A 115,343-nucleotide genomic window follows, 5' to 3' on the forward strand; every position below is an offset into this window, starting at 1 on the left:
ACTGCTGCGTGCGGAGTTGCGGGCGGAAGCCGGCTTCCTTAATCGCTTCCTGAATGCCATCGGCCGTAAAGCGCCAGCGGGCACCGGCGGCGGAAACAACGTTCTCCTCAATCATGATGGAGCCGAAGTCATTCGCACCGGAGTGCAGACAAATCTGCGCGACCTGCTTACCGACCGTCAGCCAACTCGCCTGGATGTTGGTGACGTTGGGGAGCATGATGCGGCTCAGGGCGATCATGCGGATGTACTCGTCGCCGGTCACGGTGTTGCGAGCGCGTTTGATCTTTTTGAGAATGGTGTCTTCGTCCTGGAAGGGCCAGGGGATGAAGGCGAGGAAACCCTTAGCGTGGTCCGGCTTTTCGGACTGTACCTGGCGCATCCGCACGAGGTGGTCCATCCGTTCCCAGTTGGTTTCGATGTGACCGAACATCATCGTGGCGGAGGTAGTGATGTCGAGTTGGTGGGCGGCGCGCATGACGTCGAGCCACTCTTCGCCACCGCATTTGCCCTTGGAGATCAGGCGGCGGACGCGGTCGCTGAGGATCTCGGCACCGGCGCCGGGTAGGCTGTCGAGGCCGGATTCCTTAAGGGCCTTGAGGACATCGTAGTGGCTCATGCCTTCCAGCTTGGCTACGTGGGCGATCTCGGGTGGGCCGAGGGCGTGAAGCTTGAGCCGGGGGTAGAGGGCTTTTAGTTCGGAGAAGAGTTTGGTATAGTACTCTAGTCCGAGGTCGGGGTGGTGACCGCCCTGGAGGAGAAGCTGCTCGCCGCCGAGGGCGAAGGTTTCTTCGATTTTGGGTTTATACTCTTCGATGGTCGTTACGTAAGCCTCCGCATCGCCGGGGCGGCGGTAGAAGTTACAGAATTTACAGTTCGCGATACAGACGTTGGTGGTGTTGGAGTTTCGGTCGATAATCCAGGTGACGTCGTTGGCCGGAACAGACTGGAAACGTAGCTGGTTGGCGACGTACATTAGGTCGGCGGTGTCGGCGTTTTCGAGTAGCCAGACACCTTCTTCGGCGGTGAGCCATTCACGGTGCAATCCTTTTTCGAGTAGTTCGGCGGTGTTCATATCACTAGAGCTTGTTGGGGAATTGGTTTTCTGACCGAGGACAGCTTATTTTTAGTCTGATCGAGTTCGGAAAATCACCTTATAACGGGTTATTAGTTGGTTTTCTGAATGAAGAGCAGGCTGGAAAGAAGCGTTCGTAGGTCGAACACTAATTCACTAACAAGCTCTCAGCTTGAGTATAAAGAACAGGTGGGCGGAAGGGTGGTTGTGGTTGGTTTCAGTTTTTTCTGAAAGTTTGAGTCTAGTTGTTCTGCAGTGCCTAATGAAGTACTCGTACAGTCCGGACGATAGTCATCGGCTTCTTTCCGGAATTTCCATTGTACCCGCGACCGCGCCTATTCTACCCACTCAAAGGTTTCTATTAAGCGAAAGATATCTTCCTTTACGAATTCCACCACCGGCGCGATGGAATCAGGCCGCACCTCGGTATCGAAGTAAAGGGCACCCCGGAGAAAGTGTGTGGTAGAGTCCGTCAAGAAAAACTGAAACGGGCTAGCCGCCGGCCCCGCAATGTCGAAAGCTACGCCGTGCACCCCGGCCTCACCCCGGTGGATCGCGACCTCCTGAATGTCACTCGCCCGGTCATTGTGCACGCCCACCAGCCCGAAGGCTTCGTCCAGCAAAGCCTCCCAAGTTTTTTCGGAGTCGATGGGGTAATAGGAAAAGTGAATTGCTCCGTTCAGTTCTTTCGCCAAGTTGAGGTCGAACCAACAACTATCTGGCGGTGCCTTGTCAAAAAATAATTCCTCCCGCGTAATTGTGGCGGACGTCGGTGCTTCAAAACTAAACTGACAATACTCCGTAGTGATCCGCTCGTAGGCCCGCTCCGGGAACATGATCCGGGGGTAAGAGCGCGGCTTCGGGACCGGCGGCACGTCATTACCACAGGCAGTAAAAAGTAAGCCGATGGTGAGAAAAAATAGCAAGAAGCGCATAGACAAATTTGGCAAAAAACGATTCACGATATTCGATGTTGCACCCTTTTTTCAAATTGAGCAAGCGCAGCTTGCGAATGGTAATCCTGATAGCTAACCGCCGAAGGCAGCATGGAGCTAATCAAATATCGAGATTCGCATATCGCATATCGCATATCGATTAACCTAGGCTCCCGCCTTCAAAACTTCCGCCTGATCCTCCCCGGCGGGCTCAACAAGCGTATTACCCAGATAAACTAGGCTATACCCGCCGTCATCGACGTTCAACCCCGACAAGTCGCGCGGAATAACGTGCAGCATCTCGTCCGGGAATTTGATGAACAGCGGCACGATGCCTTGCTCCGCGTTAGCCTCGGCCATCAAGTCCAAAAACTGTTCCTGGTTGTACAACTCGCGCTCGTGCACCACCGAAACCTCCCGGTTAGCGTCGCTGAAGTTGATAAAATCGTCGGTGTAGCTAAAAATGTTTTCGTCGGACACCTGGTGGCGTTTCTTCAATTCGTCTACCGTGATGAGCCGGAACGCTCCCCGCTCCCCGAAGATATCCGAGTAGCGAGAAAGCGCGTAGGAGTTGACCTCGTCACTACCCGTAAAGGCCATCATGTAACCGACATCCAGTAGTTCGTACTGCTCCGCCAGGTCAGTGTTGTAGATGTTGGCCACGATGCCCATAAGTCCTTTGTCCTCCGCTTTTTGGATGTTGCTGGCGTTACTGTCCACCAAGTAGACACTGCGCCCCCGCTCCTTAAGGTACTGGGCGATGGTGATCGAGAAATCAGTACTACCGAGGATGAGCACCCCGTTGGAAGTATCCTGAATAACGCCGAGCAAGCGAGCGACCATCCGCGCCGTCGTAGCGTTCAACAGAACCGTGCCGAGCACGATCATAAATACCAGTGGCGTGATGTATTCCGCGTTCTCCACTCCTTCTTCCGCAAGCGTCAGACCAAACAGGGACGCAATGCCGGCCGCGACGATGCCACGTGGGCCGACCCAGGAAATGAATAGTTTCTCGTTGGTACTCAGTGAGCCACCAGCCGTGCTCGCAAAGACGCTCAAGGGCCGCAAAACCAGGGCGACTACGCCAAACAGGGCGATCGGCCGCCAGTCTTTGTAAAGTAGCTCCAGCTCGTCCAGGTTCATATTCGCGGCCAGCAGAATAAACAGAATCGAGATAAGGAGGACGCTCAAACTTTCTTTAAAAGACAGGATTTCCTTGATGCGCGGCACGTCGCGATTGGCCAGCACGAGACCCATCACTACCACCGCTAAAAGTCCGGATTCGTGCGCCAGCAGATCACTCGCCACAAAGACCATCAGTACGTAGGCGAGGATGAAAACATTGAGCAGGTAGTGCGGGACGGCATCGTTTTTAATGATGTAGTACAGGGCCGTACCGGCCAGGAAGCCGAGCGTTCCTCCGTAGAGGATTATTTCTACGAAAGTCCCGAAAGCATGCCCGGTGAGCGCCATCCCACCCTCCGATGAGCGGATGAACTCAAAGACTAGTACAGCCACCAGCGCTCCGATGGGGTCAATCAAAATGCCCTCCCATTTTAGAACGGTCGAGACGTTCTTGTTCAGCGGAATATTCTGGAGGATCGGCGCGATCACCGTCGGGCCCGTCACGATAATTAGGCCGGCGAAGAGAAAGCTGATGCTCCACGTCAACTCCATAATGTAGTGCGCGGACAGGCCGGCACCGATAAAAGTGATGAAGCTACCGAGGGAGATCAGGCGGATAATCGAGCGCTGGGTCTCGCGTATTTCCTTGAGTTTTAGCGTCAGGCCACCTTCGAAAAGGATGATGCCGATCGCCAGAGAAACAAAGTAGAAGAGGCTGCGACCGGGGAAAAGCCCCCTGCCCTCCGGGCCACCTTCGAAGATCGGGTTGATGAGTTTGTGCCCGTCGGCCGTCCAGAGCGTAGAGAGCGGCCCGACGAGGAGGCCGAACACGATCAGGGGCAGGATTGCGGGCACCTTTACCTTCCACGCGAGCCACTGCGCAAAAATTCCGAGGACGATAATGCCGGCTAATTCTTCCATTTACGGAGGTGTTAGGGACGGGGGAGGGGACCCCGTGAAAATAGGCGCGGGCACCCTGATCCAGGATGTCCGCGCTTAGAAAAGGTATTTCGGAAGATACTGAATTATCCGCCAAACATGCCGCCGAGGCCACCGGGCAGGATACTGTTCATCATATTGCCCGCTTGGCCCTGTTCGTACTCGGCCGCTTTTTCGAGGGCGCGGTTGGTGGCTACGACGATGAGGTCTTCGAGACCTTCGGCGTCTTCCAGGTCGATCTTGGTGGTGTCGATTTTGACGTTGGTCACTTCGCGGGCACCCGTTACGCTGACGGTTACGGCACCGCCGCCGGCGTCTCCGTCGAATGATTTTTCGGCGAGTTGTTTGGCCATTTGTTCCTGCATTTGCTGCATTTGGCCCATCATATCTCCTAGCATGGTTGTCTTTTTTAGTAGCTAGTAAAGCGAACGGGGCGGGATTTAGTTCGCGCTGTCGTAAGGTTGAGGGCATCCTGCCCGAACGTAACAGCGGCAGCTACTGCACCCCCGATAGCTATCGGGGTCGGGCAGGATGCCCTCAACCTTTGGTACCTTCGGCCACAATGAAAACCGGCAACCTCTACCTCCTCCCATCCCCCCTCGGTCCGGCCGCGCTGCACACCCTACCGGAAGCTACGCTTGCTACCATTTTGCCCATCCGTCATTTTGTACTAGAAACGGGAAAAGTTGGTCGGGCATTCCTGAAAGAAGCCGGCCTGCCCCTCCAGGAGTGCACTTACTACGAGCTCAACAAACGCACGGAAAACCAGGACTTAGCCGAAATGCTGGAGCCGACCGTGCGCGGTGAACACGTCTGCCTGCTCAGCGACGCCGGCGCACCGGGCGTAGCGGACCCGGGGGCCAGGTTGGTCCTGCGCGCGCACCAGCAGGGCGTCCGGGTGGTCCCGCTCGTTGGCCCCAGTGCCATCCTATTAAGCATCATGGCGGCGGGGCTTAACGGGCAGGCCTTTACGTTCAACGGTTACCTCAGCCCCAAGCGGAACCAACTCGCGCAGGATTTGAAACGACTGGAGAAGGAAAGCCGAAAGAACAAGTCCACTCAACTATGGATCGAAGTGCCTTACCGAAATCAGGCAACCGTGGAAACGGCGCTGGCCAGTTTAAGCCCGGAAACACTCTTCTCCGTTGCCTGCGATTTGACGCTAGAGACGGAATACATCTTTACCGGGCGGGTGAAGGACTGGGACAAAGGGGTAGGGGCGGAATTACAAAAACGCCCCGCTATGTTTCTGCTGCTGGGCTAATTACCGGCCCGTTAAATCGACCGCAACCGGAGTAAACAACCCAACTCCCGGAATCTTCGTTGAGGTAGTTACAACCCCGTCGCCATGTCCAAAAACCCACCCGCTCACTCCACCAGTCATTCCGAAGCCGACCTACTCGCACTGCTTGCTTTACAACAAAAAGCACGCACCCGTCCCGACTTAGTCGGGACACAAAATGCTAAGGCGAGGAAAGCCAAACTGGATAAAATCGCGGCTTTTTTAGACAAGGAAGAAAACGTCCGCGCCCTGGTTGCCGCCCTCCACCAGGATTTCCGCAAGCCGGAAGTAGAAACGCTAAGTAGCGAACTAGGCGTCGTGCTGAGCCAGCTAAAATATATCCGCAAAAACCTCGGAAAGTGGATGAAGCCTAAGCGATTACCCGCCTCGATGGCGCTTTTCGGCATCAAATCCTACCTCCACCTGGAGCCCAAGGGCAGCGCGCTCATCATTGCCCCCTGGAACTACCCGTTCAACCTTACAATCATCCCGCTGCTTTACGCGATCGCCGCCGGCTGCACGGCTATAGTGAAGCCCTCCGAAATGAGCCCGGCCACGACGGCGTTCATCCGCGCGATGCTCGACGAGCTTTTTGACGAAAACGAAATCAAAGTCGTGACCGGTGAAGGCGACACCGCTGCTTTCCTGACGACGCTTCCCTTCGACCACATCTTCTTTACCGGAAGCCCCGCCGTCGGTAAGAAAGTGATGGCCGCCGCCGCGAAAAACCTGACCAGCGTCACGCTCGAACTCGGGGGTAAATCTCCGGCCGTGATCGACGTGGGCGTCAACGAAAAGAAATCCGCCGCGAATTCTGTGTGGGGCAAGTTCTTTAACGCTGGCCAGACCTGCATTGCGCCAGATTACCTCCTCGTGCCGGAGTCGATGCAAACTAGCTACGTTAGCGAGTTGAAGGGGGCAATCGCGCGTTTTTACGGGGACGACCCGCAGCAATCCACGAGCCTCGCCCGGGTCATTACGGACAATCACTTCAGCCGCATCAAAAGACTCTTTGACGACGCCGTCAGCAAAGGTGCAATCGTTGCCTGTGGGGGGCATTTTGACGCGTCCGAACGTTACGTTTCCCCAACAATCCTGACCGGCGTGACCGAAGAAATGGCCGTGATGCAGGAGGAGATCTTTGGTCCGCTGTGGCCGGTAATGACCTACCGCGATTTGGACGAAGCCGTTCAAATCATCAACCGCCAGCCAAAAGCTTTGTCGTTTTACATCCAAACGAAGAACCGCAAAACGATCGAGAAGCTCAAGCGGGAAACGAGTTCGGGGGGGCTGCTCGTCAACGAATACCTGCTGGGCGGCGGCGCACCGAACGTTCCCTTCGGCGGCGTCAATAATTCGGGCATCGGCAAATCGTTCGGCTACCACGGCTTCGTTGAATTCTCCAACGAGCGGGCGGTGATGGAGCGGAAGTTCTTTGACCTGAGCGTGGGATATCCGCCGTACACGGACGGGGTGCTCAAAGTCATGCGGCGGATTTATAAGTGGCTGTAAAAGCCGGCCTACCAGTGCTGCGCAACGTAAGGGTAAGTAGCCTGGTATTCTCCCTTTACCATCTCGACGATGCGTTTGCGCAGGGCATCTACGTTCTCTTTGGTGTGCGCGGAAATCAGCATGGCTTCGTTGCCGAACGTAGCTTCGAGTCCTTTACGCAAGTCGTTTTCTACTTCGTCCTTTCCTTCGTCGTCCAGGTACAGATCAAAATTCCGTTCGCGGAACAGGTCGATCTTATTGAAGACCAATAGCGTTGGCTTTTCCTTGACGCCCATCTCGTCGAGCAGCTTCTGCACCGTTCGAATTTGATCGTCGTGCGCCGGGTGGGCGACGTCGACGACGTGGAGGAGAATGTCGCTTTCGCGGACCTCGTCGAGTGTCGATTTGAACGACTCGACCAGGTGGTGGGGTAGCTTGCGGATAAAACCGACCGTATCCGTCAGTAGAAAAGGAACGCGTTCGAAGGCGACCTTGCGGACGGTCGTGTCGAGGGTAGCGAAGAGCTTGTCTTCGGCAAACACGTCGCTTTTCGTGAGCAGATTCATCAGCGTCGACTTCCCGACGTTCGTGTACCCAACCAGGGCGACGCGCACCATCGTATCGCGCCCCTTACGCCGCGTTTCCGCCTGGCGGTCGATTCGTTCGAGGTCCTTTTTCAGCTTACTGATCTTGTCGCGGATGATTCGGCGGTCCGTCTCGATCTCCGTCTCACCGGGGCCGCGCATGCCGATGCCACCGCGCTGGCGTTCGAGGTGCGTCCAGAGGCCGCGCAGGCGGGGAAGCATGTACTGCGTCTGGGCGAGTTCGACTTGCGTCTTGGCCTGAGCCGTCTGGGCGCGGCTGGCGAAAATATCGAGGATGAGGCTGGAGCGGTCGATGATTTTTACCTTCAGGCGTTCTTCGAGGACGCCTGTTTGCTTGCCGCTCAGGTCGTCGTCGAAGATCACCATCGTCACTTCTTCGTGGTTCTTGACGTAGTCGGCAATCTCCTCCACTTTACCCGAGCCGACGAACGTTTTGTTGTTCGGGCTATCCAATTTCTGCGTGATGCGCGTCAGCGTGGTGGCACCGGCGGTGAGGGCCAGAAACTCTAGTTCATCGAGATACTCGTTTACCTCCTCCTCGGACTGCCCGCGCTGGATGATGCCGACGATGACGGCGTATTCTTGCTGTTTTTTGAGGCCGGATTCTTGTTGGCCTAGGGTCCATTCTTGTGCCATAGGTAGGGGTAACAAGGTGGGTTGGGTTGTTGTTTCTTTTGGCTTCGCTGCTTCTTTCGGGGGTGGGCGCGGTCGCAGGTGCAAGGATATTACGGAAGGAGCGGGGGAGGTGGGGTAAATCCGCTAAGATTGCTCTGTGGTGAGTTGGCGAGCGCAGTATTTCTGCACGTCGGGACCGTTTGTAGTTTCGCAGGCCGTCGTCGATTAAATTTATCGCAAAAACGACTGGGAAATAGAGCATGGGATGAACTTTACTAGCATGTAGGCTGCTCGTCGTAGCTACCGTGTTTGTCGGATCTTTGATAAAATATGTTTCCTTAAAACTTGAGCATATTGGTGGGAAAGAAAAAAGTTCTACTGCACCAGTGACTTGCATACGTAAATGAGTTTGTGATTTGATAATGCGTAATCATCTGAATATCTGGTGTCTAGAACTGTACGATGTTTTGATCCAGTGTAAGGTAAAGGACCATTTTCCGCGAAAGGAAGTCATTTATTATCGTTTAGCGATAATTTATAGCTGTAATTCGATTATTTTGTATACCTTGCGGTACCAAACCAATACGGCATGAAATTACTCACGACAGTAAAGTATTCGATAAACTTTCTTTTCTTCTCGTTTATACTTACCGGACTCTTAAATCATGTTCTGTTCTATAACGGACTACCTGAATCTACATCAACCACATATTTTTGGTGGTTGCATATATATATTATATCTGCTGAGGTAACAGTCTTGTTGGCGCTGTATTATCTTCGAGAATTTGTACTCAGTTCAATTAGGGGGACTCCTTTGGATGAGTCAACGAGAAAGTGCCTCAAGCTTTCAGGAATATTTTGTCTTGTATATGGATTGCTAGACTGTTCTACGCTACTGGGGATTTTTGATTATTACCGCGCTAATAGTGAGTTTAACAATCACTTTGTTGGAACCATCTTTAGGACTTGCAGCTCTTTATTTTTCACATTTTTTATCGGTATATTCTTTATCTATTTATCTAAAATTTTGGAATCTAGCGATGAAATTAGGCAAGAGAATAAACTTACAATATGAGTATTGTCATTAACGTAGACGTCATGATGGCACGTCGAAAAATGCGAAGCAAGGAACTAGCCGAAAAGATTGGAATCACGACCGCCAACCTATCCATCCTAAAGACGGGAAAGGCTAAAGCTATCCGCTTCTCAACGCTTGAGAAAATATGTAAAGCTCTGGATTGTCAGCCCGGAGATATACTAGCATTTGAAGAAGAATAGTGCCTCTCGATCACAATAAGCCGCACCCTCGCTTTGCTACCGTAGCACTAGCAACGTCAGGCTATTGCTTATTTCAATCGGGAGTCAATATACATTATCACCAAAACAGTCACATTCTCTGCTGACTAAATCTCTAGTTCAGTTCCCTCGCCCATAAATATCCAAGCCATGATAAACCGTTTGATACTGATTAGTCTACTTGCGTTAATCATTTTTTCGTGCTCAGGAAAAATTGAGCAGGAAGACGGCTTCACAATAAAAGGACGATCGTGTCTGGATGATGGGACTAAAGTTGAACTATTCGATACGCAATCCTATTCAATTATCGATTCAGCATACGTTAAAAATGGTCAATTTGAGTTCTCAGGGAAATTAGAACATGGTCCAACTCCTGTATTTGTCACGGCTGAAAAACCGCCTCAGTACAAATGGTTGTGGTTGGAGAATAAACCAATGGTTATTGATTGCTCGGGTCTTGGATTAGAGAAGTCAAAAATAACAGGATCTGAAATCCAGCTTTTGGCGGAAGAATTATCCAGTGAAATGAATGCGAATCCTGAAGAAATTGAGATGATAGTCATGAGATTCATATTAGAACATCCAGACAACGTTATTAGCGCTTCAATGCTTTCAGGCTATTCTACTTCTTGGGGAAAGCCTAAGGTAACAGAACTTTATGAGAGTTTAAGTAAGGAACATCAAGAAGGGATCTATGGAAGAGAAATCAAAAAATACATCGAATTCAGCGAATCAATTCAAAATGGAGATGAATACGTTGATTTTGCTATGGAAGACACGAATGGTAACAAGATTAAACTGTCAGATAACCTAGGAAAGGTAACTCTTTTAGAATTTTGGAGCTCATCGTGTGGTCCGTGCAGGTTGGAAAATCCTAATTTGGTAAAAACGTACGATACGTTCAGAACAAAAGGATTTGAAATTTTTGCCGTATCCCTTGACCGTCACGTAAAAGCATGGAAAAAAGCGATAGCGCATGATGGTTTATCCTGGACTCACGTAAGTGATTTAGAAAACTCAAACAAAGCAATGCTGATTTACGGAGTTAACACAATTCCCGATAACTTCCTAATCAATGAAAATAATGAGGTTATTGGAAGGAATTTGCGTGGAGAAGAATTGAGTGAAGAGTTGGGGAGATTGTTGAATTAAAAAGTAGCGTACTGAAAATGCTGACTAGTTAGAAATACTTCGTTCTGTGTCTACACTATCTCATTAGCTGATGTCACGCAGATTTTTTTCGCCACATAAACACAAAAGCACAAAAAAGCGGTATGTGTGACTATGCTAAGCCATCATTTGCTTATTCTTTTGTGTTTGTGTATTTTGCTTCGTAGTACTTCGTGCTATGTGGCATAATCCGGTTGCGTAGGTCAGTCATTGGTTATTTATTGAATTTTACAAATTTATATTTTTTATACTCATCAATTATCTATTAAAACTCAATGCCCTATAATTTAGAAGAGATTTTTGTAGTTGCGGCGAATAGCATCGTATACGCAAGCCTTAGGCTCTTCGGGTGGTAAGCGACCGAGTTTAAGTAGATGAATTAATATAGTCTTTCGGTAGATTATACACCGGCTATTCGTGTAAGCAAAATATATGGATTCCTGCACTAACTGTTGGTCCAAACGCTCCACAATATCTATCAGCACGAACCCTGCCTGGTGCCGATTGTGCAAGTCACCGTGCTCGCGTAGCCACGCCAGGATGCGGGCATCATCCCCGTGCTTAATGCACGCACCAAATAACTTGAGCATAAAGTGGGCATCATTCTCCCAATCGAGTCTGGCCAAAGCATGCGCATAACTTTTTTCGAGTTAACGAGCGATAGCGCCCGGGTCGCATGATTTCTGACCGGCCGGAATTCACTTGCTACGTGTTTAAAAAGGTACTTTGGCTTACTTCCGTAGGGGGGAGTTTTAAAAATCGCCAGCGCGCTCGTGAGCTCATTTTTGGTAGTGGCGGTTTTCAGCCGCTCGGCAAAGAAACAAATTTCTTCGGGGGTGAAACCCTGGAAGAGCGGCGCGAAATTGGGCCAGGGGAGGTTATTTTTGGTGTAAGTTATGTATTCTTCAAAATTTGTGGGTCGAGAAACCGGCTGATGTTCCACAGGCTTCCAACTCTCGACGTCACGCAAAAAAAGGAAATTACCCAAAAACGTGCTTTTCTCGGCTATCTTGCGAGCACCACACGAGTTTAGCGGTTATCGTTGGTGGGAAGGCTCACTACGTGCGCTTCACCGAATTTCCTTTGCACCCGCGCCCGCGCCCAGCCTTCATTACCTACTAATACTAAAGATCATTTTAAAACCAGTTCATGCAAACTTTAAATAACCTCCCCGTCGCCGCCCTCGTTGAAGCTACCATTCGTAAGGGCCAGGGGCAACTTTCCGACACCGGCGCCCTCGTCATCAATACCGGAAAATTCACCGGCCGTTCCCCCAAAGACCGCTACATCGTTGAAGACGACGTAACGCGCGACACCGTCGACTGGGGCAACGTCAACATCCCGATCAAGGCGAGCGCCTTCGACGACCTGGAGAAAAAAATGATGACCTACGCCGATGGCCTTGAAGAGGTGTACGTCCGCGACGCCTACGCCTGCGCCAGCCGTAAATACCGCATCAACATTCGCGTATTCACCGAATACCCGTGGCAAAATATGTTCGCCTACAACATGTTCCTGCGCCCCGACGGCGAAGCGATCAAGAACCTGAAGACGGACGAATGGACCATCTACGCCTTCCCCGGCGTCACCGCCGACCCGGCCACCCACGGCACCCGCCAGGATAACTTCAGCATGATCAACTTCACCAAGAAGACGATTATCATTGGCGGATCTGCCTACACGGGTGAAATCAAAAAGGGCATCTTTAGTGTCCTGAACTACGTGCTGCCGACCCAGCGCAACGTGCTGAGCATGCACTGTAGCGCCAATGTCGGCACGAAGGGCGACACGTCCTTGTTCTTCGGCCTCAGCGGCACCGGTAAAACGACCCTGAGTAACGACCCCGACCGCCGCCTGATCGGCGACGACGAGCATGGCTGGTCCGAATCCAACATTTTCAACCTCGAAGGTGGCTGCTACGCTAAGGTGATCGACCTGAGCGAAAGCAAGGAACCCCAGATCTACAAGGCGATCAAATTTGGTGCGATCCTGGAGAACATCAAGTTTCAGGAAGACGGCTACACCCCGGACTACGAAGACTCCTCCATCACCCAGAATACCCGCGTGAGTTACCCGATCTACCACATCGATAACATCATGTACAACAGCCGGGGGGACTTGCCGAAGAACATTTTCTTCCTCACCTGTGATGCTTTTGGCGTGCTGCCCCCGATCTCCAAGCTCACGCCCGAGCAGGCGATGTACCACTTCATCAGTGGCTACACGGCTAAAATCGCCGGAACCGAAGCCGGCATCACCGAGCCGCAAGTCACGTTTAGTGCTTGTTTCGGTTCGCCCTTTATTCCCCTCCACCCGGCCCACTACGCCAAGATGCTGGGTGACAAAATGCAGACTAGTGCCGACAGCGAAAACGGCGAGATCAACGTCTGGCTCGTCAACACCGGCTGGACGGGTGGTTCCTACGGCACCGGTAGCCGCATCGAATTGTCCTACACCCGCTCCATCATCAAAGCCGCGCTGACTGGCGAGCTAAATAAAGTCGACTTCTACCAGGACCCGTTCTTCGGCCTGAGCATCCCGCGCAGTTGCCCCGACGTGCCAAACGGCATGCTCAACCCCCGGGATACCTGGCGGAACGAAAACGAGTACGACGTGAAGGCGCAGGAACTAGCCAACCGGTTCAAAAAGAACTTCGAACCCTACGCTGCGGAGGCTGGTCAGGAGGTAGTCAAAGCCGGCCCCCGGTAATTGTTTTAATTAATTAGGTACGTGCAGGCGGCTTCCCAGGCGATAGATCATCAATCGCTGCCCCGGGAAGCCGCCTACGTATTTTTGGAGGCGTGCGGCCTCTTCTTTCACTCGTTCAGGCCCCGCTATTTCGTGGCGGATCAAGTCGTCCTGGTAGATGTAGACACCATTCAGGTAGTGCGCTTTTTTTGCGCGGACGCGGGTGCCGGGTAGTTGGGTGTAGAGCAACGTATCTCCCACGACCCCCAAATCTGGCTCGTTAACTAACTGGACTAATTTACCTCGCCGGTAAATGGCTGCCCAGTCGTAGACGGCGACGGCGACGTCCAATGGTACGGGATAAGCTGGTTGCCCGGCTAGGTAGTTGTTCAGCGCGTTGGTGTCGATGATGGAGTTCTCCGTTTCCCAATCCGCTACGTCTCCGGTGTTATAGGCCATTAGTGTGGCCCGGTCGACTGGTGGAATACCTTGCTCCTTCCGGTCCCGGTACTGGTGCAAGCGAATGGTGCAGGTGATTTTCCGTCCGGGGTTAACCCGTTTCATGGCTTCTAGCAAATCAAAGTATGGCACCTGCGTCCGCGCCGTCCAGTCGCCGTCCAGCTGAATTTCCGGGTAGCCTGCGGGGAGTAGCCGTTCGGTGAGTGCTGAGAGATCGGTGGCGAGTGCCGAGAATTGATCGCTCGATGTGCGACGAATTACTTCGTTGGTGATGAATATTACTGGAATTAATTGCGGTAGGCCTACCGTGTCTACCAGTTGAATTTCCGCCGTCGGCGCGGCCTGGCCGTCTTCCCAGATTACGTCAAAGGCTTTTACGTAGAGGCGATCTGAACCCCGTAGCAATTGCCGCGCGGTAGTGTCCGGATCTAGTTCCGTTTGCCAGTGGTAGTAGGTGGTGGTTAGGGGGTGGGTGTCTTGGCTACAACTGAGGATTATCAGTGGAATGGCTAGTTGAATTACGTACCTGATGACCGCCTTTGGCAGTAGCGAAACTAACATTCGCTTGGCTGCGCTGGGGTAGAACACGCGTTTGATGGAAATCCAACTGGCTTTTGGGTTATCCTGGAAATATGAATTGTGTTTCATTGGATTAACGAAAACGTGGGGCTGCACCCCACGCTACGATAGACGACCCTCCGGGCCTATACCTGGGAGTTAGCGAAATTTTGGAATAACCCATTGGTGTGTGTAAAACATTAAAGTTGAACGACTTCGTTCAACTTTGGTGCCTTCCAGCTTTTGTGACCAGCCTTAAGAATCTCGGCCCCGAAAGTTTCCATTCGGTCGATCGTGCCGTGGACGAGGAAAATATCTTTACACTTTTTCTGGTTGCTCAAGAAATCAAGCATTTCCCGCTGATCGCCGTGGGCGGAGAAGGAATCCATGACCACCACGTCGGCGCGTAGCTCGTGGATGTCGCCGTAGAGTTTGAGTTCCTTGGCACCGTCGCGGAGTTTGCCGCCTGGCGTCCGTGGGGCGCAGTAGCCGACGATGAAGATGGTATTTTTCGGGCTACCCATGGTGTTGCGCAGGTGGTGCTTGCTCCGTCCCGCGTTCATCATCCCTGAGGCAGAAATGATGATAGCCGGTCCTTTTAGGTTGTTGAGCGCCTTGGATTCGTTGACGTCCTTGATGTAGTTCAGCTCATTGAAGCCGAAGGGATTATCGTCCGTTAACAAGTATTCGTGGAGGTCGGAGTCGAAACATTCCGGGTGCATCCCGAAGACGGTCGTGGCGTTCACGGCCAGCGGGCTGTCGACGAAGACGGGCACTTTGGGGAGCTTGCCGGCCGTCTCCAGTTGGTCGAGCATGTAGACGATCTCCTGCGTCCGGCCAACGCTGAAGGCGGGAATGAGCAGTTTGCCTTTTTGCTCGACGCAAGTTTTTTTGATGATGTTCAGGAACCGTTCGATCTCGTTGGGCGGTAGCTCGTGGAGGCGGTCGCCGTAAGTGGATTCGCAGAGCAGGTAGTCGCACTCGGGCATCGGCTGCGGGTCGCGGAGGATGGGACGGTTCGGCCGGCCGATGTCGCCGGTGAAGCCGATCGTGGTTTTGCTGCCGTCTTCTTTGGTGATGCGGAGCGTTACGTTGGCGCTGCCAAGGATGTGGCCCGCGTCGCGGAATTGTACTTCGACACCGGGTGTGATGGTTTGCCAGCGGTCGTAGGGGAGGCCGGTGAATTTATCGAGGGCGGGCTTTACGTCGGGGCGGGAGTAGAGCGGTTTGCGTTTCGTCCCCTTACCTCGTTTGTCGACGCGGCGATTGTGGTATTCGGCATCTTTTTCCTGGATGTAGGCGGAGTCCGTCAGCAGTAAGGCACAAAGCGCCCGGGTGGCGTGCGTTGCGTAGATCTTCCCCCGAAAACCGTCTTTGACTAACTTCGGCACCCGCCCGGTGTGGTCGATGTGCGCGTGACTGAGGATGAGGCAGTCGACGTCGGCGGGCTTGAAGTCGAAGCGCTCGTTGAAGTCTTCCATCTCTTTATTATAGCCCTGGTAGAGGCCACAGTCCATTAGTATGGTGTATCCGTCGTCGAGGGTAAGCAGATGGGCGGAGCCGGTGACTTCGCGGGCGGCGCCACAGAATTTGATTTGCATGGGTGGTAAGGTAAGGTCTTTGTTGGGTTTATCGGATGGGTCGGGATCCTATCACCTGGTGATCACTGTTGGCAGAATACCTCCCCGACAATCCCGTATCTTCACAAATTAAACAACTAGTTTATCATGCGTAGCAGTGGAGCCAAATATGTGAACCCTTTAACGGACTTCGGTTTCAAGAAGATTTTTGGGGAGGAGCCCAATAAGGATATCCTCATCAGTTTCCTCAACGAAATGCTTCCGGAGCGACATACGATCCAGGATCTGCAATATTCGCGAAACGAAAAGCTCGGAAAAACTGAGGTCGATAGAAAAGCGATCTTCGATTTGTATTGTACCTCTACGACGGGAGAGCGATTCATTGTCGAATTACAGAAAGCAAAGCAGAATTATTTTAAGGACCGTAGCGTCTACTACTCTTCATTTCTCATCCAGGAGCAAGCGAAGAAAGGGGATTGGGATTTTCGCTTAGAAGCGGTTTACACCATTGGTATTCTCGACTTTGTGTTTGACGAACACAAAAATGAAGAGGACTACTACCACATAGTCGAGCTCAAAGATCACCGTGATGAGGTGTTTTTCGATAAGCTCAAATATATCTATATCGAACTCCCTAAGTTTAAAAAACAGGAGAAAGAACTAGAAACGAATTTTGATAAATGGCTGTACGTATTCCGCCACTTAGCGGAGCTCGACAAACGTCCCGCCAAGTTGCGGGACAGAATTTTTGAGAAGTTATTTGAAGTAGCAAAGATTGGTAATTTCACCGCTCCGGAGCAGGAAGCCTACGAGGATAGTCTTAAATATTACCGTGACATTAAAAATATCGCAGACACCTCACACCAGGAAGGGAAGGAGGAAGGTAGGGAAGAGGGAAGGGAGGAGGGAAGAGAAGAAGGCCTAAAGGAGGGTCTAAAAGAAGGGTTGCAAAAAGGACTAGAACTAGGTAGCGAGAAGCAACAAATCGAGACAGTCTTAAGCATGCACAAAATCGGCCTTGAAATTAAAATGATCGTACAAGTAACGGGACTTGCCGGTGATCGAATAATAAAAATCCTCAACGAGAACAAAGCATAAGCCTTAACTTGCGGTACGCCATTACTACTACCTAAAGTTCACCCTAAAGTAAACCCGCACCGGCTCTTCTCCCCCCACGTTTTCCCAAACGGACTCTTCGATTAAATAGCGCCGAACGTAAGTCCGCGTAACCCCGTCGGGCGCACCCCGAAATTTAAAATCACCGAGGCTGCCGTCGGGATTGACCGAGAAGTCAACGCGCACCTTCCCGCGCGGCACTTCCGCCGGCCGGCCGGCTTCCATGCCTTTGCGCAGCTCTTTAAAGCCGGGTGCGGGCTTGGCGTAGCCTTGGTTTTTCTTGCCGGAGCGCCCGCTCAGAATCTCTTCCACATCGACCCGAACGACGGCACCCGTTTCGAGGTCCGCCGCCGTCGCCGTGCGGAGGGCGTCGAGGGTGATTTGTAGGTCTTCCCCCGTGGGGTCGACGGTAATTTGCTCGGCGGCGAAGCCAGCGGCACTAACGTTGAGCAAGGTGGTCGTCGCGTCGAAGTTGAGGCGGAAAACGCCGTTGGAATCGGTCGTCTCCCCGAGGGGGAGGCCGGGTTGGCGGATGAGGGCGTTGGGGATCGGGTTGCCGTTCTCATCGGTTACGCGGCCGTTAAAGTAGCGTGCCTGGGCCCGGCGGGCGGTGGAAAATTGACCGTTTTCCGGGGTCTGGCGGGTGGTTTTGGCCAAATTGTTTTGCTCTTCTGCCCGTTGCCTCGCATCCCCGATAGCTACCGGGGCCTCGCCCACCTCCATGGATTCTTCGGAAGCTACTTCCGGCGCCGGGGCAGCTATTTCTGGCTGGATTCGGGGTACTTCGGTCTCCATTACGAGGACCTCTTCTCCGACTAGTGCGGGCTCACCTCGTTTATCGGTGGGCGCGGGCGCGGGTGCCGGGGAAATCGGCGGAGGAGAAGGGGCGGGGCGCGGCTCTTCAAGCGCGGCAGGTTCTTCCTCTACCCAAATATCGCGATCGAGAAATGTTTCCGGGGCATCCTCCGTGGGCTCATCCCGTGGAGCTAACTCAGAAGCAGTCACTGTGTCACCGTCCGGGTTGAAAGAGACGGGGACCAGAAAAAGCACCGCTATCAAAACCGCCAAACCAGCCGCCGCCGCCCACCAGTAGCGGGGTAAACGACGTTGCTTACCTACTTGTATCACGGGGGCACCGGCTTCGGACCGCGCCTTCGCCATCATCCTGCCAACACTGGCCGCGTGGTCGTGCTCCGGCAGCGTCCGCAAGCCCGCCACCGCCGCCGCCACGTCCGGATCCGCCGCCGCCCGGCGTTCGAGTTCCGCTTCCTGGCGGGCGTCGATGTCGCCCCGCAGGTAGCGGCGCAACAGGTCGTTATCGGAGTATTGGTTGAGCACTATTCGTTGGTGCCGTCGAGGCATTTTTTGAGGTTTCGCCGTCCGTTCTGGAGGTGTGACCGGACCTGGCCCACCGATAGTTCCAGGCTTGCGGCAATGCTCTGGTACGTCTCCCCCTCACGGAGGTAAAACAGGTTAACGCAATGACGTTGTTCTGCCTTAAGTTTTTTTAGGCAGCGGTGGAGGGGCCGGGTGTCGATCGTCTCTTCGCCGTCTTCCACGCTTAGATGTAGCAAGTCGCCGGATTGCACATCGCCGCCCACGGGTTGTTGGAGCGGGTCGCGTTTTTCGCGCCGTAATTGCATCAGGCAGTGGTTGCGCACCGTGGTGTGGAGCCAGGATTTGAAGTTGGTCACCTCGTGCCGGGGCAGTTTTTCGAGGAGGACGGACCAGATCTCCGCGCCGGCGTCCTCGGCTCGCTGTGGCGTGGTGAGGTACCTGAGGGCGAGGGCGTAGATGAATTCCGCGTGGCGCTGGTAGAGGGGGAGGAGATCGGCTGTCGCGCCGGAGGTTTGGAAACGGGCGAGGAGATCGCTGTCTTTGACGGATTTGGTATCCGGGTGTTTCTTCGGGCGGCTTAGCATTGGGCGACTAAGGTACGGGATGGAGGAGGAGAGCTCCAGAATTAATAGTTGGATCGCGTACGGCTAAATTGAAGATAGCGAATCAAGGACTTCGCCTTCCAGTCAGCGTCATTACCGGGCCACGAGTTGCCCGTTCGACCAGACGTCCAGAGCAGCCAATTCTGACCGCTCGTATTTCCCAAAATCAAGTAAGCTCGCCCCCACGAAGGCAAAACCCGCGTGAATTACTCCTGCTTCGGCACTCATTAACCAACGTTCGCAACCCCTTGGCAAATCCTTTAACGAACGTTCACGGACGCTAACGTTCATTGGCAAAATCTATCCACCCTCGCCCCTAAGTTTGCCCCGAACCAAACAAGCGACGAATGATGAAGCGATTTTACTTTCTCCTGCTCCTGACGATCACGGGACTGACTACGGGCAACGCACAGAGCGAACAAGCCACCGAACCCACCCAAGTCCTCGGCACCCACACCCACGCCGAACTACTCAAAACCATCGACGCCGAATGGCTGGCGACCGGAACCGAAGTCTACGAACCCAACCCTACGACAACCAAACAAATAGCTACCGCCATAAAGGCCGTGGATGAAATAGTTGTTTTCTACGGCAGCTGGTGCGGTGATTCCCGTCGGGAACTGCCCAAGATGATCAAAACCCTCACCGCCGCGGGTTATCCGCTCGGAAACGTTCGCTTCGTCGGTGTCGACAAGCGATCCGCTACGTACAAAAAGAGCCCGGACGGTGCCGCCGACGGTAAGCAAATCTACCGGGTGCCCACCTTTGTCTTTAGTAGGGATGGGCGGGAGTTCGCCCGCATGATCGAGCAGCCCACCATCAGTATGGAATACGACTTATTGACGCTGCTGACCACGGACGACTACCAGCCCGCTTACCCAGCCCTCGCCCGCGTTGCTAAACTGGATGCCGCCGGCTTACTGAGTGACCCCAACGTAACCGGCAGAAACTTGCGGATGGAACTAGCCCCGCTCTTATCCGGCCCGCGGCCCCTTAACGGCGTTGCCTACGTCTTGCTCGCGGAGGGGCGGGTTGAAGAAGCCATCAAGCTGCTCTACGTCAACGTGCTCGTTTTTCCGGAGGACGCTAATGGCTACGATAGCCTGGCCGAAGCCCTAGCCCAACGAATGGACTACGCCAACGCCGTAGCCTACCAACGAAAAGCACTGACGCTCGATCCGGGTGGAAAGGGTTACCAGGAGCGGTATGATGAATACTTGCGCAAGGTGCCAGAGTAACTAGCGGGTAGCCAACGGTGGGTTGTTAACACACAAAGCACGGAAGCAACAAAAGACACAAAAAGCAAATTAGCCCGCAAAGAGAACCAGCCATCTCTTCTGTGCTTTTCCTTTTCTTTTGTGGATTATGTGTTCCCCGTTTCCCCTGATCTCATCTATCAGTCTCACCTTAAAAAATACCATCAAATCAATCCTGAGGGCTCAAAAACGCAACAGATTCACCGGGTCCACCGCCGCGCCCTCGTGCCAAAGCTCGAAGTGGAGGTGCGGCCCGGAAGTCAGTTCCCCCGTGTTACCAACGATGGCAACAGCCTCACCGGAATTGACCCGCTCGCCTACTTTTTTCAGCAGCTGCGAGGTGTGTTTATAGAAAGAAAGCAGGTTGTTATCGTGCTGGATGCCGATCACGTTACCGTTCGCGCTGGTGAATTCCGAGAGGAAAACGACGCCGTCGCGGCAGGCCTTGATGGGCGTGTTTCGTGGCGCGAGGATGTCGACACCCAGGTGGCCGGCGGCGGGGTTGAAGGCCGCGCTGATCTCACCACTCACCGGGGCGAGGAGGAAAATTTGGGCGAGGGGCACGTCCGAGCTACCCGGGGTGGGGCCGATGCTACTGAGTTGACGGCTGGCGTTGCCGAGACGTTCGAGGTCCATTTCGCGGCGGAGTTGAACCTCATCCGCGCTGACGGCGGCAATTTCTACGTCGGTCGTATCCACCAAGTTACTTAGGTCTTCCACGTCCGCCTCCGTGGTCGTCTCGCCGGTGATGGTGCGGCGCAGGTTTTCGATGTAGAGCGATTGGCTTTCGACTCGTTCGCCCATCTGGCCCAGCATTTCTTCCATTTCGGCCATCTCCCGTAGCTCCACCACGTCGCCGTAGCCAGGGATGTAGCTGCGCAGCGGCGTGAAGGCAATGAGTAAGAAGACGAGCACCAGCAGGACCACGAAGATCACCGACCCAACAACGTAAAGATTCACCGGCGTCAGATTATACTGGCCCACTTCGCGGAAGTTCTTGACGTCGCGCACGATGAGTTGGTACTCGTCATTCCGGTTCTTGCGGAGGCGTTGCCACCGGGTGGGGGTGGGGGAGTTGTCGTCCATGGGGCAAATATCCGAAGATTTCGGGGGTGGGGCCCGGTGCCTCTGCTTTTTTACGTCGAAAACCGGCACTCCCGATAGCTATCGCGACCGCGCCATAATATTTTGGCGCGGTCGCGGGTGCCGGGTAAATTGGGCTAGCAGCAACCACCGGACGCGGTCAAAAACGACACGCCCTTCCACCCGAATGAGCTCAGAAAAAGAACCGGCCGCCAGCTCCGTTCCGACGAGTAGATCAGGCGGTAGTCCTGGACTCCGTCACCGTCCACGTCGCCGGCACCCGCGTAGAAGACTTCTTCCGCGAATGAATTATCCGGCCGCAAAGCAACGGGCCCACCGGGCGTGGCGACGAAGATTTCCGGCCCCTCGGCGAAAGTGTCGACCCCGGGTTCTCCGACGGTGATGCCGGGGGAAGGGCCGAATTTAGCTCGTTCCGGTCCTTCGTAGCTGGTGTAAATTAACGAGTACGCATTAAAGTTCCGACCCGAAAAAGTGTGGGGCTTCAGTGGTGTTTTACTGCCGACGACGAAGGACAAATCACGCGCCGGCTTAGCACTCACGAAGAGGGCGTCACGGAGCTCGTCACTCGCAACGAAGTAGTTGATTTCGACTTCCCGCAGCGCCATGCGGCCGGGGCTCGTCTCGTAAACACCGTAGAAATGGTAATCGCCGGGCCGGTAGACGCTGGCGCTGATGTCCTGACCCGGTTCCAACATGACGAGCGACGGTTCGATCTCGTTGGCGTCGTCGTCGAGCAGGGTGGGGGTGGTGAATCGTTCCGCGAGGTAGGCGTCGAACACGTAGCCGGTGTCGCGGCCGTACCGAACGCGGAGCCACTGGCCGCTGATGGTCTGGTCGTGGTATTCGAGCCGACCGTTGCCGTGGTCGAAGCGGTGGTAGTCGCGCAGGTTGCCGGCCGTCAGGTAACCGTAATCGCAGGGGTCGAAGACGTCGACGGTCTCGCCGAAGGGAATGCCGGTGACGATAGTACCATTAGCACTGGGTTGAGCGCGGAGGAGGAGACCTTTGGTGGCGACCACGGTATTGCGGTCCGGGTTGATGTTCTGGGCGCTCAGCGTGGTGGTGAATAGCAGGGTAATGAGGAGGTAACGTAACATGTGTTGATGTTTTGGTTACCCCAAAGGTGGGTGGGTCGGGGAGTTGGATTTTGGGCGGATTAGTATTCGTAGGCGTTCGTCGAGGATGCGCGGTCCCGATCCCTATCGGGGATGCCGAGAGTGGGGCAGAGGGAGCAAGGCGGGTGGGAACAGACGACCGAGTCCTTAAATACACACTACCGACAACGCTACTCACGTTAACGATTACGGCACTGCCGCCGGGGAGCAATCCCTCCACCGACGGCCACCGTACCTTTGCGCTTCTTCCCAGTATCCTTGCACCCGCGCCCGCGCAAGAAAATCCTTGCCGGAAGAAATAACACCGACACCAGCTACCCCGAAATGGTCAAACAGCTTACCCGTATTTTCCTCCTCCTGGCCCTCGCCTCCTTCGCCCTCACCAGCTGCGCCTCCAGCAAGAAGCGGGAAGACCAGAGCGCCCTGGCCAAGCTGTGGCACAACATGAACTCCCACTACAACGGCTACTTCAACGCCCGGGAACTCATGGACGAATCCCTACTCGTCCTCGATGAGCAGCACGTCGATAATTATACCCAGCGGCTCAAGATGTTCCCGTTTCTGGAAGTCACGAACCCCGCCGTGGTGGGCGACAACCTGGACGTGGCGATCGAAAAAGTCGCCATCGTCGTCAAAAAACACCCCTACAGCAACTGGGTAGACGATAGTTACCTGCTCGTCGGGCAGGCCCAGCTGATCAAGCAGGATTACGAAAGCGCCGAGAAAACACTTCGCTTTCTGACCACCGAATTCCGCCCCCGCCCGAAACGCAAAAAGACGAAAAAAAGCAAGGGGAAGGGTAAAAACCAGGAAACTGACGAGTCGGAGGAAGAAGAATTCGTCAGTCGCCGAGAGGTGGTGAAAGACGACCCCGCCGCCGCGCGCAAAGACCGGATTAGAGCACGCGAAGAAGCCCAAAAGGAACGCAAAAAACTCCAAAAAGAGCGCGAAAAGGAAAACCGCGCCGCGCAAAAGGAGCGCGAAAAAGAACGCAAAGCCCGCATCAAGGCCCGTAAAAAAGGAATTAAGCTCGCGCCCATTAAGCGCGACACGGTAAGTAAGGGCCTGGAAAACGAGCCCGAGGAAGTCCCCGAAGAAGAACTCGGGCCCGTCGGTATGATCTCCATCTTCGGTGGTGCCAACCGCAACGCGGAGCAGGGTGGTGCTTTCGGTAAAAAATCCGGTAGCTACGCCCTCAAACACCGCCCCGCTTACCAGGAGGGCCGTCTGTGGCTCGCCTGGGTGTACATCAAGCGCGACAACTTCGACCGCGCCCAGGTCATCCTCGAAGAACTACGCAACGACCGGGGCACCTTCCCTGACGTCCGCCGTCGTGCCATGGCCGTGCAGGCCTTCAACTACCTCGAGCAAGAACGCCTTGAAGAAGCCATTTCCTTCCTCGAAGAAGCCGCCAAAGTAGCCGAGACGCGTAACGAAAAAGCCCGTTTCTACTACATCGCCGGTCAGCTCCACCAGGAACTCAAAAACCCCGGCGGCGCCGAGGCCGCCTTCAACGAAGCCATTGCCGCCCGCCCCGACTACGAACTCGAGCTCGGCGCCCGCCTCAACCTCGCCCAGAACAGCTTCCTGAGCGGCTCCGGTTCCGCGAGCGACGCGATCTCCCGCCTGGACAGAATGGCCCGCGAAGACAAAAACCTACCCTACGAAAGCCAGATCTACTTCTCGGCCGCTACCGTAGCCCTCAAGGACGGCAATAAGCAACTCGGTGGGGAATACCTCCGTAAAGCCCTCGACAGCCCCTCCGGCGGCGACAACCAGCGGCTGGAATCTTACGTGCTCCTCGGCGACCTGGCCTACGACGACTCGGACTACCTCTCCGCAAAATTCGCTTACGATACCACCCTGCAAGTCATGGGCCGCAACGACGAGCGCTACCCCGGCGTGAACGGCCGCCGCGACCAACTTTCCGGCATCGCTCAGAACCTGACCGACATTACCCGTAGCGACTCGCTCCTCCGAATCGGTACCATGCCGGAAGCAGACCGGGCCAAGTGGGCGCAGAACCTGTTCCAGTCCCAACGCGCCGCCCAGGTTGCGGCCAGCACCGGCCCCGCCATCGGTGGCCCGGCCCTCGGCCGTGCTGGCGCTACCGCCACGTCAAATAGCGAGTTTTTTGCCTACAATACGTCCACTATGCGTCGTGGCGGCCGAGATTTTGAGCGCCGCTGGGGCGACCGCCCCCTGACGGATAACTGGCGCCTCGGCTCCCGCGGTAATCCGGACATCTTTGACGACACCAACGAAAGTCTTACCGCCGGCAACGAGTCGAGCATGGCCACGGAAGACGAGATTAACGCACTGCTGGAAGGCATCCCCGTCACCGAGGCCGATCAGACCTCCACACGGGCTCAATTGGCCCGTAATTACTACGACCTCGGCCGCGAATACCGCGAACGGCTCCAGAATAATGAGAAAGCACTGGACGCGCTGGGCATCCTGGAGAAACAATTCCCCGGCTCCGATAACGAGGCGGAAGCCTGGTACTACCAGTACCTAATGAACCAAGAACTGGGACGCAAATCCGTTGCTGACGGCTACGCCAAAAAGCTGCGCGATAAGTACGCGGACTCTAAATTCGAGCGCCTCGCCAACGACCCGAGTTACGCGGCGGGGTTACTGGCCGCGGACGATGAAGTCGGCAAGGAATACGAAACCGCCCAACGTACTTTCGACGCCGGTAATTACCGGAAAGCCAACCAGCTAGCCACCGTGGGGCGGGGAAAACTCGCCGACGACCACCCACTCAACGCCCGCTACGATCTTCTGTTGGCGATGAGTTCCGGCGGGACGGAGGGCAAGCAAGCTTACGTCGATGGGCTGCAACGGGTGGTGGCCGATTATCCGAATACCCCGGAGAACACCCGGGCGAAGGAGATTCTGCGTCTCCTGGGTGAGTCCAGCGTCCGGGTGGCGGGGCAGACCGCCGTGCAGGGCTCCCGTGGTTTCAAGGAAAGCTTCGCCGAGCTGCACTATCTCCTGGTTGTTTTCGACGAGCCCACCGTCAACCTGAATGACGCCAAGATCAGCGTTTCCGAATTCAACAACAAGTACAACAAGCGCGACCGCCTGCGCATCACGAACGTGTACATCGGTACCGACGTCAAGTTACCCATCCTTATTCTGCGCCGCTTCAAAAGTGGTGAGGAGGCAATGACGTACGTAGCCAACGCCCGGGAGAACGAGCAGGAGTTTCTGGACGGCGGTAAGTTCGGGTACGAGCTCATTGCCATTACCCAGAGCAATTACCGGGAGTTACTCAAACAGCGCTCCGCTACGGAATACCTGGAATGGTACCAGGAAAACTACTGATCGACCTCCGCCACAACGGTCAACAATGCCCCAAAGAACTCTTCTCTGCATTTTGGACTGGGGCCTCGGGCACGCCTCCCGCTGCCTGGCGCTGTTGGATCATCCGATTCTGGCGGGCGACGTCGTCTTTGTCGCTTCCAGCGGTACCGCACGAGCGTTTTTGCAACGGGAGCGCCCTGACCTAAAGGTGTACGAGTTGCCCAGCTACGCCGTTCGGTACCCTACGTCCAACATGCCGCTGAACGTTGCGCTCCAGCTTCCGAAGTGGGCCCGGGTAGCTTGGCGAGAACGACGCGTGACGGCCAAATTGGTGCAACAACTCTCCATTGATAGGGTGGTGTCGGACAACCGTTTTGGCTGTTACGCCGCCAGCGTTCCTTCCATTTTTTTGACGCACCAATTGCACCCCATCACCAATTTCGCGCCGGCCAGTTGGCTCTACCGGAGGTATTTGCGGCAGTTCGACGAATTCTGGGTGCCCGACGGGGCTGATCGATCATTGAGCGGAAAGTTAGCGGACCCCACGGGGTACGCGAACGTCCGGTTTCTGGGGCCGCTGAGCCGCTTGCGGCCGGTGCGGGAGGTAAAAAAATCGATCGGAATATTGTGTTTGCTCAGTGGTCCCGAGCCGATGCGGGGGCGGTTAGAAAAACTGCTCGTAAAATCTTTGGGCGATATCGAGGGGCAGCACTACCTTATCCGTGGCGTGCCGGGCGGTCAGCAAGAAATTAAAACTGATAATCTCACCACCATCGACTTTGCGGGCGCTAAAGAAATTGCTAGCCTGGTCGCTAAAGCGGAGCACATCGTCTGCCGTTCCGGCTACAGTACCCTGATGGACCTAGCCGCGCTGCAAGTGGCTACGAAGGTCATTCTGATTCCCACACCCGGCCAAACGGAGCAAGAATATTTGGCGCGGACGCAGGTGCAATGTTTTGGGGGGCAACGCTTTCAGCTAGCGCAGAAAAACATCACGGCACGCGCCATCAGGCAAATTTTAGCAATCTAAGACCTCCAGACCAAAGACTTTAGACCAAAGACCAAAGACCCAAGACCAAAGACCCAAGACTCCAGACCAAAGACCCCAAACCCTAAAGCTCCCCCAAAGCCGCCCGCACCCGTTTCATCCGCATTCGCTTCTCCACGATCACCGGCGGTGCCGCCCGCACCTGGCAGTCTTCGATCGGGCAGCGTTCGCAGGTCGTGTTGACGGTGCGGCTGATGATGTTGGGGTCGGTGGCCCAGGCGATGGTTTCCTTTAGCTCGTCCTTCATTAAAAAGCCCAGGGTGACGCTGACGTTGCGGTCGGGCGTGGGGTAGCCGGTGCGGGCCATGGTGAGGCAGAGGTAGGCGTCGGGCGTGTCGTGGTACTGGCTGATTTGGGCGTCGACGCGGATGCCCGTTTCCCCGGCGGCGGTCATTTCCACGAGCAGGCCCGTGCTCATCCAGCGGCGGCAGTAGTGCTCGTGGAGGCCATTTTCGTGGGGGTGGTGGCGGCGTTCGAGGTGCAGTTCTTTGTCGATCGTAAACTGATCGTCGGCGGGGTTGTGGAGGAACCGGAGGAAAAACAGCTCCTTGATGCCGAAGAACTTGGGCAGCACGTTCGTCAGTCGGTGGTAGAACATCTCGGGCGTGGCGTTGAAGCGGCGCATGAGGTCGAGAAAGGCGTCGCTACTCCAGGCGGGGCGGGCGAAGAACTCCCGGACGGCCTCGGTGAAGGGCTCCCGGGGGATGTGAAGCGCGTCGCTGAAGTAAGTAGCTTTACTGTGGTTAAGGACTTCGTCGAAGACCCGGCTGCGGAGAATGCTGCTCGTGTTGGCGCGCTCCTTTAGTTTTAGGTAGTTGAACCCAATCTCCTTGCCAAACTGAAACCCCCGCTGCACCGGCGTCAGCGCCCCGTTCAATACGAGCCGCTTCTTTTCCGGCTGGTAGACCGAGCGAAGCATGGCCAAGTCCGGGTGTAATTCCAAGCCTTCCGTGACGGTGTAGTTGTACTCCTTTTCCAGTAACTCCCGTAAAATTCTCGGGGGCAACGGGCGGATGCTCGGCAGGCGATGTTTTTTAGTGAACGCGTCCACGGCTTGCTCCAGCTCGGGAAAATAATTCTCGTTCAATTCCAGGTAAGAACGCAACGCGGCGAAGTAAAAACTCTCTTCCCGCAGCGCGTAGGAACGCGACAATTCCAGCAGCGTACTGATGAACGCGCCAACCTGCACCGGTGCCTGGGCGATGATCTCGGCCACTTTACTCAGTTCGATGCCGAAAAGCTCCAGCGGTAACTCGTTGAGGAAATTGGACTGCAAAAGCTTCGTGACCGGCGCCAGGTTCCGGCCCAGGTCCTGATTCGTCAACTCTTCCACCGTGGAGCCGAGTGCGAGCGCCAAATTTCTGACTTTGTCCTGCTTCGGAAACTTTTTCCCCTTCTCGATCTCGTTCAGGTAGCTCAGCGAGATCCCCGACGACTTCGACAGGTCGGCAAACGAAAAGCCACCCCGCGTGCGTAGCTGCTTGACCTTGAGGCCGAAGATGATCTTTTCGGTATTTGTTTTTGCCTTCATGCGGGGCGTAAAGTACAGCTTTTTGCGAAAAATCGCTGCGCCATCTGCCTCATCGCCACAACGCATAAAGCACGCCGACGCGCGCGCCGTAACCAACGCGCCGGCTGATGGCCGCCCTCGTCTCGCCCGTCCGCACCAGGTCATTGAACCCGATCAGGTAGCGACCTTCCGCCTGCACCGTCACCGGGCCGAGGCGCACGTTCAGGCCCGCACCGATCTGTACCCCGTAGTTGAGCCGGAAGGGGATTTCATAACCGTAGATGACCTCCGGCGTCGTTTCCGGCCGTACGTAGCCCGCCGGGATGTCTTCCGACTCGCCAACGGGCACGGACAAGTACGGCCCGGCCTGGAGCAGGGGCTGCACCGCCCCCCGACCGACGCTGAACTGGGTGAGCATCATCAACTCGACGTATTCGGTACTGCGTGCGTACTGCGTGGCGAAGTTCTCCCCGGTCGCCGGGTCCTCCAGGTCTTCGCGCCAGCCCGCCTCTACGTAGGAAAGCTCCGCCTGAAAGCCGACCAGACGGTTGTCGAAGTAGCGCAACACCAGCCCGTAATTATTGCCGCGAATGGCCACGTCGCTCACCGCCGGCGTAAAGTCTACGTTGTGGTCCAGCACGCCGAAGCCAACGCCGACCTCCAGGCGGCGCACGTCGGACGAGTCCCGCTGGGCAGTCAGGGCGGTGGCGGAGAGGACGACGAGAAGGAGCGTTTTTAGCATGGCGGGGCGTTCGTGGGCCAAAGGTAAGGCCCGCTTATTCGATCCTCCGGCACGGCAATTTGTGGCGGGCCGCCGGGGTTTTAACTTTACGTCTTTCCTTAACGCCCCGATCATGCGGTTACTCCTTGTCTTGTTCCTGGCCACCTTCGGCTGCGCCAGCACCCGCTCCGTGGCGCAGGTCAAACCGGTAGATTTTTTCCTCGACCCGGCCGGGAAAGCCTATTTATTACTTTCCGACAGCCGTTTGATTACCCAGAATCAACTCGGGCAGACGGTCAACGACTTTTACGATTCCAGCCTGGGCTTCCCCGATAACGTGGACGTAACCAACCCCTTTTCCATCCTCCTCTACTACCAGGATTTTGGCCGCCTCGTGATTCTCGACCGGACGCTCAGTGAGATCACCCGCATCGATCTTTTTTCCGTGGACAACATCCAGCAACCCGGCGTGCTGGCCCGGGCCAACGATAACCAGGTGTGGGTTTATGATTCCTGGGACCACCGCCTGAAATTGCTGGATAATCAGGGTAGGGTAGAACGGACCACCAACGACCTGCGGCTCGAGCTTTCGGCCCCGGAAGACCCCGATGCGATCTTCGTTGACCGCGGCACGGTCGCGCTTTACTTCCGGGAAAAGAGCCGGCTGGCGGTCCTCACTAATTACGGTCGCTTCAAGTACTGGGTCGATTTGCCCGTCACCGCTAACGTCTCCTGGCTCACGCCCTACCTTACGGGGTACGACGAGGAGACGAGCTGGCGCTGGGTGCCGGGTTTGCGCACGGTCAAGGAGTGGGCGCCCCGATTATCATCGGGGCAGGTGCCGGGTTTGGGGGAGGGAAAGCGACTGGCCGTGCGGGATGGCTACCACCTTTTGGAAGCTACCGGGAAAGTTGGCTACCGGGCAGTGGACTAGTGTAGTAAAGTCTTCTTCCGTAGTGTTCGTGGCGTAAGCTGACGCTCAGTTCGAGCAAAAAGTTTGTAGTTAAATAAAAAACAAACAAAAAGTTTGTTTAGTGATCTTGCCCGCCCTACCTTTGGAACAACTGGTACCGCCGCCCACACGAATTGCCAATTTTTAAGTTAGTGGGCGCGCACGATTGAAAAGGTATTTTACCGGGTGACCTGAGCGGGAGCGATTCTTCCGCCGGTCCGTATAGCGTAGCACTCAAAACATACTACCGTGAAGATTTTAAAAGTATTGTCGGCCCCGGGCCGCACAAGTCTTTCCTGACGGCCGCCGCGTGCGCCGTAGCGGGAAGGCCAGTGCCACCGAGCCTTCCCTAAATGGTTGCAAAAATGAAAAATGTATTTTTTACCCTGCCCCGGTTCATCGGGCGGCACTGGCTCCGTGTCCTCATTATTGGTGCCGCGTTGATTACGGTCAGTCGCAAGCAAGTCAATTTCAACGTCCGGTTGGGTTCACCGGCGGAGATTAGCCAACCGAGTAGCCAGCCCCCGGGCGGGGAGATTGCCTCGAACGGTGACTGGGCACTGGCGGCCACACCGGCTCCGGAAGCTGCCGAAGTTCCGCCGTCGTTCCTGTCGGGGTTGTTCGGAGGCGACGAGGCTGAAGTTGTGGCTGACCAGGGCTTAATGACGGAAGCAAACACCGTCCGGCCACGAAAGAAGGGATTTCTGGAACGCTTCAGCCTTTTTGGCGGCGGGTCGAATAGTCCTTCGCTCTACAACGACCTGCAACGCACGCAGGAAGCGACCGTCGCCGCGTACGTTCGTCGCTTCAGCAACGTTGCCCGGGCGGAGCAGGCCAAATTTGGCATCCCAGCCAGCATCACGCTCGCCAATGGCCTCTTGCAAACAAACGCCGGCACCAGCGCCAGCGCCCAAACCCTCCATAATTTCTTTGCCATCCGCTGCGGTGGTGACTGGCCGGGAGACTGCGACAGAAGCACCGGCCCAAAACTGCGGACCTACGCAACCGCCTGGGATTCTTTTCGCGACCACAGTCGCTACGTCACCACTGGCCACTACGCCCCCATGACCCAATTCGGCGCCAACGATTACCGAAAGTGGGCCGCGGGGTTGGAGGAACTGGGCTTTAACGAGACGGACGACCTGGCGGAACAACTCGTGCAAACCATTGAGCACTACCAACTCTTTCAGTTCGACTGACCGCATTTTTCGGTGGCTACCGGGAAGGCGCATAACCGTAAATACTGTGTTTCAAAAACCACGTAGCTAATTGATAATTCGGCTGAAACTTGTCGTAACTCCCTCCAAATTCGGGAGCGTCAAGAAACCCGTACCTTCGCCCCCGCCCAAAACGGGCCAAATCACCAACCGCGTAAGCCAGACAGACCAGGGCTTGCGAACAACCAAGCCAGTATGTCTAACCCCCAAGAAAATCCGGAAACCCCGGACGCCCCCGTGGAAGAAGTCGTTTATTTCGACGAACTCGAACTTTCCGACGATATTCTCGACGCGCTCGACGCGATGAATTTTGATAAAGCGACGCCCATCCAGGCCCAGGCCATCCCGCCGGCGCTCGCCGGCCGCGACGTCCTCGCCGTCGCCCAGACCGGCACCGGCAAAACGGCCGCTTTCCTGCTCCCCATCCTCGATAAATTGTCGCGGGAAAAGCCGAAGGGCATCAACACGATCATCCTCGAACCGACGCGCGAACTCGCCCAGCAGGTCGACCGCCAGCTCGAAGGCTATACCTACTTTATGCCCCAGATCAGCTCCATGCCGATCTACGGCGGTCGCGACGGCCACAGCATGGCCCAGGAGCAGAAAGCACTTAAAACCGGTGCGGCCATCATCGTCGCCACCCCCGGCCGCCTGATGGCTCACCTCGACATGGGCTACGCTGACCTGAGCACCGTGCGCCACATCGTCCTCGACGAAGCCGACCGGATGCTCGACATGGGTTTCGTCAACGACATGATCAAGATCATCGACATGTTGCCGAAGGAGACGCTACAGACGCTGTTCTTCTCCGCGACGATGCCCAACAAGATCCGTAAATTCAGCAAGGAAATTCTGAAAGACCCAGTCGAGATCAGCATCGCCATCTCCAAGCCCGCCGAAAAGATCAAGCAGCGCGCCTACGACGTGCCGGACTGGGCCAAGAATGCCCTCATCGAAGAAATCCTCAAGGAGAAGTGCAAGACGATGGACCGTATTCTCATCTTCTGCGGACGTAAGAAAACCGTACGGGAACTCACCCGCCGCCTTGCCAGGAAGAACGATAAGGTGAAGGACGTTTCCTCCGATCTCGAGCAGAACGAACGCGAGGAACGCCTGCGTCAGTTCCGATCCGGGCAGATTCAGGTGGTCGTCGCGACCGACGTTCTGAGTCGCGGTATTCACATCGACGGTATTGACTTAGTCATCAACTTCGACGTGCCCGGCGACGCCGAAGACTACGTTCACCGCATCGGCCGGACGGCCCGCGCGGCGGCCGAAGGCGAAGCCATTACGCTCATCAACAAGGCCGACAAACGCAGATTCAAGGCCATCGAAGATCTCGTGGAGAAGAAAGTGGAGCGGTTGGTAACGCCGAGCCACCTCAAAGAGGAACGCGAAGATCGTGGTAGCCGTGGTGGTGGAAGCGGTGGGCGTGGGCGCAATAATGATCGGCGCGGCGGCGGCGGCGGTCGTGGCCGAAATGACAATAAGGGTGGCCGGGGCGGAAGCCGTGATGGTGACCGCAAGCGTCAGCCACGTAGCGAAAGCAACACCCAGAAACCCCGCGGCGAAGGCACCAATGATGCGCCCGCGCGTGAAAAACGGGAAGGCGATAAGCCGCGCAACAGTTCCGGTCGGAAGCAACGCTCGGGGCGCAACGGTGGTGCGAAGCCAGCTAGCGATTCCTCCGGTAATGAGTAAGATCGTGCTCGTGGCACACTCACATCGTGATCACGAGTAGAATTCAATTTCCAAATCAAAGTAGTCAAAAGCTGCGTACCGCCGGGTGCGCAGCTTTTTTTGATTCGAGTTCAACCTTATTTAGTAACGGCCGTTACTGAAATCGTACTCAAAACGGTAACGATCGTTACCGAATTTTAACCTAATCAAAATAGTGTACTATTATGGCAAATTTATCAGGCAAAACAGCCGTCATCACCGGCGGTAATTCAGGCATTGGCTACGCGGCCGCCGAAAGACTCAAAGCGGACGGCGCAAAAGTCATCATCACCGGTCGGTCGCAGGAACGCGTCGGCGAAGCGGCAAAGAAATTGGGCGTCACCGGCCTCGTGGCGGACGTGGCTTCCGTCGCCGCCCTCGGTAGGCTGGCGGACCAAGTTAAAAATCAGGTTGGCAAAGTAGACATCTTGTTCATCAACGCCGGCGTTTTCGAGCCAGCACCCCTCGGTGGCATTTCCGAAGAGATGTTCGACCGGCAAATGGGGATCAACTTTAAGGGCGCCGTCTTTACGCTGGAGAAGTTCCTGCCGCTGCTCAACGACGGTGCGTCGGTGATCAATCTCTCTTCCATCAACTCCTTCACCGGCATGACCAATACGGCCATCTACGCCGCTTCCAAGGCCGCCATGGATAGCTTCACCCGCACGGCCGCCACCGAACTCGCCCCACGGCGCATCCGCGTGAACTCCGTCAACCCCGGCCCCGTCAACACCCCCATCTTCGGGAAAACGGGCATGCCGGAGGAGCAACTCAACGGTTTCGCGCAGGCCATGCAGGCCGTCATCCCGTTGGGCCGCTTCGGTCAGGCCGAAGAGATCGCCAACCTGGTCGCGTTCCTGGCCTCCGACGAAGCTAAATGGATTACCGGCAGCCTGCACGTGATCGACGGCGGCGCGGTCGTCAACAACCTGGTCGGGTAAACTTTGGTGGGAAAAGCCTCGTTCAGCTAGCTCCGGCAGGTAGCAATACTGGCCGGGGATTTTTGATAGTCTGTGGTCCGTGGTCTTTGGCCAAAACCACAGGCCACAGACCACAGACCACAATGGCCCGCACCAAAGCCTTTGACGAAACGGAAGTATTGGAAAAAGCCCGCGACCTTTTCTGGAAGCAGGGGTACACCGCCACGTCCATCGGTGATTTGGAAAAACACCTCGGCATCAGTCGGAGCAGCCTGTACCAGACCTTCGGCGGTAAGCGCCAGTTGTACGACAAAACGCTCGCCGCGTATCAGGAAACCAACTTCAGTTTCTTGCGTAAGCACCTCGACGGTGCGGACGGTCTACGTTCCGCACTAATCGATCTTTTTACCCGGGCCGCAACGCAAAAGCACCCGGACTGCCAGTCGAGCGCCCGCGGTTGCTACGTCGTCAACGCCACCACGGAGATGGCTAATTTTTGCCCGGATGCGCTGAACTTTCTTAGTAAGAACCGGGAGCAGTTCGTCGCTATTATGGAGGAAGCTTTGGCGCGGGCGCAGGTGCGGGGAATGCTGGCAAGCGACGCCGATACCACAAACCTCGCAAATTATCTTTTCGTGTGTTACAACGGTTTACAGGTCGTCGTTCAGACGCGCCCCGACCGGCGGGAACTCGTCAGGGCGGTTACTACGTCGATCGAGATGTTGCCCTGGGCTTAATTCCCCATGGTTGACGCAGGTTAAAAATAAAAGCCCCATCCACAAGTACTCGTGGATGGGGCTTTTTCTGTTAGTAGGCAGCCTATTCTGACGGCGGTTGCTGCGGTTGTGGCTGCTGCTGCTGTGCCGGCACCTCCGGTGCCATGAAGAGGTAGCTCGCTAATATCTGTTCGATACTTGCCTGTAGGTCCGGATTCATCTGCTGCTCGGTCTGGCGCAGTAGCGTGGAGATAATGGCTTCCGTTAGTCGGTAATCTTGCGCGTAGCTGGAGGCGAGAATATCTTCGTCGATGCTGTTGTAATAATCCATTCGGTCGGCAGCGTTGCGGGCGAGCTGCTCCAGCACGGGTTGGATGCGAACGCCCTGGCGGGCGAGCATGAAGGGTTGGATCATCTGGAGCGTCTGGTAGAAGAAGGGGAAGTTCATGTCCGGGAAAGACTGGAAATATTTCTCCCCAACGGCGAAAGCTTCTTCCTGCTTACCCTTGGCCATCAAAGTATTCATTGTCCGCAGCGTCACGAGCTGCATCGACTGGATGGCTGGTGCGTAACTGGCGTTGATGTGGGTATCCTCCGTGTCGAAATTACCGTACACCCACTGGTTGAGGATCAAGTCAGCGTTTTTCTCCTCGTCGATGCCACCACTACCGATGATGCCGTACTGTTGCCCCTGGCTGGGGTTAGCCGTCGCGGTAAGCTTTAAGCCGAGCCCTTCGAGTTGTAAGTAGTTTTCCAGGCCCATCAACTTACTCTGCTGGCAGGTCACGGCCCAGTAGATCGGCCGCTCGTAGAAGTTGGAGTTAATGATGTCGAGGATCGCGAGCTCGTCCTTCAGCAAACGGGAGTTGTCGATGCGCACCGGAAGGCGTTGCTGCGGCTGCTCGCCGGCGGGGACGAGCCAGGGCGCACTCCTTAACTGCCGTGGGTCGACGTTGATGCCCACGTTACAGCTCTGGTAAGAGAACGGAAACGTCGAACCGTTGCCGAGCTGGACGCCGTTCTCACCCGCGATTTGCGTCATGAGTTGGTCGAGGGTGATCGGCCGATCCTTAGCGCAGTCGCGCGTCTGGTTACGGGCATTACCGTAAATGACTTGATTGCGCTTGCTGCCCCGGAGCATGTCCTGCGTTAACCCCAGTTTGATAGCGTCGGAGTCGTTCATCTTGTACCGCAACAGATCGATGTACCAGTCCACCGCAATCAGGCTGAGGTTGACGACCCGGACGTCGGTACGGATGCCTTCCACCTCCTGGGCGTACCAGAGCGGATACGTATCGTTGTCACCGTAGGTGAAAATGATGGCGTTCTCGTCGACGGAATTGAGGAAATTGGACGCATAGTCGCGCGCACCGGCGTGGCCCGAGCGGTCGTGGTCGTCCCAGTTCTGGAAACCCATCAGCAGGGGGGCAATCAGCACGACGGCGCCAATGCCGCCGGCTACCCCGAAGCCCTTCGCGTTAAATTTCTCCCGGGCCAGTTCGTACAGGGCGGGCACGGCCATGCCCATCCACATACAGTAAGTAAAGAAGGAACCTACGAGTACGTAGTCTCGCTCCCGGGGCTCGTTGGGGGGCTGGTTCGTGTAGACGATAATGCCGAGGCCGGTGATGACGAACAGACCGAGTAGGCCGATGAATTCTTTTTTGCTCTTCCGGGCGTGCCAGAACAGGCCGATGAGTCCGAAGATGAAGGGCAGTAGGTAGTAGGTGTTACGGGCGGGGTCGTTTTTGTCCGCATCCGGGAGTTGGTCGAGGTTACCGAGGCGGAGCTCGTCGAGGGGTTGGATGCCGGTGATCCAGTTGCCGGCGCTTTCGTCCCACTCGTAGTAGCCCTGCTGCCCGTTTTGGCGGCCGGAGAAGTTCCACATGAAGTAGCGCCAGTACATCCAGCCCACTTGGTAGCGGAAGAAGAACTGTACGTTGTCGCCGAAATTGGGCTTACCGCGGGGGAGGGCTTCGTCGGGGTTCAGGCCCATCCACTGTTTGTAGAGGCGGACGCGGCCCTGGGAGCTGTCCCACATCCGGCTGAAGAGCATTTTCTTGTCGTAGATCGGGGTGATTTTCTGGTTGACGCCCTCCTCGTACTTACCGTTCACGAGGCCGTAGCGTTCCTCCGACTCCGTCTTGGTCACTTGCGAAGTAAAGGTTTGTGCGGAAATCAAGCCCCGTTCGCCGTACTGTTCCCGGTTCAGGTAGGGCAAAAGACTGGTGACGTTATCCGGGTTGTTCATGTTGACCGGTGTCTTAGCCTCCGCGCGAAGAACGACGACACCAACGGTGCTAAAAGCAATGATCATCAGGCCGAAACCAACCATGATCTGCTGCAAGCCAGATTTATGATGGCGGTCCGCGTACCGTAAACCGAAGTACATCGCCGCACCCAGCAAAGCAAGCGTCGGGATGATGCCCGAGTGAATCGGCAGGCCGAAACTATTCACCATCGGGATCTCGAAAAACTTCCAAATGGTGGGGATGCCAACGATCACAAAGCCCTGAATAAAAAGGATGATCCCGACGCCGGCGGCGACGGACCCTACCAGGCCGAACAGCGTAGGCTGCTCCTGTTTTTTGTAATAGTAAAATATCGCCATCGCCGGGATCGTCAGAATCGACAAAAGGTGAACCCCGGTCGAAAGGCCCGCCGCAAAGAGGGCGAATAACAACCACCGGTCAGCCTCCGGGACGTCTGGCTCGCAGTACCATTTAATCATCGCCCAAACTGCCAAGCAGGTGAAGAACAGCGACATAGCGTACACTTCTCCCTCTACGGCACTAAACCAAATGGAGGTGCAAAAAGCCGTACCCAGCCCAGCGACGAGCCCGCCGAGCGCAATGGCCAGGTTCTGTCCGCTCCCAGCTTCAACAACGGGTAAGCGGCCGAACATCGCCACACCACTGAGCCGCATCGTCGACCAGGCCACGAACGCCGCGGAAAAAGCGGTACTCACGGCGGAAACGAGGTTGACGGCGTAAGCCACCATCGCCTGGTTCTCCCCGCCAAGCACGTCACCCACCACCGCGAACATGCGCCCGATGATGAGGAAAAGCGGTGCCCCCGGTGGGTGAACTACCTGTAGCTTTTGCGCCCCGAGGATGAATTCGCCAACGTCCCAGAGGGAGCCGGTCCGCTCCGCGGTCAGGACATAAACAAGCGCGGCGATGGCAAAAACGAGCCATCCGGTGAGTTGCTGAATTCTGTTCAATTTTCCCATAAAAAAAGGTAATGCTGACGGGAGGCCGTAAGCGGCCCGGGTCTTAGGTTTTTTAACGACGACAAAGCTAGCATTTTTAACGCGCCCCTGGGTTAGGGGAGGTTAATGTTGGTTAAAGGTTGGAAAGTAGGCGCGAAGATGGAGCCAACGAGGTTTGCTCCTCTACGTATTTACCTTGCACCCGCGACCGCGCCCAGTTACTAGTCTGGTAGGCGGTAGGCACTATGAACCTTCGTTTTATTGCACTATTTATTACTCAAGCATTTTCCCAAATTATTCTCGGGAACATCTTTATTTCGAACTCGCCTACCGCCTACCGCCTACTAGACTAACTACCCTTCACAAATCCGCAAACCCTCCGCCAGCGCACTCAACTTATCCTCGTAAGTAGGGATAAACTCCTGCGCGACGTAGCCCCGAAAATCCGTCTCGTGAATAGCTTTGATGATGGCCGGATAGTTCAGTTCCTGGCTGTCGTTAATTTCGTGCCGGCCGGGGACGCCGCCCGTGTGGTAGTGGCCGATGTACTGGTGGTAATCCCGGATAGTACGGATGATGTCGCCCTCCATGATCTGCATGTGGTAGATGTCGTAGAGGAGTTTGAAGCGATCAGATCCGATCATTTCGGCCAGCGCGGCGCCCCAGCTGGTGCGGTCGCACAGGTAATCCGGGTGGTTGACCTTGCTGTTGAGTAACTCCATTTGCAGCGTGACGCCCGCTTTCTCGGCGAGTTTTACCACGGGGCGCAGGCCGACGGCGCAATTGATCATGCCCCGGTGGTCGCTGATTTGGCCCCGGTTGCCGCTCATGACGATGACGCTCGGGATCTCGTGGTCGGCGGCGTCGCGGATGACTTGGCGGTACTGTTCCTGTAGCGTGGCGTGGTTTTCCGGGTCGTTCCAACCGATTTCGATGGAAAAATCTTTGTGCGTTCCCATCGCGCAGGTCATACCGTATTTCTTCAGCGTTGGCCAGTCGGTGACGGTCAGCAGTTCGACGCTTTTGAGGCCCATGTCCTGGCCGCGTTCGCAAAGTTCCTCAAGGGGGATATCGTTGTAGCACCACTTGCAGGTGCTGTGGTTGGTTTGGTACGCCGCGCCGGCGAGGCGGTCGGCGGCTGCGGTGGCCTTGATGGCGTTACCCACGGAGAGGGCACCGAGGGTGAGGGCGGCTGATTTCATGGCGTTGCGGCGGTTCATGTGCTTGTTTTCTGAGGTCGAGTAAGATAAGGGTTTTTGGCTTCGCTTTATCCTTTGGGCGCGGGCGCGGGCGCGGTCCCGATCCCGATACCTATCGGGACCGGGAGTGCAGTGTGAATTGGGACTACGTTTAGCTAGCTTATTTAGCTTTCAAACTACCTTCCGCATAGCTCCGCCAACCTTGTCCAGTTGCTGCCCCGCAAGAAAAGGCGATCAGGGTCCGCAGGGGAAGTAACCAACAAATCCTGACCGAATTAAAACCTAATTAACCCATTCATAGGCTATTTTTGGGTATGCGACTACTCACGAGCATCTTCCTGTTGCTGAGCCTGTGCTGCTCCGGATCGGCCACCGCCCAGGGCACCCTTTCCGGCACGGTCCGTGATTCCCTCACCAACGAACCCATCCCCTTTGCCACCGTCTACATCGACGGAACAACGATTGGCACCGTCACCGAAGAATCCGGTACGTTTTCTCTGGACGTCTCCCTAATTCCCCTACCCACCACCCTGGCCGTGACCCATCTCGGTTACCGCCGCTATTCAGCCCGGGTTGACTCCGGGGGGAGTAATTACGGCATCAGCCTCTCCCCCCAAGTAGCGACTACGGTTCAGGTAGAAGTTACCGACGACGGACAGTGGGCCAAGAACGTCAAGGAGTTCAAGCGGCGGTTCCTCGGTGTCGATGACTGGGGCCTTCAGTCGAAATTAATTGGTGAAGACCGCCTGTACTTCGAACGCAACTTCGAAACTCAGCGTCTTAGCAGGGTATCGAAACAAACGGCGCGGCTACTGAAGCAGAAAGACCTCCGTGATGCTGCGTGGAAAAGTAACGATGAGGTAGATTTTAACTACGCGGTAGATTTTCTTGTCCGTTCCACCGCTCCGATTCAAATTGACCTGCCTCACCTAGGGTATAAGGTCGGCATCGACTTGCAGCAGTTCTACCTTCACTACGAAACTACGCTGCGGAGTTACCAAGGGCGATTTTTCTTCCAGCCCTACGAAGGGGTTTCCGGCAAGCCCAAACGCCGCCACCGCCGGAACCGGGAAATCGCCTACTATAATTCCCGCCAGCATTTTCTGCGGGCGGCCTACAACGATGCTTTAGCGGAAGAAGGCTACGTAGTCCTTACCCGTAACGAGGATGAATCCATCGATACCATCGACTTCAGTTACTATCTGCGCCAGGTTGGTGACGACGAAAAGGCCGTCGTAGGCCTGGAAGGGTGCTCGCTTACTATCTTTTATTACGCTACGACAACCGGCCGGCCAATTAAGCCCGGTCGGCGTCGTTACGGGGTCCGACCCATCGTTTCAACCGTGCAAATTGAGGATACGGAAGCGGTCGTCCGCCGTGACGGAACGACGGGCGCCGTGTCCCTCATCTTCGGTGGCACGATGGCGCGGCGCGGTGCTGCCTGGCTCTTTCCGGCTAACTATTCGCCGTCTGAATAATTTGTGATAACGCTCTGCCGGCACGCACCTGAGGGTGGGCTAACGAGTAGCGAGTCCTCTTCAAGCCGCTTCAAACCATTAGGTAATAATTTTCTCCGTCCGGGTGCCAACGTCAACCGCCTCACCCCCGGTTAAGCTCCCCAACCGCGTGGTCCACCGCCCGCGCCGTCAACGCCATGTAAGTCAGGCTCGGATTAACGCAACTAGCGCTCGTCATGGCCGAACCATCCGTAACGTAGAGGTTGAGGCAGTTCCAAACCTGATTGTGTTTGTTGAGCACGGACGTGCGTGGATCGCGCCCCATTCGGGCGGTCCCCATTTCGTGGATGCCGTAGCCGGGAAAAACCTCGCGCTCGAACGGAGAAACGTTTTTGGCACCGGCGGCCTCCAGCATCTCCGCCGCGTGATGCTTCATGTCCACGCGCATCGCGCGCTCGTTTGCCCCGAAGGAAGCGTTCATGGACAAAGTAGGTAGACCGTCTTTATCCAGTTTCGTTTCGTTCAGCGTCACCCGGTTGTCGGGGTCAGGGAGGCACTCCCCGAAGCCCGTCATCCCCATGGACCAGCCGCCGGGGGCGGCGAGCGCCTTCTTCAGGCCAGGGCCAACGCTCAATTCCTTAACGAGGTTGCGCCAATCGCCGCGCTGCGCGCCCCCCTGATAACCGAAGCCCCGGAGGTAGTCCTTTTTGCTGGAGGGGCCCAAATTTACGAAGCGGGGCACGTAGAAACCATTTGCCTTGCGGCCTTTGTAGTACTTATCGTCGAGGCCTTCGAAGCTACCGGAGGCCCCTACGTAGTGGTGGTGGTCCATGATGTTCCTGCCGACCATATCGCTATCGTTACCCAGGCCGTTGGCCTGTGCGTCAGATTTGCTGGCGAGCAAAATGGAGGCTGAGTTGAGGCTCGAGGCACACAGGAAGACAACCCCCTTCGTGAAAAACGCTACTTCTTCGTTCGTCTCGGTCATTTTGACGCGGACGCCCGTGGCGCGCTTGGTGTCGGCGTCGTAGATGATCTCCCGCACGGCGGCGTGGTTGACCAGGGTCATATTTCCGGTTTCCTCCGCTACGACGAGGGGCCCTGAGTTAGAACTGTAGTAGCCTCCGTAGGGGCAGCCCCGGCGGCAGCGGTCGCGGTACTGGCAATTGCCGCGCGAGCCGAGGTTGAGGGCTGGGTCGTAGGCAGTCACGTGGGCTACCCGCCCTTCCGTTACCGTGCGCCCGGGGATGTGCTCCTGGACGCGGTCCCGGAACTGTGCTTCGGCACAGTTGAGCTCCATGGGCGGTTGGAAGGGACCGTCGGGCAGGTGTTTCAGCCCTTCTTTGCGCCCGGAGATGCCGATGAACTTCGTTACGTAATCGTACCAGGGCTTGATGTCCGCCTGGCGGATCGGCCAGTCCACCGCAATACCTTCCTTGGCGTTAGCCTCGAAGTCGAGGTCGCTCCACTCGTAGCACTGCCGTCCCCAGACGAGGGAGCGGCCACCGGTCTGGTAACCGCGGATCCAGTCGAAGCGTTTTTCTTCGGTGTAGGGGTGTTCGCTATCCTTTACGAAATGGTGGACTTCCGCTTCGTTGACCAGGTGACCTTTTCGCTTCAATACGTGGTAGTCCTCTTCGATGACATCCTTTGGAATTTTACCCTGGTTCTCAAAGTCCCAAGTATCGAGACTGGCCGTCGGATAATCGCCGTGGGCGATGTGGCGACCGCGCTCCAGGACGAGCGTTTTGAGGCCTTTACGGCAAAGCTCCATGGCGGCGATGCCGCCGCTGATGCCGGTGCCGATGACGATGGCGTCGTACTGGTTGGTGTCGTTTGTTTTTAGGTTCGGGGTTTGCATGGGGGGGTGTTCAGACTTTGGGCTGGTAAGATAACGGTGTCGGGAGGGGTGGGGTTTTTGGGGGAGTAGCCCTCTCCCTCTTATCCCTCTCCAGTGGGGAGGGACGATTCGTTGTCAGAGGGGATATTATTTGACTGCGTAGGTTAGAGCGACTGGCATTTACACTAGGCCATAGAGGTAGATCACTCAATTAGAACATGGTTGCCTTTTGCCAAAAGCTAACATCTCCTATTTCTTAATATTAATATAATGGACTGGTGAAAGTAAAGGAGCTGCTTCTCTAAGCCACCACAACACTATTCACCAAACTATCAAAAATGGCGTAGCCATCCGTATTCCCGAGTAGTGCTTCGGCGGCGCGCTCCGGGTGGGGCATCATGCCGAAAACGTTGCGCTCCTTGTTGCAGATGCCGGCGATGGCCTGGGTGCTGCCGTTCATATTAGCCGCGTCGGTGAGCTCGCCGGTGGGCTCGGCGTAGTGAAAAAGGACTTGCTCGTTGGCGATCAGGTCGACGATCGTTTCTTTGTCAGCGTAGTAGCGACCTTCGGCGTGGGCGACGGGGATTTTGAGAATCTGGCCTACGTCCAGTTTGCTGGTGATGGCGGAGTTGCTCGTTTCGACGCGGAGGAAGACGTTCTTGGAGATGAATTTCTGCTCCTGGTTGCGAAGTAGGGCACCGGGCAGGAGGCCGGCTTCGCAGAGGATTTGGAAACCGTTGCAGATGCCGAAGACGTATCCACCCTTGGCCGCGAATTCTTTTACCGCCGCCATGATCGGGCTGAAGCGTGCGACGGCACCGGCGCGGACGTAGTCACCGTAGCTGAAGCCGCCGGGGACGATGAGGCAATCTTCGGTCGTGAAGCCAGGCAGTTCTTTGTCTTTGTGCCAGAGCTTGACGGTGTCCTGGCCCATCACTTCTTTGAGGACGTGGACCATGTCGTCGTCACAGTTGCTGCCGGGGAATTGGATTACGCCGAATTTCATGGGGGTTGTTTTTGCTCGGACAAAGTTAAGGTGATATGCGATATGCGATATGCGAATCTCGATATTTGATTTGCTGCCGCCGTCTTTGCTCTTCCGCTGCGCAGATTCGTTTTGGTGATCGGGAGGGCGCGGTTCCACGATTGAATCGGGACTAGCTGTCGCGTCGCGCCGGTGCAGGGTGATGGCACGGAAGCAGGGTTTATGCCTTCTCACCCCTCTCCCGCTAGTACCGTACCTACTTATCAGAGTCCCGCTCCTCCCGCACGTGGTTCCGAAAATAATGCAGACTACCTAGGAACATCACGTTGATGCCTCCGTACATCAGGGCCGTATAGATGGCTTCCTGCCGCGCGATCTCCGGCCAGAAAAATCGGTAGACGAGGAAGTAGATCGGAACGATGACCAGGAAGAGGATCAGGCAGTAGCGGAGGGTGGCTTTTAGACGGTCGGTCATTGTTTGGGTGGTAGGTGAGGTCGGGGAACAAGGATCTTTGCGGATGGGTCAATGATTATTAAAGATCGGCTCGGGGCGGCGGTCACGGTGACCAATAAGGCGCTCGCCGTTTAAACCTGGCATCCCGCACCCGTGCATAACTACCCCCTCAAATATCCAAATACTCCCGCAGCGCCAAAATCTGTGGCTGACTGCCCACCACGATAAAGCTTTCCCCCGCCGCCAGGCTCGCGTCCGGCCCGGGGTTGACGACGTAGCGCCCGTTGCCCTTGCGGTGGCCAATGATGTTGACGCCGCTGTTATTGCGCAGGCCCAACTCCATGATGGGAAGCCCGCGGAGCTTAGCGGGGAGCTGTTTGTAGAGGATTTCCTCGAAGCCGATGTCGCTATCCATCTCGTTGGTGACGTAGCTGAAGAATTCGACCGCGCCGGGTTTGGAGATGAGCGTCGCCATAAAAAAACCACCGATCTGCTCGGGCATGATGACGTGGCTGGCACCGGCCTTCATCATTTTCTGCCGGCTGCGCGCCGTCTGTGAACGGCTGATGATGCGTGCGTTCGGATTAAGGTCTTTGGCGGAAAGGACGATGAACAGGTTGTCGGAATCATCGTCCAGCGCGGTGATGAGGCCGGAGGCGCGGCTGAGGCCGGCTTCTTCGAGAATCTCGTCGTGGGTCGCGTCGCCGATGATGTAGATGAGGTCGAATTCTTCGAATTCCGGGTCGACGACCTTACGCTCTTTCTCGTCGATAATCACGAATTCTTTGCCGTGCTCGATCAGGTGGCGGGCGATCTCCTTGCCGTAGCGGCCAAAGCCGCAAAGGATCGTGTGGCCACTCAGGGCGTTGACGCGGGCTTTGCGGCGGTTGTGGTCCATTTGCTCGAATAATTTTCCCTCGATGACGTAGTAAGAAAAGGCGGCTAGTGCGTAAGCGACAATGCCCACGTTGAAGATAATCATCACCGACATGAACACCCGCCCGCCCTGAGAAAGCGGCGCCACCTCCCCGAAACCTACCGTGGAAATGGTGATGGCGGCGGTATAAAAGGCGTCAATGAAGCCGTAGTCTTCAAGTACCACCAAGCCGACGGTAATTAAGCCCGTCATCCCGACGATCAACAGCACGGCCGTCCGCAAGTCCAGGGTAGTGGAGCGGATGTTGAGGGCGTTGAGGAGGCGGGAGATTAGGCCTTGGCGCATGTTGCGAAGGTAGGCTGGTAGGCGGTAGTTTTTAGGCGGTAGGCAGGTAGGCGGTAGAAATTCCCCTACTCATTACTTTATTTACGCTAAAGCATCGCCCAAATTCTAATCAAAACCATTTTATCACGAAATCGCCTACCGCCTACCGCCTACCGCCTAAACCTAGCTCCAGTCCCATTCCCCTCCGGCCAAACAGCAAACCCCGTCCTAGAATCAAACGTAACCCCCTCCCCCGGGTCTTCCGCCAGCAGCATCGCCCCGTCCATATCCGCGTAATCCAGCTCCGGGAGGAGTTGGGCGATGGCGCTGATGCCGAAGCTGGATTCGGTCATGCAGCCGGCCATCATGGACAAGCCCAGCTTCCGCGCCCGCGCGATCATTTGCCGGGCGGGGAGGAGGCCGCCGCACTTGACGATCTTGATGTTGATGCCGTGGAAAAGTTCCGCGCATTTTTCTACGTCCGCGAGGGTCTGGCAGCTTTCGTCGGCGATGATTGGCAGGGCGCTTGCGGCTTTGACGCGGGCTTGGCCAACCTCGTCGGTGACCGGGAGGGGTTGCTCGATGAACACTACGCCGAGGCGCTTCAGTTCGTGGGAATAATCGATGGTTTGCGCGGCCGTCCAGCCGGTGTTGGCGTCTACGTAAAACGGCGCGTCGGTTTCCGCTCGTAAGGCGCGAATGATCGCCAGGTCATCTCCACCACCGCCGAGTTTGATCTTGTAGACGGGCCAGGGGAAGGCGCGGAGTTTGGCGGTCATTTCCTCAATCGGGGCCATGCCGATGGTGTAGCAGGTGGCGGTTTGGCGCTTAGGTTGGTCCCAGTGTTCACCGATGCGTTTGTTTTCGCGCTTGCCCCAGAGGTCGTGGGTGGCGACGTCAAGGGCGCAGCGGAGGAAGGGGTGGAGTTGCGGAGCTAGTGTGTCTAATACGACGTGTAGTTCTCCGGGGGGTAAATAATTATGGGGCGCGAGCGCAGGAGCCAAGTTTTTAAGAATGGCGGTGCAGGTCTCCGAGTCCAGACCATAATACCGCGTCATCGCAGCCTCCCCGAACCCGGAACGGCCCGCCCCGTCAATCAGCTCCACGATCAGGGTGGGCTGGTGGGTGCGGGTTTCGTGGGCGATGCGGAAAGGGCTGGCTAGGGGGAGGGTTATCTGGTGGACTTTTAGTTGCATGGGCATGGGAGTGTTGGTAACAAATTTAGTAGAAACACGGCTGTTACGGAATTGACCCCGTAAGCATTGCTTTTTCCCCTGCCCTGGCACCTGCGTCCGCGCCAACCAATGCTAGGCTTCTGTAGCCCCACACAAATAATCTTTCCCCCGGCAAAAACGTTCCCCCACCATGTCCCTACCCAAGAAACTAATGGCCGGCCTAGCCGCCGTCATCGCCCTCGTCAGCCTAACCGCCGCCACCGTAGCCCCCGCCAACGATAAGTTCTTCGAAATCATGAAGGCGATCGAGGTGTACACGAACGTATATAAGGAAGTGAATCAGTACTACGTCGACGACATCGAACCCAACAAACTGATGCGCACCGGCATCGAGGCGATGGTCAAATCTCTCGACCCCTACACGAACTACATCTCCGAAACCGACGTCGAACTCGCCCGCCTTAACCAGGCCGGAAAATACCAGGGCATCGGCGCCGACATCGAATACATTGACGGCCAACCGACCATCCTGACGCTGTTCAAAGACCAGCCCGCCGACCAAGCTGGCATCAAAACCGGCGACCGCCTCCTCACCGTCGACGGCCGCGACACCGACGGCTACAACCGCGAACAACTCGAAGAGATCATGCGCGGCTTCCCCGGCACGACGATGGAACTGACCGTCGACCGACCCGGCGTCGGGCAGAAAAACCTGGAATTGATCCGGGGCGACGTGACCATCCCCAACGTGCCCTATTCCGGGATGCTGGCCGATAACGTCGGCTACGTGGCCCTGACGACGTTCACCCGCGAGGCCGGCAAGAACGTGCGCGACGCCGTCTCCGCCCTGCGCGCCGAAAACCCTAACCTGGCCGGCGTGGTGATCGACCTACGCGGTAACGGCGGCGGTCTGCTGAACGAGGCGGTGGACATCGTCAACATCTTCGTGCCGAAAGACGAACTGATCGTGACGACCAAAGGCAAAGTCCGCGAGTGGGACCGAACCTACAAAACCAAGGGCAACCCGCTCGACCTCGAACTGCCCGTCGCGGTGCTCATCAATGACCGTTCCGCTTCCGCCTCCGAGATCGTTAGTGGTGCGTTACAGGACCTCGACCGCGGCGTCCTGATCGGCCAGCGGAGCTACGGCAAAGGCCTCGTGCAGAACATTATGGAGACGGGCTACGGCAGCCGCGTCAAGATCACGACGGCGAAATATTACATCCCGAGCCTGCGCTGCATCCAGGCGATCGAGTACGTCGACGGTAAGCCGGTCGACATCCCCGACGCCCAGCGGGCCGTGTTCAAAACCCGCGCCGGGCGGGAGGTGCTCGACGGTGGCGGCGTGGCACCGGACATTAAATTACCCGTCCTTGGAGGGAAAGCCATCACGCAGGGCTTGCTCGATAATCACGTGATTTTCAACTTCGTCAACGAGTGGGTAACTAAGCACGAAACGATTGATTCCGTGGCGAATTTTCGTTTCCAGGAGTGGGCGGCGTTCGAGACATTTCTCCAGCGGGGTGATTTCGAATATGACTCCAAGGCCGAGAAAGCACTGGAAAGGGCAATGGCCGAAGCGGAAATCGAAGGTTACGAGATCACGAGTCAGTTGAACGCCATTCAGGAGCAGGTCGACCGCGAGCAACTCGCCGCCATCCAACAGTACAAAGCCGAGATCATCAACATCATCGAAAAGGAGATTGCCGGGCGCTATTACTACCAGCGCGGGCAGGTGCAGATGGGCTTACGTAATGACCGGGAGGTGCAGGAAGCGATTGCCGTGCTCAACGATTCGCAGCGTTACGCGGCTTTGCTGCGGCCGTCGAACTAAATTAATGCTAGTGTTTTGTGTAGGTCTGCTTCGTCCTATTCCCAATCAGATTCAGTATGCGCGGTCGCGGGTGCCCAATTAAACCCGTAGAAGCAGCGTGGGTGAGGCAGACCGCGTAGGTAGATAAACCTTACTCAGTCTTAGCAAGTTATCCTGCTGAAAATGCTAATAGTCTGCGCAAAATAATTATGTTTGTTTGACTTCCTTCTTTCCAATTTCTCACACCACCTGTCAGAACAGCCCCGGCGGCCCAACTCAATTATTCCTACGCTCACCACTAAGTGGTTGGGGCTTTGCCGATAATTAGGGTAATTAACTTAAAAGCGGACATGACCGTAAAAGACAATTTCGCGAGCCTGGAAACTATCCTGGTTGACTCAACGGACGAAGCGTTCTTAGCTTGGTTTCGAGCTAAAATTGAGTCGATTATTGGCCAGGAATCAGTTCGGGAATTGTACCTGACTTACAGTCTACTGGCCAACAAAATAGGTGGGGAGCGGGGGGCAGTGTTTTCGGGTTCAGGAAACGCCACCGAGTACCTAAAAACCCAGCTCGCAACCCCTTTGGAAGTCGCCAGAATTTACCTGCTGTCCACCGTGCTCCGGGCCAACGACGAGTTCTTTCAGCCCAAAGTCGCTAACCTAATCGAGGTGTCCGACACCAGCGAGTTGGTGACCTTGCTACGCTTCCTGTCACTGCTGCCAAACCCGGCAACCTTTTCCGCCACTGCGGTGGAAGCCCTCAGGACGAACATCACTACGGTATTCGAAGCCATCTCACTGGATAACCCGTACCCCGCCGACCACTTCAACGACGAGCAGTGGAACCAGCTATACCTCAAGGCCGCCTTCATGCAGCTCGATTTGTCCCGTATCCTGCGCGTCGAAGAGCGGGCAAACGAGAAACTGGCCCGGATCGTTTCGGACTTCGCACACGAACGCTGGGCGGCTGGCCGGACGGTAGACCCGCTGTTCTGGCGACCGGTTACGAATTTTGTTGACGCAGCTCGGCTAAATGACGTGCGTCGTTTATTAACGAGTGAAGACCCTACGGAAAGAAGAGCTGGCGCGCTGTGCTGCTTTCATTCTGGTTCGGACCAAGCCAAAGAATCACTGAAAAATAACCCGGAGCTTAGCGACCAACTCACCAGCGGAGCCCTCACCTGGAAAACCCTAAAAGCAAAAACATGACCGACAAAATGATGATCATCGACCCCCACGTCCACATGACTTCCCGCACGACGGATGATTACCAGGCGATGGCCGCGGCGGGCGTCGTTGCCATAATCGAGCCTTCCTTCTGGTTGGGGCAGCCGCGTACGCGCGTCGGATCTTTTCAGGACTATTTCTCCAGCCTCGTCGGTTGGGAGCCTTTCCGGGCGAGTCAATTCGGGATCAAGCATTACTGTACGATCGGCCTCAATTCCAAGGAAGCCAACAACGAAGCCCTCGCCGAGCAGGTCATCGACTTGTTGCCGCTTTACGTCCATAAAGAGAACGTCGTGGCCATCGGCGAGATCGGTTACGACGACCAGACGCCGGCCGAAGACAAGTATTTTCGGATGCAACTGGACCTGGCGAAGGAACTCGACATGATGGTGCAGGTACACACCCCGCACCGGGATAAGAAAGCCGGCACCCTACGGAGCATGGACGTTTGCCTGGAGCACGGGCTCGACCCGGCCAACGTCGTCATCGACCACAACAACGAGGAAACCGTGCGGGACGTCCTCGACCGGGGCTTCATCGCCGCCTTCACGATCTACCCGAAAACCAAGATGGGCAACGAGCGGATGGTGGAGGTCGTCCGGCAGTACGGCAGCACCAACATCATCGTCGACAGCTCGGCGGACTGGGGGGTGAGCGACCCGCTGGCCGTCCCCAAAACAGCCGCCCTGATGCTTAAACGCGGTATCGACCGGGCGGACGTCGTAAAGACCTGCTACCAAAACGCACTCGACGCCTTCGGTAAAAACGGTAAGATGAAAGAGGAGCATTGGCTTAAGCCCGGTGGCGTTAATCAGGCCCAACTCTACAACGACAACAGCGTACTGCGCGGACAGGAGCCCCGCGTCGACGCCGACCAAATCGTCTGATGAATAAGAAACTACTTGCTTACGCACAACTGGCGCGACCGGCTAATCTACCAACCGCGGCGGCGGATATTCTGGCGGGGGCGGCTATTGCGGGCGTATTCTCCGGAGTTAACCCGATTGATTTCCTGCGGTCGATCTGGGCGGTGGACGTGCTTTGTTTGGCGCTGTCGTCGGTTTGCCTGTACGCTGGCGGCGTGATCTTGAACGACGTATTCGATCACGAAGTGGATAAGCTAGAGCGGCCCGAGCGGCCTATCCCGAGTGGTGTGGTTCCGGTAGAGTTCGCGGCGATTTACGGGTGTATGGCCTTGTTCTTTGGGGTTTTATTGGCTTTTGCCGTCGGCCCGCTTAGTGGCCTTATCAGCGTCGTCTTAGCGGTGGCGGTTGTGTTGTACGATGCCGTATCCAACCAGTACGCTAGGTGGTCGCCGGTAAATATGGGGATTTGTCGAGGGCTGAATTTACTACTGGGGATATCCGTAACCGGGGTGCTCGTCAATTACTGGCTCGTGCTCATTCCGGTCGTCTACATCTACGCCATTACGTTGATTAGCCGGGGCGAAGTACACGGGGACAATAAGCGGCACATCGCGCTGGCTGGTGGTCTGTACGCCACCGTGTTGGTTGCGTTGTTGGTGGCTACGCTGGCCAGGGGTGGGGAAGTGTGGGGCTCGCTACTTTTCCTGGCTACGTTTGGGATGTTGATCTTTCGCCCGCTGGCGGAAGCGTACCGGAACAACTCCCCGGCGAACATTAAGGCTGCAGTCATGGCCGGGGTGCAATCTCTGATCGTAATGGATGCGGTCATCACGACGAGCTACGCTTCCTGGGCCTACGGTTTGGTGGTTTTGTGCTTGCTTGGCCTTTCCAAATTTTTATCGCGGATCTTTGCCGTCACCTAACTACTTCCCAAACAATACCTTGCCCAATTTCCGACGAAGGCTACCGTCGGGGTTGAAGATTTTGTCTTATCTAAAAGCAACTTACTCTCGATGCGGCCAGCAACTCAAAAGCAGTACCAAAACAGCGGTCAATGAGAATGACCGACGGCAAACACCTGACCTACTGTACGAACGTTCACCCCGGTTCGGATTGGGCTACCACCTTTGCAAACCTAAAAACCTACGCCCCCGCGATAAAAGCACGGGTGTGTCCGGACCAACCCTTCGGCCTGGGGTTATGGCTTTCTAACCAAGCGAGTGAGGAGCTGGCGCAAGGTGATCGCCTTACAACGTTTACCTCCTGGTTACGAGAAAACGGCCTCTATGTATTCACCATGAACGGCTTTCCGTACGGTGCCTTCCACGGCCAGCGTGTCAAGGACGATGTGTATTCACCCGACTGGACGACGGACGCCCGGCTGACGCATACCAAGCGGCTTTTCTACCAACTAGCCCAATTGCTGCCCGATGGCGTAGACGGTGGCATCTCCACCTGCCCCATCAGTTACCGGCACTGGCACGATACACCTAGAAAAACCGGAAAAACATTTGAAATCGCTGCCAAGCAACTTGCTGACTTGGTTGTTCATCTCGTCCGCCTCGCAAGCACCTCTGGCAAACACCTGCACTTGGACATCGAGCCGGAGCCCGATGGCATGCTGGAGAATAGCGACGAAGTCGTCCACTTCTTTACCGAGTATTTACTTCCAATCGCCACGCCGGTCCTGGTTCGTGAGCTTGAGTTAACCGACGAAGCTGCGCAGGAAAAAATCCTCAAGCACATCAACATTTGCTACGACGTATGCCACTTTTCCCTGGCTTACGAAGAGCCTGTGGAAACTTTCGCCAAGCTCGAACGGGCGGGTATCCGTATTGGTAAAATCCAGGTAAGTGCCGCACTGAAAATACTAGCCAGCGACCAGCACGAAGCAGCGATCTGGAGTGACCTGAATCAGTTCGTCGAACCCACCTATTTACACCAAGTGACGGAGAAGACACAAGACGGAGTGAAGACCTACCGGGACTTACCAGATTTGCTCGCCACAAAGCCAAATTTCACGGAGCTGAGGGCGCATTTCCACGTGCCGATCTTCGTCGAAAAATTCGGAGCGCTCGATTCTACGCAGGATCAAATTCTCAAAGTCATTGACTACCTCAAAAAGAACGACCTGACGAATCACCTGGAAATAGAAACTTATACCTGGGATGTATTGCCGGGGGAATTGAAGAAAGAACTGACGGGGTCCATCATACGGGAAATAAACTGGTTTCGAAGAAAACTGTACGCGCAATGAAAAAGACGGTAGTGATCAATGTAGTAGGCCTGACGCAGCGCCTGATCGGAACGAAAACACCCCGCATCGCTCAATTTCAGCGGGCCGGGCGGAGCGCGACCATCACGCCCGTACTACCCGCCGTGACGTGTACGGCCCAATCGACTTACCTGACTGGTAAATTACCGTCCGAGCACGGGATCGTGGGGAATGGCTGGTATTTCAAGGAAGAATGTGAGGTAAAATTCTGGCGACAATCGAATAAGCTCGTTCAGGGAGAAAAGATTTGGGACGAGCTGAAGCGGGACCTTCCGGGGTTCACCTGCGCTAACATGTTCTGGTGGTACAATATGTACTCTACGGTCGACTACTCCGTCACCCCCCGGCCCAACTACCTGGCCGACGGCCGCAAAATTCCCGACATCTACGCCAGCCCCGCCGCCCTGCGGGATACCCTGCAAAATGAGTTAGGTACCTTCCCACTATTCAACTTCTGGGGCCCCAAAACGTCGATCAAATCATCCGCCTGGATCGCCAACGCCGCCATCCGCACGGACGAGTTGCACGACCCGACGCTGTGCCTCATCTACCTGCCCCACCTGGATTACAACTTGCAGCGCCACGGCCTAAACTTCGACAAGATCAGCGATGATTTGGGAGAGATAGACACCGTCGTCGGTAAACTGATCGACTATTATAGCGCACAGGATGCCCACATCATCCTGCTTTCCGAGTACGGTATTACGGACGTGCAGCAGCCGATCCACCTGAATAGACTATTTCGGGAACAAGGTTATCTTGAAATCCGCATCGAACGAGGTCTGGAGTTGCTGGACGCCGGAGCGAGTGAAGTATTCGCCGTAGCCGACCACCAAATTGCCCATATCTACTTGAAAAATCCTGCGCTACAGGAGTCCGTCATAAAGTTACTGACCGCTACGCCGGGCGTGGAACGGGTACTGACCGGAGCGGAACTGGCGGACGCTGGGCTCGACCACGAACGCAGTGGCGATATCGTGGTGGTAGCCGACGAAAATTTCTGGTTCACTTATTACTTCTGGCTCGACGACGCAAAGGCACCGGATTACGCCCGGATGGTCGATATTCACAAGAAGCCCGGCTTCGATCCGGTAGAGATGTTCGTTGACCCAAATGACAAACTGATCGTACCAAAAATCGTTAGTAAACTGATGCGGAAAAAGATGGGGTTTAGAACCGTTATGGACGTGATCCCCCTCGATGCGACGCTGGTCCGGGGTTCTCACGGCAGGATTCCGGAGGATGCGGACGATCACCCCGTTTTCATCACGAACTCGCCCGGTATTCCGCTGGCCGCTAAGTTAGCGGCTACGCAAGTGGCTGCCTTACTGAAAGAGCATGTCTCGTTGGGTTCATAGGATAAGTTGGCGCGGTCCCGATAGCTGTCGGGAGTGCAAGGTTGGTGGGAGGAGGAGTTGGAGCTACTTTAAACGACTGGGCGGACCATCCGGACGCTCGGAGGACTCCCTACGCTGCGCTACGGGAGACGCTTCGAGATCCTGTAAATATGAGTACTTGAGATGACGTTAGGTCATCGGGGCGTCGCTTTCAGGAAGGCGCGTAGCGGAATTCCTGAAAGGATCCCCCGAGCGTCCGGGCTTTCTTTACGCTACACCACCCTAACGAATCCAATTATCTTTGCCAACAAATACCGCCCGCCATGTACCAGCTCCTCAAACCCGTCCTGTTCAAGATGGAACCCGAAAAAGCGCACCAGCTGACGGTTCAGGGTTTGGCTGCCACGCTTTCTACGCCGGGTGTGAGTCAAGTATTCCGGGCAACGTACCGGTTTGTTGACGACCGGCTGCACCGTAAAGTATTTGGACTAACCTTCCCCAATCCAGTTGGTCTAGCCGCCGGATTCGATAAGGACGGTAAGTACTACAAAAACATGGCCAGTCTCGGCTTCGGTTTTCTGGAACTGGGCACCGTAACCCCCCGCCCCCAGATCGGTAACCCCCAACCCCGGCTATTCCGCTTGCCGCAGGACCGCGCCCTCATCAACCGAATGGGCTTCAACAACGAAGGCGTCGACGCCCTCGTGGAACGCCTTACCAACCAAGGCCGGCCGGGGAATACCATCATCGGCGGCAACATCGGCAAGAACAAAACTACCCCGAACGAATCCGCAGCGGACGACTACGTGATCTGTTTCCGCAAACTCTTCACGCTGGTGGATTACTTCGTCGTCAACGTAAGCTCCCCAAACACCCCTAACCTCCGTGCCCTTCAGGATCGGGAGCCCCTCACCGCTTTACTTTCCACTTTGCAGACGCTCAACAAAGAACTAGCTACGGAAACTCAGGCCGCTGAATTAGGCAAACTAGGTCAACTCCGCCACGCCAAGCCCATCCTCCTAAAAATAGCCCCCGACCTCACCGACGGCCAGCTCGACGACATCCTCGAAATCGTCAAGGACACCGGCATTGCGGGCATCATCGCCACCAACACCACCATCGCCCGGGAGCCACTAACGACCGACAAACAAACCGTAGCGGACATGGGGATGGGCGGACTGAGCGGCGCACCCGTTCGCGCCCGTTCCACCGAAGTCATTAAATACCTCTACGAAAAGAGCGACAAAACCCTGGACATCATCGGTGTCGGCGGCATCGAAAGCCCTGAATCAGCACGAGAAAAGCTAAACGCCGGCGCCAAACTAATCCAGGTCTACAGCGGGATGGTTTACTACGGACCAGGCCTGGTTCGGGACATCAACAAAAGCCTGATTTGACTGTCCCTCGCCTTAAGCATTGTCTCACGCTTCTTCTCTCCTCCTCCGGTGCACGAAGTACTGCGCAGCAAAATTGCCGGAGGCACCCCAAATAAACCTGGCATCCCGACATAGTACGGGACTAGCTGGAGGCCAGCCCGCGATCGCGCAAAAGACAAATAATCTTTCCCCACCCCAAATCGTTACCCCAGGACCCCAACCTCTCCCATGCCCTCAAAAACCCCCGCCTGGCTAAGTGCCGCCGCGACCGCCACCGGAAACCTGGCGGCGAAGTACCTCCGCCAATTCTACTGGTTCGTCAAAAGAACCAACAACTGGAAACTGGGCGCAATGGGCATCGGCAGCCTTCTTTTTATCATCGTTCTTACCGTAAGTTTTTTCTACCTGCGCGCCCTCAGCGGTGCCTACGGTAACATGCCGGACCTGGCCGAACTGGCCCTGGTGGAAAACGACGAAGCAAGCTCCATCATCAGCGAAGACGGCGTGACCCTGGCAAAATATTACCAGGAAAATCGGCTGAGCGTACCGCTGGAAGCGATTTCCCCGTACGTCACCAAAGCCCTGATCGCTACCGAAGACAGCCGTTTTTTCGAGCACCAGGGCATCGATGTCCGTGCTCTCGGCCGCGTACTCGTTTACTCCATCGCTCTGCGAAGTAGTAGTAGCGGCGGCGGCAGTACCATCAGCCAACAACTCGCCAAACAACTGTATCCCCGGCAGAACAACGGAAGCCTGAGCATCCTGAAAACCAAGATCCGGGAAATGATGATCGCCAGTCGGCTCGAAAAAGTTTATACCAAACAAGAACTGTTGGCGCTCTACCTCAACACCGTCCCGTTCGGGGAGAACGCCTACGGAATCGAAGTCGCAGCTACCCGCTTTTTCGATAAGAGCGCCGTTGATTTGAAGGCCGAGGAAGCGGCCGTCCTGGTTGGCTTGCTAAAGGCTAACACGACCTACAGCCCCCGTGCCCACCCGGTGAAAAGCCGACAGCGACGCGACGTGGTCTTAGGGTTGATGGCCAAGAATGGAAGCCTCACCCAGGGGGAAACCGACAGCCTGCGCACGCTCGATCTGGTCACTGATTACCGCCGCTACAACGAAGCAGTCGGCAGCGCCCCACATTTCCGAGAGCAACTCCGCCAGGAGGTTGAGCGGGCCCTGGCCGGTAAAACACATCCAGACTCCCGGCCCTACAACGTAGACCTGGACGGTCTCAAAATCCACGTCAGCATCAACAGCGACCTGCAACGGTTTGCGGAGCAGGCCGTCCGGGAGGAACTGCCCAAAATCCAGGCAAGCCTCGCCGCGGACTGGCAAGGCCAGAAGAATTTACCGTGGGAAAATGCTTTTAAGAACGCCGTGAAACGCAGCGACCGCTACAAAAATTTAGCCGCCGCGGGCGTTTCCGAGGCCGACATTGAGGCGATCATGAGCCAAGCCCGCCGGATGACCGTCTACGACCCGCAAAACGTGGCCGCGGTGGATACGACCCTGAGCTCGCTGGATAGTTTGCGCCATTATTTCACGCTATTGAATGCCGGTTTGCTGGTGACGCAGGGGCGCGACGGCGTCGTCCGTGCCTGGGTCGGGGGCGTCGATCACCGCTTCGTGCAGTACGATCACGTACGGGCACGGCGGCAGGTCGGCTCGACGATCAAACCTGTGATTTACGCGACGGCGTTGCAGGAAGGGATGCAGCCCTGTGAGTACACGCCCGCGGAGCAGTTTACCATCACGGAGTTTCAGAACTATAATCCGGGTAATGCGAACGGGAGTTACGACGGGGTTTATTCGATGCGCGGCGGTCTTTCTAAATCCGTAAATACCGTAGCCGTCAACATCGCGGTACGTAGCGGTCTGAGCCGGGTGGCGGCGGCGGTGAAAGCAATGGGCGTGGATGGAAAGGTCGAAGCGATCCCCAGCTTGGCGCTCGGCACGGTCGAAGCTAGCTTGCCGGAAATGAACACGGTTTACAGCAGCTTCGCCAACGGCGGCGTGCGGCCGGCGGGCATTCACTTTCTGGATAAGATCACGACTTACGACGGCACGGTCATCGTAGAATTTAAGCGGCCGACGGCCACCCAAAAAGTTATGGATCGCCAGACCGCCGCCGTGGCTACTTATTTGCTGGAAGGTGTGGTTAACGACGGAACCGGCGCTAAACTTCGGGGCACCTACGGTCTGGCCGGCCCGCTCGCCGGTAAAACGGGCACTACGCAGGACCAGAGCGACGGTTGGTTTATTGGCTTCACGCCGAAGTTGGTCGTCAGTACCTGGGTGGGTGCGGAATATCCCATCGTCCACTTCCGCTCCTTAAGGCGGGGCTCGGCTACGGCCACGGCACTACCGATCTGGGGAAATTTTATGCGCAAAGTGCAGCAGGCTCCGGGGCTCCAATTTTACAAGGGCGGCGCCTTCACCCCAATGGACGAGATGGCGCTAGCGCTGGTGCGGTGCCCGGACTATCTGGACGAGATGCCCATCCTATTCGCCGGTGAAGATGGCGTGCAGAATGCCTCCGCTATTCTTGGCGATTTTCTGGGTCAAGACATCGAAGAAATGATGGCCAGAAAACGGCAGCGCAATGACGAAACGCCCAGAGAATACGCCGAGCGGATCGCCAAGTACCTAGAAAAAGAGCAGGATAAAGACGAACGGCGTAAGAAGCGCAAAGAATTTTGGTCGGACCGCTTGTTCAACGGTGGCCAAGATGAGCGCTAGGGTGGGCGAACCTGAGCCCACGCTCCTCCGTTCCAATTTGGACTACAAACGGCTGGAAACCATTGTGCTTTCCAGTCGCGACAAGTAACATAATCAGACAAATAACACCCCCATGGCATCATCACTGCTCGACACCATTTTTGGAACAATTAAGACCGTCACGAATGATTTCGATGACAAAAAGATCGAAGAATACACCGGCCAAAAGGTCGACTCCGTCGATCAGTTTATGGCCCGGACGTCTAAGTTCGGCACTAAAGATTACGCTAAAGGCTTTTTAGCTGGTGTGATTGGTGGCCTCGTTGGTGTGGCGATCAAGATGCTCGTCGATGGCGAGGTTGCCCCGGATACCGTGCATTCAGAAGATGACATCAGTGCCGCGGCCGTCGAAGGAATTGAAAACGTGGCTGGTGATATTTTCACCGACGATCAGGAAGAAGTCGTCGCGACCATTATTGAGTTTGGAATGGGCGCGCTCATTGGCGGTGCTTACGGACTGCTCATCGAGGCTATTCCCGACGCGCAGAAAATCAGTAGTGATCAACTAATGACCACTACTAAGCAACTAGCTTTACCTATGCTCGGTTTGGTGCCCGCCATTGGGTCGGACGTCGCTAATGATAAAGCGCAGAACCTCGCGGGGCATGCGGCTTTCGTGGGTACGGTTGAGGTGGTGCGCCGGGCGGTTCGGTTGGGTTTGGATGAAGGATAGTATGGTTTGAACTCTCTGTAACCCTCCCCCTCCTGTTCCTCCCCGAGGGGGAGGGATGATACTTTTGCGGAAAGAGGTAGCAGCGTAGATGAATCTATTGATTTGGCTATATTTTTGATGTTATTGGTCGATTCACAACTACGCAGTCAAAACAAAACCCTCTTCGACAAAAACTCCTCCCTCTCCTCTTCTGGAGAGGGATAAGAGGGAGGGGACCATGGAGTTATCTCTCAGTACAAAGACTACCTTCGCGCTCAATGCTATACCTAGTCCCCACCCCAATAGGCAACCGCGAAGACATCACCCAACGCTCACTAAGAATATTGGGTGAAGTAGACTTGATTCTAGCCGAAGACACCCGCACCAGCCGTCCGCTAATGAAGCACTACGGCATCGAAACCAACATGCGCTCCTACCACGCCCACAATGAACACGCCATCGTGGAGCAACTGGTGGCGGAGATGGGGGAGGGGGGTAATTTCGCGTTGATCACTGATGCGGGGACGCCGGGCATTTCCGATCCGGGTTTCTTACTCGTACGTGCTTGTCAGCAAGCGGGGGTGACGGTGTCCTGTTTGCCAGGCCCGGCCGCATTCGTGCCTGCGTTGGCGGCAAGCGGGATTCCCTGCGACCGGTTCCACTTCGACGGATTTTTACCGACCAAGAAGGGCCGTCAGACAAGGCTAATCTACTTGTCGGAACTCCCCAACACTTTTGCCGTCTACGAAAGTCCGCACCGGATCGTCAAACTCCTCGGGCAGCTCATCGAGTTTTGCGGGGCGGACCGGCAGGCGTGCGTGGCGCGTGAGATCACCAAACTGCACGAGGAAATTACCACCGATTCGTTGGAGGCGTTGAAGGCACATTATGAGGCTAAGCCGTCCATTAAGGGGGAAATTGTGGTGGTGGTGGCGGGGAAGTGAGGTTGGGGATAAGGAGTAAAGAATATAGAGCAAAGATGAGAGACCTTAGGACCTTGGACCAGAGACTTTAGACTAAAGACCAATAATGTTAGCCACAAAACTCATCGCCACCGGTGTAACCCACCTGACCGACGCCCGCTATTTCGCCGCCTGGGAGGTTAATTATCTGGCTTTTCCGCTTGGTCCGGCTGGAGTGGACTGGGTGACGTTGAATGCGATGCGCGAGTGGATTTCCGGTCCGGAGATCGTGCTAGAGTTAGGGGAGGGCGTGGTCCCGATAGCTATCGGGAGTGCAATGCTTAGGGAAATGCAGGGAAACCACATCAACCTTGCCTTGGTCCCCTTCACAGCACCCGCGGCCGCGCAAAAGGAGCTAGTGGATGGCGGTATAAACCTATTCGTTAAACTCCCCGTGGCTGGCTACCAAACGGCGGATGATCTGCGAGATTACCTTGAAGAACAGACACTGGCCGAAGCCGTGATTCTCGATTTTGAAAGCGGTGGCATTACTTGGAAAGACCTTACGGAAGGTTATCCTTTCGGCCTTGCGGAACTGCACGAACTACTTCATATTCGTCCCATCTTCTTGCAAATTGCCTTAGGGGATACTGACCCGAAGCAAGTCGTCGCGGAGCAATCCATGATCGGCTTTGCCGTCCGGGGCAGTAGCGAAGAGAAAGTCGGCTACAAGAATTTTGACGATCTCGATCCGCTTTTTGAAGGCCTTGAAGTATTCGACTAAGCCGCGACTACCTTGTTCTCCAGCAACGCCTCAAAATCGACGTACTGTAGGGCATTTTCGTGTGTAGCCTCCAACTTCACTTTTGGCGCGAAGCCCGCTTCATAAGCTTCCTTCCACCGCACGGCGCAGAGGCACCAGCCGTCTCCCGGGTTAAGGCCGGGGAATTGATACTCTGGACGTGGCGTCGATAAATCATTGCCGACGCGCTTGGTGAACGTCAAAAATTCCTTCGTCATGATTGCGCAGACGACGTGGCGGCCGGTGTCGGTAGGGCCGGTGTGGCAAAAGCCATCGCGGTAGAAACCGGTCATGGGGTCGGTGCAGCAGCCGATTAGTGGGGTGCCGAGTACGTTGTTGGCCATAGAATTTTATTTTTTTGCCACAGAAACACGTAACCACAAAAACTGGAGGTCTTAATGGTGGCATTGTGGAAGCACAACGTTCGTTTTGCCGTATTGTGTTCAAGTGTTAGTTGTCTTACTAGCTGCACTTTCTTTGTGTTTTTGTGACTTTTGTGGTAAAGAAACAATACCACCAATTTATGCTCATCTTTTCCGCAAAACACCTGTTACTACCACCATGCCCGAGCAAGACCAAAAGAAAAAATTCGACCTCAGCCTCTTCGGCCGCGTCCTGCAACTGGCGGTGCCCTACAAAAAGGTAGCGATCAGTGCGGTGCTGCTGGCCATTTTGTTGGTCCCCCTGGCGATCGCCCGGCCATTCATCGTGCAGAATATCGTTGATGATTACATCCTGGTGGGTGACGTGGACGGTATGACCTTCATGGCGGCCGTTCTCTGCGGCATCATCGTGCTGGAAGCGCTTTGTCGCTACACCTTTATTTACAGCTCAAACTGGTTAGGCCAGTCCATCATTCGCGATTTCCGGGTGCGGGTCTTTCGCTACATCAATAGCCTTAAGCTTAGCTACTTCGATAAGACGCCGATCGGTGCTTCCACCACCCGGGCGATCAGCGATATTCAGTCCATCAACTCTATTTTTACGGAGGGTGTACTGACGATCATGGCCGATCTGTTGTCCATCATCGGTATTCTCGGGGTGATGATTTACACCAGTTGGAAATTAACCCTGATCGTCCTGACGACGATGCCCTTCCTGATGCTAGCTTCTTACATCTTTAAGGAAGCGGTAAAGAAGTCTTTTCAGCGTGTCCGGACCCAGATCCAGAAAATGAACGCTTTTTTGCAGGAGCGGATCACCGGCATGCGGATCGTACAGATCTTTAACGCCGAGCAGCACGAGCGGGAAAAATTCGCGGAGATTAACAAAGAGTACCGTGGGGCCAACGTCGATGCCATCCTGTACTACGCCATTTTCTTCCCCGTGGTGGAGATTATCGCCGCCGCCTCCCTGGCATTGATGGTTTGGTGGGGAGCGCAGGACGTGGCCCGTGAAGGGGGCGTGACGCTGGGTGCCCTGATCGCTTTCCCGATCTACATTCAGATGCTGTTCCGCCCCATCCGGGTGCTGGCCGATAAATTTAATACACTCCAGATGGGTTTGGTGGCCGCCGAGCGGGTTTTTGCCGTGCTGGACCGTACGGACGTGATCGAAAACAACGGCTCCTTCGCACCGGAAACCATCGAAGGGCGAGTATCCTTTAAAAATGTCTGGTTCGCTTACGTCGCTAAAGAGTGGATTCTCAAGGACATCAGTTTTGACCTTAAAGTCGGTGAGACGCTGGCCATTGTCGGTAGCACCGGCTCCGGAAAAACGACCATAACCAACGTCATCAACCGCTTCTACGAATTTCAGAAGGGGAGCATTGAAGTCGACGGGACGGACATCCGCGAATACGATCTTTACGCCCTGCGCAGTAAGATGGCGATGGTCTTGCAGGACGTATTTCTCTTCACCGGCACGGTACTGGACAATATCACCCTCCGCGACCCGAGCATTTCGCGGGAGCAGGTTATCGAAGCGTCCAAGCTCATCGGCGCACACGAGTTTATCGACCGGTTGCCCGGTAGCTACGATTACGACGTACAGGAACGCGGCGCTACCCTGAGTATGGGGCAGCGGCAACTAATTTCCTTCGTTCGCGCCCTCGTCTTCGATCCCGACATCCTCATCCTCGACGAGGCGACTTCCAGCGTCGACCCCGAAACGGAAGGCGTCATTCAGCACGCCATCGAAAAACTGATGGACCGGCGCACGAGCATCGTCATCGCCCACCGCCTGAGCACGATTCGCAACGCGGATAATATTATGGTCCTGGAGAAAGGTGAAATTCAGGAACTCGGGCCGCACGAAGAATTGGTAGAACTGGAAGGTGGCCGGTATCGTGAATTGTACGAAATGCAGTTTCTGGAGGCGGTAGAGTAGGGCGTACGCCCCTGTTCGTGCGAACAAGCATACTATTCCTACGGTAATGCTCAAATAATCTACCCCCGAGCATGACCAATCCCTTCAAATTCGATTTCTCCAACTTAAAAGGAGACTTCATCGGTGGCCTAACCGCCGGCATCGTCGCCCTTCCCCTCGCCCTTGCATTTGGTGACCAGACCGCCCTCGGTGCCATGTCCGGTTTGTACGGCGCGATCGCCATCGCCATCCTGGCCGCCTTATTTGGTGGCACGAATACCCAAGTCTCCGGCCCGACGGCTCCCATGACCGTCGTTTCCGCCTCGGTCATCGCCAGCGCCATGCTGGAGGTGGGGGTCACGGACGCTTACGAGGCGATCGGATTAATCCTGGCGACCTTCTTCATCGCCGGAGCTATCCAGGTCTTCTTCGGTATCATCAAGCTCGGCCGCTTCATCAAGTATATTCCCTATCCGGTGGTGTCCGGCTTCATGTCCGGGATCGGGGTGATCATCATCATTACCCAGATCTTTCCTTTGCTGGGCTACGATGCCTCTCAGGATGTAGAATTGGTGACCGGTAAATTGCCCATCGCCGAAGAGCAGATTCTCGAGGGCATCATCAAGGAAGAGGCGCAGGATGGTGTACTTAAAGGGGTTATGGATGGCACCGTCATTCAGGAAACCAATGCCCGCTTTTCCGCCGTCACGGCTGAAGACATCGAGACTCGTGCGGGCAAACTCGCCCAGCGGCAGTCTAAAGGAACGGTCGGCGTTTTCCAACTACTCACCCGCCCATTCTCTTTCCCCGGCGGCATCAACTGGCTAAACTTACTGTTAGGCATCGGGACGGTCATGATCATCTACGGCTTCAAACGCATCACTAAGGCAGTGCCTTCCAGCCTGGTTGCGCTGGTGGTGTTGACGTTGGTGGCGGTCTTCTTCGTCGAGCCCGGGGCAGTGCCCGTCATCGGCGCGGTGGATGGTGGATTACCGCAAATTCGGCTGAGCTTCTTTGCCGCGCTGTTTGACTTAGGCAATTTGGGTATCATCCTCAATTTTGGCGCTACGTTAGCTGCGTTGGGCGCGATCGACTCGCTGCTGACTTCCGTCGTAGCGGACAACATTACTAAAACTAAGCACGACCCCAACCAGGAGTTGATCGGTCAGGGTATTGGCAACATGGGGGCGGCTTTCATCGGCGGACTGCCGGGTGCGGGGGCAACGCTCAGAACGGTCATTAACATCGAAAGTGGGGGTAAGACGAAGATTTCCGGTATTGTCGCAGGTGTTTTCCTGCTGGCGGTTTTGCTCGGGTTGAGTGGCGTTGTGAGCTACATTCCTAAGGCCGTTCTGGCCGGTATTCTGCTCACGGTGGGTATTGGGATCATTGACTACAAAGGATTGCGCCACTTGCGCAGCGTCCCGATCGGAGATGCCGCAGTGATGCTCGTCGTGCTCGGCCTGACGGTTTTCGTCGGGCTACTCGAAGCGGTGGCGGTCGGGATGGTGATGGCCACGTTGTTGTTCATGAAAAAGTCAGCAGACATCGTGGAAAGCGAAGCGCGGGGTGAGTCACTCACGGAGTTCAGCCAGGAGAAACCTTGGGCGGACGAAGGCGACCTCATCAAACGCCTTGGCGACCGGGTGTACATCAAGCACCTGGACGGGCCACTCTTTTTCGGTTTCGTTTCCTCTTTTCAGGCCATTATGCGGCAACTTCCGAACTTAGAAGTGCTGGTCATTCGGATGCGCGAGGTGCCCTACATCGACCAGTCTGGACTGTACGCCCTTGAAGATGCCATTTTGGATTTGCAGAAACGGAACGTCGCCGTCGTCTTCACCGGCATGAACGATCAAATCCGGGACATGCTGGAGCGGATCAACCTCATCCCCGGCCTGGTCGATACTGAGTACGTCTTCAAAGACTTCAAGACTTGCCGTAGTTGGTTGAGCGAGCGGTTGGAGGAGGGTAACCTCGACCAAGTCAGCGATCGCCAACAGGATATGCCGGCGAAGATTGGTGATAACATCGACGAGGCGTAAGCCACGTTAGGCCGTTTTAACGGACGGTTCGATCCAGCTTTTTCTTGCTATCTTTGGAACTCTACGAAACGATGAATTTTGGGCGTTTACCCGCTTACTTTTCGTCGCTTCACCACGGTATACGTTTGGTCTTGCGGCCATCGTTTATCGTTCCAGATTCGGTCCCCGCTAAGGGTGGTCGCTTCCGATAAAGGCCCGTGGGCCATCCGAAATAATACGTCTCTCTTCGGAGAGTTTAGATATACATAGCACCTGATTTTTAACGACTTATGCGGATTATGCGCGGTCGCGGGTGCCAGGTTAAAGGGGTAAGAAGCAAGGGCCGTACGGCCCATTCCAAACCTTATAATCAAGATCGGATCATCGGGAGTGAGCGCTCGTGGCCGGGGCAGTAGCCTTTTCCGCCATGCAGTTCAATGAGTTACTACATCAACCGCCCGCCCTCTCCCAGCTCCGCCAAATGGCGGCGGCCGACCGACTGCCCCACGCCAACATTATCCTCTCCCCGCCCGGCACTGGCGGGCTGCCCGCCGCCCTTGCCGTAGCCAATCTCCTCCTCTGCGAAAACCGGCAAGGCGAATCCGGCGACACGACCTGCGGCACCTGCAAAGCTTGCCGGAAGACGAGTAAATCGGTTCACCCCGATCTCCACTTCGCCTTCCCCACCATCGGCTCCAAAATGGTGAGCGATAACTTCCTACCCCAGTGGCGCGAAGCCCTCCGGGATACGCCTTACCAGGAAGCCAACGATTGGCTCCAGCGCATCGGTGCCGAAAATAAACAGGGCAACATTTCGCGCGACGATTGCGCCGCCATCATCCGCAAGCTCAACCTCAAAATCTTCGAGGGGCGTTACAAGATCATGGTCATCTGGCTCCCGGAATATCTCGGTAACGAAGGCAATCGGCTGCTCAAAATGATCGAAGAGCCACCCGAGAACACCATCTTCTTGCTCGTCAGCGAACGAATCGAGTTGATCCTCAACACGATCCTCAGTCGTTGTCAACTAACCAAACTCTCGGCTCCTCACGCCACCGGCATGGCATCCGGCCTCCGGGCCCAGGGCATTGCCCCCCACCAGGCCACCGCCGCCGCCCGCCTGGCCGACGGCAACTACAATCTGGCCCTCAGCCTGGCTAATTCCGGCGCAGCCAGCCACGATGACCGCCTCCTCGACTGGATCCGCACCTGCTACTCCGGAAGCGCCAGCAAACTCGTCGCCTGGACGGATGCCTTCGCCAAGATCGGCCGCGAGAACCAGAAACACTTCCTCCGCTACGCGCTCCACTTCTGGCGTGAATTTCTGCTCCTTTCCGTCGTCGGCGAGGCCCGCGAGATTCGCCTGCCCGAAAAGGAGCTTAGTGCGGCCAAAAAACTACTCCAGCTCGTCCCGCCCGAAAGCGTCGGCGAACTGTCCACCATCATTAGTGAATGCACCGAATACGTCGAACGGAATGCGAATCCAAAGATTCTCATGCTGGATGCCGGGATTCGAATTCACCAAACGCTTCGCGGAATTTAGGCGGTAGGAAGTAGGAGGGTAGGCGGTAGGCGGTAGCGTGTGCTACGATTGCCTACCGCCTACCAGCCTACCGCCTACTCCCTTCCGCCTAAAATACTAAAAAATGGCATGTACATCATGCGGCGTAGGCACTAACGAAGACGGCACCCCCAAAGGCTGCGGCTCGAAGGGTAGCTGTAACACCGGGGCTTGCAATAAACGCAGCGCCTACGACTGGCTCTCTAACCTCGGCATCGACGATCCCTACGCTAACGATATCGTCGAAGTCTCCTTTAATGACGGTACGACCCAGTGCTTTTGCCACGCGCCCGCCGAGTTTGATCTACACACGGGCGATAACGTCGTCGTGGAAGACGAAAAAGGTTACGACGTTGGGCGGATTACGTTGAGCGGCGACCTCGTCCGGCTGCAGATGAAGAAGAAGAAAGTCCGGGAAGATAAAGTGACCCAGATGATTATCCGCCGCGCTAACCTCCGCGACATGGAGAAGCTCGCGGAAGTGCGGGAGTTGCAGAAACCGACCATGATCCAGGCGCGCGTTATCGCGCGCCAGAACCACATGAAGATGAAGGTTTCCGACATCGAATACCGGGGTGATGGCAAGAAGATCACGATTTACTACACGTCCGACGATCGGGTGGATTTCCGGCAGATCGTTCGGGCATTTTCCCACCAATTCCGGGTGAAGGTGGAGATGCGGCAGATCGGTCCGCGCCAGGAAACGGCTCGTTTGGGGGGCATCGGTACTTGTGGCCGCGAGTTGTGCTGCTCCACTTGGCTGAGTGATTTCAATGCCGTGAATACTTCCGCCGCCCGTTACCAGAACCTGGCAATCAACAATGCCAAGCTTTCCGGCCAGTGCGGTCGCCTGAAGTGCTGTCTCAACTACGAGTTGGATACTTACATGGAAGCCCTGGAAGTATTCCCGAAAAAGGCTGATCGGATTAAGACTCACGCCGGGTTGGCGATCCTGATCAAGACGGATATCTTCAAGGGGATCATGTACTACACGTACAAGGACAATCGGGGGCTGCTTTACCCCATCCCGGTAGAGAAAGTGCACGAGATGCAGAAGCTGAATAAGGCGGGGGATATGCCCGCCGATTTGCAATCTGCCCAGTTAGTCGTCAAGGAAGCCGATGATGTGTTTGGTTACGAGGACGTCACCGGTGCCATCGAGTTACCGGCGGAGAAGCGGAGTAAGCGACGGAATAAGAAGTCGGGCGGTGGTGGTTCTGGTGGAGGGCGTAGCGCTCGGTCTTCGCGCTCACGTGGTAAATCCGATGCTGGAGACTCTGGTAAGCAGGAAACTTCGGCCAAGGCTACTCCGGCAACCGAGGGTGGAGATAAGCCTAAGAATACGCGCTCGCGTAAACGGCCCGCGCGCGGTGCTGGCAAACCTCGTGCGGAGGGTGGTGATTCCGGGAATCAATCTAAATCCGGTGACCAGTCTAAGTCCAGTGGTTCTTCGGGGCGACGGAAGAAGCGGACGCCGCGGGGGAAGAAGAAGCCGGAGTAAGGGTTGATGGTCACCCGCCCCAAAGCATGTTGTAATGTAAGCGCACAGTCGTGCTGACGGTGACCGGTAGGCCATCTATTGTCGCAGGTTCCCACTTGATTTCTTTAGCCATCACATCGGTGACGATGTGTCTTAAGTCTTCTCCACGGCCGTAACCGGGAGAGGCGATCATTCGGTGGTTACTGATCGATCCGTCCGGTCCGATCCAAATTTCAATGGAAGCATTACCGGCCGTCTGGTGAACGACTTTGCCGGAAGGGAAGCCAGCGTGTTCTTTGAGGTATATTTGTAACGCAGCTTCGCTGCATTGTCGTTTTTTATATCCAACCTCTCCCTGGCACCCAGGAAAGTAAGGCATAGTGATTATTGCAGCTTTTTCAGGCTCTTGAGCACATAATCTAATTTGATTGCTCACTGGGGCCGGGGTTTCACGAGCCACTGCGGAAGCGTCTGCCGCAAAAGTTTTCACCATAAGCATCACTAACAAGCCAGTTGCCCAGGGGAGGTAATAATATTTGAGGCGGGGGGAAAGCTGCATGGGAACAGGATGCACATGAAGTCGATTTTGGTGGTTCATCTAGTCTATCCACTATATAGTTAGGGAGAAAACCACGGTGATCTTACATTTAAACTGAATTTGAGCGAGAATCAGGTAATGACAAATTGATGGTCAACTACCTTTGCGCGCTTTCAACCTTGGCCCTCCCCTCGTGTTTCTGCACCGGTTCCGATTCAGTCAGAATATCAATAACCGCGAGAGAGAACCGGAGCCAATCACAACTATTCCCTACAAAATTTACACACATGCAATACGACCTAATCATCATCGGCAGCGGCCCCGGCGGCTACGTAGCGGCCATCCGCGCCGGACAGCTAGGCATGAAAACGGCCATCATCGAACGCTACAACGCCCTCGGTGGAACGTGCCTGAACGTCGGTTGTATTCCCTCTAAAGCCCTTCTCGACAGCTCCGAACATTACCACGCCGCGCACGAAAAATTTGCGGACCACGGGATAAAGATCGAGAATCTGGCCGTCGACATGCCGCGCATGATCGAGCGGAAGAATGAGGTGGTGGACCAAACCGTCAAGGGCGTCCAGTTCCTGATGAAGAAGAATAACGTGGATGTTTTCTACGGCCACGGCACGTTTTCCGGGCCTAATGAAGTCCACGTAGCTATGAACGAAGGCGACGACCAGACGCTGACGTCCAAGAATTTTATCATCGCCACCGGCTCCAAGCCCATCACGCCGGCGTCGATGAACTACGATAAGAAACACGTAATCACCTCCACCGAGGCGCTCAACATCACGGACGTGCCGAAGAGCATGGTCATCGTCGGTGGCGGCGTCATCGGCCTCGAGCTCGGTAGCGTATTCGGCCGCCTGGGGACGGAAGTCCAGGTCGTTGAATTTCAGGACCGCATCATCCCCACGATGGACAAAGACTGCTCGAAAGAACTAATGCGGGCGCTAAAGAAAACCGGTATCAAATTTCACCTCGGCCACAAGGTGACGGACGTGCAGGGTGGCGACACCGGTGCAAAGGTGACCTTTGAAAAGAAATCTGGCGGTGACCCCATCGTCGTCGACACGGACTACTGCCTCATCGCCATCGGCCGCCGGCCCTATACCGATAACCTCGGTCTCGATAAAGCCGGCGTCGACGTTGACGAGAAGGGCCGCATCGCCGTGGGCGAGCACCTGGAAACGAACGTTCCCCACATCTACGCGATCGGCGACGTCGTCCGTGGCGCGATGCTGGCGCACAAGGCCGAAGAAGAAGGCGTATTTGCCGTCGAAACCATGGCCGGTCAGCAGCCACACGTGGACTACAATCTCATCCCCGGTGTCGTCTACACCTGGCCGGAAGTCGCCGCGGTGGGCCAAACTGAAGAAGAGATCAAGGCCGCCGGCATTCCCTACAAGACTGGAAAATTCCCCTTCAAAGCCCTCGGCCGCGCCCGCGCAAGTTCGGACTTAGACGGCATGGTAAAGGTCATTAGCCACGCGGATACTGACGAGATCATCGGCGTCCACATGGTCGGGCCACGCACGGCAGACATGATTGCCGAGGCGGTTGCGTTAATGGAATTCCGGGCCAGCGCGGAAGATGCGGCGCGGATGAGCCACGCGCACCCTACTTACACGGAGGCGTTCAAGGAGGCTGCTTTGGCGGCTACCGGGGACCGGGCTTTGCATATGTAGGGAGATAAGTTTGCTCAAATCCAAGTTGGGGACCTAGGAACGAGTGTGGAATGCGCCTGCTGCCTCATTGGATAGACGAACCCCCCATGCACCCCACCGCATACATCATCCAAGCCACCCTAATCTCCCTCTGGTGGATTGGCCTGAGCGTGAGCCCCACTCTTTTCGCTGCTTTCCAATTTACTGGCATCGGGCCCGTCGCCTTCAAAGCGTTCTTGCTTCCCGACGTCGTGATGATCGCCGGGCTGTCCGTTGTGCGGGCGTACCGGGAAAGTCGGGCGCTGGAGTACGTTATTCTCGGTGGATTTGGGTACGCAAGTTTGTACTGTCTCAACGCGAGTTGGCTGACGGGAAGCGGGTTCTTGCCGACCACGGTGATGACGCTCGGGCTAGCCTACAATCTCTTTTTGGTGTACGGGAATTATAGCTTTCGGACGTCCACTACGACCAACCGTGGCGTAAACGGGGTGAAGACGCTGGTACAGACAGTCTGCGTCTGGTTCATCACGCTGGGCCTGTTTCCCTACTTGATCGTGACGGCGTTCGGCACGTCACCCACGTTTATTTCCGGGCCATCGTTTTGGTTGGCGGTTGGTATGTTTTTACTCTGCAGCGTGCTCGGCTTGGCGAGCGCGTTCGTGATGGTCCGCGACGGTGATGGCACGCCGTTGCCGCTCGACCAAACCAGTCGGCTGGTCATTGCCGGCTCGTACCGGTACGTCAGAAACCCGATGGCCGTCGCGGGGGTCGGGCAGGGCATTGCGGTGAGTCTGGCGCTTACGTCGTGGCCGGTTTTGCTGTACGCGTTGCTCGGGGGGGTGCTCTGGCACTGCGTCGTGCGGCCATTGGAGGAAGAGGATCTGACGCGGCGGTTCGGGGATGATTATTTGGCTTACCGGAGTCGGGTGAGGTGCTGGGTACCTTATTTTGGAATTTCCGGGTGACTCATTTCGCGATTATTTCAACTAATTAGCCCAGTAAACCCTGCTTTACTACCTACTCAATGCACCCGCGGCCGCGTCAACGCTTTCCTAACTCCACCACCAAACCACGATGGTCCGAATAACCCGTTTCTACCCGTTCGATGCGCCGCACGGTAAAGGCGGTATCCACCAGTAAAAAGTCGATCCGGAGGGCTGGCAGGGGCCCGGTGAAGGTGGTCCCGATACCACTACCGGCTTCCACCCAGGCGTCGCGCAGGCGAGGAGAAAGTGCTTTACGGTAAGCGTACGAGGATGGTACATCGTTAAAATCACCGCCGAGGATAACGGGGTAGGGGCTCTTGTCGATCTGCTCCCGAATGTAAATCGCCTGCCGCGCCCGCCGGGCCGCCGCGCTGCCGTAGCTGCGGAACATGGAGCCGGCGCGGTTGACCTCCCGCTCGATGTCTTTGTCGTCTCCGATCTCGCCTACCAGTTCCGTAATTCGGTTGGATTGCAGATGGGCGTTGATGATGCGTACTTTGCCGAACTCAGTCATCACGTCTGATACCAACACGCCGTTGACGTTATTTTCCATGTGGTCGTCCACAAATTCTAATTCGTTACCGAAAGTAACGAGGGCAACGGTGCCGGGCTGGTGACGCACGGAAAGTCCGCTGGCTTCCTTTACTGGGTCGGAAAAGTACTTTGCCCCGCCGCCCCGCCAGGCCTCCTGCAACAGGAGCACGGAGGGACGCACCTCTCCAATGAATGCTATACCTTTTTCTACTCCTACTCCCTTGTGCGCGTCGTTTTTGAAATGGCGGACGTTGGCGGTTAGTACGGTAATAGTCGCAGCATTGGCGCTGACTACCGGAATAGAGAAGTTGAACGCGTATAGCTGAGGCATGAGGGGGATAGCCACTACCATCACCAAAACAGGCAAAATGGCTAATTTCCAATCTTTCAGGAATACAACGATGAGTAAGTAAATTAACGTAAGCGCGAGCAGGCCGGGCAGCAGCAAAGCAATGACGGCCGGGGGCCAGAGCACGGCCGGAGAGACAAAACGGGCGAGTAAGCCACAGGCGGTAATAACCGTCAGGCCAACCCCCAAAAGGTGAAAAAGGGTTCGCAACACGGGCGCAAGTTACTGGTTGGAAGCGCGAAGTAGGAAATCTTTCTCCTCCTTATTCAGCGAGTTGTAACCACCTTCCTTTATTTTATCAAGAATAGAGTCGAGTTGCTCCTGGTGGCTCATGCCATTATCGGGCAAGCCGGCGTCGCCGCCCTGGCGGGTGGATTTCTTCTCGCTACCCCCCGCCTTGCGCATGAAGGAAGGACGGGATTTTGGGGCCGTCTCCTTGACGGAACTCCCCCGGCGGTAAGTGGTCCGTGGACCGGATTGTTTGTGGTCTTTGGAGGGAGTGATAATGCGATCCCAGGTATTCTCCACCCAAGAAATGGCGCGGCCGACGGGGGCGGCCAGGTCAATACCCTTGCGAAGTTGTATGGCGTAGATGATACCGAAAACAATGCCGCCGATGTGGTCGATGGTGCCGCCAATGTTATCGAGCGTACCGAGGCTGAGGACCTGGATGAGGATCGTCACCATGACGATGTACTTCAGCCGGACGTTGCCCAAAAACATCAGCCGAATGGAATGCTCGGGCTGCAAAACGCCAATCGTCGTGAGAATACAGGCCACCGCGCCGCTAGCCCCGTAGGCGAGCGAAATGTTGTCACCCAACGAAGAAGGGTAGATGATGACGAAAGAGAAAACAAAGGCAAAAAGGCCGCCGGCGATGTAGAGTGGCAGGACGCGCTTGTCGCCGTACAAATCCCCGAAAATCCGCCCGAAGTAGAGCAAGAACAGCATGTTCCACAGGATGTGGAAGAAGCCGAGGTGGACGAACATGTGCGTAACCAGCGTCCAGGGGTGGGTGATGAGGTGCCACGGGTCGTAGGTGACGGCAAAGAAGCGCATCACCCCGTCGAAGGCCGGGGAAGTAGCAAACCCGTTGACGATATTGAAAATCACGTTGGTCAGCGCCAGCACGATCCAAATACCTACGTTGACAATAATGATCTTGTTGATCATATTGCCGAAGTTAAATTCGCGGCGGACGTCGTCCCAAATTGATTGTAGCATGGCTGGTTTTGATACGCTTATGGAAAAAGGTGAGCGGCAATAATAGTTGTGTTTGGGGGCGGAAATTAATGTACGGCAGGCGGCCGACGGCGGTAGGTTCCGTATCTTGGCCGTCCTTACAAGGCACCAAGACCAACCCCCACACGTGACGGATAACCTAGTCCAACTCCTCCCCGATAACATCGCTAACCAGATTGCGGCCGGCGAAGTCATCCAGCGGCCCGCCAGCGTCGTCAAGGAGTTGGTGGAAAACGCCATCGACTCCGGGGCCAACGAGATCGAATTGGTGGTAAAGGACAGCGGTAAGACGCTCATTCAGGTGACCGATAACGGCTGCGGGATGTCCGAGATCGACGCGCGGATGTCGCTCGAACGCCACGCGACCTCCAAGCTCCGCACGGCGGAAGACCTTTTTAACCTCCGTACGATGGGGTTCCGCGGCGAAGCCCTGGCCAGCATTGCCGCCGTCGCCCAGTTGGAACTTAAAACCCGCCGCGCGCCGGACGACCTCGGGACGCGCATCGTCGTGGAGGGCAGTGAAGTAAAAACCCAGGAGCCCGTCGCCGCCGCGCCCGGCACGACGATGGCCGTTCGTAACCTGTTCTTCAACATCCCCGCCCGGCGGAATTTCCTCAAGAGCGACACGGTAGAACTGCGCCACATCCGCGATGAGTTCATCCGCATCGCCCTGGCTTACCCGGAGGTACGGTTCGACCTGACCGTCAACGACCGGCTCGACCTCGCCCTGCCGGCCGGGAAACTGCGGCAGCGGGTGGTGCAGGTGTTCGGGCGTAAGTACGACAGCCTGCTCGTCCCGATCGACGAGGACACGGACGTGTTGCAAATCACCGGCTTCGTCGGTAAGCCGGAGGGCGCGCGTAAGTCGAAGGTGGGGCAGTACTTTTTCATCAACGACCGCTTCATCAAGTCGAGCTACCTCCACCACGCGGTGATCGGCGCTTACGACGACCTGCTGGGCAAGGACAGTTACCCGTTCTACGTCATCTACATTCGCATCGACCCGGCGCGCATCGACGTGAACGTGCACCCGACGAAGCAGGAGATCAAGTTCGAGGACGAGCGGATGATCTATAACTACCTGAAAGCAACCATCCGCCACGGGCTCGGACGGGCGAGCATCATGCCGTCGATTGATTTCGAGACGGATAACGTGTTTAGTCCGTCGAAAACGACGAACTACGCCAAGGCCGCCGACGAGGAACGGGGGGAAGCTTTGCCGAGCCGGATGAACGCGGATTACACGCCCCCGGCGCCCCGCGTCGCTGCTGACTCCTCCCGACTTAGTCGGGACGACCGCGCTCAAAACAACCTGCCCGCAAGCGAAGCCCAGCGACGCGCCAGTAACCTGCGCCACTGGGAAGACCTCTACCGGGGCCTGAGTGGCGACGAAACGGACGGACCGGCTGAAAACACGATCGATTTCGACGCGACGGAAGAATTTAGCGCCGCCCTCGTCGACCTCGGCACCGGTGAGATATTACAAAGTAAGGTAAGCGACGACGTGCTGCCGAGCCGCGTCAGTGGCGGCGACGAAACGGGGCAAACGACGACCGACCAGGACCGCAAACCCTACCAGCTTCACGCGCGCTACGTCGTCAGCCCCATCAAGTCCGGCTGGCTGCTGATCGACCAGCGGGCGGCCCACCAGCGGATCCTGTACGAGAAGTTTTTGGCGAACTTGGAGGACAGCCCGGCCGCCAGCCAGCAAAGTTTGTTTCCCCAAACGATCGAGCTGGCGCACGCCGACGTCGGGGTGATGAACGATCTGCTGCCCGACCTGGCGCAACTCGGTTTTGACGTCGAAGCCTTCGGCGGCAACAGCTTCATCATCCGCGGTATCCCCGCCGAGATCGCCGGCAAGCAGAACGAAAAAGAGATTTTGGAGCGGCTGTTGCAGCAGTACCGCGACAACGTCGACATGGTCAACAACGGCCACGAAAGGTTAGCGCGGGTGCTCGCGCGGGGCGCGGCGATTCGCAAGGGCCAGGGCCTGGACGTGGCCGAAATGCGCAGCCTGATCAACCAGCTTTTCGCTTGCGGTCAGCCCCGGCGGGCGCCGAACGGGGATAAGTGTTTCGTGAAGTATGAACTAAGTGAGGTGGAGCGGTTGTTTGTGGGGTAATAACTTTACTTATGCCCCCGATTTCCCCGATGGTTAAGAATTTGTTGATTGCTAACGTACTGGTCTTCCTGGCCGTGCAGGCACTCGGCACGAACTCCGATTTTGCCCTGCAGACGATCCTTTTCCCGCCCTCGGAGGAGAAGTTTCAGGTTTGGCAATTGGTCACGCACGCCTTTCGCCACGACGGGTTTCAGCACCTGGCCTTTAATATGCTGGGCCTGTACTTTTTGGGGCCGATGGTGGAGCAGCGCATCGGGCCGAAGAAATTTCTCACGCTCTACTTCGTCGCCCTGGCCGGCGCGGTAATCTTCCACCTAGCCTCACCGACCATCAGCATCTGGCAGATGCAACAGGCGTACGACGTCTTCATGGCGGACCCGTCGCTGGAGAATTTTAACGCTTTTTTTAGCGGCCGCGACCTCCGTGCGCTCGTGTACGGCAATCAGAACGCCGCCACCGCGGCCGGGGAGTTGGAAGATTTATTTGCCTTTGGCGACTACTCGGGCGACGTGGTGGCCGAGGCCTCCGCACTGATGCAGCAAATGATGGATTACCGACGGGGTGCACCAATGCTGGGCGCTTCCGGTGCCGTATCCGGTGTCGCGGCGGCCTTTGCGGTGCTGAATCCGAATACGAAATTATCGCCGCTGTTCATCCCCATCGGGTTCCCGGCGAAGTATTTCATTCCCTTCCTATTCCTCATTGATTTAGTGCTCGGCGTGCTGAATCTGGCGGGGGATAACATCGCGCATTTTGCCCACATCGGCGGCGCGGTCTTCGGAGCTTTACTGGCCTGGTATTTCGTGAAGACTACGGTGCCGCCGCACATGAAGCGGTGGAGTTAATAGGTGGCGCGGTCGCGGGTGCAAGGATAAAACGGTAGGGCAAACCATATGGGTAGTAGCGGCAGTATAATGAAGCAGTAGAGGTGATCACCGTTCCATAATTAGGATAGGTACCGATTCGTGCCGTCTTTATATATTTGGGTGATGATCGCGAGCCCCCTTACACGATCACGCCACAACTACCGATCATGAATTTTGCTAAGTTTCTCCTCCTCACCCTAGCGGTGCTCATCACGCCTGCCGTAACGGCAACGCACTACCACGTAGCAACCAACGGAGGCAATACTAACGAAGGGTCAGCAGCGCAGCCGTACCGGACCATCGCTTACGCCGCCGCGCTCGCCCGCCCCGGAGACACCATCACCGTCCACGAAGGCACTTACCGGGAACGCGTCGACCCCCCGACCGGTGGTACGGACGGGCTGCACCGGATCGTTTTTCGGGCGGCCCCGGGCGAGCGGGTCGTCATTAAAGGGTCGGAAGTAATCACCGGCTGGACCGTTCACGACGGCACCGTCTGGCGCGCAGCGGTTGCCAATACCTTGTTCAAGGACTATAATCCTTACGTAGACATACTCACCGGCGACTGGCTCAACAAGAAAGGTTTCAACCACCACACCGGTGAAGTCTACCTTAACGGTAACTCCCTCTTCGAACAGTCCAACCTGGATGACGTACTGGCCTCCCTGCCCTACGCCGATGCGCGCGACCAAGAAGCTTCCACCTACACTTGGTACTCCGAAGTAACCGGGGACAGCACGATTTTTTACGCCAACTTCCAAGCTTCCGACCCCAATCAAGAACTGATAGAGATCAACGTCCGCGAAAGCTGTTTTTACCCCTCCCGGCCCGGCATCAATTACCTTACCGTGAGCGGCTTCGTGATGGACCAGGCCGCTACCCAGTGGGCCGCCCCGACCGCCGAACAGATCGGCCTCATCGGCACCCACTGGAGCAAAGGTTGGATCATCGAAAACAACACGGTCAGCAACTCCAAATCGACCGGCATCACGCTCGGGAAGGACCGGTCGACCGGCCACAACGTCTGGCTGCACAACCGGGCGAAGGGCGGGGCGACGCACTACAACGAAGTAATCTTCCGGGCCCTGGCGATCGGCTGGTCGAAGGAAACGATTGGCTCGCACGTCGTGCGCAACAACGTGGTGTTCGACTGCGGACAGGCGGGCATCGTCGGTAGTCTCGGGGCGGTTTACAGCCAGATCACCCACAATCACATTTACGACATCTGGGCGAAGCGCACCTTTACCGGCGCGGAAATGGCGGGCATCAAAATTCACGCCGCGATCGACGTACTCATCGAAAACAACCGAATCCACAACACCGGCCGGGGCATCTGGATCGACTGGATGGCGCAGGGCACCCGCCTGACCCGCAACGTGCTGTACGACAACACGACCGACGACTTATTCTCCGAGGTGAACCACGGCCCTTACTTGGTCGACCATAATTTATTTCTGTCCGAGCTGTCGTTCCGCGACTGGTCACAGGGTGGTGCTTTCGCCCATAATATCTTTGCGGGCAAGCTCGAATTCAGAAAAGGCACGGGCCGGTTCACACCCTACCACGCGCCGCACTCCACCCAGGTGGCGGGGTTCAGTGACATCAAGGGCGGTGACAATCGCTACTTCAATAACATCTTCGCCAAACCGGCCGGTGGGGAGGAAAGTGAGGTGGAGAACATCACCCAGGCCTACGGGCTGGCGGCCTACGGAATTGCCGGCGAGCCTAACATCGCTTCCGGAAACATTTATTACGGCGGGGCGACCCCCGGGAAAGAGGACGTGGCGCACGTAGCGGCGCCCGACTTTCAACCCACTTTCGAGATTGAGAAAAGGGGCGATAAGCTCTACGTGAACGTGCTGCTGGACGGTGACGCCCGGTCAGTCAACACGAAGCCCGTTACCACGGCGAGGCTGGGCTCGACGCTGATGTCGGCCGCAACCTTTGAACAGCCCGACGGTGCCGCCTACAATTTGAATACTGACTTTGGGGGGGCAACGAGGAGTGAGGCCCCGCGGGTAGGCCCGTTTGGGCGGGTAGCGGGTCCCGGCCCGTACCGGGTTTGGTAATTAATTAGCAACATAGCCCGCTGCATCTGGTCTTGTAGATATACTCCCAGAGTTCCGTAAGAACGGCGCTCGGTCGCTGAGCGAAAGAACAAACAATTAGCTACTTGGCTCGTACTACGCTAGTCTTGGCCAGCTCCCAAGGGCTTTACCCCGTACTACTAGTATTCAAAACATCTTCCGTGCACCGATTCATTCTGGTCTTTCTCTGTCTGCTTTCGTGTCAGCAGTTTTTATTCACCCAAACTGATTCGGATACCACGCGCCACCGGGTTACGCTCGGGGGATACGTAGATGCCTGCTACGCCAGCCGCAGCACGGACGATGCCGGTGCACTGGGCAGCTTCCTGTCGGCTGGCCCCCGGGACGAGAATTTTGGACTCAACGTCGCACAGTTTTCCATAAACTACGAAGGGCCGCGGGTACGGAGCGAGTTCACGATGCACATGGGCGACATTCCCGAGAGTTCCTGGTCGCCGGTCTACAGCCAAATTCAACGGGCGAACGTCGGTTTTCGCCTGGCGGAAAAATTATGGGTCGACGCCGGGTTTTTCGCCACGCACATTGGCTACGAAAGTATTTTCCCGCGCGCCAAGTACGTCAGCTCTACGGCCTACCTGAGCTGGAACGAGCCTTTTTACCAGTCGGGGGTGCGGGCGAGTTACGAAGCGAATGAACGGTGGTCGTTCCAGCTTTGGCTGCTGAACGGCTATAATTCTTTTGTGGATAATAACGATGCTAAATCGCTCGGCCTTTCTTCCACCTACAGCCCAAACGACCGCACGTCGATCACCTACAATAACCTATTCGGTAATGAAGGGCTTGAAGGTGACGGCCGCCCCAAACAGTTCCGGGCGGTCAACAACTTGTACTGGACCCAGGCGTGGACCGATCGCTTTCGCACAGTCATCAACTTCACTACCGCCTCCCAGAGTAACAGTGAGCTCGACGACCCCGGAGCGGCCGGGCTGATGGTCGGGGCTTACTTAACGGCGGATTATGCCATCGGCGACCGCTGGAACCTCACGGCACGCTTGGAAACCTACGACGATCCGGACGGCATCATTAGCGGGCGGGTTGCGGCAACCGCCTTGGCGGCACCGACCGGGTTACGGCTCAGTGGCTTGACTACGGGGGTGCAGTACCGGCCGGCTCCGTCGGCATACGTTCGCGCCGAAACACGTTTTGCCCGGCAGCACGATTCCGTGGCTTTGTTCCAGAGCGACGGGGAGCGGGTCGACGGGCGGGTGGAGTTGTTGTTGACTTGTGGGGTTTCTTTTGATTGGGATCACCGCTGGTAGGGTAATGTTTTGTTGGCCCCGATAGCTATCGGGGCAGGTGCCGGGACAACAGCCAAGAGCGAAGAAGCTAGGTCATCGAGCAAGCCCATTCAAATATTTTGCGATCTAAAACTCCCGCTCCCCAAACTCACTCCCCACCGCCCGTGTCCCGTCCTTGCGCCCACTAAACCGATACCCAACCCCCACCCGCAGCACGTCCGGCTCATAAACATAATTAGTCGTCGTAAAGAAGTCCGGCGCACTGGTCGTGATCCGTTGCTGATTATTATCCCAAAGCCCGAGGCCAATGTTCTGCCACTGAAAACTGACCGTCAGCCGTTGCTTGGTAAACTCGCGTTGCAGATTTAAATACGGATTAAAAAACCGGCTATCCCGCCCCTGCGCCGTTACCCGCGCGGAGAGGTAATTCACGCCGAGCTGTAAATCCGCCTGACCGAAAAGGTCCACGTCCGTCGTCGCGTTAATGCTGTACACCCAATTCCCGGCATCTACGTCCGCGCCAAATACCCGGCCCGTGATCTGGTAGCGGTAGATGTTGCCTCCCAGCGAAACGCGCCAATCGCCACCGGTCGGGAAAACGGTGAAACCGAGTTCCAGACCCAACGCATCCGCCACGCCGACGTTGGTGTAAATCCGGTTCAGAATAGTATCGTTAAAAATAGTATTTACCCGATTAATAGCGTCGCGCGTACGCCGGTAGTAGGCAGTGGCGAAAGCGGAGCTGTTACCGAAGTTGGCCACCGCACCGAGTTCCACCAGGTCACTCACTTCCGGGAGTAACTCCGCATCCCCCTGCTCCAGCGTCTCGTTGTGCTCCCGCTCAGGGAAGGGCGTCATTTTGAAGGTCGTCGTCCGGTCAATGCGGCGGCTGTAGCCGGCTTTGAGTTTCCAGCCGTCGGCGAGTTGGTAGAGTAGGTTGGCGGAAGGGTACAGGCTTAACCGATCCAGTAAGTAGGTGGTGTCGGGGCGGTCGAGTTTGACGGAGCGGTCGAAGTATTCTAAACGTAAACCGGCGGAGTATTCCAGTTTGCCGGTCGTCCCGCTTACCTGGCCGAACCCAGCGTGGACGTCGCGGCGCAGCGTGATGCCGTTCGTAAATAAAGGGTTTTCGGTGAAGCCGCCGTTCGCAAAATCCCGGTCGAGATAAACGAAGGAGCCCGGGTGGCGGAGATAGCGGAATTGGTAGCCGGTGATTAAATCTAGTTCGCCAATCTTAGTAGTGTAATTCACATTAAATCGGTATCCGTCCAACGGATTATCGTTCGTATTAAATTGATACTGCAAACTATCCAAAGAACCCCGCTCGGGAATGACTAAGTTATCCGTCGGACCACCGAGTACCGTTCGTTCGTAGAGCCCGGAAAGGCTTAATTTCCGGCCCTCGCCGAAGTCGAGTGCGTAGTCCACCGAAGCGATGTAGAAGTCGCCGCGGCGGACGCGGAGGTTTTCGTTGTAATAGGTTCGGCGGTCAAGAATGTTCCCTTCACTGGTTTCTTCCCCCCGGTCCAAATAATCCTGATAATAGGTTTCCGGCGCAATTGGGAAACGAGGGAGAATTACGCGGGTTTGGTCGCGATAGAGGATATCTGCCGTTCGGAAAACGGTCTTTTTTCCGGCTAATAATCCAGCGCTGATCGTCTGCTTGCCGTCCGGTCGGTAAGTCACCGAAGCGCGGCCCGTATAACTTTCCCGGTCGTGGCTCCGCTCGCCGTCGCTGGGGAATTCGGTGAGGACGTTGCTGACAATCGTATTTACGTAGCCTTCCCGCCGCCCGGCGTTATCGTCACGCAGGTAGTTTGCGCCGAAGCCCAGGTCCCACTTTCCCTGGTGGTAGCCCAAGTTCACGTCCGCGGCGTAGCGCCGTTGCGGATCTTTATTGCCGTAATCTTCCACGCTCGGCAGGCCGTAATTGACGTTCGCCACGCCGCTCCATCCGTCCGGGCTGCCGGCTTTGGTGACGATGTTGATGATGCCGGCCTTCCCGTCGGGGTCATATTGCGCGCCCGGCGTCGTGATCACTTCCACGCTCGCGATCGCGTTGGCGGGTAGTCCGGCGAGGATGGTCGCGGGGTTACTTTGTACGGGCCGGCCGTCGATCAACACCGTAAACCCCGTCGCCCCCCGCACCGAGATTTCCCCTAGCGCATCCACCGAAACGGACGGTAAATTGGCGATCACGTCGGCCCCCGTTCCCCCGCGTGCGTTGGCGAATTGCTCAGCGTCGAAGGTTTGCCGGTCCAGTCGGTGCAAGTCCGTCAGCTGCTTGCCCGTCACTTCCACGGCGCGTAAGATGTTGGGCGCGGAGCGCAGGTGCAGGGTAATTGGGGAAGGAGCCGCGTTGCCGGAAAAAAGTACCGAGTACCTATCCGCGTACCCGATGAAGCTGGCTTTTACCAGGTAATTTTTGTCGGTTTCCACCCCACCAAGTGACCATTCGCCTTCACTTCCCGTCACCGTACCGCTTATTAGTGAAGAGTCACTAGCGGCCAGCAGACTTACCGTTGCGAAGGCTACCGGGGTGTTTTGGTCTTTGTCTAGTACGCGGCCGCTGATTTGGGCGGTGGCCTGGGTGGCTATCGTAAACAGGAGTAGTAAGAAAAAGAATGTTCGCATGGGGGGAGTTGCTGTGAGCGAAGATAGTTTGTTGGTAGGGGATAGGTTGATTTGAGGTACTACCTCGCTTCCCAAAACAGTCCGGACGCTCGGAGGACCATTTCAGGAACTTCGCTGCGCTACTTTCCTGAAATCGACGCTCCGAGGACCTGGATTTACTGCAAGTATTCAGATGTACAGGACCTCGGAGCGTCTCCCGGAGCGTAGCGGCGGGAGTCCTCCGAGCGTCCGGATGCTTTGCCTAGTTACCTAAAACAGCCCGAATACCTTAATTCATTTGATCCACCCTGCTTTTCTAAGAACCCCGGCACCCGCGACAGCGCCCTACGTACCTGTCCGCCCACAACAAAAACCCCCGCCCCGCCTGTTACATCACGTAAGTCCATTCTGAACTAACTTACACGCCCTAAGCGACCCGCACCCCATGGCCGAAGTAATCGAAACCACCGTAACCGAACAAACCGAGCTCCGCGCCGCCTACGACGAAATGCTCACCCACCTGGCCAAAGCCTACGGCAAAGCGGACCGGGAGCAGATGCTGCGCGCCTACGAACTGGCCAACTTCAGCCACCGCTACCAGCGAAGGAAATCGGGGGAGCCTTATATGTACCACCCCATCGCCGTAGCCAAAATCTGCGCCGAAGAAATTGGCTTAGGACCGACTGCCATCTGCGCCGCCCTGCTGCACGACGTGGTCGAAGACACCCCCATTACCCTGGCCGATATTCGCGAAGGCTTCGGCGACCGGATCGCCCAAATGGTGAGTGGCCTGACGAAGCTCGACAGCGCCTACCAGAATGAGAGCCAACAGGCGGCAAACTTTAAAAAGGTGTTGAGTACGCTGGTCGACGACGTTCGCATCGTGCTCATCAAGATGGCCGACCGGTTGCACAACATGCGGACGATCAAGTCCATGCCCGAGCACAAGCAGTTTAAGATCGCGGCCGAGACGAGCTACATCTACGCCCCGCTCGCTCACCGGCTCGGCCTCTATAATTTCCGCTCGGAGTTTCTCGACTTGTGCATGAAAGTGCTCGAACGCGATGAGTACCAGGACGTAGCCCGCAAGCTGCGGGAAACGAAGCGGACGCGGGAGGATTACATCAAACACTTCATCGACCCACTGCGCGAAGGACTCGACGAACTGGGGTACGCTTACCGCATTTTTGGCCGGCCGAAGTCGATCTATTCCATCTCTAACAAGATCAAAAAAAAGCAGGTGCCGTTCGAGCAGATTTATGACCTGTTCGCCGTCCGCATCATTATGGACGTGGAGCCGCGCAAGGAAAAGCTAGCTTGCTGGAGCGCCTACACGGTCGTAACGGAAGTGTACAAGGGCGTCCCCGAACGCCTCAAAGACTGGGTGACGCTGCCGAAATCGAACGGCTACGAAAGCTTGCACACGACCGTCGTCGGCCCGGAAGCGCGCTTCGTGGAAGTGCAGATTCGGAGCGAGCGCATGAACGAGATCGCCGAGCGGGGTTTTGCTGCACACTGGAAGTACAAGGGCGTCAACAACCAACCCGACGTCTACGAGCAGTGGTTTGATTCCGTGCGCGATATCCTCGACGACCCGAGTGCAGATTCCGTGCAGTTCCTCGGTGATTTCCGGGCTAACAACTTCTTCAATGAGGAAGTCTACGTTTGGACGCCCGACGGGGACATGCGGACGCTTCCGAAAGGGTCGACGGCGCTCGATTTCGCGTTCTCCGTCCACACCCAGGTCGGCTACCACACTCAGAGCGTGCTGCGCGACGAGAAGATCGTCCCCCTCAGCTACGAACTACAGAACGGCGACCGGCTCAAAGTAATTACTAACAAGCAGCAACACCCGAACGAGGGCTGGTTGAAGATGGTGCAGACGGGTAAGGCGCGCTCGAAAATTCGCCAGGCACTGAAGGCCGAGCGGAAAGAAGCGGGCGAGCTGGGGAAGGAGGCCCTCCACCGGCGTCTGAAAAAGCTCCACATTCACGACATTAACGAGGCGGTGGATACACTGGCCAAGTACCATTTCGACAACAGCCACATCGAATTGTACTACGCGCTGACGCAGGAACATTTGACCATGGCGCACGCGCTCGAACCCTTCATCGTCGAAGCCGGTAAACTGGTAGCCAAAGCCGTCGAGCTACCAACCGAAGAACCGCGTGACCAGGAAACCATCCACCGCCCCCGCCACCACCGCGAGCCCGGCGCTACGAAACTGCTCATCAACGGCGAGCCCGCCGACCAGCTGGAATACTCGATGGCTAACTGCTGCAACCCCGTGCAGGGCGACCAGGTATTCGCCTACCTCACCACCGGCGCCGGCCTGAAGATCCACCGCAGTACCTGCCCCAACGCCCAGAACCTCATGGCCAACTACGGCTACCGGATCATGCGGGCCGAGTGGGTCAGCACTAGCGAAAGCAGTTTCGTGGCCAACCTGCGGCTCACCGGCCTGGACGGCGGCACCGGCGTCATCGAACACATCAGTCACGAGATTACGGAGATGGACCTGAACATCCGTAGCTTCAACATCTCCGGCGAAGATGGGTTTTTCGAGGCCAAAGTTGCTCTGCTCGTCCGCAACACCGATCAGCTCTACCTGGCGATTCAAGCGTTGAAAAACTTACCGGACGTCTCAACCGTTTCGAGGGAAGAGTGATGGTCTTGGGTCTGTGGTCTATAGTCTATGGTGCAGACCACGGACTTTAAACTGTAAACTCAAGACTATAGACCAAAGACCACAAGACCAATAATGCAAACCAAAGCTAGCACCGATATCGAGGTCGTCAAAGAACTCTTCACCGAGCACCTTCGCACGCGCAAAGCCCGCCGGACGCCGGAGCGGTACGCCATTCTGGAGGAGATTTACTCGCGCGACGATCACTTCGACGCCGAGTCGCTCTATATCCACATGAAGACGAACAATTACCGCGTTTCCCGCGCCACGGTGTACAACACCTTAGAGTTGTTGGTGAGCTGTGACCTGGTCAAAAAGCACCAGTTCGGTAAGAACCTGGCGCAGTACGAGAAAAGCTACGGCTACAAGCAACACGATCACCTGATTTGTAACGACTGCGGCAAAGTGCTGGAATTCTGCGACCCGCGCGTGCAGCAGATTAAGGATATGATGGGGGATATTCTTAATTTTCAGGTGACTTCGCACTCGTTGAATCTTTACGGGAATTGTGAGGGTGGCTGTGAGAAAACGAGGTGATAGGCGGTAGGAAGAGTAGGCGGGTAGGGAGAATTATGCGGTAGGCGGTAGACTGCCGTACGGCTTCGTAAGTGAGTTCTTATATTTGCTAATGTTGTAAGACTACTAGCTACCGCCTACCAGACTACCGCCTACTAGCCTATTCTTCCGCCTAACCTTCTCCTTAGCAAAACGGAACAAGCACGGCCCTAAACACATTACTACTAAGTAAAAACCAACAACATGTCCTACGAAATATCCGGAACCCTAGTCAAGAAATACGAAGTTGAGACTAAAGGCGAATCCTTTAAGGTGCGCGACTTTGTCATCAAAGCCAACGATGGCGGCCAGTACGACAACTTCGTAAAATTCCAAACGACTCAGGATCGCACCGCGATCATCGAAGACCTGAACGAAGGCGACGAGATCAAAGTCCACTTCGACCTCCGGGGCCGACAGTGGCAGGATAAGTACTTCACCAACCTCAACGCCTGGCGCGTGGAAAGCGTGAGTGCGGGTAGTGGTGCTGCCGCCGCGCCTAAGTCCGACGGGCCTGACTTTTCGGATGCCGCCACTTCCGGTGGTGACCTCGATGCGGAAGTGTCTGACGACCTGCCTTTCTAGGTCAACACGTCATAATTAAAGGTTCATAGCCCGAACGTTCGTACGGCAGCAACATCAAGTTAGCTAGCGTACGGACGCTCGGGCTTTGCTTTTGTGGAGTGGTGCGACGAGGTTTCTCAGGTCCCAGTTTTACCCGCCGTTGCCGGCGCGCCGTCATAAACTGCTGACTCTCACCACAACCTATCCCCTTCGTTATTGGTATTTAAGGGTGTACTATCCTGACAATAATTCAATAGCCGTCGGGTTATTAGTTTCGCAAGCCACAATCCAAGCCCTATGGTTACCCTCACTACCAACGAAGTAAAAGTAAGCGCCGAGAGCACTTTTCAGCGCCAGTACTCCGAGCCGACCAACGGCCAGTACGTCTTTTCTTACCGCATTCAGATCGAGAACAACAGTGCCCGGCCCATCCGTCTCCTGGCCCGCCGTTGGGAGGTGATCAGCGCAACGGGTGAGCGCCGCTTGGTGGAGGGCGAAGGCGTCGTCGGGCAGCAGCCGACGATCCTGCCGGGGCAGTCCCATGAGTACACCAGTTGGGTGCAGTTCGAGACGCGGATTGGGTTTATGCAGGGTAATTACATCATGTCGCGTGAGGACCGGCGGGGGCGGGAGGTGCTGTTTGAGGTGACGGTGCCTAAGTTTGCGCACGTTGCTCCGGAGGCTTTGAATTGAGGAGCGCTCATCACGTTGTAAACTCGGAATTTACATAGTTCTTCGTCGACAATATGGTCTCTCCGGATGATAGGTATTCAAACGTACCTTGCCTACCGATAAGGTCTATTCCAAAATCCTTCACGACTTGTAGCTCGCGTTCAATCAAGGTAGTTTCTCCTTTTTCAAAAACAGGGTATGCGAATGGGACTAAGGTGTGTCCCGTATTTTTCAAGTCCGTCGCAATATTGTATTTATCGCAGAACGAGATAAAGTCATGAATAAGATCGTCCACGTGAATACTGTTTTCTTTATCGATAGTTACCTCGACGGAGAAGTAGTCTTGTCCATTTGCCTTCCCGTAGTATTTTGAGAACACGGTCATCCGTTTCCAGTAGCCGTCTTTAGTGTAATTGTAGATCGCATTGTTGTCGGGAATAACCTTTCCGGTGAAGTGTAGGGTAGTTAGTCCCATGTATTTAAACTTATAAGTAGGTTTTACTCCGATTAACCGTTGAATAGCCGCGACCGGGATGGAAGAAACAATTCTGTCGTACGAATGGCTACTATCCTTTGTCTCCACAATAAATTTGCGCTCGACCTTATGAATTGAGGTAATATTTATGCCTTTGAGCACCTTCACCTTTCTCTTAGATAGTTCCGATTCAAGCGCGCTGTATACCTGGTCGTAGCCCTGCCTGGGTCGCGCGTAGTGTGATTCGTTCTGACTTTCTTTCCCAGTAAAAGAATATTTATTGAAAATTTTACCGGGGGATAAAACTAGTTTTCGAAGAGAATACTTTGATAAATTAGCCATTCTAGACTGTCCGAATTTAATATCGATTTCGTCGTCGTTCATTCGGTACAACCTGTTTATGTAACCTTTGAGCCCGCTCTTATTGTAGATTAAAGACCCTAAATAATATTTACAGTATTCAGGTAAGGTTGTATAGTTCCTGTACCGGAATTTATCCAGGATCAAATAGGAAATGGACTTGATGAAATTTGTGACTCCATGATTTCTCAAGTATCCTTTCAGACTTATTGGATGAACGTCTGTTTTATCTTTATCCAGCAATACGATCGGTTCATGCTTTACGGTAACCAACGCCTCTTTTAGAAAGGGAAACGTGGTCATTAGCGGGTGCTTGCTATTGTAGATAAATGTTCCTATATCGTGCAGGTTGCCATCAAAATTTTCCGTACTGTTTAACCCTCCCAGAACGTCACTTCTTTCCATGAGCGTAATATCGTATCGATCGTTCTTAGATATTTCAAAAGCGGCCGTTACTCCAGCAATTCCACCACCGATAACTAAAATATTTTTCACGGGACTACTCATAATTTCTGTTGATATCTACTATTCAGGGCATTGTAGCTCGTTGACCATGGTTTTATTGCCGTCATCAGACCGCTATACATTTCACCAAAAGAACAGCCCGGGCTAGTTGCCTTTTGGGGCCGACCAAGACTTCTAAAATAACACTTAAGCTGCCGCTCGACAAACTTACCTCTTTTTTGCCCGAATGGGCTAAGATCACCCCGAGAAGTGTGCTCACCCTATTGGCCCGTCCTTATCGCCCAGCGAAGTAGGTTCCTAAGTAGACCCCCAAAGGAGTCATCGGAACCATCACGGACAGGGTGAGTTTTGAAGCTAGTAGCTGCTGTCAGTTGCAACGCGTTATTTTTGAGTCAACGCCGAACCGCTTCGAAATTAAAGGCATAAGCTGCCAGCCGATCGGGGGTATATCGGCAAGAAAAGCATAATCACCCCGGGTTTACCGACGGACGTCCGGGAAAAGTGAGAAAACCTATCTTTGCGGAACCGTACTAACCCTTACGTCCGGTAATCCCCCCCCAAGCTCCGTTATGATCACTGTCAAGCGCTACTTCCATACTATACGGCACCTGCGTCCGCGCCAGATCATCTTTGAATTATACCATAGGTTTCGGCGCATCCGTCCAAAAGATTGGGCGCGGACGCGGGTGCAAAGGGAACGTGTAAGGCAGTGGAAACTAGTTCCCCTCGAGGTAAAAATAGTACGGTACACCACGCCGTTTCCTGAAGCCTACCGACAGCCGGCTATTTTCAATTTTTTGAACTTAACGGCATCTTTTTCAAGCATTGCTCAAATCGACTGGAACTATTCCCTACACGGTAAACTTTGGACCTATAACCTGAGCTATTTTGAAGTCCTTCGGCAACCCGGTCTTGACCCCAGAATCGGACAAGCACTCATCAATGACTGGATCAGTAAAGAAACCACGCACATCGATGGTTGGGAACCGTATTCGTTGTCATTAAGAATGATTAACTGGATACAATTTTTTCGTATTACCGATTCGCCTATTCCGGAGCACGTTATAGCGTCGTTAATTCGCCAGGAAACTGCCCTTTGGCAACAACTGGAATACCGCCTGGATGGAAACCACTTACTGGAAAATGCGTATGCGCTGGCTTACGTGGCGAGGTGCACGGGTGACGGGAAGCACCGAGAAGATGCAGACTACTTGTTATTGTCTCAAATAAAAGAGCAATACCTCGCCGATGGTGCTCATTACCAACTCAGCGTGATGTACCAACTTACCTTGTCGTGGCGGGGTCTCGATCTATTTTCGCTACTAAAGGAGACAGATACTTTAAGGTCAATATTACAGGAAAAACTGGAGCGGCAACTATCCTATTTACTAGCTATTTGTGACGATGCTGGATATTTTCCCCACTTCAACGACGCTACCAGCGGTATTGCGCCATCCCTTGAATCAGTGCTGCGGTATGCGGAGTCGCTTGGTCTGTCGCTAATTCGTGGTGCTCTGTCCGCTTCCGGATACCGCCGCTGGTCCTGGGCTATCGCTGATCTTTGGATCGACGTGGCGGCCATCGGCCCCGATCACGTAGTCGGCCACACCCATGCGGATAATCTTACTTTCTGCTTAAATGTTGGTGCCAAGCCGATAATCGTGGATACCGGTACTTCGACTTACGAGAATAATGAACGACGCCGGCTCGAAAGGAGTACGGCCGCTCACAATACTGTGGAAATCGCCGCACGAAGTTCTTCGGATGTCTGGGCTCAATTCCGGGTGGGTCGCCGGGCGCAAACCATTGTCTTGGAGGACAATCTAAGTATGATTAGTGCGGAACAGGACGGATACGATGAGGTGCATCATCGAATTTTTACCCGGCATAAAGCGGGTTTCACCATAACCGATAAGATCGTTGGTCGGGGAGTTGCCTACCTTCATTTTGATTATCGGGTCCAACCGAAAATTACTGCGGATGTACTGAAGGTTGGGCTACTAACCATTAAGTGGACCGATGCCGAAGTGCGACTAGGGCCTTACCAGCAGGCGATCGCTTTCAACAGCACTGTCCCAGCACAAAGATTGGCCGTTACCTTCGCCGATCTTTTGACTATGACCTATAACTTTGACTAACGTTACCGTAGATTTAGACAATACGATTCCTATCGACAATTTTATCCGGAAGAGAATGCTCCGTTAGTCCGCACTTTCGATTATCACTGATAATGAGTCGACAGCTAGGGAGTACCGTTGTCCTCGCAATATTCGCAGACAATTGGACATCACCTTAAAGAACTAGTATCCACAACTTTTTTCCACCATACACTTCGACAACCGATCAAGCAATGTCTAAGATTTTGTCGTACATTTTAACCAAAGCAATGCTGTCTGCTAATTGTAAATCAAAATTAGAGGTTACATAACCAATTCCGGTATGCTCCCCATTCTTGATGGCCACAAAAGAAATGTACGTTTTGAACGCTTTTACCGTACCGATTGAATCAGAAACGATGGAGAACGCATCGTCAATATCATTGGGGTAAGTCATCTCCACGAAAATACTCTTCCCTCTGTTGTCCACGGTGAAGATATTGACACCATCATTAGTTGACCTTAAAAAACCAAGAATCCTTTCCGCTTTCTTGGTATCGTCTTCGGTATCAAATTCGATCAGAAAATCTCTTGACATTCTGGGAAGTAGCTTGGTGAAGTTATCGATCCCTATCCGTTTCATAAAGGCACGGTGCTCGTTTAATCGCCAGTAAAAAGTTACACATTCATGGGGTTTCTGGTGTAGGCCGGTTAAGACGATTAGTTTTGCTCCTAGTCCGTCAATGCGACTTAGCGTACCATCGTATTCTTGTAAGATGGTCAACAACGGATCGTGGCCTTCTTCACAATACCACGCTGGATTTTTCAAAACTCCCTGATATACCTCGGAGTTGAACAGATAATGGTGTTGAATATGAGCGCCACTGTTTAATAGTAGCCAGGAAAAATTAGATTCTTTTCGCTCTAGTAGTTTGATGAAGGTATCAGAAAGTAAACTATCTAAAATGATGGCTTTTGCGCCAGCTTTATTTCTGTTCAAGAGGAGTCTTGGATACTGTTTGATCATTCGACTTGCCGGGACGTGTAGCAACAAGCTAAATAAAATAGACAGAACAGACTTAGCAGAAACTTTTGATTTTGCGTTATTATTTACAGCTTGGCTAACTGCTTTTGATAAACCTTTGAGGACCCAGCTGCCAGCAGTACTTGTTTCAGTCCACGGATCTGGAATGAAAAAGGCCGGATTTTGCAGGCGGTTATCTGCGTTGAAGGGCGAGATAGCCCCTACCGTTCTACCTTTCTTCTCAACTTCTTCGAAGATTTGACCGAGGTCCTTTCGCTCCGTAATGTCTCCCAGCCGAAAGACCTTGTGCTCTTCGTAAGTTTTACCCGTTTGAATACTTACCCATTGAATCCAAGGTTCTAGCAATTGGTGCTTGTCTTCGGAAACGGTTTCAATTAGTTTGTTCTTAGCCAATAACCTTTTAAAGAAAGGGAGTTCTCCACGTTCGATGTAAGCTTTGATGTAGTCGAAATTAATCTCATTTAAACCGACTACTACTATGCTGTCTTTCATATTTAAAATTAGGACGTGTGTTAAGTGTATAGCTGAGCTACTTTAAGAATCAGCATTTGAGCAGAGTAGTCAATTTGAAGTTAATTAACCGACAAAGAGTGCTCGGCTGCTCAAGCTGTTATGATGGCAAGGTAATCAAGAACAGTTAAACATACCACCAAAAGCGAAGTATCAGTGGGATAGCTGAAACCATCAACTCGTGAAGAACAACGAGCACACGATTGATGAAGAAAAGCTAAACTATGCTAAGTTGCCTATAAGCTAAAGGATAAGCCACGAAGTATTTTAAGGTGTCAGAACGACGTGTTTAATGCCCTTTACCACTCAAGTATGGTCTTGAGATACCTAAAAAGTCAGGTGTTCACTTGCTCAATCGTTGTAACTAATAAAGCATTAAGAGCCGTAGCTGATTCGCTTGTAAGCAGGTGAAATACGACCTTCAGTTGAGTTCAACAGGAACGAGTAGTGAACTTGGAGTTGCAATTGTATCCGCACCCTTGAATACTGATTCAACGTAGTTGCGGTGAAGGTTACGGTAATGTACTTGCCGCCGACCTTAATCCAAAAGTGCTTTGAAATCTTTTGCTAAACAAGTTTTATAATTTGGGTTACGTATTCTAAATCGATGTATGGTCGCCCCGTTTGCGTTGCGTTTGTTCTTTCAAAAATTTCAATAATTCATCCTGGGCACTATCGTAGTTGAAATCGTCGGTTAGAGCTCTTGCAATATTCGCCTTCTTGGTTTCATATTCTCCTGCCTCGCTAACGGCCTTTTTGATGTTTGCTTCCAGTCTTCTATAATCATTTGATGGACTAACCCAGCCTATTCCCTTTTGTTCTACCAGACTTCTTCCTTCCCCTTCTCCCGAAAAAAAGATTGGAAGTTGTGACCCGATAGCCATGAAGATTTTAGAAGGCAACGCACCATAAATTGGTTTTTTCAGGGGTACGATTGTGGCGTGAAAACCAGCAAGCATTTCTGAAATTTCCGACTTAGGAATACTTTTATGCAAAAAAATGCCTCTCTTATCATTCTCTTTGACGTATGTTTCAATTCGTGAGCGTTCTTGCCCATCACCGTAGATATGAAAGGTCGTATTTAATTCATGAAAATCAATTTCCTCGCAAATCTGATGAATACCTTGCGCTATTCCTAGCAACCCGGCGTATACAATTTTAAATTCTGTTTTATCCAACTCTTTGCCATTGAAAGGAAAACGATCGGTTAGGTTATAGTATAGAAATGTAGGTTTATCCTGAACGCCTTGAAGATATTTGACGGTCTGTTGGGATTGAGCCATGAGTCCATGAGAAGCTTCATACATCCACCTTTCAATTAATTCAAAAAAGCTATACGAAATACCTTTACTTACTACCCCCAGTTCCAGCGCTGTCTTTGGCCAAATATCTGAAACATTTGTAATGACTTTTCCTCCTACTAACCGACCTAACCAACTACCAATTAAGCCTACTAGTAACGGTGGGCTCTGCACAATAACAATGTCTGACTTCCTATGAATCAAATAGGGCAGTGAAAAGAGAAGGCTCAGTGAAAAAGAAAACATACTAAAAACGCGTACAAAAGGATTGTTTGAATTTGAAGGGTATAACCAGTATCTTCTACACTTAACGCCTTCTATCTCTTCCTTCACAAAAAGTTTACCGCTGTATTCGTCGAATAATTTTCCTTTGGGGTAATTAGCTAATGCTGTAATTACTTCTACATCACAACCCCTAGCTTGCATTGCTTTGCACATACTCATTATGCGAGACGGAGCCGCACCCCGCTCGGGTGGAAAGAAAATGCTCATTACCGTAATCTTCATAAAGTGTGCTGGGTTTTAGCGCTTCATCGAAAAGTCTGCCAAGTTAGTATCTACACGGCTTCGTGAGTAAGTTAGCGTTGATAAAATACAGCCATAAGTAAGAAATTGCCGTATGCTGGACACCTAACCTTATACCTGATTTGCGATCGACCTTACCCGAGTAGCGAACGCTCTTCCCAACTCATTAAGCCCCATTTGATTAGGGGGGGATTTCACGCCTTCACGGCCGGGGGGGCGACGCGATAATTTCTTGGATCATGGCCTACCGACCATTCTTAAACGCGCACCTCAAATCAAGCGCCGGTTGGGTTCCGTGGCTTGACTAGCGCTGGCCCGAGAGTTTCACTATCTTGTGGCGCGGACGCCGGTGCAGAGCAAATCAGCAAAGCAAAGCTAATGCCGCACCCGATCCCCCTTAACCAAATCACTAGCTAAGTAATCCCCGATACTATCCACCGGAACGGAAAACAAGGCGTTACTCCGCGTATCGAACACGTTGAAGTGCAAATGCGGCCCCGCGGTAAACCCCGTCATCCCCGCCAGACCGATGGCCTGGCCCGCCCGCACCGAGTCTCCGACTTCCACGAAGCTGCCCCGGTAGTCCAGATGAACGTACTGAGTAAACCCGGTAAACCGGGGGTGATAAACGGTGATGACGTTCGCGTAATCCCGCCACTTCCGACTGTTCGCCCCCTCGGAGTAGCCCTCGACCATCCCCACGACGAAGCCGTCCGCCGCCGCGCAAACGGTGTCTCCCACCGCCAAGCTAAAATCCAGCGCGTACCGGGAATTCTCCTTATGGTGAGAGAACGAACCGTTGTACCCCTGCAGCACGCCGTAGCTCCGGCCCGTGGGGAAGGGGAGGGCCAGGCGCTCGAAACGGGCGGTATCGGCGGGGTCGCCCAGTACCATTCGGAGTTTGATACCTAAGGCCACCTCGTCCCGGTCCGTGGGGTAAGCGTACCGCAAAGAGTCCTGACCCGGGGCCAGCACGATAGGGAAGTCCCGCTCCAGGAGTTTGTCCATGTTTTCCTCCCGCGCACCAGCCCCCACGTACACCGGGCAGTGCAGCGGGTTTACCAGCACGAGCCGCAGGGAATCGTCCGCCACGAAGGTGCGGATACCAAGGTTGGCTTGGGGAAACTTTTCCGGGGGGAGGGTTTTACAGGCGGTGAGGACGAGGACGAGGAGGAGGACCAGGGGGAGGAGGCGGCACATGGCTACTAAGGTAGGGTATTGTTGGTGGTGCTTTTTGTCCACCCCTTACGCCTCAATCCAAGCAAGATAGTTATCACTATTAATCACTTCAAAAGTAGAGTTGGGATACGTCTCCTTAAATATCTTCGGAAGCTTCGCTTTCTTTTTAGGGTTCCATTTGAATTCGTAAGCGTGTAACTTACTCTCACGGTCTTCAATCCAATCAATCTCCTGTCGGTCGTAGGTTCTCCAAAAGTAATTATACACGAGCATGTTTGAGTACTTCTGATACTTGATCCGCTCACTCACGATGTAATTCTCCCACAAAATACCAATATCGTTTCTGTTCTCAATGGGTCTCAAGTCGCCAGTGAGCGCGTTTCTTATGCCGTTGTCGTAGAAGTACCAACGCTTCCCCTTGACGATCTCCTTACGCAAATCCCGACTCCAGGCACCCACGGCATGCACGATGAACACTTTACTCAGCAGGTCTAAATACCGTTCAACGGTGTTTTTACTCATGCCCAGTTGCTTGCCCAGCTCCGAGTAACTTACTTCGCTGCCTACCTGGTAGGCAATCAACCGTAGCAACTGTAATATTTTATCTGAATTTTTGATGAGGTTGAATTCAAGAATGTCCTTTAACAAGTAGGAATTTATCAGGTCATCCAAATAGATCTTTTTATCATTTTCCTCAGGAATTTGCAGTAGTTCAGGATAACTGCCGAAGACCAGCCTACTTCTCAAATTCGCATCTACCTGAAACAAGTCTTCCGTCTGCTTCAACTCACCTTCCGAAAGCGCAAATAGGTGGAACGTTGTCTTCCGTCCCGTAAGCGGCTCTCCCATAAATTTCTCGAGATCGAACGCAGAAGAGCCCGTAGCCAGAATTTTCAACCCATCCAGGGTGTCGACCATCAACTTCAGGATGAGTCCGATGTCAGGAATCTTTTGCGCCTCGTCGATGATGAGGAGCTTTTTGTCCCCCATCATATTCTTGTACCGCTGCGTGCTGCGGTACGCTAGCTGTTTTCTTACGTCCTGACCCTCCCCGTGCAGCAAGAGGTAGGGTTCGGAAATTTTCGCAAGCACTTGCTTGATCAGAACGGTCTTCCCAACCCTCCGCGGACCCAACAGCACGACAACCTTGTTTGGCTTTAGGTACTCGATGACTCGTTCTTCGATGCTTCGTTTGATTAGGTCCATGCTGTTTTCCTTTTACTAAAGATGCGCAAAAGTACGCGTACTGACTGTATTTAGCTAAATTTAGTCAGTGTATGGACTAAATTTAGCTAAATACGGTCAGTTGGCTGGTTAAATTGAAAATTAGTGATTGCGACGCTGATTGCCCCATATAGCAACAGCATAGTCTCTTCAAGCTCAGGAACAGAGAAAAGATGCCGTCGTTTGATCGTCTTTACCTGTCTGTCATCCCACTGGCGCATTAGTATGACTTCCATCTTTGTGTAGTTTACGGCATCAGTGACCGCGGGTAGCATTTCGGAGGCAAGTGCTCTTGCCAAATAGGGTACGTGTCGCTGGGACTTAACTTGATGGGTGTGGACCCATGGGCGACACTAGCCTTTTACAACCAGCAGCGCGCGCTCAAAGCGGCCGTAGCAGCACGGATCGCAAGAAAGACCAAACACCGAAAATATACTTACCGGATGAACCGCAACGTGACGGCCGGTATCCTGCAACAGTTCCGCTATCACATTTATCTGGACGGGCCGAGCAACTGGCGTGCCAAGATCCGTATGCTGCTCGAACTTTGTAGTAGTTACCCGGAGCCCTACCGCCCCCGTGTCGGGCGGAAGCGAACGCGCAAAATTATGCGGGCCCAACATCGCCGTACCCACGACCGCCGTAAGCAGCAGCGCAGCTAAAAAAATCATCGGAAAGCCAGGTAGTGGCCCACATAAGCTAACGTCACATTAGCAGTTTTACGATACCTGCGGGCCAGTGCTATGTTCGTACGGCATTGGAACTTCGACAAGTGAGCTGGTAATCAGGAAAACAGTGGCTTGGGGGGGCAATCAGAAAGGACTTTAGGCTTAGCTTAATGGTTGTGCTGTTGTGTTGGGCTAATTTTATTTCACATATACATTTTTACCTACTAAATCTCTTTGATGCAAAGAACTAGCAAATATTATTAAATCTGCCCTCCCCATATGGGTATAAAATAAATACTCAGGCACGACTTTACTTACCGCATTTTTAATCATCTTATTATCAGTAGTGTACAAAAATTTGAATAGCCGCTTTCTTAGATCAATAGTTGATAGCTGTGACAACCACTCGGTGTGTAAATTATCAATACTTCCCTTTGCTCCATTATTAGAATGTAGCATTTCTGCAACTATTGACTCAATATAAGTTTTCCTTCCGATATCCGCTATAAATTCTAGCCAATTGACATAGGCACCATCATGTACTGATGCCTGTAAGCGGATAAGCATATTTATGTAAGTTATTGAGCCCAGATTAATATCTATCGGTAGAAATGTACTTGTGACAGATTTTGAACCTGCTTGAAAGAATCCCTGTGCAATAGAATCAATTAAACCGAAATTTGGAGCTGTGCCACATGCAGATAAAAAAACTATAGGAGCAGAAATATTATGTTTAACGATATCTTCATTAGTCAAATTTTCCTTACCTATTGATAAATAAGTTGAAAAATTATCGTCCCCTATTCCTCCGTGACAATCAAAAACTAAAAGAGTAGGATTGATTTCGTTAACAGAATTAACAAGTTCTTTGATCGAATTAGGAGAACATGTATTTAAACCTGTTTTATTAGCAATTTTATCTACTTCATTTTGCCACACTTTAAATTTGTCTTCAGTACTCCCATAAACCACCAAAATATTATTATAATCCAAATTATCTGGAGTCAAAAATAGTTGCTCAAACTGACTATTGTATTGAGACACCAAACTTGACAATGGACTCTCAGGTATCCGACATACGTCGTGTGAAAAGCTTAGAATAGTCTCCCTACATATCATCCACTCAATTGGTAAATCTGATACAGCAGTTATCTGGCCTTTCCAATTATCTATGCGGTTACTTACCTTATTTGTAATCCTATCTCGACCAATTTTTTTGCCAATTTTAGTAATTGTTTTATTTAATCTTCTTCTGTTCTTATCATTCGAAAGTCTTCCAAAGACACTGGGCCTAACGAACCCCAGTTCTCTATTAATTGATTGACCAATTATTGGTAACCTAATAGCTGCTGAAAAGCTTACAGCCGAATGAAGGTATATAGCGAAATCGGTAAACACTATTCTTTCTTGAATCATTCTAGCACTATTGATACCCAGATCTGATAGATCTTGAATGTCTTCTTTATTATCAGGTATAGCTAAATGCGTTATGTAGCGCTCGTCTTGCTCTGCCTGCAAAAATCGAGTAAATTGTCGATCAGATACACCAAATTTTTTATGAATCGCTACTTTTATTCTCTTCATTTGCTCCTTTACCACAGGACTATGATATGGATAAGCTAGAACTAAACTTGGGATGGTATCCTTATTTGATGGATCATCAATACCGGAATTATGTACTATTTCAGATCTTATTTTATGATATTCTTGTAATTTTTGAATTATTAAATCTTCTCGACTAATTTCATTACTACCTGTAAGTACATCGCGAGAAATTTTTACAGCATCTTCATATGATACTGTTTCATGATCGTTTGTCCAATAATTTAATGTTGCCTGATTACACACGGAAAATAATGCTCTAACGGGCCCAAATGCAACAAAGCTATTTTTAGCCTCGTTCAATTTTGGTTTGATAATGTCTTTACCAATTAACTTATCAACAAAATCATACGGTGATTTTACAACAACAAAATTCTTGACTTCGATATCTATTTTTGATTCTTCATTTGTGCTATTGTATAAATATAAATAAGTATTTCCATTTTCGTTATCATTCTTCTTGATAGAATCAAGTGTTTCTTTGGAACAAACATCAGCTAATATTACAATAATTTTATATGCGTCATGATTTCTTATTTCTGCAAATTGGTTTTGAAAGCTCTTGTAGTTAAGAAATACTACTTCATGAATAGAATTAAGCTTTGATAGCTGCTCCTTATTATAATTATCTATATCTTCAAACTGGCGCAAGTTCTTAGGAGACAATCGTATGAAATTAAGTGGTTGGAACCGGCTCAAATCATCTGGAACTTGCCAGTAGTTTACTTCAGGATTTTTGTAAGTAATCGATATGTATAATATATTTTGAGTATCCATCTGTTTTTTTGTTTTGCCAAACGTGCGCGGCCACGCAGCCCGCGCTTTTCAAAAACAATGATACGAAGAAATCAACACTACCCTACCCAAAAACTCTAATCGAAGCCAAAGACATCATGCGCGGGTTGACGTGATCGCTGTGTTGGTGGCATTATATTTTTGTTTTCTCTACTAAGTAATCGTATAACTCTGTGTAATTATTTTTATCCCCACCAATTATTGAAAGAGCTATTTGGTAATAATACATTGATATACGATCGTTCTTAACTTCATTAAAAAAGAAATCTGCAACTTCTACGATAAATCGTGTGATATTTACTTGTAGTTCTCTCGCCTTTTCAATCGCCATGTCAATATTGAATCTCACATTTTTTAAAATATCTGATTTATCTAATTCCGCTTCAAATCCTTTAACTTGTTCCTCAAACGAACATCTAAATTTATCACATACATATTTTATTTTCCATGCCAATAAATCTTTTAGGCGATATAGTTTTATTAACAACAAGGCCCGGTTTGCATAAGACACTTCTATATTAATCTGATTATCATCGCCTTCTTTAAGTCGAATCAACTCATTTGTATGGTTTATAGATTTTTCTAGGTATTCCACAGGTTCTAGATAATTTAGGTTTATAAATCCTTGATCGTCACTAAGTTTGTCTTGACCGCAATTTATAAATGGGTGGATTGTTGAATAACACAATACATGAAACTTGAACTGATATATTTTTTGATATAAAGCAGATAAATTGTACTCTTTAGTCTTGGCTCGTAAGGTTATTTCAAAGTCTTCCGAATACTTACTCACAAGAGTATCAAGATCAGAAATACTATTTAAAATTTTTGTTTCAGTTTCTGAGTCAATCATCATGTTACCTTGAATTAATGCATTAATGTAGGTGTGCATAAAATGAATTTTTAATCTACCATATCTATTGGAATCTTTGTCAGCAAGTTTGTCTAGTACTTTTAAGCAACCTTCTTTTGCCTCATCGTACTTTCCCATAGAAATCAAAACGCTTCCCATGGTAGCCATAAGTTCCAAAGAAATCTCATTCTCGTTAAGAACCCCTACAGTATTTATTACCTTACTAGTCAAATCAATCCTACGCAAATTACCTAATGCGATAGTGATTGCAGAATTTACATATTCATCTGAATAATTCGTCTTTAATGCTTCGTAAATTTTTTCAAAAGCTCCAAGAAACTTTCTTTCAATTCTTAATACTTCGCCTTCTAAAAATAGCTTAAACGATAAACTCTTACTATCCAAATTCTTGTTCTGAAAAATATTAGTAATTGTATTTCTTGCAATTTCAAATTCTTTTGCATCCAAATATTTGTAAAACACCTTTAAACTTTCTATATCCTCATTAGAAATATTCTCAATAGAGATACTATTAATAAGAGATTCATTTAGCTCAACTTCAATAGCTTTCCATATATCATGGTTAGACACACCACTTTTATGTAACTGTATTATGCTTTTTCCGTATAATTTTTGAATGATACTTTTGACATGAGGAACAGTTTTCATTTTCTCTAGCGATCCTAGTTCCATTAACTGGACTATTTCAGCAAAAGACAATCCATACGTTATATTTTGGCTCCCTTCTGAGTAGAATACATCACCATCGTTTTCAAATTTATTATCTTGACTATCATTCATCTTTGTTCATATTTATATCTGCATCGCCTTCAACATAGTTTGTTGTTCCTTTATTGTTAAACACATTCTTCCTTGAGGAAAAAAGGTTAATTCTCTTTGGGAAATTAAAATCGTTTCTCTCGAAGAAATCTAACGCTAAACAAATTATAATTACTGAACTTAAACCTATATAAAACATAGGATCATCTTCAAACAGAGAGAATTTAGCGTTTAGGCCGTCTGGACTTTCATACAAAAATTCAAACGATTTCCCTATAGCAAAATACGAAATTGCTATTGAAGCTAACCTGTAATATCTATTGGTGGAGTCAAAATAGTTTAGCAGAACGAACACTATAACTGAGAACGCAAGTGACACTAAAAAATTACTTATATAAAAGTAAAATATACAACCTGCAACAATCGAAATGATTCCATAAATAATATTTTTACTCATAATTTTATTTTTATTGCCACCAACGTTCGCAGCAACGCAGGCCGTCTTCTCAGGTCGATCTCAATATACATCAACCTGCAGCAAGGTGGGCAGACCATAAGCGAACATTCACAAAACCGCGGCCGACGCAGGAGGACGGGGAGTTTTGGAAATTGAGAGCGTTGGACCGACCACCGGACCAGCTCTTTTCTTCAACTTTCTACGTTAGAGCGAAACCACGTAAAAAGTTGAAACAAAGAATATTATCTTAAAACCTCCGGGGCGGCTTGTCGCTTGCTTGTACGTTTACATTTAGTGTCGGATACATTTGTTTTTGAATCATCTCGAGAACTCTCGAATGAGATGAATTAAACATTAAATAGATGATGGGTTTGTTAATCCCATAATATAAATTACGCTAGTTCCTAAGTAGAACATATATTCGGTTCAAGCACATTATCAGTGTAAGAAAGAATAAAGAAATTAGGAAAATATTAGATAGGTTTAGCAAGGTGTTTACTTTAAACGAAAAGTAATCTAAGGTGGACACTGTCAATGATTGAAATATAAGAAGTATAATAATGAATAGTCCAATTATGATTGTAAAAGATATATTTGCATGAATTTCTTTTGCGTACTTTTCTTTGATACTTCCAATTACTAAATTCTTTTTAGTCAATGCTCCATTGACAATTGCTAACATATTAAATAAAAATGCCGAAAATATAGCGAGTGCTTTTAATAAGTCGCCAACTAAGATATTCAGATTTAAATCAAACAGATAAAACACATACGCTATCAATATTGGCAGTAGAAAAAAAATGATAAAATCTGATTTTGATCTTTTTCCAGTCTTGAAATTGCGAAGTGTGTCTAAATGTCCTGTAAATATCGGTGATACATCAATTTTACTCATAAATTACCATTTATTCCAAATATGTCTTGAAGTGTGGATTTGGCCAATAAAGCAAGTTGATGGACAGTAATCTCTTCTCCAAATTTTTCCCTATATTCTTGAGTTACATCAACATCAGGCTGGGTTTTACCCTCTCTCACTACATGGAACTTCTTTGACTTACCGTTATATTCTAATTGAAACTGTATGTCTTCATATTGGTCGCTAATACCATCTACTTCGTATTGGTCTGAATACCTTCCCCTGCTTTTATAAATCCTTCTCAAATATCTTTTCCACGAATCCGGTAATTTACTATCTGTACTAATTGTTGTTTTTAATTTGCCAGGTGACTCTGACATATTTTCTCCATTGGTGATGTATTCTTTTATGTCTGAAGGTATATATTTCTTGATTAGGTCAACTCTCATCAATTCACCTAACTGAATCATTCTATCAAACACTTGCTCTGATATTAAATTATACAAATTTATTGTGTGTCTATTAAATCCCTCGGATTTCATATACTTTTTCAAAGACTTTTCTAGTGCTACCTTAGCTCCGAAGTTCCCCTTCCTTTGCAAGACTAAAAAACCTGTCTGTTTCTGTAAAGGAATATGAAAGAAGAAAAAGATGTCTTTGAATGCTCCATCACCAGACGTTACATCAGCTACTTTAGTATCATTCTCCAAATTTCTAATTGTATAGGTGTCACCACTCACTCCACTTGAGAGGTAGCCATAACAGCATCTATCCTCTTCTGAAGTATGAATGATTTGGTCAATTCTAAGGTGAAATTTTTTGATGCCCCTAAAATCTTCTGTCTTTAAATCACCATTAAATATCTCTACCAAAAACTTTTCAATAAAGGTCAGTAAATCTTTATTTCCATCAAATGAGCTTAAGTTCTCAGGGTTACCCATTTGAGATATCTTAATTGAGAATGTCGCAAATACTAATTTCTCCATAATTGTTAGATCAAATGATGTTCCTAAGCTAAAAGTAACTATTTTATATTTTGTTGCGCAGAGCATCTCGGTATACGCAACTCACCCTAAACGCCTAAACGCTGGGCTAAACGACCCAGCAAAGCCATACACCCCCCCAACTGCCCCACCCCGACAAACTCATTAGCCCGGTGCGCCTGCGCAATATCCCCCGGCCCACAAATCACCGAAGGAAAGCCCTGACGCGAAAACTGCCCGGCCTCGGCGGCGTAAGAAACCGTATCCGTTTCCGAAATTCCCGTCAGTTCCTTGATCAGTTCGACGATCGGCGCATCCTCCGGCGTATCGAGTGGGGGGACGGGCGGGTGCAGCGCCACGTGCGTCACGTCGAAACCCGAAAACGTTTTTCGTTTCAGGTCGATCCGTTCGGCGCAGTAGGCTTGGAAGTCGTTGATGATCCCGTCCGCGTCGTCCAGCGGGATGTTGCGGAATTCCCAGTCGAACGAGCATTCGTTGGCGATGATGTTGAAGGCGCTGCCCCCGCTGATCTTGCCGGTATGGATGCTGGTGTGGTTGGGGTGGAAGCGGTCGTCGAGCCGGCCGGCGGCGATCAGGGCGTCCATCTTGTCTTCCAGCCAGACGATCAGCCGCGCGGCTTCCTGCACGGCGTCCACTTCGTCCTTGATCCGGCTGGAATGCCCCTGGCTGCCGTGCACGGTGGTGGTGTAGACCATGATACCCTTCTGGCCGACGATGGGCCGCAACATAGTCGGTTCTCCGATGATGGCGCCGGCTGGTTTTTCCGGGTAGAAGTCGCGGATGGCCGCTGCCGTGAGGTCGCCCGAGCGGCAGCCGATCTCTTCGTCGAAACTGAAGGCGAAGTAGACGGGTTTGGCCAGGTTCGCCTGCTGGAAGTGGGGCACGGAAGCCAGGCAGCAGGCGATGAATCCCTTCATGTCGCAACTCCCGCGGCCGTAAAGTTTGTCGCCTTTTTGGGTGAGCACGAACGGGTCCGTCTCCCACGGTTGCCCCACGGTCGGCACCACGTCGGTGTGGCCGCTCAGGATAATGCCGCCGTCCGCCGCCGGGCCGATGCGGCAGTGCAGGGCGGCTTTCGTCTTCTCCTCGTTGTAGACGCGGTGGCTTTCGACGCCCAGGTCGCTCAGGAACTTCTCGATCCAGTCGATGATTTCCAGATTAGGTTCGCCACCGAGGACGTTGAAAGCGACTAATTTTCTCAAAATTTCTTGTGGATCGTTCATAGGTCGGTAAGGTACGCACCCCGATTTTTTACGCCACTTTCACCCGGTTATTTTCTCGGTTGGTTTCATTCTTTAGCTTTACTGCTGCCTTCGGTGGTGGGCGCGGTCGCGGGTGCCGGGAAAGTTAGGAAAAGCAACGTTTTTGCCCGCAAACTAGAAAGCCCCCCGGACGCTCGGAGGACTCCCGCCGCTACGCTACGGGAGACGCTCCGAGATCCTATAAATACTCGCCCTGATTTTAGGATCTCGGAGCGTCGATTTCAGGTAGGCCGCGCAGCAACATACCTGAAATGGTCCTCCGAGCGTCCGGATGTACCCTGAAATTGACGCCCACCACCCCCGCTCCCCAAAAAAACCCAGCACCCGCGCCAGCGCCCCAGCCCCCCAAAATTATAATCCAACCCAACCACCCAAATAACAACTACCTTACCCCGCCCCAACCACCCCCACCAAAAAGTGACCGAAAAAACTACCATAGGCAGAACCGACAAAGCCGATTTTCCGGAACTAGACCTCCAGGACATCGACCTAAAAATCGACACCGGCGCCTACACCTCGGCGATTCACTGTAAGGACATCGAGACCAAAGAGCAGGACGGCAAAACGGTGCTTACTTTTAAACTCCTCGACGATTCCCACAGCCAGTACGACGGAAAAGAATTCGCGACGGAACACTTTAAGGAGAAGAGTATTAAGAGCTCGAACGGCAGCTCGGAGGAGCGATACGTGGTGCAAACCGATATCCGTTTGTTCGGCGTAACGTACCCTATTCAACTTTCCCTGAGCGACCGGGGGGAGATGCGTTTTCCCATCCTGATCGGCAGACGTTTCCTGAAGGGGAAATTTATCGTCGACGCCGCCAGACGTAACTTAAGCCACAAGAAAAAACTAGCTACCGCTAAAAAACAAGCAAAATGAAGATTGTAATCTTATCCCGCCAGCCCAGCCTCTACTCCACGCGCAGACTCGTAGAAGCCGGCGAGAAAATGGGCCACGAAATGATGGTCGTCGACCACCTGAAGTGTAACATCGAACTGGAAAAGAAGAAGCCCCGGCTTTATTACAAAGGTGAATACCTCACCGGCGTCGACGCAGTAATTCCACGCATTGGAGCGTCCGTAACCTTTTACGGAACGGCCGTCGTGCGTCAGTTCGAGATGATGAAGATCTTTACCGCCGTGGAATCTCAGGCGCTGATTCGCTCGCGTGATAAGCTCAGAAGCCTCCAGCTGCTTTCTCGTGCGGGCGTAGGCATGCCGAAAACGATCTTCAGTAATTTTGCTAAGGACGTTGACCACATCGTCGATTCCGTAGGCGGGGCCCCGGTCGTGCTGAAGTTGCTGGAAGGAACCCAGGGTTTGGGCGTCATTCTGGCGGAGTCGCAAAACGCGGCGGGTTCGGTCATGGAAGCTTTTAACGGTTTGGAAGCGCGGATCATCGTTCAAGAATTTATCAAAGAAGCCGGAGGTGCGGACATTCGGGCTTTTGTCGTGGACGGCGTAGTAGTCGGTGCGATGAAGCGTCAGGGTAAGGAAGGCGAATTCCGTTCAAACCTACACCGCGGCGGAAGTGCCAACATTATCGAACTCTCCGAAGAGGAAGAAAATACGGCACTCGTGGCCGCAAAGGCAATGGGCCTCGGTGTTGCCGGTGTCGATATGTTGCAGTCCAATAGCGGACCGCTAGTGCTGGAAGTGAACTCTTCACCAGGACTGGAGGGCATCGAAAAAGCTACGGGCAAAGACATCGCTAAGAAGATCATCCGTTACGTCGAGCGGAATGTATAGAGAAACGATCTCGTTTCTTGGAACGGACATCCAACGGGGGGAGAGCAAAGTTCTCGAGTTCGACGTGGCGAAACTGCACACCCGCAACAGCATCAAAGTACCCATCTTCGTCGAGCGCGCAGAGCAGGACGGGCCGGTGTTGTTGTTGCTGGGCGGCGTTCACGGCGATGAGATCAACGGGGTGGAAATCGTGCGACGAATCATCCGGAATAAGATCAATAAGCCCCGCCGGGGGACCATCGTCTGTATTCCCGTCTTCAATATTTTCGGCTTTTTGAATCTGTCGCGCAAGTTCCCCGACGGGCGGGATCTGAACCGCGTCTTCCCGGGTTCGGCAAAGGGCTCCCTGGCGAGTCAGTTTGCGTACCAGTTTAAAAAGGAGATCGCGCCTTTCGTGGATTACGTGATTGATTTCCATTCGGGCGGCGGTAACCGGGTCAACGTAGCGCAAACCCGTTGCGTGCTGGAGGATACGGTAACCATTGAGTTGGCTAAAGCCTTCAGCGCGCCCTTCATCGTCCAGTCGAAGACCATCCCTAATTCCTTACGGGAGGCCTTTAGCAAACTTGGCAAAACCTCCCTGCTGTTCGAAGGGGGTAAATCCATGCTGTACGACGAGGAAGCGATTCAGTACGGTGTACAGGGCGCGAAAAACGTGATCCGTTATTTAGACATGAAGCGTTTCAAGGCCGTACCTCAGGAGGCATCCATCATTATCAAGAAGTCGAAGTGGTTGCGGGCTTCCCACTCCGGTATGTTTCATGTGCGCGTTAAGAACGGTGCCTGGGTGACCAAGAAGACTGTGATCGGACTCATCACCGACCCTTTCGGTGACTTTGAGCGCAAGGTGTACGCCCCCTCGGACTGCTACGTTTTCTGCATCAATATCTCCCCAATCGTCAATCGGGGGGATGCGCTGTTTCACGTTAGTTTGGAGGTGGAGTAAGTTGGGGCTTCCGATCACGGAACAAGTGCTGTGGGAGGGGAACACAAAAGACACAAAAAGAAAAAGGAAAGCACATAAAGTGTGAGTACAGTACTCGCTGTTAATTCTTCTTTGTGTCTTTTGTCCCTTCCGTGATTTGTGTGTTGAAATTCATCGCTACGATCTGTAATCGAACCCAGCCAACATCTCCGCCCGCAGACTCCTTAGGCGGTCATCGTCCTTGCTGCTCCCCGAAAACCGACCCGCCCAAAACGCCCGGTACGTCACCCAGTACTTCAGCGCGAACAAGCCCGCCACCGGTAAACTCAGCAAGTAGAGCCAGCCCCAGGCCTCCGGAAAAGCCCAGTTGAAAAGTAGTAGTTGAATCACGTAAGTGATTGGCATGATGAACCAACTCGCCAAACACTGCACGGTCGCCTTGTAGCCCCGGTCGATGCCGAGCTTGTTCCAGAGTAAGTTGATGAGGAAAAGCCAGAGTGCGTGGTTAAGCAGGCCGTACAGGAAAAAAGGAAGCCCCAGGATTGTCCCCGCGTGCAGTTTCCGCTCCGGATGGTCGCTGAATTCAATGTCCAATTGCCCCGTTTCTTTGAGTAAACCACTATAAGTCAAGACGGATGATCGCAGCGCTTCCCGGTCGTCCGCCGGCATCGCGCGTAGAGATTTGAGAATTTTCTTGGTCCGGTAGTGGTGTTTGCTAACGGTAAGTGGCGCGTCGTTTTGGATGGCCCTTTCGACGGGGCGGAGGAGATGCTCTTCGTCCTTGTCTTTCGTCTGGATCAACAGGTCTTGCATCCGCTTCGTGAGCAAGGACGTCAGGGCGCTCATCGCACGGACGGGGCTTTTCTCGTACTGCTCCCGAAACTGAAGCAGGTCGATCGGCTCGCCGAAGCGCACGAAAGCGCGGCTAAAACAGGTGGTGGGGCTCTCATAATTGCAGCAGACCGGCTGCATGGAAACGCCTAGTTCCCAGTTGTTCCGGTTTTCCGCTTCGAGGGCCATACCGGCCGCGCCACCCTTGAGGCGACGAAGTTTCCGCTCGAGCTCAGAGAAACCTTCCGGGGCGATGTACACGATCTTGCCCGTTTCGAGGCTGGCGAAGGTGCGGTTGAAAACTTCATCCTTGCCGCCCGTCTTTGCGCCGGCTTCCTTGTCTTTGGCCCGCGCCACGGGAATACAGAACGGGTCGATCAGAAAGGCAGTCACGGGGCTAAGCCACAGGCCGGCGTTGGCCAGGAAGTAAGTTTGGTAGTCGAGGTGAATGCCCGCGATCAGTGGGTCGATGAGCGTATTCGGGTGGTTGCCGCAGAGTAGGGTGGGGCCGGGGTGGTTGGCGTATTCGCGGCCTTCTACTTCCAGGCCGGGGTAAAACACACGGATCATCCACCGGCTCATGAAGTGGAAAAGCTGAAAGACTAATTTAGACATGGCGGCTGGAAAAGTAAAAAAGTAAACACACGCTCAAAGGCCGGGTAAATATACCGCGCCGTTGACGGTATCGCGGCTCGCGCCCGTGGCGGAGGAAAGTGCATTGGGTAAACCTTCTACGCGTAACACGGCGCAGAGCGCGATCATGGCCGCTTCCTTGAAGTTCGCAAGTTGCTTTTCCGGGACGATGAATTCCAGCTCCGGCACCACACCGTTGAGTTGATTGATTAAAAAGTCATTGTTAGCACCGCCGCCGGTTACCAAAACCTTGCTTCTTACTTGTTCGCTCGCGACGCGCCAGCTAGTCCCGTACTTAGTCGGGGCGACCGCGCCCACTTCCAATAAATCTGTCACTATTTTTCGCGCCAACCATACCGTAAAAGTGCGTAAACGATCACCGGCTGCAATTGAGTCATTCCGCAAAACGGGCCAAAGCTGCTCGCGAACCCAGGCATTATCCAGCGATTTGGGGTAAGGCATATGGTGGAATGGCAATGCCTCCAGACGATCCGCTAAGTCCGAATTGAACTGACCCGCAGCCGCCAAGCGTCCACCGTCATCGTAAGGAAAGCCCAGCAAGCCCGCCAGCCGATCGATGACCTGACAGCATCCGCTGATGTCGCCGGCGAGGTAATTATCCGCGGAAGTGCGAACGCTCAGATTGGCGATCCCCCCGAGATTAAGAAAAGTCGAGTACTGCGGAAAAAGATACTTATCCGCCACCGGCGCAATTGGTGCGCCCTGGCCGCCCGCCGCTACGTCCGCGCCCCGGAATTCCGTGACGGTTTTGAGTTTAACGACCGCCGCCAGTGCCGCGCCGTCACCAATTTGAGTAGTGGAATGGGCGTCCGGATCATGAAAAATGGTATGGCCGTGACTCCCGACGAGCGTTGGGGAAAGTGTGGGATGCGCGGATAAGAAAACCGCCGCGCGATGACCGATCCAACGACCAAAATCAGTGTGCAACCGCCAAAGTTCCCGACCAGAAAGATCGGGGGCGGATTCCAGACGCGCGCGCCAATGCAGGGAATAAGGGTCGGTTTCAGCCGCAAGGATCGACCATTCACTAATACTAGTTTCCGCGTCTTTATCGATGAGCAAGCGACACACGGCAAGATCGAGCCCGTCCAGCGAACTACCGGACATGATGCCGAGAACTACGTATTCGCGCGCCGCAACCATTAGTCTTCGCGCAGGTCCATCGTGAATTGCGCCATGGCCTTTACCTCGTCTTCGTCCAAGATTTCGCCGAAGGCCGTCATCACGCCGTTCTCGCTACCGTTCTTGATGATGTTGACGCGGTAATCCATGTCCTTATCACTCAGTTTCAGGTTAGCCGCACCGTTCGTGCCCATCGTGCCGTCGATGCCGTGGCAGGCGATACAGCGGACTTTCCAGATCTTTTTGACGTTGATCTCCTTGGCTTCTACCTTATTGGCGCTGGCGAGGGGGGCTTCGCTCGGGGCGTCTTCGCCGCCGCCACATGCCACGATGATGAAAGCTAGGAAGAGGAGAGTGATTAATTGCTTCATGATTTTTTAGTTGGAGGTTAACATGCGGCTAATTGCGCGGGTGCCAAATATCACGGGAGTGTCAAACGGCACATATACATAAGGTCATAACTGGTGCGTCTGTTGACTTTTATCTACGATCATCCGGTTATCTGGATTTATTCTAGGGAGCAAAGGGCGCGGTCGCGGGTGCCATGATTAAGTACGGGACAAGCTGGCGCATCGCAAGCAAGCCGGGTAAGAAAAAATGTGGGCGGGGTAGTGCGTATAAGGAAAACACGTATCTTTGCGGGCCGTTAGCGCTTCTGCGTGGTCACTCCTTTGTTTTTTGGGGGACTGAACGTGAGGGTCCTAAACCTGGTCCCGAAGCAAAATCCCCACAAACTCTAGAGCGTAGCGGCGCTCCAATAAAGTTTTACCACTATGGAAACCATTCAAGTAAGCGGCGAAGTCCGCACCGACGTCGGCCGGAAAGCCGCCAAAGCCGTCCGCCGCGAAGGCCTCGCCCCCGCCGTTCTCTACGGTGCCGGAGAGCCCGTTCACTTCACCGTCAAGCCGCTCGATCTGCGCCCCCTCATCTACTCTCCCGACTTCAAGTTGGCCGAGTTGACCGTCAACGGCGTCACCACCAAGGCGATCGTTAAGGATTACCAATTTCACCCCGTGAGCGACGAGTTGATGCACGTCGATTTTCTCGCGCTGGAAGATGAGCGTACCGTGCAGGTGCAAGTGCCCGTCCGTTTCGAGGGTTCTAGCCCCGGTGTGCGTAACGGTGGTAAGCTCCAGGTTTCCGTCCGTCGCGTTAAGATCAAGACGACTCCGGAGAAGTTGATCGACCACGTCATGCTCGACATCAGCAAGCTTACCCTCGGTAGCGCGATCCGCGTTCGCGACATCAAGGTCAGCGAGGGCGTCGAAATTATGAACGCCCCCGGTCAACCGATCGCGTCCGTCGAAGTACCGCGTGCCCTTCGTTCCGCCACTACGGCCGAAGAGAAGGCACTTGAGGAAGCCAGTGAAGGCGAAGGCGCCGAAGGTGATGAGGCTGCTGCTGATACCGCCGCTGAGTAAGCAAGATGGCTTAGGCCGATTAAGTAAGATACAAAACCGTCCATCTGAGCTTTGCTCGGGTGGGCGGTTTTTTTTGCGGTAGGGTGGTAGTCGGTAGGCGGATGTTATCGCTGTTGGGGGCAGGAGGCTAAAATCTAGTATGATCGATTCAGTGAGCTACTGCGCGTATTAAAGGCGGGAAACAGCAGCCCTGAGAGATTTCCAACGGATGTTAAGCAGATTTTCTCGCCACAAAAGCACGAAAAAGCGGCGCTCGGCTACTCTGGGTTGCCACTCGCTCAATTTTAGGCGCCTTGTGTGCTTGTGGTGGCATAATTCGGTTGCGTAAGCTCACTTGCGGCGGATACAAAGCTGGTGCATCAATATCTCTCGGTCTTTCCACCCGTGGCCCCGGAGCCGGTCACCGCACCAAGCTCAAATGCTTAACGCTAAAATAGAAAATAGCGCCGTACCCCAGCGCTAGCAAGCCGTGAAAAACCACGAAAGTCGTATTATGCAAATAAAAGGCCCCGGCTACGGCAAAGCAGAAATACAGGCACAAAAACCCTTCCCCCACCGTAATTAAATTCAGCTTACCGCTCAGGTACTTTTTGCTACCGATCTTATCACGGATCGTGTTGATGTTGAACTTTGGCGTGCGGACGAACGGGCTTTTCTTGCCCCGGTAGCCCTGCAAAACGGCGACGGTATTGTGCAACGACAGCCCCATACTCAGCGCAAGAAACAGGGGGAATAAGACTAAAAATTTTAGCGTCGAGCGTAAGAAACTTGTGTCCTTATTAGCAATCGTCCGCACGTTAGCCGTGAAGTAGATACCGATCACGGAAAGCAAGCCGATGAGGAAGACGGCGAAGAAGTTTTTACTGAACCCAATCTCCACTAACTCGCCGAAAAGGAACAAGACCGGTACGCTAAACACGCCACACAGAAACACGAATAAAAAGATCGTACTACCCAGTAAATGCGCCGTCGAATGCACCTTGTGCCAAAACCCCATGTCCGAACGCCACACGCTCGGCAGCATCTTTTTGGCCGTCTCCGCGCCACCCTTCATCCACCGGTGTTGCTGGCTTTTGAAGCTGTTCATCTCCACGGGCAACTCGGCCGGGCTACCGACGGCTTCGAGGAAGTGGATTTTGTAACCGGCTAGTTGGGTGCGGATACTCAAGTCGAGGTCTTCAGTGAGCGTATCGGGCTGCCAGCCGCCGCCGGCCGCGATGGCTTCGGTACGCCAGACGCCGGCCGTGCCGTTGAATTGAAGTAAGTGGCCACCGTTCATCCGCCCGACTTGCTCGACGGTGAAATGGACGTTTAGCTGGAGGGCCTGTAGGCGCGTGATGATGGAATAATCTTCGTTAAGGTGTTCCCAGCGGGTTTGGACGACGCCTACTTTTGGGTCCGCGAAGTGGGGAATGGTGCGCTGTAAAAAATCTTTATCGGGAACAAAGTCGGCATCGAAAATAGCCACGAATTCACCCCGGGCCAGGGGCATCGCGTCGCGGAGCGCACCGGCTTTGAAACCCTGTCGTTCCTTACGGATGATCTGCTCGATGTTGAAACCGAGTGCTTTGTACGTCCGTACTTTTTCGGCGACAATTTCCACCGTCTCGTCCGTGCTGTCGTCCAGGATGTGGATTTCGAAGCGGTCTTTAGGGTAGTTGAACTTGGCTACGGTATCGATCAGTCGGTCGATGACGTAAAGTTCATTAAAGACGGGAAGCTGAACGGTTACAAAGGGGTAATATGGTTGGTCTTGCGCGGTCGCTGGTGCAAGGAGACGGGGAAAGAGCAGAGATGATTGGCTTCCGTCCACAAGGGCGAGTTGTGCTTGCTTTCCGGCGGGTTGGTCATCTTCTTCCCGCCGGGGCATATTCCGAAAAGACACGGGATGGTCCGTCGGATTAATACTCTGCTTATAGTGGTACAGCAAGTTAAACTGCAGGACGCAGTACACCGTGATGTACAACAGGGAGATCGTGTAGACCGCAAGAACGAAAATGGCTAAGCCGGTCATGGTCAGATGAGTTTGAAGATCGTCCACAAGATTTTGTGGCCGGCCAGAATGGTTCCCTTCAGGGTGCCCGATATTTTAGACTCCCCGATCCGCTTTCGGTAACGCACCGGGACTTCCACGCAATTCATCCCCGCCTTGGCGGCCTTGACTTGCATCTCGACGGTCCAGCCAAAATCAGGGTCTTCCATCCGTAACTCCAACAGTGCAGAGTATTTGACGGCACGGAAAGGCCCTAAGTCCGTAAAGTGATTCCCGTAAAATAGTTTGATCAGCGTCGTCGCCAACCAGTTGCCGAAGATCTGCTGGGGTTGCATACTTCCCGGTTCTAGATCACCGAGGGCGCGGGAACCGATGACGAGGTCCGCGCCGTTGTTGATGATCGGCGCGACGAGTTCGGGTAGTTGCTCCGGGTAATCACTGTGGTCACCGTCCACGAAAACAACGACGTCCGGCCATTCCGCTACCGGGCGGGCGGCGATATGGGCCATCCCCTTCAGGCAGGCGGAACCGTAACCGGCCCTGCTTTCGTGTACTACCACGGCACCCGCGGCCGCGCCCATCTCCGCTGTCCTGTCCTGGCTATTATTATCGCAGACGATGATGTCGCGTACCAAGGCCCGGGGCAACTCATTTACTACTAGCGCAATGCTGCGCTCCTCGTTGTAGGCGGGGATGATGACGTCGATGATGGGGGCGGCGGCGGGCAAATCGGTTGAAATCTAGCAAGCTGTCCGGCTTGGACGCTCGTGTCGGTGAACGCTAACGGGCCTGGCAAAGATATTAGGGGCTAAGGCCTAACGTGTCTTCTACGGACATTCCCCAGGGTTGAGGGCATCCTGCCCGATCCCGATAGCTATCGGGAAACGGCGGTAGCTTCTAGGCTCGCTACCGCACGAGCGTTCGGGCAGGATGCCCTCAACCTTTACATGCCTCCGTCAACGCCAATCACTTGCCCATTCACGTAAGAACTCATATCCGAACCGAGGAAAACGCAAACTTTGGCAATTTCTTCCGCCTCCCCAAACCGCTTCAACGGCACGGCTTCCAAATACTTCTTCTGCACATCCTCCGAAAGCTCATCCGTCATTTCCGTAGAAATGAAGCCTGGCGCGATCACGTTGCAGCGAATATTACGAGAGCCCATCTCCTTGGCCAGTGACTTACTGAAGCCGATAATGCCCGCCTTCGAAGCCGCATAATTCGCCTGTCCCGCTTGCCCGATTACACCGACAATGCTGGACATATTGATGACCGAGCCACCACCCGCTTTCATGAGGGGACGCAGCGCGTGCTTCGTGAGGTTAAAGATCGACTTGAGGTTGTTGTCCATCACCGTATCCCACTGCTCTTCGTTCATGCGGAGTAAAAGCGTGTCGCGCGTCACGCCGGCGTTGTTGATGAGGATATTGATGTTGCCGAAATCCGCCGTGACGTTTTTGATCAATTCAGCCGCCGCGTCGAAGCTACTGGCGTCGCTCTGGTAAGCTCTGACGTTCTCGCCGAGTTCAGTGACCAAGGCCTCCGCCGGGCCGGCGGAACTACGGTAAGTAAAGGCCACTTTCGCGCCTTCCTTGGCGAACGTGCGGACGAGCGCGGCACCGATGCCGCGGGAGCCGCCGGTGATGAGGGCGATCTTGTTATCTAGTAATCCCATGGGTGTTTTGTTTGTGGGGCGAAGATAGGAAACGGGGGTTGGGGAGGTGGTTAGCGAATTTTCGCTAGATTTGTTGGGTGTGGGTATATGTAGCCCTCTCCCCCGGCCCCTCCCCAGGGGGGAGGGGTGAAACACTTCTCGGCAAGAGGTTGCATGGTAGACGGATCTGTTGATTTGACTGATTCCTTTAAAGTATCAGTCAATCTTTCCTACGCAGTCAAATCACCCTCTTCATCGACAGAGAATCGTCCCTCCCCCCTGGGGAGGGATAAGAGGGAGAGGGCTACCCAACAGCCAGCCAAATGAAAAAACAATACGACCACATAATAATCGGCGCCGGCTCAGCAGGCTGCGTACTCGCCAACCGACTCTCGGCCGACCCGGGAAACGAAGTGCTGCTGGTGGAAGCCGGCGGCCCCGCCACGAACTGGAAAATCACCACGCCCGGTGCCTACATGAAACTCCACCGCTCCAAATTTGACTGGGGTTACTGGTCGGAGCCGCAGGAACACCTACTGAACCGGAAAATCTACCTGCCCCGGGGCAAAGTCCTCGGCGGCAGTAGCTCCACTAACGCTATGGCTTACGTGCGCGGCAACCGGGCGGATTACGACGACTGGGCGGCGCTGGGCAATGAAGGTTGGTCCTATGAGGACGTACTTCCCCACTTCATGGCGGTGGAAGACAACGAGGACCTTGCCAACGACTATCACGGCCAGGGCGGCGAACTTCACGTCTCCTACCCTAACCGCTTTCGGACGCCTTTTTCCACGGCGTTCATCGACGCCTGCGTCGAGCGAGGATTCAAACGCAACGACGATACGAACGGCGCGGAACAGGCCGGCGCGGGGCTGTTTCAGTTCACGATTCGCGACGGGAAGCGGGAGAGTGGCTACACGGCTTTTCTCAAGCCAGTGATGCAGCGGCCGAACTTGACTGTTTTGACGAACACGCACACCACGGAGGTGATTATTGAAAAAGATCGGGCGGTTGGAATTAGGGCGCGGTCGTCCCGACTAAGTACGGGACTAGCTAGCGCGTCGCGGGTGGGGGAAGATGACGTGTTCAAGGCCCGGAAAGAGGTGATTCTTTCGGCGGGAGCGTTTGCCAGTCCGCAGTTACTGATGCTTTCCGGAGTAGGGGAGCGGGGTGAATTGGAAAGGTTAGGGATCGAGTGTAAAGTCGATCTACCGGGGGTCGGCAAGAATTTACAGGATCACCTCTTCGTCCCCGTCGGTTGCACCTCCAAGCAGTTGATGGGCCAAAATTCCAACGGCTCCCTCCTCGGGCAAATCAAGTCTTTCGCTCGGTACCACCTCCAAAAGACAGGCTTTCTCAACATCGGCCCCCTTGAAGCAGTCGCCTACGGTTCTTCCTCCCTCA

At 53.9% G+C, this 115,343-nt stretch carries 92 protein-coding genes (2 of these 92 cut by a window edge); 49 read left to right on the forward strand and 43 right to left on the reverse strand.

Annotated elements, in window-relative coordinates; translation table 11 throughout:
- The 4 genes from mqnC to GGR27_RS16880 form a co-directional block, all read right to left on the reverse strand.
- Positions 1–1,072, reverse strand: partial view of a cyclic dehypoxanthinyl futalosine synthase gene (gene mqnC / locus GGR27_RS16865; protein ID WP_168039496.1) — the 5' portion only. Its footprint begins 71 nt before the window's first position; only the first 1,072 of its 1,143 coding nucleotides appear in the window; it begins with the start codon at positions 1,070–1,072; its stop codon lies beyond the left edge, outside the window.
- Positions 1,073–1,407: 335 nt separating this feature from the next.
- Complete coding sequence (gldD, locus tag GGR27_RS16870; RefSeq protein ID WP_168039498.1) at positions 1,408–2,007, reverse strand: gliding motility lipoprotein GldD; 600 nt, start codon at positions 2,005–2,007, stop codon at positions 1,408–1,410.
- Positions 2,008–2,172: 165 nt separating this feature from the next.
- A complete protein-coding gene (locus tag GGR27_RS16875) occupies positions 2,173–4,053 on the reverse strand; it encodes a cation:proton antiporter (RefSeq protein ID WP_168039500.1) in 1,881 nt (626 codons plus the stop codon).
- 104 nt (positions 4,054–4,157) lie between these two features.
- The gene (locus GGR27_RS16880) at positions 4,158–4,469 is read right to left on the reverse strand and encodes a YbaB/EbfC family nucleoid-associated protein (protein ID WP_168039502.1); all 312 of its coding nucleotides are present in this window, start codon (positions 4,467–4,469) and stop codon (positions 4,158–4,160) included.
- 164 nt (positions 4,470–4,633) lie between these two features.
- Here GGR27_RS16880 and GGR27_RS16885 point away from each other — a divergent pair, with 164 nt between their 5' ends.
- A complete protein-coding gene (locus tag GGR27_RS16885; protein ID WP_168039504.1) occupies positions 4,634–5,335 on the forward strand; it encodes an SAM-dependent methyltransferase in 702 nt (233 codons plus the stop codon).
- Between the two features lie 84 nt (positions 5,336–5,419).
- The gene (locus GGR27_RS16890; protein WP_168039507.1) at positions 5,420–6,865 is read left to right on the forward strand and encodes an aldehyde dehydrogenase family protein; all 1,446 of its coding nucleotides are present in this window, start codon (positions 5,420–5,422) and stop codon (positions 6,863–6,865) included.
- An 8-nt stretch (positions 6,866–6,873) separates the two neighbouring features.
- On the opposite strand, the gene hflX is transcribed toward GGR27_RS16890, so the two are convergent.
- Positions 6,874–8,085: a GTPase HflX gene (hflX, locus tag GGR27_RS16895; protein WP_168039509.1), complete on the reverse strand. Its 1,212-nt coding sequence runs from the start codon at positions 8,083–8,085 to the stop codon at positions 6,874–6,876.
- 568 nt (positions 8,086–8,653) lie between these two features.
- Between hflX and GGR27_RS20655 the strand changes: the two genes are divergently transcribed.
- The 3 genes from GGR27_RS20655 (at position 8,654) to GGR27_RS16910 (ending at position 10,512) form a co-directional block, all read left to right on the forward strand.
- Complete coding sequence (locus GGR27_RS20655; RefSeq protein WP_168039511.1) at positions 8,654–9,139, forward strand: DUF2975 domain-containing protein; 486 nt, start codon at positions 8,654–8,656, stop codon at positions 9,137–9,139.
- The gene (locus GGR27_RS16905; protein ID WP_168039513.1) at positions 9,136–9,342 is read left to right on the forward strand and encodes a helix-turn-helix domain-containing protein; all 207 of its coding nucleotides are present in this window, start codon (positions 9,136–9,138) and stop codon (positions 9,340–9,342) included. The genes GGR27_RS20655 and GGR27_RS16905 overlap by 4 nt, the downstream gene beginning before the upstream one ends.
- Before the next feature lie 168 nt (positions 9,343–9,510).
- On the forward strand, positions 9,511–10,512 hold the full coding sequence (locus GGR27_RS16910; protein WP_168039515.1) for a TlpA disulfide reductase family protein: 1,002 nt from the start codon (positions 9,511–9,513) through the stop codon (positions 10,510–10,512).
- 305 nt (positions 10,513–10,817) lie between these two features.
- Here the strand turns inward: GGR27_RS16910 and GGR27_RS16915 are convergent, their stop codons facing one another.
- Positions 10,818–11,156 carry a hypothetical protein gene (locus GGR27_RS16915; RefSeq protein ID WP_168039517.1) on the reverse strand — a complete coding sequence of 113 codons (339 nt, stop codon included), beginning with the start codon at positions 11,154–11,156 and terminating at the stop codon, positions 10,818–10,820.
- Positions 11,157–11,206: 50 nt separating this feature from the next.
- Here GGR27_RS16915 and GGR27_RS16920 point away from each other — a divergent pair, with 50 nt between their 5' ends.
- A complete protein-coding gene (locus tag GGR27_RS16920) occupies positions 11,207–11,563 on the forward strand; it encodes a hypothetical protein (protein ID WP_168039519.1) in 357 nt (118 codons plus the stop codon).
- Positions 11,564–11,679: 116 nt separating this feature from the next.
- Positions 11,680–13,239 carry a phosphoenolpyruvate carboxykinase (ATP) gene (gene pckA, locus GGR27_RS16925; protein ID WP_168039521.1) on the forward strand — a complete coding sequence of 520 codons (1,560 nt, stop codon included), beginning with the start codon at positions 11,680–11,682 and terminating at the stop codon, positions 13,237–13,239.
- A gap of 9 nt (positions 13,240–13,248) precedes the next feature.
- Here pckA and GGR27_RS16930 read toward each other — a convergent pair whose 3' ends face one another.
- Together GGR27_RS16930 and GGR27_RS16935 are read right to left on the reverse strand one after the other, a co-directional pair.
- Entirely contained in the window at positions 13,249–14,325 is a 1,077-nt protein-coding gene (locus GGR27_RS16930) for a hypothetical protein (RefSeq protein ID WP_168039523.1), read from the reverse strand.
- 110 nt (positions 14,326–14,435) lie between these two features.
- Positions 14,436–15,836, reverse strand: coding sequence for an MBL fold metallo-hydrolase (locus GGR27_RS16935; protein WP_168039525.1), 1,401 nt, complete (start codon positions 15,834–15,836; stop codon positions 14,436–14,438).
- 126 nt (positions 15,837–15,962) lie between these two features.
- Between GGR27_RS16935 and GGR27_RS16940 the strand changes: the two genes are divergently transcribed.
- The gene (locus tag GGR27_RS16940; RefSeq protein ID WP_168039527.1) at positions 15,963–16,913 is read left to right on the forward strand and encodes an Rpn family recombination-promoting nuclease/putative transposase; all 951 of its coding nucleotides are present in this window, start codon (positions 15,963–15,965) and stop codon (positions 16,911–16,913) included.
- A 27-nt stretch (positions 16,914–16,940) separates the two neighbouring features.
- Here GGR27_RS16940 and GGR27_RS20495 read toward each other — a convergent pair whose 3' ends face one another.
- The 3 genes from GGR27_RS20495 to GGR27_RS20330 all read right to left on the reverse strand — a co-directional run bounded on the left by GGR27_RS20495 (position 16,941) and on the right by GGR27_RS20330 (position 19,099).
- Entirely contained in the window at positions 16,941–18,269 is a 1,329-nt protein-coding gene (locus GGR27_RS20495; RefSeq protein WP_168039529.1) for a carboxypeptidase-like regulatory domain-containing protein, read from the reverse strand.
- Entirely contained in the window at positions 18,269–18,853 is a 585-nt protein-coding gene (locus GGR27_RS16950; RefSeq protein ID WP_168039531.1) for an RNA polymerase sigma factor, read from the reverse strand. Before GGR27_RS16950 ends, GGR27_RS20495 begins: the two co-directional genes overlap by 1 nt.
- A gap of 111 nt (positions 18,854–18,964) precedes the next feature.
- The gene (locus tag GGR27_RS20330; RefSeq protein ID WP_262887755.1) at positions 18,965–19,099 is read right to left on the reverse strand and encodes a hypothetical protein; all 135 of its coding nucleotides are present in this window, start codon (positions 19,097–19,099) and stop codon (positions 18,965–18,967) included.
- Between the two features lie 119 nt (positions 19,100–19,218).
- Between GGR27_RS20330 and GGR27_RS16955 the strand changes: the two genes are divergently transcribed.
- Positions 19,219–20,109, forward strand: coding sequence for a hypothetical protein (locus tag GGR27_RS16955; RefSeq protein ID WP_168039533.1), 891 nt, complete (start codon positions 19,219–19,221; stop codon positions 20,107–20,109).
- Between the two features lie 201 nt (positions 20,110–20,310).
- Here the strand turns inward: GGR27_RS16955 and GGR27_RS16960 are convergent, their stop codons facing one another.
- Positions 20,311–21,213 (reverse strand): M23 family metallopeptidase, encoded by a 903-nt coding sequence (locus GGR27_RS16960; protein ID WP_168039535.1) that lies wholly within the window; start codon positions 21,211–21,213, stop codon positions 20,311–20,313.
- Between the two features lie 134 nt (positions 21,214–21,347).
- On the reverse strand, positions 21,348–22,328 hold the full coding sequence (locus tag GGR27_RS16965) for an SH3 domain-containing protein (RefSeq protein ID WP_168039537.1): 981 nt from the start codon (positions 22,326–22,328) through the stop codon (positions 21,348–21,350).
- A 276-nt stretch (positions 22,329–22,604) separates the two neighbouring features.
- Between GGR27_RS16965 and porW the strand changes: the two genes are divergently transcribed.
- Entirely contained in the window at positions 22,605–25,676 is a 3,072-nt protein-coding gene (porW, locus tag GGR27_RS16970; protein ID WP_168039539.1) for a type IX secretion system periplasmic lipoprotein PorW/SprE, read from the forward strand.
- 25 nt (positions 25,677–25,701) lie between these two features.
- A complete protein-coding gene (locus tag GGR27_RS16975; RefSeq protein WP_168039541.1) occupies positions 25,702–26,685 on the forward strand; it encodes a glycosyltransferase in 984 nt (327 codons plus the stop codon).
- Positions 26,686–26,767: 82 nt separating this feature from the next.
- Here the strand turns inward: GGR27_RS16975 and GGR27_RS16980 are convergent, their stop codons facing one another.
- Both GGR27_RS16980 and GGR27_RS16985 read right to left on the reverse strand, forming a co-directional pair.
- Positions 26,768–28,234: a helix-turn-helix domain-containing protein gene (locus GGR27_RS16980; RefSeq protein ID WP_168039543.1), complete on the reverse strand. Its 1,467-nt coding sequence runs from the start codon at positions 28,232–28,234 to the stop codon at positions 26,768–26,770.
- A gap of 49 nt (positions 28,235–28,283) precedes the next feature.
- The gene (locus GGR27_RS16985; protein WP_168039545.1) at positions 28,284–28,955 is read right to left on the reverse strand and encodes a porin family protein; all 672 of its coding nucleotides are present in this window, start codon (positions 28,953–28,955) and stop codon (positions 28,284–28,286) included.
- A 112-nt stretch (positions 28,956–29,067) separates the two neighbouring features.
- Between GGR27_RS16985 and GGR27_RS16990 the strand changes: the two genes are divergently transcribed.
- From GGR27_RS16990 to GGR27_RS17010, 5 genes are all read left to right on the forward strand, one after another.
- Positions 29,068–29,868 (forward strand): hypothetical protein, encoded by an 801-nt coding sequence (locus tag GGR27_RS16990; RefSeq protein WP_168039547.1) that lies wholly within the window; start codon positions 29,068–29,070, stop codon positions 29,866–29,868.
- A gap of 383 nt (positions 29,869–30,251) precedes the next feature.
- Positions 30,252–31,085 carry a glucosaminidase domain-containing protein gene (locus GGR27_RS16995; RefSeq protein WP_168039549.1) on the forward strand — a complete coding sequence of 278 codons (834 nt, stop codon included), beginning with the start codon at positions 30,252–30,254 and terminating at the stop codon, positions 31,083–31,085.
- Positions 31,086–31,298: 213 nt separating this feature from the next.
- Entirely contained in the window at positions 31,299–32,804 is a 1,506-nt protein-coding gene (locus GGR27_RS17000) for a DEAD/DEAH box helicase (RefSeq protein ID WP_168039551.1), read from the forward strand.
- 203 nt (positions 32,805–33,007) lie between these two features.
- Positions 33,008–33,763: an SDR family oxidoreductase gene (locus GGR27_RS17005; protein ID WP_168039553.1), complete on the forward strand. Its 756-nt coding sequence runs from the start codon at positions 33,008–33,010 to the stop codon at positions 33,761–33,763.
- Positions 33,764–33,885: 122 nt separating this feature from the next.
- A complete protein-coding gene (locus GGR27_RS17010; protein WP_168039555.1) occupies positions 33,886–34,479 on the forward strand; it encodes a TetR/AcrR family transcriptional regulator in 594 nt (197 codons plus the stop codon).
- Positions 34,480–34,561: 82 nt separating this feature from the next.
- Here the strand turns inward: GGR27_RS17010 and GGR27_RS17015 are convergent, their stop codons facing one another.
- A complete protein-coding gene (locus tag GGR27_RS17015; protein ID WP_168039557.1) occupies positions 34,562–37,690 on the reverse strand; it encodes a glycosyltransferase family 117 protein in 3,129 nt (1,042 codons plus the stop codon).
- A 332-nt stretch (positions 37,691–38,022) separates the two neighbouring features.
- The gene (locus GGR27_RS17020; RefSeq protein WP_168039559.1) at positions 38,023–38,889 is read right to left on the reverse strand and encodes a hydroxypyruvate isomerase family protein; all 867 of its coding nucleotides are present in this window, start codon (positions 38,887–38,889) and stop codon (positions 38,023–38,025) included.
- A 293-nt stretch (positions 38,890–39,182) separates the two neighbouring features.
- Between GGR27_RS17020 and GGR27_RS17025 the strand changes: the two genes are divergently transcribed.
- Positions 39,183–40,346, forward strand: coding sequence for a carboxypeptidase-like regulatory domain-containing protein (locus GGR27_RS17025; RefSeq protein ID WP_168039561.1), 1,164 nt, complete (start codon positions 39,183–39,185; stop codon positions 40,344–40,346).
- Between the two features lie 121 nt (positions 40,347–40,467).
- Here the strand turns inward: GGR27_RS17025 and GGR27_RS17030 are convergent, their stop codons facing one another.
- From GGR27_RS17030 to GGR27_RS17050, 5 genes are all read right to left on the reverse strand, one after another.
- Positions 40,468–42,186: a GMC oxidoreductase gene (locus tag GGR27_RS17030; RefSeq protein WP_168039563.1), complete on the reverse strand. Its 1,719-nt coding sequence runs from the start codon at positions 42,184–42,186 to the stop codon at positions 40,468–40,470.
- A gap of 280 nt (positions 42,187–42,466) precedes the next feature.
- The gene (purQ, locus tag GGR27_RS17035; protein WP_168039565.1) at positions 42,467–43,171 is read right to left on the reverse strand and encodes a phosphoribosylformylglycinamidine synthase subunit PurQ; all 705 of its coding nucleotides are present in this window, start codon (positions 43,169–43,171) and stop codon (positions 42,467–42,469) included.
- A 235-nt stretch (positions 43,172–43,406) separates the two neighbouring features.
- Entirely contained in the window at positions 43,407–43,625 is a 219-nt protein-coding gene (locus GGR27_RS17040) for a hypothetical protein (RefSeq protein WP_168039567.1), read from the reverse strand.
- A 148-nt stretch (positions 43,626–43,773) separates the two neighbouring features.
- Positions 43,774–44,826 carry a potassium channel family protein gene (locus tag GGR27_RS17045; RefSeq protein ID WP_168039569.1) on the reverse strand — a complete coding sequence of 351 codons (1,053 nt, stop codon included), beginning with the start codon at positions 44,824–44,826 and terminating at the stop codon, positions 43,774–43,776.
- A 149-nt stretch (positions 44,827–44,975) separates the two neighbouring features.
- Entirely contained in the window at positions 44,976–46,007 is a 1,032-nt protein-coding gene (locus tag GGR27_RS17050) for a dipeptide epimerase (protein ID WP_245184729.1), read from the reverse strand.
- A gap of 163 nt (positions 46,008–46,170) precedes the next feature.
- On the opposite strand from GGR27_RS17050, the gene GGR27_RS17055 reads away from it, so the two are divergent.
- The 11 genes from GGR27_RS17055 to GGR27_RS17105 all read left to right on the forward strand — a co-directional run bounded on the left by GGR27_RS17055 (position 46,171) and on the right by GGR27_RS17105 (position 59,998).
- Positions 46,171–47,814, forward strand: coding sequence for a S41 family peptidase (locus tag GGR27_RS17055; protein ID WP_245184730.1), 1,644 nt, complete (start codon positions 46,171–46,173; stop codon positions 47,812–47,814).
- A 329-nt stretch (positions 47,815–48,143) separates the two neighbouring features.
- Entirely contained in the window at positions 48,144–49,004 is an 861-nt protein-coding gene (locus GGR27_RS17060; RefSeq protein ID WP_168039571.1) for an EboA domain-containing protein, read from the forward strand.
- A complete protein-coding gene (locus tag GGR27_RS17065) occupies positions 49,001–49,909 on the forward strand; it encodes a TatD family hydrolase (protein WP_168039573.1) in 909 nt (302 codons plus the stop codon). Before GGR27_RS17060 ends, GGR27_RS17065 begins: the two co-directional genes overlap by 4 nt.
- Positions 49,909–50,811 (forward strand): UbiA-like protein EboC, encoded by a 903-nt coding sequence (eboC, locus tag GGR27_RS17070; protein ID WP_168039575.1) that lies wholly within the window; start codon positions 49,909–49,911, stop codon positions 50,809–50,811. The genes GGR27_RS17065 and eboC overlap by 1 nt, the downstream gene beginning before the upstream one ends.
- 131 nt (positions 50,812–50,942) lie before the next feature.
- Positions 50,943–52,145 (forward strand): metabolite traffic protein EboE, encoded by a 1,203-nt coding sequence (gene eboE, locus GGR27_RS17075; protein WP_168039577.1) that lies wholly within the window; start codon positions 50,943–50,945, stop codon positions 52,143–52,145.
- A complete protein-coding gene (locus GGR27_RS17080) occupies positions 52,142–53,521 on the forward strand; it encodes an alkaline phosphatase family protein (protein ID WP_168039579.1) in 1,380 nt (459 codons plus the stop codon). The genes eboE and GGR27_RS17080 overlap by 4 nt, the downstream gene beginning before the upstream one ends.
- Positions 53,522–53,823: 302 nt before the next feature.
- Positions 53,824–54,897: a quinone-dependent dihydroorotate dehydrogenase gene (locus GGR27_RS17085; RefSeq protein ID WP_168039581.1), complete on the forward strand. Its 1,074-nt coding sequence runs from the start codon at positions 53,824–53,826 to the stop codon at positions 54,895–54,897.
- Between the two features lie 207 nt (positions 54,898–55,104).
- A complete protein-coding gene (locus GGR27_RS17090) occupies positions 55,105–57,621 on the forward strand; it encodes a transglycosylase domain-containing protein (RefSeq protein WP_168039583.1) in 2,517 nt (838 codons plus the stop codon).
- 112 nt (positions 57,622–57,733) lie between these two features.
- Complete coding sequence (locus GGR27_RS17095; protein ID WP_168039585.1) at positions 57,734–58,333, forward strand: DUF1440 domain-containing protein; 600 nt, start codon at positions 57,734–57,736, stop codon at positions 58,331–58,333.
- A gap of 257 nt (positions 58,334–58,590) precedes the next feature.
- Positions 58,591–59,256 (forward strand): 16S rRNA (cytidine(1402)-2'-O)-methyltransferase, encoded by a 666-nt coding sequence (rsmI, locus tag GGR27_RS17100; RefSeq protein ID WP_168039587.1) that lies wholly within the window; start codon positions 58,591–58,593, stop codon positions 59,254–59,256.
- A gap of 85 nt (positions 59,257–59,341) precedes the next feature.
- The gene (locus GGR27_RS17105) at positions 59,342–59,998 is read left to right on the forward strand and encodes a hypothetical protein (protein ID WP_168039589.1); all 657 of its coding nucleotides are present in this window, start codon (positions 59,342–59,344) and stop codon (positions 59,996–59,998) included.
- Here the strand turns inward: GGR27_RS17105 and GGR27_RS17110 are convergent.
- Positions 59,995–60,360: a DUF2237 family protein gene (locus GGR27_RS17110; protein WP_168039591.1), complete on the reverse strand. Its 366-nt coding sequence runs from the start codon at positions 60,358–60,360 to the stop codon at positions 59,995–59,997. The genes GGR27_RS17105 and GGR27_RS17110 overlap by 4 nt on opposite strands.
- A 217-nt stretch (positions 60,361–60,577) precedes the next feature.
- Here GGR27_RS17110 and GGR27_RS17115 point away from each other — a divergent pair, with 217 nt between their 5' ends.
- The 4 genes from GGR27_RS17115 (at position 60,578) to GGR27_RS17130 (ending at position 67,409) form a co-directional block, all read left to right on the forward strand.
- On the forward strand, positions 60,578–62,344 hold the full coding sequence (locus GGR27_RS17115) for an ABC transporter ATP-binding protein (RefSeq protein ID WP_168039593.1): 1,767 nt from the start codon (positions 60,578–60,580) through the stop codon (positions 62,342–62,344).
- A gap of 71 nt (positions 62,345–62,415) precedes the next feature.
- The gene (locus tag GGR27_RS17120; RefSeq protein WP_168039595.1) at positions 62,416–64,368 is read left to right on the forward strand and encodes a SulP family inorganic anion transporter; all 1,953 of its coding nucleotides are present in this window, start codon (positions 62,416–62,418) and stop codon (positions 64,366–64,368) included.
- A gap of 406 nt (positions 64,369–64,774) precedes the next feature.
- A complete protein-coding gene (locus GGR27_RS17125) occupies positions 64,775–65,890 on the forward strand; it encodes a DNA polymerase III subunit (RefSeq protein ID WP_168039597.1) in 1,116 nt (371 codons plus the stop codon).
- Positions 65,891–65,993: 103 nt separating this feature from the next.
- Entirely contained in the window at positions 65,994–67,409 is a 1,416-nt protein-coding gene (locus GGR27_RS17130) for a PSP1 domain-containing protein (protein ID WP_168039599.1), read from the forward strand.
- Positions 67,410–67,419: 10 nt separating this feature from the next.
- Here the strand turns inward: GGR27_RS17130 and GGR27_RS17135 are convergent, their stop codons facing one another.
- The gene (locus GGR27_RS17135; protein WP_168039601.1) at positions 67,420–67,947 is read right to left on the reverse strand and encodes an energy transducer TonB; all 528 of its coding nucleotides are present in this window, start codon (positions 67,945–67,947) and stop codon (positions 67,420–67,422) included.
- Positions 67,948–68,213: 266 nt separating this feature from the next.
- Between GGR27_RS17135 and lpdA the strand changes: the two genes are divergently transcribed.
- Both lpdA and GGR27_RS17145 read left to right on the forward strand, forming a co-directional pair.
- Complete coding sequence (gene lpdA, locus GGR27_RS17140) at positions 68,214–69,617, forward strand: dihydrolipoyl dehydrogenase (RefSeq protein ID WP_168039603.1); 1,404 nt, start codon at positions 68,214–68,216, stop codon at positions 69,615–69,617.
- An 86-nt stretch (positions 69,618–69,703) separates the two neighbouring features.
- On the forward strand, positions 69,704–70,561 hold the full coding sequence (locus GGR27_RS17145) for a methyltransferase family protein (protein ID WP_168039605.1): 858 nt from the start codon (positions 69,704–69,706) through the stop codon (positions 70,559–70,561).
- A 76-nt stretch (positions 70,562–70,637) separates the two neighbouring features.
- On the opposite strand, the gene GGR27_RS17150 is transcribed toward GGR27_RS17145, so the two are convergent.
- Both GGR27_RS17150 and GGR27_RS17155 read right to left on the reverse strand, forming a co-directional pair.
- Positions 70,638–71,678: an endonuclease/exonuclease/phosphatase family protein gene (locus GGR27_RS17150; protein ID WP_168039608.1), complete on the reverse strand. Its 1,041-nt coding sequence runs from the start codon at positions 71,676–71,678 to the stop codon at positions 70,638–70,640.
- 9 nt (positions 71,679–71,687) lie between these two features.
- Positions 71,688–72,689 carry a rhomboid family intramembrane serine protease gene (locus GGR27_RS17155; RefSeq protein ID WP_168039610.1) on the reverse strand — a complete coding sequence of 334 codons (1,002 nt, stop codon included), beginning with the start codon at positions 72,687–72,689 and terminating at the stop codon, positions 71,688–71,690.
- Between the two features lie 145 nt (positions 72,690–72,834).
- On the opposite strand from GGR27_RS17155, the gene mutL reads away from it, so the two are divergent.
- The 4 genes from mutL (at position 72,835) to GGR27_RS17175 (ending at position 79,065) form a co-directional block, all read left to right on the forward strand.
- Complete coding sequence (gene mutL / locus GGR27_RS17160) at positions 72,835–74,832, forward strand: DNA mismatch repair endonuclease MutL (protein WP_168039612.1); 1,998 nt, start codon at positions 72,835–72,837, stop codon at positions 74,830–74,832.
- Positions 74,833–74,843: 11 nt separating this feature from the next.
- Entirely contained in the window at positions 74,844–75,677 is an 834-nt protein-coding gene (locus tag GGR27_RS17165; RefSeq protein ID WP_168039614.1) for a rhomboid family intramembrane serine protease, read from the forward strand.
- A 188-nt stretch (positions 75,678–75,865) separates the two neighbouring features.
- Positions 75,866–77,767, forward strand: a complete 1,902-nt coding sequence (locus tag GGR27_RS17170) for a right-handed parallel beta-helix repeat-containing protein (protein ID WP_168039616.1) — start codon at positions 75,866–75,868, stop codon at positions 77,765–77,767.
- Between the two features lie 179 nt (positions 77,768–77,946).
- Entirely contained in the window at positions 77,947–79,065 is a 1,119-nt protein-coding gene (locus GGR27_RS17175) for an outer membrane beta-barrel protein (RefSeq protein WP_168039618.1), read from the forward strand.
- 105 nt (positions 79,066–79,170) lie between these two features.
- Here GGR27_RS17175 and GGR27_RS17180 read toward each other — a convergent pair whose 3' ends face one another.
- Entirely contained in the window at positions 79,171–81,678 is a 2,508-nt protein-coding gene (locus GGR27_RS17180) for an outer membrane beta-barrel family protein (protein ID WP_168039620.1), read from the reverse strand.
- A 424-nt stretch (positions 81,679–82,102) separates the two neighbouring features.
- On the opposite strand from GGR27_RS17180, the gene GGR27_RS17185 reads away from it, so the two are divergent.
- The 4 genes from GGR27_RS17185 (at position 82,103) to apaG (ending at position 86,155) form a co-directional block, all read left to right on the forward strand.
- Entirely contained in the window at positions 82,103–84,325 is a 2,223-nt protein-coding gene (locus GGR27_RS17185) for a RelA/SpoT family protein (protein WP_168039622.1), read from the forward strand.
- A 93-nt stretch (positions 84,326–84,418) separates the two neighbouring features.
- Positions 84,419–84,880 carry a Fur family transcriptional regulator gene (locus GGR27_RS17190; protein WP_168039624.1) on the forward strand — a complete coding sequence of 154 codons (462 nt, stop codon included), beginning with the start codon at positions 84,419–84,421 and terminating at the stop codon, positions 84,878–84,880.
- Between the two features lie 222 nt (positions 84,881–85,102).
- Positions 85,103–85,483, forward strand: a complete 381-nt coding sequence (locus tag GGR27_RS17195) for a DUF3127 domain-containing protein (protein ID WP_168039626.1) — start codon at positions 85,103–85,105, stop codon at positions 85,481–85,483.
- A 276-nt stretch (positions 85,484–85,759) separates the two neighbouring features.
- Positions 85,760–86,155: a Co2+/Mg2+ efflux protein ApaG gene (gene apaG, locus GGR27_RS17200; protein ID WP_168039628.1), complete on the forward strand. Its 396-nt coding sequence runs from the start codon at positions 85,760–85,762 to the stop codon at positions 86,153–86,155.
- A 10-nt stretch (positions 86,156–86,165) separates the two neighbouring features.
- On the opposite strand, the gene GGR27_RS17205 is transcribed toward apaG, so the two are convergent.
- Positions 86,166–87,464, reverse strand: coding sequence for an FAD-dependent oxidoreductase (locus GGR27_RS17205; RefSeq protein WP_168039630.1), 1,299 nt, complete (start codon positions 87,462–87,464; stop codon positions 86,166–86,168).
- 539 nt (positions 87,465–88,003) lie between these two features.
- On the opposite strand from GGR27_RS17205, the gene GGR27_RS17210 reads away from it, so the two are divergent.
- The gene (locus tag GGR27_RS17210) at positions 88,004–89,572 is read left to right on the forward strand and encodes a heparinase II/III family protein (protein ID WP_168039632.1); all 1,569 of its coding nucleotides are present in this window, start codon (positions 88,004–88,006) and stop codon (positions 89,570–89,572) included.
- A gap of 205 nt (positions 89,573–89,777) precedes the next feature.
- Here the strand turns inward: GGR27_RS17210 and GGR27_RS17215 are convergent, their stop codons facing one another.
- The 4 genes from GGR27_RS17215 to GGR27_RS17230 form a co-directional block, all read right to left on the reverse strand.
- Positions 89,778–91,067, reverse strand: a complete 1,290-nt coding sequence (locus GGR27_RS17215) for a hypothetical protein (protein WP_168039634.1) — start codon at positions 91,065–91,067, stop codon at positions 89,778–89,780.
- A 617-nt stretch (positions 91,068–91,684) separates the two neighbouring features.
- Complete coding sequence (locus GGR27_RS17220) at positions 91,685–92,893, reverse strand: glycosyltransferase family 4 protein (protein WP_168039636.1); 1,209 nt, start codon at positions 92,891–92,893, stop codon at positions 91,685–91,687.
- Positions 92,894–93,286: 393 nt separating this feature from the next.
- Positions 93,287–94,111, reverse strand: a complete 825-nt coding sequence (locus GGR27_RS17225) for a M23 family metallopeptidase (RefSeq protein WP_168039638.1) — start codon at positions 94,109–94,111, stop codon at positions 93,287–93,289.
- Between the two features lie 45 nt (positions 94,112–94,156).
- Positions 94,157–95,296 (reverse strand): ATP-binding protein, encoded by a 1,140-nt coding sequence (locus GGR27_RS17230; RefSeq protein ID WP_168039640.1) that lies wholly within the window; start codon positions 95,294–95,296, stop codon positions 94,157–94,159.
- 326 nt (positions 95,297–95,622) lie between these two features.
- On the opposite strand from GGR27_RS17230, the gene GGR27_RS17235 reads away from it, so the two are divergent.
- Positions 95,623–95,976: a hypothetical protein gene (locus GGR27_RS17235; RefSeq protein ID WP_168039642.1), complete on the forward strand. Its 354-nt coding sequence runs from the start codon at positions 95,623–95,625 to the stop codon at positions 95,974–95,976.
- Positions 95,977–96,180: 204 nt separating this feature from the next.
- Here the strand turns inward: GGR27_RS17235 and GGR27_RS17240 are convergent, their stop codons facing one another.
- The 5 genes from GGR27_RS17240 to argE all read right to left on the reverse strand — a co-directional run bounded on the left by GGR27_RS17240 (position 96,181) and on the right by argE (position 103,552).
- Entirely contained in the window at positions 96,181–98,361 is a 2,181-nt protein-coding gene (locus GGR27_RS17240) for a hypothetical protein (protein WP_168039644.1), read from the reverse strand.
- 151 nt (positions 98,362–98,512) lie between these two features.
- Entirely contained in the window at positions 98,513–100,033 is a 1,521-nt protein-coding gene (locus GGR27_RS17245; RefSeq protein WP_168039646.1) for a hypothetical protein, read from the reverse strand.
- Positions 100,026–100,469 (reverse strand): hypothetical protein, encoded by a 444-nt coding sequence (locus GGR27_RS17250; RefSeq protein ID WP_168039648.1) that lies wholly within the window; start codon positions 100,467–100,469, stop codon positions 100,026–100,028. The genes GGR27_RS17245 and GGR27_RS17250 overlap by 8 nt, the downstream gene beginning before the upstream one ends.
- Positions 100,470–101,360: 891 nt before the next feature.
- Complete coding sequence (locus GGR27_RS17255) at positions 101,361–102,311, reverse strand: hypothetical protein (protein WP_168039650.1); 951 nt, start codon at positions 102,309–102,311, stop codon at positions 101,361–101,363.
- A gap of 86 nt (positions 102,312–102,397) precedes the next feature.
- Positions 102,398–103,552, reverse strand: coding sequence for an acetylornithine deacetylase (gene argE / locus GGR27_RS17260; RefSeq protein WP_168039652.1), 1,155 nt, complete (start codon positions 103,550–103,552; stop codon positions 102,398–102,400).
- Positions 103,553–104,008: 456 nt separating this feature from the next.
- On the opposite strand from argE, the gene GGR27_RS17265 reads away from it, so the two are divergent.
- Genes GGR27_RS17265 through GGR27_RS17275 form a run of 3 tightly spaced genes read left to right on the forward strand, consistent with a single transcriptional unit; the run spans position 104,009 to position 106,285 of the window.
- Positions 104,009–104,470, forward strand: coding sequence for an ATP-dependent zinc protease family protein (locus tag GGR27_RS17265; RefSeq protein WP_168039654.1), 462 nt, complete (start codon positions 104,009–104,011; stop codon positions 104,468–104,470).
- Entirely contained in the window at positions 104,467–105,339 is an 873-nt protein-coding gene (gene rimK, locus GGR27_RS17270) for a 30S ribosomal protein S6--L-glutamate ligase (protein ID WP_168039656.1), read from the forward strand. The genes GGR27_RS17265 and rimK overlap by 4 nt, the downstream gene beginning before the upstream one ends.
- Positions 105,332–106,285, forward strand: coding sequence for a succinylglutamate desuccinylase/aspartoacylase family protein (locus GGR27_RS17275; protein WP_168039657.1), 954 nt, complete (start codon positions 105,332–105,334; stop codon positions 106,283–106,285). The genes rimK and GGR27_RS17275 overlap by 8 nt, the downstream gene beginning before the upstream one ends.
- 156 nt (positions 106,286–106,441) lie before the next feature.
- On the opposite strand, the gene GGR27_RS17280 is transcribed toward GGR27_RS17275, so the two are convergent.
- From GGR27_RS17280 to GGR27_RS17290, 3 genes are read right to left on the reverse strand one after another with little or no spacing between them, the layout of a single operon-like run.
- The gene (locus tag GGR27_RS17280; RefSeq protein ID WP_168039658.1) at positions 106,442–107,710 is read right to left on the reverse strand and encodes a 1-acyl-sn-glycerol-3-phosphate acyltransferase; all 1,269 of its coding nucleotides are present in this window, start codon (positions 107,708–107,710) and stop codon (positions 106,442–106,444) included.
- A gap of 33 nt (positions 107,711–107,743) precedes the next feature.
- Entirely contained in the window at positions 107,744–108,892 is a 1,149-nt protein-coding gene (locus GGR27_RS17285; protein ID WP_168039659.1) for an anhydro-N-acetylmuramic acid kinase, read from the reverse strand.
- Positions 108,892–109,242 carry a c-type cytochrome gene (locus tag GGR27_RS17290; protein WP_168039660.1) on the reverse strand — a complete coding sequence of 117 codons (351 nt, stop codon included), beginning with the start codon at positions 109,240–109,242 and terminating at the stop codon, positions 108,892–108,894. Before GGR27_RS17290 ends, GGR27_RS17285 begins: the two co-directional genes overlap by 1 nt.
- A gap of 402 nt (positions 109,243–109,644) precedes the next feature.
- On the opposite strand from GGR27_RS17290, the gene GGR27_RS17295 reads away from it, so the two are divergent.
- Complete coding sequence (locus tag GGR27_RS17295) at positions 109,645–110,292, forward strand: 50S ribosomal protein L25 (protein WP_168039661.1); 648 nt, start codon at positions 109,645–109,647, stop codon at positions 110,290–110,292.
- Between the two features lie 400 nt (positions 110,293–110,692).
- Here the strand turns inward: GGR27_RS17295 and GGR27_RS17300 are convergent, their stop codons facing one another.
- From GGR27_RS17300 to fabG, 3 genes are all read right to left on the reverse strand, one after another.
- Positions 110,693–112,306, reverse strand: a complete 1,614-nt coding sequence (locus GGR27_RS17300; RefSeq protein WP_168039662.1) for a cellulose synthase family protein — start codon at positions 112,304–112,306, stop codon at positions 110,693–110,695.
- Between the two features lie 2 nt (positions 112,307–112,308).
- The gene (locus GGR27_RS17305) at positions 112,309–113,013 is read right to left on the reverse strand and encodes a glycosyltransferase family 2 protein (protein ID WP_168039663.1); all 705 of its coding nucleotides are present in this window, start codon (positions 113,011–113,013) and stop codon (positions 112,309–112,311) included.
- A gap of 215 nt (positions 113,014–113,228) precedes the next feature.
- Positions 113,229–113,960, reverse strand: coding sequence for a 3-oxoacyl-[acyl-carrier-protein] reductase (gene fabG / locus GGR27_RS17310; protein ID WP_168039664.1), 732 nt, complete (start codon positions 113,958–113,960; stop codon positions 113,229–113,231).
- 302 nt (positions 113,961–114,262) lie between these two features.
- Between fabG and GGR27_RS17315 the strand changes: the two genes are divergently transcribed.
- A protein-coding gene (locus tag GGR27_RS17315; RefSeq protein WP_168039666.1) for a GMC family oxidoreductase crosses the window boundary here: on the forward strand, positions 114,263–115,343 show its 5' portion. Its footprint extends 569 nt past the window's final position; 1,081 of the gene's 1,650 nt are visible here — the first part of the coding sequence; it begins with the start codon at positions 114,263–114,265; its stop codon lies beyond the right edge, outside the window.

It is taken from the genome of Neolewinella antarctica (assembly GCF_011927835.1).
In the GTDB taxonomy this organism is placed as follows: Bacteria; Bacteroidota; Bacteroidia; order Chitinophagales; family Saprospiraceae; genus Neolewinella; species Neolewinella antarctica.

Coding starts and splice junctions, on each gene's coding strand:
- rimK (WP_168039656.1), top strand. CDS start 104,467: ATGAAGATTGTAATCTTATCCCGCCAGCCCAGCCTCTACTCCACGCGC.
- GGR27_RS17025 (WP_168039561.1), top strand. CDS start 39,183: ATGCGACTACTCACGAGCATCTTCCTGTTGCTGAGCCTGTGCTGCTCC.
- GGR27_RS17295 (WP_168039661.1), top strand. CDS start 109,645: ATGGAAACCATTCAAGTAAGCGGCGAAGTCCGCACCGACGTCGGCCGG.
- argE (WP_168039652.1), bottom strand. CDS start 103,552: ATGAACGATCCACAAGAAATTTTGAGAAAATTAGTCGCTTTCAACGTC.
- GGR27_RS16965 (WP_168039537.1), bottom strand. CDS start 22,328: ATGTTACGTTACCTCCTCATTACCCTGCTATTCACCACCACGCTGAGC.
- GGR27_RS16990 (WP_168039547.1), top strand. CDS start 29,068: ATGCGGTTACTCCTTGTCTTGTTCCTGGCCACCTTCGGCTGCGCCAGC.
- GGR27_RS17240 (WP_168039644.1), bottom strand. CDS start 98,361: ATGGATACTCAAAATATATTATACATATCGATTACTTACAAAAATCCT.
- GGR27_RS17190 (WP_168039624.1), top strand. CDS start 84,419: ATGCAAACCAAAGCTAGCACCGATATCGAGGTCGTCAAAGAACTCTTC.
- GGR27_RS17135 (WP_168039601.1), bottom strand. CDS start 67,947: ATGCAGCTTTCCCCCCGCCTCAAATATTATTACCTCCCCTGGGCAACT.
- GGR27_RS17275 (WP_168039657.1), top strand. CDS start 105,332: ATGTATAGAGAAACGATCTCGTTTCTTGGAACGGACATCCAACGGGGG.
- GGR27_RS17030 (WP_168039563.1), bottom strand. CDS start 42,186: ATGCAAACCCCGAACCTAAAAACAAACGACACCAACCAGTACGACGCC.
- GGR27_RS17210 (WP_168039632.1), top strand. CDS start 88,004: ATGATCACTGTCAAGCGCTACTTCCATACTATACGGCACCTGCGTCCG.
- GGR27_RS17220 (WP_168039636.1), bottom strand. CDS start 92,893: ATGAAGATTACGGTAATGAGCATTTTCTTTCCACCCGAGCGGGGTGCG.
- GGR27_RS17230 (WP_168039640.1), bottom strand. CDS start 95,296: ATGGACCTAATCAAACGAAGCATCGAAGAACGAGTCATCGAGTACCTA.
- lpdA (WP_168039603.1), top strand. CDS start 68,214: ATGCAATACGACCTAATCATCATCGGCAGCGGCCCCGGCGGCTACGTA.
- GGR27_RS17130 (WP_168039599.1), top strand. CDS start 65,994: ATGGCATGTACATCATGCGGCGTAGGCACTAACGAAGACGGCACCCCC.
- GGR27_RS16955 (WP_168039533.1), top strand. CDS start 19,219: ATGATGAAGCGATTTTACTTTCTCCTGCTCCTGACGATCACGGGACTG.
- GGR27_RS17125 (WP_168039597.1), top strand. CDS start 64,775: ATGCAGTTCAATGAGTTACTACATCAACCGCCCGCCCTCTCCCAGCTC.
- GGR27_RS16995 (WP_168039549.1), top strand. CDS start 30,252: ATGAAAAATGTATTTTTTACCCTGCCCCGGTTCATCGGGCGGCACTGG.
- GGR27_RS16975 (WP_168039541.1), top strand. CDS start 25,702: ATGCCCCAAAGAACTCTTCTCTGCATTTTGGACTGGGGCCTCGGGCAC.
- GGR27_RS16935 (WP_168039525.1), bottom strand. CDS start 15,836: ATGCAAATCAAATTCTGTGGCGCCGCCCGCGAAGTCACCGGCTCCGCC.
- GGR27_RS17005 (WP_168039553.1), top strand. CDS start 33,008: ATGGCAAATTTATCAGGCAAAACAGCCGTCATCACCGGCGGTAATTCA.
- GGR27_RS20655 (WP_168039511.1), top strand. CDS start 8,654: ATGAAATTACTCACGACAGTAAAGTATTCGATAAACTTTCTTTTCTTC.
- GGR27_RS17080 (WP_168039579.1), top strand. CDS start 52,142: ATGAAAAAGACGGTAGTGATCAATGTAGTAGGCCTGACGCAGCGCCTG.
- GGR27_RS17095 (WP_168039585.1), top strand. CDS start 57,734: ATGGCATCATCACTGCTCGACACCATTTTTGGAACAATTAAGACCGTC.
- gldD (WP_168039498.1), bottom strand. CDS start 2,007: ATGCGCTTCTTGCTATTTTTTCTCACCATCGGCTTACTTTTTACTGCC.
- GGR27_RS17300 (WP_168039662.1), bottom strand. CDS start 112,306: ATGACCGGCTTAGCCATTTTCGTTCTTGCGGTCTACACGATCTCCCTG.
- GGR27_RS17050 (WP_245184729.1), bottom strand. CDS start 46,007: ATGCCCATGCAACTAAAAGTCCACCAGATAACCCTCCCCCTAGCCAGC.
- GGR27_RS16950 (WP_168039531.1), bottom strand. CDS start 18,853: ATGCTAAGCCGCCCGAAGAAACACCCGGATACCAAATCCGTCAAAGAC.
- GGR27_RS17115 (WP_168039593.1), top strand. CDS start 60,578: ATGCCCGAGCAAGACCAAAAGAAAAAATTCGACCTCAGCCTCTTCGGC.
- GGR27_RS17045 (WP_168039569.1), bottom strand. CDS start 44,826: ATGCGCCAAGGCCTAATCTCCCGCCTCCTCAACGCCCTCAACATCCGC.
- GGR27_RS17055 (WP_245184730.1), top strand. CDS start 46,171: ATGTCCCTACCCAAGAAACTAATGGCCGGCCTAGCCGCCGTCATCGCC.
- GGR27_RS17110 (WP_168039591.1), bottom strand. CDS start 60,360: ATGGCCAACAACGTACTCGGCACCCCACTAATCGGCTGCTGCACCGAC.
- GGR27_RS17120 (WP_168039595.1), top strand. CDS start 62,416: ATGACCAATCCCTTCAAATTCGATTTCTCCAACTTAAAAGGAGACTTC.
- GGR27_RS16880 (WP_168039502.1), bottom strand. CDS start 4,469: ATGCTAGGAGATATGATGGGCCAAATGCAGCAAATGCAGGAACAAATG.
- GGR27_RS16940 (WP_168039527.1), top strand. CDS start 15,963: ATGCGTAGCAGTGGAGCCAAATATGTGAACCCTTTAACGGACTTCGGT.
- apaG (WP_168039628.1), top strand. CDS start 85,760: ATGGTTACCCTCACTACCAACGAAGTAAAAGTAAGCGCCGAGAGCACT.
- GGR27_RS17245 (WP_168039646.1), bottom strand. CDS start 100,033: ATGAATGATAGTCAAGATAATAAATTTGAAAACGATGGTGATGTATTC.
- GGR27_RS17060 (WP_168039571.1), top strand. CDS start 48,144: ATGACCGTAAAAGACAATTTCGCGAGCCTGGAAACTATCCTGGTTGAC.
- GGR27_RS17195 (WP_168039626.1), top strand. CDS start 85,103: ATGTCCTACGAAATATCCGGAACCCTAGTCAAGAAATACGAAGTTGAG.
- GGR27_RS17020 (WP_168039559.1), bottom strand. CDS start 38,889: ATGAACCGCCGCAACGCCATGAAATCAGCCGCCCTCACCCTCGGTGCC.
- GGR27_RS16905 (WP_168039513.1), top strand. CDS start 9,136: ATGAGTATTGTCATTAACGTAGACGTCATGATGGCACGTCGAAAAATG.
- GGR27_RS16890 (WP_168039507.1), top strand. CDS start 5,420: ATGTCCAAAAACCCACCCGCTCACTCCACCAGTCATTCCGAAGCCGAC.
- GGR27_RS17090 (WP_168039583.1), top strand. CDS start 55,105: ATGCCCTCAAAAACCCCCGCCTGGCTAAGTGCCGCCGCGACCGCCACC.
- GGR27_RS17285 (WP_168039659.1), bottom strand. CDS start 108,892: ATGGTTGCGGCGCGCGAATACGTAGTTCTCGGCATCATGTCCGGTAGT.
- GGR27_RS17040 (WP_168039567.1), bottom strand. CDS start 43,625: ATGACCGACCGTCTAAAAGCCACCCTCCGCTACTGCCTGATCCTCTTC.
- GGR27_RS16885 (WP_168039504.1), top strand. CDS start 4,634: ATGAAAACCGGCAACCTCTACCTCCTCCCATCCCCCCTCGGTCCGGCC.
- GGR27_RS17280 (WP_168039658.1), bottom strand. CDS start 107,710: ATGTCTAAATTAGTCTTTCAGCTTTTCCACTTCATGAGCCGGTGGATG.
- GGR27_RS17225 (WP_168039638.1), bottom strand. CDS start 94,111: ATGTGCCGCCTCCTCCCCCTGGTCCTCCTCCTCGTCCTCGTCCTCACC.
- rsmI (WP_168039587.1), top strand. CDS start 58,591: ATGCTATACCTAGTCCCCACCCCAATAGGCAACCGCGAAGACATCACC.
- fabG (WP_168039664.1), bottom strand. CDS start 113,960: ATGGGATTACTAGATAACAAGATCGCCCTCATCACCGGCGGCTCCCGC.
- GGR27_RS17155 (WP_168039610.1), bottom strand. CDS start 72,689: ATGCTACAATCAATTTGGGACGACGTCCGCCGCGAATTTAACTTCGGC.
- GGR27_RS17145 (WP_168039605.1), top strand. CDS start 69,704: ATGCACCCCACCGCATACATCATCCAAGCCACCCTAATCTCCCTCTGG.
- GGR27_RS17170 (WP_168039616.1), top strand. CDS start 75,866: ATGAATTTTGCTAAGTTTCTCCTCCTCACCCTAGCGGTGCTCATCACG.
- GGR27_RS17250 (WP_168039648.1), bottom strand. CDS start 100,469: ATGAGTAAAAATATTATTTATGGAATCATTTCGATTGTTGCAGGTTGT.
- eboE (WP_168039577.1), top strand. CDS start 50,943: ATGAGAATGACCGACGGCAAACACCTGACCTACTGTACGAACGTTCAC.
- GGR27_RS20330 (WP_262887755.1), bottom strand. CDS start 19,099: ATGAGTGCCGAAGCAGGAGTAATTCACGCGGGTTTTGCCTTCGTGGGG.
- GGR27_RS16960 (WP_168039535.1), bottom strand. CDS start 21,213: ATGGACGACAACTCCCCCACCCCCACCCGGTGGCAACGCCTCCGCAAG.
- pckA (WP_168039521.1), top strand. CDS start 11,680: ATGCAAACTTTAAATAACCTCCCCGTCGCCGCCCTCGTTGAAGCTACC.
- GGR27_RS16980 (WP_168039543.1), bottom strand. CDS start 28,234: ATGAAGGCAAAAACAAATACCGAAAAGATCATCTTCGGCCTCAAGGTC.
- eboC (WP_168039575.1), top strand. CDS start 49,909: ATGAATAAGAAACTACTTGCTTACGCACAACTGGCGCGACCGGCTAAT.
- GGR27_RS17215 (WP_168039634.1), bottom strand. CDS start 91,067: ATGAAAGACAGCATAGTAGTAGTCGGTTTAAATGAGATTAATTTCGAC.
- GGR27_RS16985 (WP_168039545.1), bottom strand. CDS start 28,955: ATGCTAAAAACGCTCCTTCTCGTCGTCCTCTCCGCCACCGCCCTGACT.
- GGR27_RS17255 (WP_168039650.1), bottom strand. CDS start 102,311: ATGGAGAAATTAGTATTTGCGACATTCTCAATTAAGATATCTCAAATG.
- hflX (WP_168039509.1), bottom strand. CDS start 8,085: ATGGCACAAGAATGGACCCTAGGCCAACAAGAATCCGGCCTCAAAAAA.
- GGR27_RS16910 (WP_168039515.1), top strand. CDS start 9,511: ATGATAAACCGTTTGATACTGATTAGTCTACTTGCGTTAATCATTTTT.
- GGR27_RS17065 (WP_168039573.1), top strand. CDS start 49,001: ATGACCGACAAAATGATGATCATCGACCCCCACGTCCACATGACTTCC.
- GGR27_RS16930 (WP_168039523.1), bottom strand. CDS start 14,325: ATGAAACACAATTCATATTTCCAGGATAACCCAAAAGCCAGTTGGATT.
- GGR27_RS17290 (WP_168039660.1), bottom strand. CDS start 109,242: ATGAAGCAATTAATCACTCTCCTCTTCCTAGCTTTCATCATCGTGGCA.
- GGR27_RS17000 (WP_168039551.1), top strand. CDS start 31,299: ATGTCTAACCCCCAAGAAAATCCGGAAACCCCGGACGCCCCCGTGGAA.
- GGR27_RS17185 (WP_168039622.1), top strand. CDS start 82,103: ATGGCCGAAGTAATCGAAACCACCGTAACCGAACAAACCGAGCTCCGC.
- GGR27_RS16920 (WP_168039519.1), top strand. CDS start 11,207: ATGATTTCTGACCGGCCGGAATTCACTTGCTACGTGTTTAAAAAGGTA.
- GGR27_RS17180 (WP_168039620.1), bottom strand. CDS start 81,678: ATGCGAACATTCTTTTTCTTACTACTCCTGTTTACGATAGCCACCCAG.
- GGR27_RS17010 (WP_168039555.1), top strand. CDS start 33,886: ATGGCCCGCACCAAAGCCTTTGACGAAACGGAAGTATTGGAAAAAGCC.
- GGR27_RS17165 (WP_168039614.1), top strand. CDS start 74,844: ATGCCCCCGATTTCCCCGATGGTTAAGAATTTGTTGATTGCTAACGTA.
- GGR27_RS17105 (WP_168039589.1), top strand. CDS start 59,342: ATGTTAGCCACAAAACTCATCGCCACCGGTGTAACCCACCTGACCGAC.
- GGR27_RS17015 (WP_168039557.1), bottom strand. CDS start 37,690: ATGGGAAAATTGAACAGAATTCAGCAACTCACCGGATGGCTCGTTTTT.
- GGR27_RS16875 (WP_168039500.1), bottom strand. CDS start 4,053: ATGGAAGAATTAGCCGGCATTATCGTCCTCGGAATTTTTGCGCAGTGG.
- GGR27_RS17085 (WP_168039581.1), top strand. CDS start 53,824: ATGTACCAGCTCCTCAAACCCGTCCTGTTCAAGATGGAACCCGAAAAA.
- purQ (WP_168039565.1), bottom strand. CDS start 43,171: ATGAAATTCGGCGTAATCCAATTCCCCGGCAGCAACTGTGACGACGAC.